The following is a 108,727-nucleotide window of genomic DNA, read 5'->3' on the forward strand; positions in this document are numbered from 1 at the left end:
GTTCCAGGCCCAGGCGGCCATCGCGGCACTCCACGGCGACGCGCGCAGCGCCGAGGAGACCGACTGGGTGCAGATCGTCGAGTGGTACGACGAGCTCGCGCGCCTGACCGACAGCCCGGTCGTCCGGCTCAACCGGGCGGTGGCCGTGGGCGAGGCGGACGGTCCGCGCGCCGGTCTGGCGGCACTCGCGGCGCTGGACGGGGCACTGCCCCGGTACGCGGCGGTGGCGGCGTACCTCCACGAGCGCGACGGCGACCTGGAAGCGGCGGCACGGCTGTACGCGGAGGCGGCCCTCAAGGCCCCCGACACCGCCGAGCGCGACCACCTCACGCGCCGGGCAGCCCGTCTCAACACCCGGCGGCGTCCCTGACGTCCCGAGCAGCCGCTCCCTCCTCGCGACCTACGGCGTGCCGGGCAGCCGGACCGTGACGAGGAGGCCGCCGCCGGGGCGGGGGACCAGGTCGAGGGTCCCGTCGTGGGCGCGGACGATGCTGTGCACGATCGCCAGGCCGAGGCCGACGCCGGCGTGCTCGTCGGTGCGTACGCGTTCCGTTCCGCGCTGGAAGGGTTCGATGAGGGTCGGTACCAGTTCCGGTGGGAGCACACGGCCCGTGTTCTCGATCCGCAGCACGCTCGTGTCGCCGTGCGCCTCGGTGCGGACCGTCACCGTGCCGCCGGAGGGGAGGTTGTGGACGACGGCGTTCTGGACGAGGTTCGTCGCCATCCGCAGCAGGAGCTCCGCGGAGCCGCTGGTGCGGGCCGCGCCGCCGGTGACGTCGAGCGTGACCCGGCGCCGTTCGGCGAGGGGCAGCAGCGTCTCGGCGGCTTCTTCGGCGAGGAGGGAGAGGTCGACGCTCTCGCGGCGGAAGTTCCCGCCGTCGCCGCGGCTGAGCAGCAGGAGGGCCTCGGTGAGGTCGACCGCCCGGGTGTTGACGGCCTGTAGGCGTGCGATGAGTTCGTCGCGGTCGCGCGTGGGGTCCTTGCGGGCGACGTCGAGGAGCGTCCGCGAGATGGCGAGGGGGGTGCGCAGTTCGTGGGAGGCGTTCGCGGCGAACCGCCGCTGCTCGGCGACGTGGGACTCGAGTTGTTCGAGCATCAGGTCGAACGCGTCGGAGAGTTCACGGAACTCGTCCTGGCGGCCCCGGATGCGGATCCGGTGGGACAGCGACCCGTTCCCGGCCTTCCGTGCCGCGTCCGTGATCTGTGTCAGCGGTGCGAGCATCCGGCCGGCGAGGAGCCACCCTCCGACGAGCCCGAGCACCAGCAGGAACACCAGGACCGCGGCGGCCCTCGGAGCGAACACGCGCAGCAGGTTGGACCGGACGGGGAAGACGCCGTGCGTGGGGTTGCCGGTGGAGCCGGGGACGATGAGTGCGCGATCGGGGACGTAGCGCAGGAGGAACACCCACACCGCGGCGAGCAGCAGGACGCCGGCGAGCATGAGGAAGCCGGCGTAGCTGAGGGTGAGCCGGGAGCGGACGCTGAGCCCGCGCGCCCTATCCACGGTCCGTTCCCTCGCCATGGTCCGCTCCCTCGTGGGCGGCCTCCGGCCGGGTGGCGATGCGATAGCCGACGCCGGGCACGGTGGCGATGATCCACGGTTCGCCGAGGCGTTTGCGCAGGGCGGAGACGGTGATCCGCACGGCGTTGGTGAGGGGGTCGACGTTCTCGTCCCAGGCCCTTTCCAGCAGCTCTTCGGCGCTGACGACCCCGCCCTCGGCGGCGACGAGGACTTCCAGCACGGCGAACTGTTTGCGGGTGAGCGCGACGTAGCGTCCGTCGCGGAAGACCTCGCGACGGAAGGGGTCGAGCCGCAGTCCCGCGATCTCACGGACCGGGGGCCGGGCGTGCCCGCGTCTGCGGTCGAGCGCCCTCAGCCGCAGGACGAGCTCCCGCAGCTCGAACGGTTTGGTGAGGTAGTCGTCGGCGCCGAGCTCGAACCCGGACGCCTTGTCGTCGATCCGGTCGGCGGCGGTGAGCATCAGGATCGGGATGCCGCTGCCGGAGGCGACGATGCGCCGGGCGACCTCGTCGCCGGAGGGTCCGGGGATGTCGCGGTCGAGGACCGCGAGGTCGTAGGAGTTGACGCTGAGCAGTTCCAGGGCGGTGTCGCCGTCGCCGGCGATGTCGGCGGCGATCGCCTCCAGCCGCAGACCGTCACGGACGGCTTCCGCCAGGTAGGGCTCGTCCTCCACGATCAGTACGCGCATGTCCGAAGCCTAGGCAACCGGTGCCGGTACGGGGCGGGGACGGTCCGACGGGGCTTGTGCCGTGGTGGTGCGCCACCAGCGCCGCGACGCCAGTCCGGCCAGCGCGGCGCCGACGGCGTTGACCAGTACATCGTCCACGGAGGACACCCGGTCCAGCCGCAGGACGTACTGCGCGGTCTCGACCAGGGCCGAGCAGCCGGCCCCGAGCGCCAGGATCCGCGGCACGGACGCCAGCGAGGCGAACCGCATGGGGGCGAAGAACCCCAGCGCCGCGAAGACCAGCAGGTTGCCCCCGATCCCGAGCGGCCCCATCGTCATCAGGTCCCGCAGCGGCACCAGGCTCACCCGGGCGGGGACGACGCCGGCCCCGCCGCCCGGCATCATGGTGATCCAGACGAACGGCACCGTCCCGTGGACCATGCCCACCTCGGCCAGCGACGTCCGCCACGGCGACCCGACACCGGCTGCCCGCCGACGGTGCGCCAGGGCCCACGCCACCAGCACGGCCGGTGGCACCGCGACCAGCGTCATCAGCACCACACCGTTGAAGGTGTCGAAGCAGCCGTGCCACCGCCCTGCCATGCACTGCGGAGCGGACATCATGAGCGGCCGCCGTACGACGAAGAGGGCGCTCGCCACGGCGAGGACGGCCAGGCCGAGGAGCACGGTCCGGCGCGCGCGGCGGGACGGTGCCGACCGGGATGCGGTGTGGTTCATGCCCTCATTGGAGCCGGAGGGCGGTTGCGGGGGCGTATGCGGTTTTCGATACGTTCACGATATGCGGGACGGTGCTCACCGCGCGGCGCCGGCGCGGGCGGCCGTCGCGCACACCCGTCGGAGCAGGTAGTGGAGCTGGGTGCGCTCGCCCTTGGTGAGGGAGGCCAGCAGTACGTCCTGCACCGACAGCGTGTCGTCCTGCGTCGCCGCCAGCGCCGCCGTGCCGGCCGGGGTGAGCGTCACCACCTCGTGCCGGCCGCCGATGGTGACGACCATGTCCTGGACGAGGCCCCGCGCGAGGAGGTCGCCGATCACCCGCGTGACGTCGGCCGGCGGGGCGTCCATCCGTTCGACCAGATCGCGGCGGGCGTGCGGCCCCAGGTCGGCCAGGGTCCTGAGGACCGTCAGGTGGAAAGGGCTCATCCCGCGCGCGTCCGCACGCTCGGCCAGCAGCACGTCCACGGCCCGGCCGGCCGCCGCCAGGAGATGCACGGTCTGCTCGGCGGGGCTCGACGACCCGCTCCCCCTGTCGTACACGTCGCATCCAATCACTGGGGAGGGGGCGTCACCTCCGACCCAGGACACGCGGACCCGCAGGCGCTCCGGCCTGAGGAGGCAGATGAAGTAGACCCGGCCTGAGCTTACTTGCACCCCGAGGATCGGTCTACATCGGAGTCGTCACCCGATGGGCCGGCGAGCGCGCGGGCGGACGGGGACGGGTCGCAGCAGAGGCAACCGCACCGTCCCGGTCAGCCGGCGCCGCTGCCCACGGCAGCGCCAGGGCCAGGCTCCTCAGTTGTCCTCGGCCTCCAGGAGCAGGCGCCGCAGCGCCTCCTCGTCGTCCCCGGAGAGCGAGGACACGAACCGCTTCAGCACGAGGTCGCGCCGCGGCTCCTTCTCCAGCTCGCGGCGCATGCGGCCGGCCGCCAGACCGGCGGCGTCGTCCGCGGCGGCGTAGGCGAAGCCCCTGCCCTCGCGGGTGCGGACGAGCGTACCCTTCCCGTACAGGCGGGTCAGGATCGTCGTCACCGTCGTCCTCGCCAGGTCGCGGCCGAGCGCGGCGTTGATCTGTTGCGGCGTCAAGGGACCTTCGGCGGCCCACAGGACGGCCAGCACGTCCGCGACGAGTTCACCGTGCGGACGCCTCGCGTCCGCGCCGTCCTGCACCATCCCGCTACCGCCCGCCCTGCTCGATGCATAGGTTTGCCTTGCCTTAGCCAACTCTACGGGGGCGGGCATCCCCACGGGCACGTCCTCGTGACCGCGCAGGCCGCGCGCTACGTGCTGATGTACTCCCTCGCGCGCCCCTCTCGCCGATGCGGTCCTGCGGAACGGGGAGCCCGGGGAAGCATGTCGGTCACCACGTATCGAAATCGGCTGAAATTCGCCCACCCCAGCGGAAACTGACGTCGCGGCACACGCGTTCGAAGATCTGGAAGAAGAATCATGGAGCTCCACCCAAGGAGTAACGCCGTGCGCGTACTGTTCACCGGCCCCGCTGCGGCAGGCCACCTGTTCCCGATGGTGCCGACCGCCCAGGCGCTCCAGGCCGCCGGGCACCAGGTGCTGTTCGCCGGTTCGGTCCCGCTCGACCAGCTGCGGCAGACCGGCATCCCCACCGTCGAGATTGGCGACGGCTCGTCATTGATGGAGGCCTTCCGGCGCGCCTCGGACGACACCGAGCCGCAGTTCGTCACGGACGGCAAGCACCCCGAGGACCTCCAGCGACAGGCCGCGGCCGGCTTCGCGGAGCACAGCCGGGTCACCATCGACGGCCTGCTCGCGGTCGCCACCGCCTGGCAGCCGGACCTCATCGTCCACGCCGCCTTCCAGGCCGCCGCACCCCTGGTCTCGGCGGCCCTCGACATACCCGCCGTGGTGCACAACTTCGGCGTGATGTCCGGCTTCGAGATGGTCGGCCGGCTCGCCGACGTCCTGGCGGACGAGTACCGGGCCCGCGGGCTCGAAGGCCCGGCGACCCGTACCGTCCTCGACGTCGTGCCCGCCTCCCTCGGCGGGGACGGCACCGGCCTGCGCGTCCGCTACGTCCCCTACAACGGCGGCGGCACGGTGCCCCGCGATCTCGTGGCCCGGGGCTCCCGGCCCCGGATCGCCGTCACCCTCGGTACGGTGGTGACCGCCTTCGCGGGCGTCGACCCGGTCAGCCGGGTGGTCGCCGAAGCCGCTTCCGTAGACGCCGAGTTCCTGCTCGCCGTGGGCGACACCGACCTGAGCCCGCTCGGCACCCTCCCGCCCAATGTCCGGCCCCTGCCCTGGGTGCCGCTGGCCCAACTGCTGGACACCGCCGACGCGGTCGTGCACCACGGCGGCTCCGGCACCATGCTCACCGCCGCCGCCCGGGGCGTCCCCCAGCTGATCCTCCCGCAGGGCGCCGACCACTTCATCAACGTCGACGCCGCGACGGACCTGGGCTTCGCCCTCCGCGCGAGCGGCGACAGCGTGGACGCCGACCTGCTCGGCCGCCTCGTCACCGACGACGACCTGCGCAAGGCCGCCGCCACCGTCCAGGCCGACATATCCGCGCTCCCCTCCCCCACCGACCTGGTCGCCTCCTTCGAGGCGCTCCGGTAGCGCGGGCACGCGGGCGGGGGTGACCGGGACTGGCGCCGCCCCGGCCGCACCCGCCCGCCGGGCGGCGGCCGCCCGCCCGGCCGTCCCCGCACAGCGCACGAGGCACCCGAGTCGGGTCCGTACGGTACGAGGACACGGCGAGCCCGTGCGGGCGGGGCAGCGCGCTCACTGAGGCGGGTCCGCGCGGTGCCAGGGGATCTCGGCCCACACCTGCTTGCCGCCGCTGAGCGGCACCGAGCCCCAGGCCATCGCCGTCGCCTCGACGATGAGCAGCCCGCGACCGCCGGTCGCCTCCCAGCTCACCGACACCGGTTTGACGGGGCTGCGCGGCGACGCGTCGTTCACGGCGATCCGCAGCCGGTCCGTCGACAGGGTCAGATCCATCCCCACCTCACCCTGGGTGTGCGCGATGGCGTTGGTGACCAGCTCGGACACGATCAGCAGGGCCGTGTCGAGTTCCTCCACCACTCCCCAGGCCCGCAGGGTGCGCGCGGTGAAGCGGCGCGCGTGCAGGACCGCCTTGGGCAGCCGCCACACCGTCCAGTGGCTCCGCTTCGGCCGGCCCCGGGTGCCGTCGTAGCGCAGCAGCAGCAAGGCCACGTCGTCATCGCGACGGCCCACGCGCATGACCAACTCGTCGGCCAGTCCCCCGACATCGACCGGGTCGGCCTCGGAGGTCACGTCGCACACCCGCCGCATGCCCTCGTCCAGGTGCAGCCGGGCGGACTCGACCAGACCGTCCGTCAGCAGGAGGAGCAGGGTCCCGGGGAGCAACCCGATCTCGGTCATGGGGAACTCGGCTGCCTCCAGCACGCCCAGGGGAGGGCCGCCCTCGACCGCCAGCTCCTCGGTGACGCCGTCGGGGTGGCGCAGGATCGGCGGCAGGTGGCCGGCCCGTACGACCCGGGCGATGCCCTCCTCCATGTCGAGGTCCACGTACGTACAGGTGGCGAACAGGTCGGTCTCCATGCCGACGAGCAGCCGGTTGGCCCGCGCGACGACCACGTCGGGCGGGTGGCCCTCCACCGCGTAGGCCCTGACCGCCGTGCGCATCTGGCCCATGATGGTGGCGGCTCCCGCGCTGTGCCCCTGTACGTCCCCGATGACGAGGGCCACATGGGCGTCACCGAGCGGAATGACGTCGTACCAGTCGCCGCCGACCTCCAGGCCGGCCGTCGCGGGCAGGTAGCGGGCCACGGCGACCCCGCCCGGCAGCTCCGGGAGTTTGCGGGGCAGCAGGCTGCGCTGGAGCATGGTGGCGAGTTCGTGTCCGGCGTCCAGGGCGTGGGCGCGCACCAGTGCCTGTCCCGCCAGCCCCGCGGTCGCGGTCAGCAGCGAGCGCTCCTCGGGGCCGAACCGGTGCTCCGTGGCCCACCCCACCAGGCACACGCCGATCATCCGGCCTTCGGCGGGCAGCGGCAGCACGGCGAGCCCACCGGGACCGACGCCCAGCAGCCCCGGTTCGAGATCCGCGCCGGGCGGCCACAGGCTCATGTGTCCGCCGCGCAGCGCGCTCTGCAGGGTCGGCAGGTCGCTGAGCGACACGTCGGGCCACTCGGAGCGCCACTCGGCGCGCCAGACGTCGGGCCACGCGTCGGGCTCGGGAGGGTCGAGGGCGGTGACCCTGAGCCGGTCGAGCTCCAGTTCGCCGACCGCCACCCGGCAGGCGCCGAGCGGCTCGCGCAGGGCGGCGACCACCAGTCGGCTGACCTCGCGGATCGTCGCCGCTCCCGCCAGCGTGGCCGACAGCCGCTGGACGACGGAGACCTCGTCGGCGCTGGGGCGCAGGTAGGTGGCATCGGCCACCACGCCCAGGACGCGCCGGGGGGTGCCGGCGGAGTCCACCTCCACACGGCAGCGCAGCCCGAGCCAGCGCAGCTCGCCGTTGGGCCGGCGGATGCGGAAGGCCAGCTGCTGTCCGCCCGTGGCGGCCAGCCGGTCCGGCTCCACGATCGCCATCAGTGCGGGCATGTCGTCGGGGACGGCGCAGGCGAGCAGCGTCTCCACCTGCCCGTCGAACTGCTCGGGAGGCAGCCCGAGCAGTTCGAGCACGTGCGCGTGGGCCTCCATGCGGCCGGTGCCCAGTTCCAGGATGAACGCGCCGCCCTGGTCGGGTACCAGGGACTGGCCCAGGTGTGCCTGCGGGGCCTGGCGTCCGGCGGAGCGGGCGGCCACCGATTCGAGTCCGGCGGCCACCTGATCGGCGTAGAGCTCCAGGAGGCTGCGGTCGTCGGCGCCGAAGCCGTCGTCCCCGACCTCGCCGGCGACGACCAGGCACCCGAGCTCCTGGTCGCCGTGTCCCAGCGGCAGCGCGCCCAGCGAGATCCGGGCCGGCGACGGGGGGGCACCGTTTCCGACCCGGGTGGGGACGTGGTGGGGGTCGTCCTCGATGAAGGTGGCGAGTTCCTTGGGCGTCAGCCACAGCGGGCGGCCGGAGCGGAAGGCGTTGGCGGCGGGTGAGTGGCCGGCCACGGCGAGGACGGCGGGCAGCCCGTAGAGGATCCCGCGGTTTCCGGTCAGCTCGGCCAGATGGAGTTCCCTGTCCTGGTCGGCGACCACGTAGACAGCGGCGAGCTCGGCCCCGCAGAACGCAAAGCGATGTCTGGTCACCGTCCGTGTCGCCTCCTGCCGAGGACGTCCCGCGGTACGCCCTCTCCCTCCATGCTTCGCGCCCGGGACGGTTCGGGCGAGTCGGAACGCGGTCCGCAGGAGGGGACGCCGCTACGCTGCGTGAAGCGAGTGTGACGGGAAGGGGTGCGGCGGGTTCGATGGGGACACAACTGGTTGCGCGTACGAAGACCCGCCGCACGAGGTGGCCGGCCTTCGTGGAATCGACCTGGAGCCGCTTGACCGATCAACCGGCGGCAACGTAACTTCGACCGCACCCGCCCATGAGCCGCTGGAAGGAGGCGAGGCCGGATGTCCACCTTCTCCGAACTGCCCCGCCCCGCACACCAGATCGCCTGGGCTCCGGGTCGTGTAGCGCACGGCTGCTGAACAGCCCCCCTCGCCGGAGTGCCCGTTCGTGGCCCCGGCGCCTTCTCATCTCTGCCCTCACCCACGGCACTTCCTCGTGTGCCGATGTGTCGCGCTGCGGTATGCCCTGCCGCGACCACGAAGAGAGAAAGCTCCTCTACATGGCGATTATCACGGTCAACGGGAAAGAAGCACCGATCTCACCGGCCGCACCCCACACCACGGTGCTGGATTTCCTGCGCGAGCGCGGCCTCACCGGCACCAAGGAGGGCTGCGCCGAGGGTGAGTGCGGCGCCTGCGCGGTCCTGGTGGCCCGTCCCGGGGTGAACAAGCCCACGGACTGGGTGGCGGTCAACGCCTGCCTGGTGCCCGTCGCGGCCCTCGACGGCCAGGAGGTCATCACCTCCGAGGGCCTGGCCACCGCCGCCGCGCCCGGTGAGCCGGCCGCGCTGCATCCCGTACAGGAGGAGATGGCCGTCCGCGGTGGCTCCCAATGCGGTTACTGCACACCGGGGTTCGTGTGCAGCATGGCCTCCGAGTACTACCGGCCCGACCGCTGCGCGCGGACGCAGGCGCAGCCGGAGGCCGCCGACGGCACCGCCGCCGACCCGGAGCACGGTCCGAACGGTTTCGATCTGCACGCGCTGAGCGGAAACCTGTGCCGCTGCACCGGCTACCGCCCGATCCGCGATGCCGCGTTCGCCGTCGGCACGCCCCCCGAGAACGACCCCCTGGCGCAGCGTCGCGAGCAGGCTCCGCCCGCCTCCGTCGCCACCGCGTACACCCGCGACGACCGTGCGTTCCTGCGGCCGGGCACCCTGTCCGACGCGCTGCGGCTGCTGCGCGAGCGGCCCGGGGCGGTGGTCGTCGCGGGCAGCACCGACTGGGGCGTGGAGGTGAACATCCGTGCCCGCCGGGCGGATTGCGTCGTCGCCGTCGACCGTCTGCCCGAACTGCGGGCACTGCGGGTCGAATCCGACCACGTCGAGATCGGGGCGGCACTGACGCTCACGGAGATCGAACGCCGCCTCGACGGCAGCGTCCCCCTGTTGGCAGAGCTGTTCCCCCAGTTCGCGTCCCGGCTCATCCGCAACAGCGCCACCCTCGGTGGCAACCTCGGGACCGGATCCCCCATCGGTGACAGTCCGCCGGTGCTGCTCGCGCTGGAGGCGTCGCTGGTGCTCGCCGACGCCGACGGCGAGCGCGAGGTCCCCCTCCGCGACTACTTCACCGGCTACCGGCAGAGCGTGCGCCGTCCCGGCGAGCTGATCCGCGCGGTGCGCGTCCCGCTGCCGCTGTCGCCGGTCACGGCCTTCCACAAGATCGCCAAACGGCGTTTCGACGACATCTCCAGCGTGGCGGTCGCCTTCGCGCTGGACATCGAGGACGGGACCGTACGCAAGGCACGCATCGGCCTGGGCGGTGTGGCCGCCACCCCGATCCGCGCCCTCGCCGCCGAGGCGGCCCTGGAGGGCGAGCCGTGGACGGCGGAGACCGTCGAGGCCGCCGCCCGGGTGCTGCGGGCCCAGGGCACTCCGCTGGACGATCATCGCGCCAGCGCCGGCTACCGCTCCGCGATGCTCGGCCAGAGCCTGCTGAAGATGTACGCGCGAACCACCGAGGCGGTGTCGTCATGAGCCAGTTGTCCCAACGTCCCGAAAAGCCCGTCGTCGGCCTCTCGATGCCCCACGAGAGCGCGCACCTGCACGTCACCGGCGCCGCGCTCTACACCGACGACCTCGCCCACCGCACCAAGGACGTCCTGCACGCCCACCCGGTCCAGGTGATGAAGGCCCACGGCAGGATCACCGCGCTGCACACCGCGCCCGCGCTCGCCGTGCCCGGTGTGGTCCGCGTGCTGACGGGCGCCGACGTACCCGGCGTCAACGACGCCGGGATGAAGCACGACGAACCGCTCTTCCCCGACGAGGTCATGTTCCACGGCCACGCCGTCGCCTGGGTGCTCGGCGAGACCCTGGAGGCGGCCCGGCTCGGGGCGGCGGCCGTCGAGGTGGAACTCGACGAGAAGCCCTCCGTGATCACGCTGACGGAGGCGATCGCGGCGGAGAGCTTCCACGGCGCCCGGCCCGTGATGGTGACCGGCGACGTCGACGCCGGCTTCGCCGATTCCGCGCACGTGTTCACCGGCGAATTCCAGTTCTCCGACCAGGAGCACTTCTATCTCGAGACGCACGCGGCGCTGGCCCTCGTCGACGAGAACGGTCAGATGTTCGTCCAGAGCAGCACCCAGCACCCCTCGGAGACCCAGGAGATCGTCGCGCACGTCCTCGGCGTGCACAGCCACGAGGTGACCGTGCAGTGCCTGCGGATGGGCGGCGGCTTCGGCGGCAAGGAGATGCAGCCGCACGGGTTCGCGGCGATCGCCGCGCTCGGCGCCCGGCTGACCGGCCGGCCCGTCCGGGTACGGCTCAACCGGACCCAGGACCTGACCATGTCGGGCAAGCGCCACGGGTTCCACGCCACGTGGAAGATCGGCTTCGACACCGAGGGCCGCATCCAGGCCCTGGACGCCACCCTGACCGCGGACGGCGGTTGGAGCCTGGACCTGTCCGAGCCGGTGGTCGCCCGCGCGCTGTGCCACATCGACAACACCTACTGGATTCCCCACGCCCGTGTCACCGGCCGTATCGCCAGGACCAACAAGGTCTCCAACACGGCTTTCCGCGGCTTCGGCGGACCGCAGGGCATGCTGGTGATCGAGGACATCATGGGCCGGTGCGCTCCGCTGCTGGGCCTGGATCCGATGGAGCTGCGCGAGCGCAACTTCTACCGGCAGGGCCAGTCCACGCCGTACGGGCAGCCGGTCCTGCATCCCGAACGGATCTCCACCGTCTGGCGGCAGGTCCGCGAGGACGCCGCCATCGCCGAGCGCAGGCGGGAGATCGCGGCCTTCAACGCCGCGCACCCGCACACCAAGCGGGCGCTCGCGGTCACCGGGATCAAGTTCGGCATCTCGTTCAACCTCACCGCCTTCAACCAGGCCGGCGCGCTGGTGCTGGTCTACAAGGACGGCTCGGTCCTGATCAACCACGGCGGCACCGAGATGGGGCAGGGCCTGCACACCAAGATGCTGCAGGTCGCCGCGACCACGCTGGGCATCCCGCTGCACAAGGTGCGGCTGGCCCCGACGCGCACGGACAAGGTGCCCAACACCTCTGCCACCGCCGCCAGTGCCGGGGCGGACCTCAACGGCGCGGCCGTGAAGAACGCCTGCGAGCAGATCCGCGAGCGGTTGTTGCGGGTGGCCGGCACCCAGCTCGGTGCGAACGCCTCGGACGTGCGCATCGTCGAGGGCATCGCACGCGTCCTCGGCAACGACAAGGAGCTGGCCTGGGACGAGCTGGTGCGCACCGCGTACTTCCAGCGGGTCCAGTTGTCGGCGGCCGGGTTCTACCGGACCGAGGGCCTCCACTGGGACGCGAAGGCCTTCCACGGCTCCCCGTTCAAGTACTTCTCCTACGGCGCCGCCGCGACGGAGGTGGAGGTGGACGGCTTCACCGGCGCGTACCGGATCCGGCGGGTGGACATCGTGCACGACGTCGGCGACAGCCTCTCCCCGATGATCGACATCGGTCAGGTCGAGGGCGGTTTCGTGCAGGGCGCGGGCTGGCTGACGCTGGAAGACCTGCGGTGGGACACCGGCGACGGGCCGAACCGCGGTCGGCTGCTGACCCAGGCCGCGAGCACGTACAAGCTGCCGAGCTTCTCGGAGATGCCCGAGGAGTTCCACGTCAGGCTGCTGGAGAACGCCACCGAGGAGGGCGCGGTCTACGGGTCCAAGGCGGTGGGTGAGCCTCCGCTGATGCTGGCCTTCTCGGTGCGGGAGGCCCTGCGGCAGGCGGCCGGGGAGTTCGGGCCCGCCGGAGTCAGTGTGGAACTCGCCTCCCCGGCGACACCGGAGGCGGTGTACTGGGCGATCGAGGCGGTACGCGGGGGCGGTGCGCGGCACGGCGGTCACGCCCCCGGCGCCGGCGCGGCCCGGGCCGAAGCAAGCGCCTTGAGCAATGTCTGACATGACGTGGGTGGCCGCGGTCGCGCGGTTGCGGGAACGCCGGGAACCCGGCGTGCTCGTGACCGTCGCGACCGTGCGCGGCCACGCGCCCCGCCGGGCCGGCGCCAAGCTCCTCGTCGGAGCCACCGAGACGTGGGGGTCCATCGGCGGCGGCAACATCGAGGCCGTCGCCATCGACCGGGCGCGCGAGCTGACCGGCGCGGCCCGGCCGGAGCCGGAACTGATGGAGTTCGCCCTCAACGACAAGGTCACCGGCCCGCACGGCGTCCAGTGCTGCGGCGGAGCCGTCACCGTACTGCTGGAGCCGCTGCCGGTCGTCGAGGCGGTGGCGGTCTTTGGCGTCGGGCACGTCGGCCTGGAGCTGGCCCGCGTCCTGGCCCGCCACCACCTCGATCTGCACCTGATCGACAGCCGCCCCGACATGCTGACCGGCGAACGGCTCGGCGTGCTCGCGGACGCGGTGGCGCAGGTCCACGTGCACCACACGCCGCTGCTTCCGGAGGAGGTGCTCGGGGTGCTGCCGCCCGGCACCCACGTACTGATCATGACCCACGATCACGCCGAGGACGCCGCGCTCTGCGACGCCGCCCTGCGCACCGCGGGTCTCGGCTCGATCGGACTGATCGGCTCGGCCGCCAAATGGGCGAGGTTCCGTCGGCGTCTGGCCACCGAGGGCGGCCACGACAGCGCCGCCATCGACAGGATCAAGACCCCGATCGGCATCCCCGGGATCACCGGCAAGGAGCCCGCCACGATCGCGTTGAGCGTGGCGGCGGACCTGCTGCGGACCTTCGAGAGCGCCCGGCCCTGAGGGGCGCCCCGGGCCGCACGTGCCGGGGGCGCCCTTTCGCGCGGATAAGCCGCGAACGGAGTACCGCTCGGCCGCCGGGCCCCGCGCGACGCCGGGGCCCGGCGTCAGCCCGCCCGGTGCACCGCTCCCGCCGCGTGCGCGCGGACCAGGGCCACATAGTCCGCCGCCAGGCGGTGGCAGTCGCCGGGCCACCGCGCGGAGACGTAGTTGCCGTCCTTGACGGTGAATCCCCGTCCGGGCCGGGCGGCGGTGTCGCGCACCGGCAGCGGCGGGCCGGCCAGGAAATGACGCGGATCGGCGAGCGCCGCGGTGACCTCCTGCTGCACGGTGGTGCGGTACGTGCGGTAGTAGCGCCCGAGCCAGAGCCGGGTGAGGTTCCATCCCGTCAGCTCCAGCAGGGACGTCAGTGCCGTCGTCCGCCGGCCGTGGAGGACCGAGCGCCCGGTGGCGGGGTCCTTGGCCCGGGCGGCGAGCAGCACGCCGTGGCAGACGGCTCCCACGGGCAGCCCCCGGGTGAAGAGCCGGGCGAACAGCCGCTGGGCGGTGGCGTCTTCGAGCAGCGTCCGCATGCCGGCGGCGTGCCCGCCGGGGACGAAGAGGCCCGTCAGGGCGGCCGGGTCCCGGTCCGCGTGCTCCGCGTGTTCCTCGTACGAGGAGGGGGCGAGGAAGTGGGGGTCCTCGGTGAGGCGCCGGTAGGCGGCCAGATCGGCGCGGCGGGTCATCAGCCAGGGCGACAGCCAGGAGAACCCGAGGTCCGTGAGCCGGGGGTCGGCGAGCGCGACCTTCCCGCCGGGGGTCGCGAACCGCACCTCGAAACCGGCGTCCCGCAGCGCGGCCCAGGGCACCGCCGCCTCGGTGGGGTCGTAGTCGCCTGCGGGAAGCAGGAAGAGAATCACGGCGGGTACTCCTCTGTGCGGTGGTGATCGGGGCAGCGCGCTTCCCCGGCTTCCCCGGATTCCCCGGCACTCCGCGGGCCCCTGGTCCCCGGGGTGTCCGAAGGCCGACCTTAGGAGCGGCGCGCGGCGCCGTCATCCACTCCGGCGGCCACGTCGTTGACTCCCCGGACCGCTCTCCGCAGCCGTTCCTCTGGCCCCGTTCGCCGGGCCCGCCCGTCGGCGGCCGTAGCCGGACGGTGTTGACGGGGGTGGTGCGCCCGCATTGACTGGCGACCGTGTCCGCCACCGCGTCGCCCTCCGTCACCGCGTGTTACGCCCACGCCGTCCTGAACGCGACGGCCGAGGGCGAAAGCGGGCCGTCCGCCTCCTGGGACCTGCCCACGGACCGGCTGGAGTACGGCGAGATGCGCGCCCTGTGGGACTCGGTGCTCGACGCCGGGGACGCCGGCCCGCACACCGGGCTCCTCGTGGGCGACCGCATCCGGCCCGAAGGCCTGCACATCCTGGGCCACCTCGTCCTCACCAGCGCCGGTCTCGCGGACGCCGCGCGGGCGGCCGAGCGCTACCACCCCCTGGTCAGCCAGGCGGGCACGGTGACCCTGCACCGTGCGGGCGGCGTCGGCCGGATCCGCTACCGGCCGACCGTCGCCCCGGCCGCCATGCACCCTCAGCAGGTGGAGGCGGTCGTCGCCGGCATGGTGCGGGCGGCCCGCTGGATCGCCGGCGACGACTGGGCGCCCCTGGCCGTGTCGTTCGCCCACCCGCGTGCGGGCTCGGCCGAACCCTACGCCCGGGTCCTCGGCTGCCCCGTCACCTTCGACGCCCCGGAGAACACGATCACGGTCGCCGACGAGGATCTGGACCGGCGCCGTCCGCTCTACGATCCCGCGCTGAACGCCCTGCACCGGGCCTACGCCGACCGGCTCCTGGACCAACTGTCCGCGGGCGCGACCGCGGCCGGGCGCGTACGGCGGTGGCTGGAGCACGCCGGGCTGGAGGACGCGGGTCCCGAGGGCGCCGCCAGGGAGCTCAACCTCAGCGTCCGGACGCTGCGGCGGGCCCTGCACGCGGAGGGCACGTCGTGGCGGGCGCTCCTCGACGCCGCCCGCCACGGCCGGGCCGGGCGGCTGTTGGAGACCACGGACCTGCCACTGGACCGGATCGCCCCCCTCGTCGGCCTGAGCGGCGCGACGGCCCTCGTCCGCGCGTTCACCCGGTGGGAGGGCCTGCCTCCCGGCGCGTACCGCCTGCGGCACCGGCCCGCGCCCCCGGATCCCGACGGGACCGGCGGCGGGTGAGGTACCTCACCGCGGGCGGTGCTCCGGCGGACCGTCGGCGTTGCTAGATTGTCCGGCGGCCGGATCCGAGGCCCCGGACGAGACGCGCCGTACCCGGTTACGCACGACGACGCGCGAGGTGCCGCACCAGCGGCGCCTCACGCTGTCCGTCCCCGGGCAGCGTCCTCGTCGAGCAGGATGGGCCGAACGCCATGACCGTGCCACTCACCAGCAGCCTGTACCGGACGACCGCGCATGCCGCGGGGGGCCGTACCGGGTCCGTCCGCACGGACGACGGGCGCCTGGACGTCCGTCTCGCCCCGCCGCGCAAGAAGGTCCCGGGCACCACCAACCCGGAGCAGCTGTTCGCGGCCGGTTTCGCCGCCTGCTTCACCTCCGCGCTCGCGGAGGTCGCGGCCGGCTTCGGGGCGGACGCCGGCGCCGCGCGCGTGGCCTGCGAAGTGCAGCTCGGCACCACGGACACCCCTGCGGGCTACGGCCTCGCGGTGGCCCTCACCGTCAGCCTGCCGGGGTGGCGGGCGGCGGACCTCCAGCCCCTCCTGCACCGCGCGGACGCCGTCTGCCCCTACTCGCAGGCCGTGCGCGGCAACGTCCCGCTGACGCTGCTGGCCGTGGACGACCCCGCCGCCGATGACCGCGCCTGAGCCGGTGCCGGTGGGGCCCGTCCCGGGCGGACCCGGCGTCCCGGTGCCCGCGCGCGGGGCCTGGCTGCGGCGCGGCATCAGCCGCGACGGCGGACCCCTGACCGAGGACAGCGAAGTGGTGTGGCTGCAGGTCGGGTCCTGCTACGCCGACAGTCGCGGCTTCGCCGGTACGACGTCGTTCGACGGCTCCCGGGTGCACTTCCGGCACCTGACGGGCGAGCCGGGCGAAGACACCGGCACCTTCCGACGGGAGGGGGCGAACCTCGTCGAGTGGGGCACCAACCCGGACGGCAGCACCTTCCTGGAGGTCTGGACCCCCCTGCCCGGCGCGGACGGCGTCACCGGCTCCTGGTCCGGTCCCGACCACCACGTGGTGCGCGTCGGCCGGCACGTGGTGCACGTCGACTCCCGTACGGGTACCTACTGGCGGCTGTGACGGCGCGGGGGGGGGCGCCGCCCCCGGCCGCCGGGGTCAGGTTGCGTCGGACGCACCCCGCCGGGTGCGGGTGTCGAGGATCCCGGCGGTGAACTCCGCCAGCTGCCGGCGCAGTTCCTCGCGCGGCACCCCCTTGTCCCCGGCGAGGTGGGCGACGAGGTCGGCCCGGGTGGCGGCGAGCAGCGCGTGGGCGGTGAAGTCGGTGTCGGCCGGGCCGGGGATCTGCTCCAGCAGGTCGCGCAGCAGGGCGTGCCACCGCCCGTAGTGCGCCGTCCGGTAGGGACTGTCCGCGCCGGTCCCCTCCAGGGCCAGCGCGAGGTGGCGGTTGTCGAGCTTGAAGCACAGGACGGCGTCCAGCAGGGCCGGTACGCGCCGGAGCGGCGCGGTGGTGGGCCCCAGCGGTGGCGGACCGCTCTCGACGGCGGTCCTGACCGGTTCGAGCCGTGCCTCGTACAGCGCGCCGATCAGCCCGGTGCGGTCGCCGAAGGCGCGGAAGAGCGTTCCCTTGCCGACGCCGGCCGCGGCCGCGATGTCGGCCATGGTCACGTCCTCGGGGCTCCGGCAGTGGGCGAAGAGTTCGTCGGCGGCGGCGAACACGGCTGCCCGGTTACGGGCCGCGTCCTTGCGCGGACTGCGCTGTTCGGTCATCGGGATGATCCTCCGGTTGCGATGCGGACCGGCGGTCCGTATCGTTCACGGAAGAAGCGGACCGCTGGTCCGTATCGTACGGGACGGAGTACCCCCATGCCCACGACCACCGCACCGGCGGATCTGTACCGCCACGGCCTGCGCCTGCTCCTGGCCAAGGACATCGCCGGCTGGGTCGGCCTGTGGGCCGACGACGGCGTGATGGAGTTCCCCTTCGCCCCTTCGGGTTGGCCCGATCGGCTGGACGGCCGGGAAGCCGTCGCCGCGTACATGCGCGACTACCCCGATCACATCGACCTGCACGACTTCCCCGACGTCCGGATCCACGAGAGCACCGAGCCCGGGACCATCGTGGTCGAGATGCGCGGTGTGGGCCGCCTCGTCGCGACGGACAGGCCCTTCGACATGAGGTACGTCGCCGTCGTGACCGTCCGGGACGGACGCTTCACCTCCTACCGCGACTACTGGAACCCCCTCGCCGTCCAGGCGCCCGGGACGGACTTCACGGGGAGCGGCGCCCGATGAACCCCACCGCGACCACCCTGGTCATCGGTGCCACCGGCACCACCGGCGGCCGCACCGCCGCGCAGCTGATCGCCGCCGGCCACCGCGTACGGGCCGCCGGGCGTCGCGCCACCCCGCTCCCGGGAGCGGACCCGGTCCGCTTCGACTGGTACGACCCGACCACCTTCGGCGCCGCCCTCGACGGGGTCGACCGCGCCTACCTCGTCCCGCCGATCGGAGACCCGGACCCGGCCGCGGTCATGCTGCCCTTCCTCCGGGAGGCCGTCGCCGCCGGTGTACGCCGCGCGGTCCTCCTCAGCTCCTCGGCCATCCCCGAGGGCGGGCCGGCCGTGGGGGCGGTGCACCGGGCCCTGCCCGGCCTGTTCGAGCAGTGGGCGGTCCTGCGGCCCTCCTGGTTCATGCAGAACTTCACCGGCGCGCACGCGCACGCCGACAGCATCCGCACCGAAGGGCTCATCCGGACGGCCGCCGGGACCGGCCGGGTCGGCTTCGTCGACGCCGACGACATCGCCGCCGTCGCCGTACGCGCCCTGACGGACGACCGGGCGCCCGACACCGACCTCGTCCTGACCGGCCCGGAGGCGCTCAGCCACGACGACATCGCCGCGATCGTCAGCCGGGTCACCGGCCGCCCCGTGGTCCACCACCCCTTGACCCACGAGGACATGTACGACCGGCTGGCCGCCGTGATCCCGCCGGAGTTCGCCGCCATGCTGGCCGCGATGGACCGCGCCATCGCCGAGGGGGCCGAGGACCGCACCACCGACACCGTCGAGCGCCTCACCGGCCGCCCGCCGACCCCCTTCCGGGTGGTCGCCGAACGGGAACTGCGCGCCGGGGCGACTCGGCGCGGATGAGCGCGCCGCGGGCGTCGGCGCCGCGGGTGACGAGTGCGGCGCACCTCCACCGCGGGCCCGTCCGGCGACAGGTTCGGACCGGATCGCCGGGGTTCGTGCACCCGGGAAGCACCGCTGGAACCGCCAGGGGTGCCGTGTACGGCGGTCGGGTGGAACCCCCGTCTCCGGCGGTGCGCGCCCGGCGAGCCGCCGAGGCCCTGCCGCGGCCGTGGCCGGAAGCTGTGGCCCGTCACGAGGGGTGACCCGAGGCAGGGCAAGCAGCGGCAGAGGGGTCTGGATGTCGGCATTCACCTGGGGTGCGCGCAGGGTGCGGGGACGAGGAGCGAAGGACGGCCGGCGGCGCCGCGCCGACCGGCTCGGCGCGGTGACGGCCCTGGGCCTGGCGCTCACCATGGCCCTGCCCGGAGCGGCGCTGGCCGCGCCGGGCGATGTGGACCCCACGTTCGGCGGCGGCGACGGGATCGTGACCACCGACCTCGGCGCCGCCGAAGCGGCCGCCGACATGGTGGTGCAGCCCGACGGCAAGATCATCGCCGTGGGCGGTGACGTCTCGGACTCCCTCGGCAATTTCGCGGCGGTCCGCTACAACGCCGACGGCAGCCTGGACACCACCTTCGGCGACGGCGGGAAGGTGTCCACCGACATCGCCGGCGGCTCCGACACGGCCAACGGCGTGGCCCTCCAGGCCGACGGCAAGATCGTCGTCGTCGGCACCAGCGAGAACCTCGAAGGCGGCATCGCCTGGTTCACGGTGGTCCGCTACCACCCGGACGGCAGCCTGGACACCAGCTTCGACGGCGACGGCAAGGCGGTCACCGACCTCGGCGGCGGTGGCGCCGACCAGGGCTCCGACGTGGCGGTGCAGGCGGACGGCAAGATCATCGCCGCCGGGGGTGTCGGCGGGGTGTTCGCACTGGTCCGGTACAACGCCCTCGACGGCAGCCTGGACACCGGCTTCGGCGGTGACGGCAAGGTGTTCACCGACTTCGGAGGCCTCCAGGAGGGCAGCACGGCGTACGGCCTGGCCCTGCAGGCCGACGGCAGGATCATCGCCGCCGGTGATACGACCGAGGGCCTCGTACGGGACTTCGCGCTGGCCCGGTACAACTCCGACGGCAGTGCGGACACGACCTTCAGCGGCGACGGCAGGCTCACCACCGACCTGGTCGGCATGGACACCGCCCAGGACGTGGTGGTGCAGTCGGACGGCAGGATCGTGGCCGTGGGCGGCTCCGGTGCCGGCGTGTTCTCGCTGGCCCGGTACAACGCCAACGGCACCCCCGACACGACCTTCGACGGCGACGGCGAGGTGACCACCAACCTCGGTGGGCCCCAGGGCGGCAGCTCGGCGTACGACGTCGTCCAGCAGTCCGACGGCAAGCTCGTCGCCGTCGGCGGCGGCAACGGCGACTTCGCGCTGGCCCGCTACCTCACCAACGGCAGCCTGGACACCGGCTTCGGCGGGGGCGACGGCACGGTCACCACGAACGTCGGGGGCGCCGACCTGGCCCAGTCGGTGGCGCTGCTGCCCGACGGCAGGCTCCTCGCCGCGGGCGGCGGCGGGGCGGGCGAGGACTTCGCGCTGGCCCGGTACGAAGGCGGCGGCACCACTCCGCCGCCTCCGCCCAGTGCGGACCTGGCCGTCACCGTGTCCGGTCCCGCCGCCGTCAGCATCGGCGACCAGGCGACCTACACGGTGACGGTGCGCAACACCAGCACCACCACCCCCGCGACGGCGGTCACGCTGGCCGACACCCTCACCGGAGCCGGCGGCACCGTCCTGTCGGCCGTGGCCGGCCAGGGCAGCTGCACGAGGACCGCGACCAGCGCGAACTGCACCCTGGGCACCCTCGCCGCCGGCGCCTCCACCACCGTGACCGTGGTGGCCGAGCCCCGCAGCACCGGCACCCTCACCGACACCGCCACGGCGGACGCGGCGGAGCCCGACCCCGTGCCCGGCAACGACAGGGCCACGGCGAACACCACCGTGAACAACGCCCGGGGCTGCACGATCATCGGCACCAGCGGCGCGGACACCCTGAACGGCGGCTACTTCACCGACGTGATCTGCGGTCTCGGCGGCGACGACACGATCCGCCCGGGCTACGGCAACGACACCGTCCACGGCGGTGCGGGCAATGACAACATCGACGGCGGCTTCGGCGACGACACCCTCGTCGGCGGCCCCGGAAACGACACCCTGCTGGGCAACTACGGCAACGACCGGCTCAACACCGTCGACGCCGTCGCCGGCAACGACACCGCGAACGGCGGCCTCGGCAGCGACACCTGCACGACCGACCCCGGTGACGCCCGCATCAGCTGCCCGTAGGTCGTCTCCTCCGGATCCGGCCCGCGCCCGGGCGGGAAGGCCGGCGTCCGCGGCGCGGCGCCGGCCTTCCCGCCCGGGGCACGCGCGCGAGACACTGTGACCGACGCCTGGAGCGGGACCGGATGGCGCAACGCCTCTGGCTCCCGTAACGGACATCGATCAGCATGAGGGCAGCGGGACCGGCGGACGAGATGGGCACGCATGCGCGCCACCGAGAACAACCAGGACTATCCCTTCGCCGCCACGAACACGGCGGCGGCACTGCTGGACGACACCGGGACGGTCCTCGCCTGGACACCGGCGGCCGAAGCCCTTCTGGACCGCCGGTCCGCCGACGTGTGCGGCCGCCCGGCGCGGGACCTCCTGGCGGACCCGGGCAGCTGGGAAGCCGTCCTGGCCCAGGGCGGGCCGGGGAAGCAGGAGGGCCCGAAGGACGGGGAAGGCCCGGCGGGCCGGGAGGGCCCGGCGGGCTGGGAAGGGCGGGCCACCCTGCGGCACGGCTCAGGACGTGAGCTGGAGATCGGTTTCCGCGTCATCCCGCTGAACGACGGCGCGCCCGGCGGCCCCGCCCGCTGCCTCGTGCTCGGCGCACCCCTGGAGCTGGTCGCCCGATGGCGGCAGGACCACGCCTTCACGCAGGAACTGTTCCTGCAAGGCCGAGTGGGACTGGCCGTCTTCGACGCGGAGCTGCGCCTGCTGCGGACGAACTCGCACCTGTTGCCGTACACCGGGGTGCCGGTCGACCTGTCAGGCCGGCGCCTGGCCGACTTCCTGTGGGCGGAGGACGCCCGGATCATCGACGACCGGCTGCGGGAGGTCCTGCGCAGCGGGATCCCCCTCATCGGTCTCAACACGACGGTGCGCACCCTGGACGACCCGCGGGGCGGCCGGGTCGTGACCATCCAGGCGTTCCGGCTGCAGGATCCCGACGGACACCCGATGGGTGTGGCGACGGTGTTCACCGACGTCACCGACCACGAGCGCTGGCGCGGGCGCCTGGACCTGCTGTACCGCGCCACCGGCGCGCTGGGCGGTTCGCTGTCCGTCCTGCGCACCGCGGAGGACCTGGTCAAGGTCCTGACGCCCGCGCTCGGCGACTGCGCCGCGGTGGATCTGGCGGAGACCGTTCTGACCGGCGGTGAACCACCCGCTGACGCGACTCTCACGCTGCCGCTGATCCGGCTGGCCGTCGCCGGAGCGGAATCGGCTGCGCTGCGTACGGGGAGCACCCGGTTCGAGCCTCCGACCGCAGCGGCCGTTCCCCACCCGACCGCGACGGAGACGGGCCTGCCGGAAACGGGGGCGCGCGAGGAGCGGGGCTGCCGGGGAGAGTTGATCACCGGCTTCGGAACCCGGCCCACGGAGGCCGCGGGCGCGGCGGTTCCGGAGTGGGCCACGACCGTCCCGGGTGCGCATTCGGCGATGACGGCGCCGCTGTGCGCACGGGGCATCAGGTTCGGACGGCTGACGCTCTGGCGGACGGGTGACGCTCCCCCGCTGGACGCGGACGACCTGGCGCTGCTGGAGGAGATCGCCGCCCGTGCGGCCGCCGCCGTGGACAACGCGCGGCGGTACACCAAGGAACGCCGTACCGCCGTGGGCCTGCAGCGCAGCCTCCTGCCGCCGGCCACCTCGGAGAGGCCGGCGCTGGAGGCCGCCGGCCTCTACCTGCCCGCCGACGCGGACAGCGGCGTGGGCGGCGACTGGTTCGACGTCATCCCCCTGTCGTCGGCCCGGGTCGCCCTCGTGGTCGGGGACGTCGCCGGTCACGGGCTGCACGCCACGGCCATGATGGGCCGCCTGCGCAGCGCCGTACGCGCGATGGCGGACCTGGAACTGGAACCCGAGGAACTGCTCGCGCACGTGGACGACATGGTGGTCCAGGTCGCCGCCGAGGCCGAGAGCGACGACCCGGACGACGCCGACGCGGGCATACCGGTGCCGAGCGGCCCGGCCGGGGCCACCTGCCTGTACGCCGTCTACGACCCGGTCACCCGAGCGTGCGTCATGGCGAGCGCCGGGCACCCGCCGCCGGCCGTGGTCAGCCCGGACGGAAGCGTGGAGTACGTCGAGCTGAGCCCCGGCCCGCCCCTGGGGGTCGGCGGTTGGCCCTTCGAGCCGGTCGAACGCGAACTGGCGCCGGGAAGCGTCCTCGCCCTGTACAGCGACGGCCTGATCGAACGCGGAGAGGGCGACATCGACCAGGGCATGGACGACCTGGCGGACCGCCTGCGGCGCGCGGACGTCATCGGCCGGCCGCTGCGTCAGGCCCGGCACGACATCGTGGAGGGACTGCCGCCGGGCAGGCTCAGGGACGACGTCACCCTCCTGTTGGCCCGTACCCGGGTGGTGGATCCCGGCTCCCTCGCGACCTGGTGGCTCGACGCCGACCCGGCGATCGTCGGCGAGGCGCGCCATCTCGTCCTGGACCAGCTGACCGCGTGGGACCTCGACGAGCTGGCCTTCAGCACGGAACTGATCGTCAGCGAACTGGTCACCAACGCCATCCGGCACGCCGGCGGCCGGCTGCGCCTGCGCCTGATCCGCGCGGACACGCTGACGTGCGAGGTCTCGGACGCCAGCAACACACAGCCGCGGATGCGGCGTGCGAGGAACTCCGAGGAAGGCGGCCGCGGGCTGTACATCGTCGCCCAGCTCTCACACCGCTGGGGCAGCCGCTACACCAGGGGCGGCAAGACCGTCTGGTCCGAGCAGAACCTGCCGCCGGCCTGACCGACGCGGCCGTGCATTAAGGGGGGATCAAACGAACCTTAAGGCTGCCTGCGGTCCTGCCGTCCCCGCGTCGCCCAAGGGGAGCGGTACGAGCCCCGCACGCTCCGACCACGGTCAGCGGTACGGCGCCCACCTGCGGCTTTGACGGTGTTCCACGAGCCTCGCGGCGCCGCGGCGCGCCCCGCACAGCACGCGAGACCTCCTCGGCGCCGGATTTGTAACGCGGCGACAAGGAATGAACGGGCGTGTGACGCCCGGCGTATGCAGGACGGGGAGACAGCGTCCATCGGATCGAGGAGTGTCCATGTCCCGCAAACGGACTATGAGTTCCATGAAGAAGCTCGTGCTCTCTGTCACCACGGGAACCCTGGTGACCGGAGGCGTCATCGCCACGGTGGCGACCGGCAACGCCTCCGTCCCCGACGTCGTGTGTCCGGGGTCGACGGTGACGCTGTCGGGCGAGGCGGGGCCGCCCGCGGCGAGCAGCGGGACCTTCCCGGTGGGCACCAAGCTGAAGGTGACCAACCTGGACAACGGCCAAGCCACCACCGTGACCGTCAACGGCCCCTCGGGCAGCTGCGTCCTCCTCAACAATGCGGCCTTCGACAAGGTCCGCGAGCCCGGCAAGAACCTCATCCGACGCGCACGCGTCGAACGCGTGGGGGGCGGTGGCACGCCGGCCGCCGGCGCGACCGGGGCGGCGGGTGCGGGGGGTGGCCAGGCGCCGCCGGTCACGGGTCAGGTGGTGTGTCCGGGGTCGACGGTGACGCTGTCGGGCGAGGCGGGACCGCCCGCCGCGAGCAGCGGGACCTTCCCGGTGGGCACCAAGCTGAAGGTGACCAACCTGGACAACGGCCAAGCCACCACCGTCACCGTCAACAGCCCCTCGGGCAGCTGCGTCCTCCTCAACAATGCGGCCTTCGACAAGGTCCGCGAGCCCGGCAAGAACCTCATCCGACGCGCACGCGTCGAACGCGTGGGCTGAGGGACCGCAGCCGGGTCGCCGGGCCACCGGGGCCATGGCGGGGACACACGCCCCAGCGTCCCCGCCGTGGCCCCGGCCCCCGGCCCCCGGCCCCGGTGACGCCTCCGTCAGCAGGTCCGGCCCGGATCGATCGGCAGGGTGCACTGTGGGGGCGCCCCGTGCGTCAGGCCGCGCCTCGAACCGATCACGCCCTAGCGTGGGCCGGGAGACGATCCGGGCGGACCACCGCCGGGATCCAGGCCCTACGGAGGCACCCATGACCACGTCCCCCGCCCTGTCCGAGCTCACCGGGGACTACGTCCTCGACCCCGCCCACACCCGGATCGGCTTCGTCGCCCGCCACGCCATGGTGACCAAGGTCCGCGGCGCGTTCCACGAGTTCGAGGGCACCGCCCACCTGGACGGCGCCGACCCCTCCCGCTCCAGCGGCCAGGTCGTGATCAAGACCGAGAGCATCGACACCGGCGTCGAACAGCGCGACCAGCACCTGCGCACCAACGATTTCCTGGACGCTCCCAACTACCCCGACATCACCTTCCGCACCACCTCGGTCGAGCCGCGCTCCGACACCGAGTACCGCGTCACGGGCGACCTGACCATCAAGGACACCACCCGCCCGATCAGCATCGACTTCGAGTACACGGGCACGGCGGTCGACCCCTTCGGCAACCGGCGCGTCGGCCTGGAGGGCTCGGTGACCATCTCCCGCAAGGAGTACGGCGTGACCTGGAACGCGGCCCTGGAAGGCGGCGGCGTCCTGGTCGGCGACAAGGTCGTCCTGGAGTTCGACATCTCCGCGATCAAGCAGGACTAGCGCGTCCTTCCAGGTCCCGACGCCTTCTGGGAGGGCGCTCGCGAAGACGGCCTCGTGCGCGGAGCGTACCCCCGTTCCCGCCGCCGGCACGAGGCTGGGCGGGGTAGCCGCCGGTCGGCCAGGGAGCGTTGGATCGGAGCCCGGCTCAGGTGCGGAGGGCCAGGAGGAGCAGGGGGGTGGTGGTGGGTTGCGGGGATCCTGCGGCGGGTTCGAGGGTGAGGCCGACGGTGCGGGCGTCGGCGGTGTCCCCGTCGAGCGGGACGGTGCCGTCCTGGTGGATGAAGCCGGCCGGACGCATGGTTCCGTCGTGGTCGAGCCACAACTGGTACGTCTTGCCGGCGGCCGGGGCGGGCAGGCCGGTGGCGGTGAAGACGGCCTTGTTCTGCTGGTCGGAGGCGACGACGGTGGTGAAGGCCCCGTTGCCGGCCCGGCCGTGAACGGTACGGGCGTCCGGAGCGGCCAGGACGGAGCTCACGGTGTCGAGGCGCTGCTCGCTCTGCCGGGCCCGCTGTTCGAACTGCCGGTTCTGCTGGTTCTGCCAAGCGGCCAGGCCGGCGAACGACGCGGCGGCGGTCAAGCTCGCGGCCAGGGCGAGCGGTACGGTCCTGCGGCTCAGCGCGGCCCGGAAGGAGAGGGGGGAGGCGGTGGAGGCGCGGGGCGGCAGCCGGCGGACACCGTCGACGGCCTGCATCGTCCGCTGTTTCATCGCGGTGGGCGGGATGTGGGCCGCGGCAGCCGCCAGGCCCGCGGCGGTGGCCTCGAAGTCGGCCGCGTCCTGCCGGCACGTCTCGCACCCGGGGAGGTGCGCGGCGAACTCCTCGCGTTCGTCGGCGTCCAGGGCGTTGAGCGCGTACGCGGCGGCCAGGTCGTGGACGTCGGATGCGTCGTGTTTCACGCGGTCACCCCCATGCGGTCGCGAAGCCGGATCAGCCCGTCGCGCATGCGTGTCTTGATCGTCGGAAGCGGCGTGCCAAGCGTTGGGGCCGCTTCACGGTAGGTCAGGCCCCCGGCGGGAGGCCAGGGTCGCGGCCGGGCGCTGGAGTTCGGTCAGGCCGCGCAGGCAGCGCCGGACCTGTTCGCGAGGGCCGTACGGGTCCCTGCCCGGTACTTCGCAGCGGAAGTCCGCGCGGGTGGGCGGCCGGGGGTGCCGTACGCGGGCCCCCACCGGCCTCGCACCGGGCACCGCCACTCGTTCGGGTGACAGACCAATCCGCCGGGTGGGTGGAGCCGAATGCGGGGAGTGAGCAGCTTCCGCAACACCACCTTCCGCACCGCCCGCGGCGCACTGGCCGGACTTCTGGCCGGGTTCACCGCGCTGGCCGTGGCCGAGCTGGTCGCGGGCCTGTCGCGGCCCGCCGCCGGACCGGTGACGGTGGTCGGCGGCGCCGTCATCGACCGGACCCCGGCCGCGGTGAAGGACTTCGCGATCCGCACCTTCGGCGAGAACGACAAGTGGGTCCTCCAGGTCGGCATCCTGCTCGTGTTGGCCCTGTTCGCGGTCCTCCTGGGCGTGGTGGCCCTGCGGTACCGGCGTGCGGGGGCGGCCGGGGTCCTGGTGTTCGGGATGGTCGGCGCGGCCGCGGCCCTGAGCAGGCCCGACTCCGAAGGGGCCGGTGACGCGCTTCCGTCGCTCGCCGGCACCCTCGCGGGTGCTGCCGTCTTGTTCTTTCTGGCGGGCAGAGCCAGCCCTGCCGGCTCCCCTTCGGGTGATGACGGCACCCAGGGCGGCTGGAGCCGGCGGGGGTTCCTCACCGCGGCGACCGTGACGGCCGTGGCCGCCACCGCCGCGGGCGCGTCGGGCCGCGCCCTGTCCGGGCGGCGAGGCCGGGGCGCCGTCGCCTCCCGCGACCAACTCGTCCTGCCCGCCCCCGCCTCACCGGCTCCCCCGGTTCCCGCGGGAGCACAGCCGAAGGTGCCGGGGACCAGCTCCTTCACCACGTCCAACCGGGACTTCTACCGCGTCGACACCGCCCTGGTCGTCCCCAGGGTCGACGCCGGCACGTGGAGGCTGCGCGTCCGCGGCAAGGGCGTGACCCGCCCCCGCAGTTACACCCTCGACCAGCTTCTCGCCCGCCCGCTGATGGAACGGGACATCACCCTCGCGTGCGTCTCCAACGAGGTGGGCGGCCCGTACGTCGGCAACGCCCGGTGGCTCGGCGTTCCGTTGGCCGGCCTGCTCGCGGAATGCGGTGTCGAGCCGCCGTCGAAGGGCGGCAGGGCCGATCAGCTCGTCGCCCGCTCCGTGGACGGCATGACGCTGGGCTCCCCCGTCGAGGAGGTCATGGACGGACGGGACGCCATGCTCGCGGTCGCGATGAACGGCGAGCCCCTCCCCTTCGACCACGGCTTCCCCGTCCGCATGATCGTCCCGGGCCTGTACGGGTACGTCTCCGCCTGCAAGTGGATCACCGACATCGAGCTCACCACGTTCGACGCCTACGACCCCTACTGGGTGAAACGCTCGTGGGCCCGTCGAGCGCCGGTCAAGACCCAGTCCCGCATCGACACCCCCAAGCCGTTCGCCCGCCCCGCCGTCGGCACCGTCGTGATCGCCGGAGTCGCCTGGGCCCAGCACCGGGGCATCACCCGCGTGGAGGTCCGCGTCGACGACGGCCCCTGGCAGGACGCCGACCTCGCCGCCCAGGACAGCGTCGACACGTGGCGCCACTGGTCCCACCGCTGGCAGGCCGCCCCGGGCGGACACACCCTCGCCGTCCGCGCCACCGACGGCACGGGAGCGGTGCAGACCGAGCAGCGTGCCCGGACCATCCCCGACGGGGCGAGCGGCTGGCACAGCGTCTTCGTCACCGTCACCTGAGACCACCGGACCTGCCTCACCCGACGCATTGGTCCGGCAGAGCCGCCCCACCATCCACCCACCTACCCCCTCCACTCACCCATCCGGGCGAGTCGAACCATCTCTCCCGAGGAGAAACCGATCATGAACAGCATTCAGATCCGCCGTGCCGGTGTCGCCGTGGCCGCGGCCGCCCTGCTGCCCTTCGCCCTGGCCGCCTGCTCCGAGGGCTCCGGCGACACCAAGGCCGGGCCCACGGCAGCCGCCGGCAACTCGGCCACGACCGGCGAGAGCACCCCCGGCAACGCGATGACGACGGACCAGCCCTTCGGCCCCGCCTGTGCCGGCGTGCCGAAGGAGGGGGCGGGCTCCTTCGACGGCATGGCGAAGGACCCGGTCGCCACCGCCGCGTCCCACAACCCCGCGCTGTCCACCCTGGTCACCGCGGTCAAGCAGGCCGGACTCGTGGACACCCTGAACAACGCCAAGGACATCACCGTCTTCGCCCCGACCAACGACGCCTTCGCGAAGATCCCGAAGGCCGACCTCGACAAGGTCCTGGCCGACAAGGAGCTGCTGACCAAGATCCTCACCTACCACGTCGTCGGCCAGAAGGTGACCCCGAAGCAGCTGGAGAACGGCTCCTTCGAAACCCTGCAGAAGGGCATGGTCACCACCAAGGGCTCCGGCGAGGCCTACGAGGTCAACGACACCGCCGCCGTGGTGTGCGGCAACGTCAAGACCGCCAACGCCAACGTCCACATCATCGACACCGTCCTCATGCCGAAGTAACCGCGCCGGCAGCGGCGGTCCCTGCGGCAGCGGCCCGGCACCTCCTCGCGCACCGAGGGGGTGCCGGTTCCGCGCCTCCGGGGGTGCGTGGGGGTCAGCGGCCCCAGCGCAGCGCGGCCGTCTGGACGGGCGCGTCCCACAGTCGCAGCATTTCCTCGTCGGCCCGGCACAGCGTCACCGAGCACCCCGCCATGTCCAACGAGGTGACGTAGTTCCCCACGAGGGCCCGGGCCACCTGGACGCCCCGGGCCTCCAGCACCCGGGCCACCGCCGCGTGGAAGCCGTACAGCTCCAGCAGCGGGGTCGCACCCATCCCGTTCACCAGGGCCAGTACGGGTCCGTCGATCGGGGCCGTGTTCGCCAGGTCGTCCAGCACGGCGCCCACCGCGAACTCCGCGATCTCCCCCGCCGGCATCATCGGGCGCCGCTCCCGGCCCGGCTCGCCGTGGATGCCGATGCCCAGCTCCAGCTCGCCGTCCGGGAGGTCGAAGGTGGGGCTGCCCTTGGCGGGGGTGGTGCAGGCGCTCAGCGCCACGCCGAAGCTGCGCGAGGCCTCGTTGACCCGCCGGGCGACCGCCGCGACCTGCTCCAGCGGTGCGCCCGCCTCCGCCGCCGCGCCGGCGATCTTCTCGACGAAGAGGGTGGCGCCGGTGCCGCGCCGCCCGGCGGTGTAGAGGCTGTCGGTCACGGCCACGTCGTCGTTGACCAGGACCCGCTCGACCTGGATGCCGTCCTCCTCGGCGAGCTCGGCCGCCATGTCGAAGTTCAGTACGTCCCCGGTGTAGTTCTTGACGACGAACAGCACCCCCTGGCCGGAATCCACGGCCTTGGCCGCCCGCAGCATCTGGTCGGGCACCGGGGAGGTGAAGACCTCGCCCGGACAGGCCGCGGACAGCATTCCGGGTCCGACGAAGCCGGCGTGCAAGGGCTCGTGTCCGGATCCGCCACCGGAGACGAGGCCGACCCGCCCGCCCTGCCGCGCGTCCTTCCGTACGACGACCCGCGCCTCGACGTCCACGTCCAGGTCGGGGTGGGCCGCGGCCAGCCCGCGCAGGGCGTCCGCGACGACGGTCTCGGGACTGTTGATCAGCATCTTCATCGTGTGCCTCCTGGTCGGAGCCGACGGTGAGCGTCCGGCGCGTCAGCGAAGGCACGCCATACGAACAGTGTGCTGCCATGCCACGGACATCCGCGAGAACTGGCGGGCACCGGGGCGACGGCGCCGCAGGAGGAGCGAGCGACCCCAGGCGGGGAGGGGCCTGCGCGGGAGCGCACGGCCCTCGCCTTTCCGGTACGGGCGACCCGCCTTACTCTGAACCCGGGGGACTCGGGGCAGTCGAATGCCGGTCCTCGGACCGGCGGGAAGCGGGCACCCATGAAGGAGCGCCTCAAAGCATCAGGGCTGGTCGGCGAACTGTCCGCCGAATTCGCCGGCACCATGATCCTCATTCTGTTCGGCTGTGGCGTCGTGGCCCAGGTGGTGGCCGGCGGAGCCCTGACCGACCCGGCGGGGGGCCTCGGAAACCACGACAGCATCGCGTGGGCCTGGGGTCTCGGTGTCACCTTGGGCGTCTACGTCGCGGCACGGCTGAGCGGCGCCCACCTCAATCCGGCGGTGACGCTCGCACTGGCCGCTTTCAAGGGCTTCCCGTGGAAGCGGGTGGCCCCCTACGCGCTGGCCCAGCTGGCCGGAGCGTTCGTCGCGGCCCTGATCGTCCGCTGGAACTACTCGGAGGCACTGGCGAAGGCCGACCCCGGCCACACCATCAAGACCCAGGGCGTCTTCTCCACGCTGCCGGCCAACGGAAACCCGAACCTGCCGGTGACCGAGTGGGGCGCACTGCGCGACCAGATCATCGGCACCGCGATCCTCCTCATGCTGATCTTCGCGGTCACCGACCTGCTGGGCACGCCTCCCGGCGCCAACCTGGCACCGTTCATCGTCGGCCTGATCGTCGTGGCGATCGGCATGGCCTGGGGCACCAACGCCGGGTACGCGATCAATCCGGCCCGTGACCTCGGCCCCCGGCTGGCCAGCTTCCTCACCGGGTACGGCGGGGCATGGAGGGATCAGTACGGCAACCTCTACTTCTGGGTGCCGATCATCGGTCCGTTCATCGGCGGTGTGCTGGGCGCGGGCATCTACAAGCTCCTCATCGGCCGGTTCCTGCCGACCGCGGAACCGGAGCCTCCCGGACGCGTACCGGCACCGGACGAGAGCTGATCGGATCCGCGACGGGGCCGGGACACGGCACGGTGCCCCTCCGGCACGACGCCGCTCCCGCCCCGTCGCGGACCACGGCCCCACACACGGCATCCCTAGAGGAGGCGGCACCCCATGGCTGACTTCGTCGGCGCAGTGGACCAGGGCACCACGAGCACCCGTTTCATGATCTTCGACCACGCCGGCAACGAGGTGGCGCGGCACCAGCTGGAGCACTCCCAGATCCTCCCGCGCTCGGGGTGGGTCGAACACGACCCGGTGGAGATCTGGGAACGCACCAACTCGGTGATCCAGAACGCCCTCCGCCACGGCAACCTCGACGCCTCCGACCTGGCGGCCGTCGGCATCACCAACCAGCGCGAGACGACCGTCGTCTGGGACCCCCGCACCGGGCGCCCGTACTACAACGCGATCGTCTGGCAGGACACCCGTACCGACTCCATCGCCGCGGCGCTGGAGCGCGGCGGCCAGGGCGACGTCATCCGCCGCAAGGCGGGCCTGCCCCCGGCCACCTACTTCTCCGGCGGCAAGATCCAGTGGATCCTGGAGAACGTCGACGGGGTGCGGGAGGCCGCCGAGCAAGGGCACGCCCTCTTCGGCAACACGGACTGCTGGGTGTTGTGGAACCTCACCGGAGGCCCCGACGGAGGCGTCCACGCCACCGACGTCACCAACGCCAGCCGCACCATGCTCATGGACCTGGAGACCCTCGACTGGGACGACGAGCTCCTCGGCTTCTTCGACATCCCCCGGTCCATGCTGCCCACCATCAACCCGTCCTCCCACCCGGAGGCGTACGGACGCACGCGCACCTCCCGGCCGTTGCGCGAGGCCATCCCCATCACGGGCGTCCTCGGCGACCAGCAGGCGGCCACCGTCGGCCAGGTCTGCTTCGCACCCGGCGAGGCGAAGAACACCTACGGCACCGGCAACTTCCTCGTCCTCAACACCGGGACGGAACTGGTCCGCTCGCAGCACGGCCTGCTGACCACCGTCGCCTACCAGTTCGGCGACAGCCCCGCGATCTACGCCCTCGAGGGCTCCATCGCGGTCACCGGCTCCGCCGTGCAGTGGCTGCGCGACCAGCTGAAGATCATCAGCGACGCGGGCGAGAGCGAACGCCTGGCCCGGACGGTCGAGGACAGCGGCGGCATCTACTTCGTCCCCGCCTTCTCCGGCCTGTTCGCCCCGTACTGGCGCTCCGACGCCCGCGGCGCGATCGTCGGCCTCGCCCGCTACCACGACAACGGGCACCTGGCGCGGGCCACGCTGGAGGCCATCTGCTACCAGAGCCGCGACGTCGTCGAGGCCATGGAGCAGGACTCGGGCGTACACCTCGACGTGCTCAAGGTCGACGGCGGTGTCACCGCCAACGACCTGTGCATGCAGACGCAGTCCGACGTCCTCGGCGTACCCGTCAGCCGTCCCGTCGTCGCCGAGACGACGGCACTCGGCGCCGCCTACGCGGCCGGGCTCGCCACCGGCTTCTGGCGGGACACGGACGAACTGCGCACCCACTGGCAGGAGTCCAAGCGCTGGAACCCCGAGTGGTCGGAGGAACGGCGTACGGAAGGGTACGCGGGCTGGAAGCGAGCGGTGGAACGCACGCTCGACTGGGCCAAGGTCGAATAGGGGCCGGACACGGCCGGACACGGCCGGGCGGGGCCGGACCGGGGGGCGACGGGGTTCCGGCCGCGTTCGCCCACAGCACTGAGGAGGAGTCGAGACCATGGTCGATCCGGTGGCCCTCTCACCCCAAGCCCGGACACGGGCCCTCGCCGACATGGGACGGGCCGAACTCGACGTCCTCGTCGTCGGAGGCGGTGTCGTCGGCAGCGGGGCAGCCCTGGACGCCGCCACCCGGGGCCTGAGCGTGGGGCTCGTCGAAGCCCGCGACTGGGCCTCGGGTACGTCCAGCCGCTCCAGCAAACTCATCCACGGCGGCCTGCGCTACCTGGAGATGCTGGACTTCCGCCTCGTCGCCGAGGCACTCAAGGAACGGGGCCTCCTGCTCCAGGTCCTCGCCCCCCACCTGGTACGTCCGGTGCCGTTCCTCTACCCCCTGCAACACCGCGTCACGGAACGCCCGTACGTCGGCAGCGGCGTGTTGCTGTACGACGCGCTGGCCCGGGCCTCCGGCACCTCCGGCGGCCTGCCCCTCCACCGCCACCTGACCAGGCGACGGGCCCTGCACGAGGCACCCGCGCTGCGCTCCGACGCCCTGGTGGGCGCCATCCAGTACTGGGACGCCCAGGTCGACGACGCCCGGCACACCCTGTTCCTCGCCCGTACGGCCGCCGCGTACGGGGCACTGACCGCCAACCGCACACGCGTCAGCCGTTTCCTGCGCCAGGGCGAGCGGGTGGTCGGCGCCGTCGTCACGGACCTGGAGAGCGGCGACGAGACGCAGGTGCGGGCCAAGCAGGTCATCAACGCGACCGGGGTGTGGACGGACGACACCCAGGCCATGGCCGGCACCCGCGGCCAGTTCCACGTCCGCGCGTCCAAGGGCGTCCACCTGCTCGTCCCCCGTGACCGCATCAACTCCCGCACCGGTCTGATCCTGCGCACCGAGAAGAGCGTGCTGTTCGTCATCCCGTGGGGCCGGCACTGGATCATCGGGACCACCGACACCGACTGGACGCTCGACAAGGCCCACCCGGCCCTCAGCTCCAAGGACGTCACCTACCTGCTGGAACACGTCAACAGCGTCCTGGCCACCCCGCTGGTCCCCGAAGACGTCGAAGGCGTCTACGCCGGTCTGCGCCCGCTGCTGTCCGGCGAGGCGGCGGAGACCAGCAAACTGTCCCGGGAGCACCTCGTCGCCCATCCGGTGCCCGGACTCGTCGTGGTGGCGGGCGGCAAGTACACGACGTACCGGGTGATGGCCAAGGACGCGGTCGACGAGGCCGTGCGGGGCCTGGACGAGAAGGTTCCCGACTGCGTCACGCACCGCGTCCCGCTGCTGGGCGCCGACGGTTACCCGGCCCTGTGGAACTCCCGGCGCCGGCTCGCCGAGCAGTCCGGCCTGCACGTCGCCCGCGTCGAGCACCTCCTGAACCGCTACGGCTCCCTCGCGCCCGAACTCCTCGCCCTGGTGGCGGCCGACCCGGCGCTCGGCGAAGCCCTGCCGAGCTCGGACGACTACCTCAGGGTCGAGGCCGTGTACGCGGTGACCCACGAGGGGGCCCGCCACCTGGAGGACGTCCTCGCCCGGCGCACCCGGATCTCCATCGAGTCCTGGGACCGCGGGGTGGACGCGGCGCCGACCGTGGCCCAACTGATGGCCCCCCACCTGGGATGGGACCGGGCACACCAGGACCGCGAGGTCGACCACTACCTCAAGCGCGTGGCAGCCGAGCGCGAGGCCCAACAACAGCCGGACGACCGCACCGCCGACGCGGTCCGGCTCGGCGCCCCCGACATCATCCCGGTGACCTGAACGCCGGGCGGCAGCCCCTGCCCGCCGTGGTCCGCGGCGGGTGGCAGGGCAGTGCGGGCGGCACTGCGCGCCCGGCCGACGGCGGGCCCGCGGTCACTTCCTGGCACTCGGGACGGCGAGGGGCTCGCCCGGGGCCCCCTTCTTCGCCGCCTCCATCCGTTCGCCGAGTTCGGTGAGGCGGTTGCGGCCCATGGCCTTGCGGACGTCGGGGAACCACTCCTTCTCCTCTTCCTCGACGTGGTGGCGGACGTTCTCCATGAGGACGCGCATCTTGGCGTCGAACCGCTCGTCCGCGGCGTCGAGGTCCTTCAGTTCCGACAGCATCCACAGCACGACGTGGTGCTCCTCGACGCTCTCCAGAACATGGTCCTTGGTGTCGGGCGCCGCCTCCCGCGCGGCCGGGTAGAAGATCTTCTCCTCGATCCAGGTGTGCGTGGTCAGTTCGTCGATCACCTTGTCGGCGATCTTCCGCTTCTCGGTGTGCGCGTCGTCGCCGGCCTTCTCGAACTGCTTGAACAGCTTCTCGACCGTCTTGTGGTCTTCCTTGAGCAGCACGATCCCGTCCACCAGCGCCTCCTGGGCTCCGCAGTACCGGGCGGCGCGGCCCGCCGCCCCGACGGCGTGTGTACCCGCTGTGCGGTCGTATCCCTCGTCCCGCAACCGGGATTGGCCCGGATGGGCGACGCGCCGTACGCCGCCTAGGCGCGGCGCGCGAGCACGTGGGCGTCGAGGAAGCCGCGCTCGGAGGCCGGGTCGTGGATCAGCCGGGCGAACGGGACGAGCCCGGCTCCGGCCAGCAGGGCGGCGAAACGGTCCGTCGGCCAGCTGTAGGCGGGCGTCACCTTGTGGTCGAAGCGGACCGGTTCCGGTCCGTCGGTCCCGAAGAACGAGACCAGGAGCAGGCCCCCCGGCGCGAGGGCGCGCGCCTGCTCGGCGAGCAGCGCGGGCAGCTCCCCGGGCGGGGTGTGGATCATCGAGTAGTGGGCCAGTACGCCGCCCAGCGCGCCGTCGTCCACCGGCAGGGCCTCCATCCGCGCCTGGTCGAAGCGCAGCGCCGGATGGGCCCGCCGGGCGTGGTCGACCATGGCCGGGGAGAGGTCGAGCCCGAAGGCGTCCAGGCCCCGGTCGTGCAGCATGGCCGTCAGATGTCCGGGCCCGCACCCGACGTCGGCCGCCCGCAGGTTCCCCGTCCCGCGCACCAGCTCGGCGAAGGTGTCGATCATGGCCCGCGCGAAGGGCTGCGTCTCCAGCCGGCCGGCGAACAGCGACGCGTACAGCTCGACGACCCCGTCGTAGGCCGCCCTGGTCTCGTCCTGGTGCTCCACCCGGGGAACGTAGCCGAATTCCGCGCACGGGCGCAGCCGTTCCCCGGGCCCGGGCCGCGTCAGCCCAGCGCGCGGTCGAGGTTGAAGGCGGCGCTGATCAGCGAGAGGTGGGTGAAGGCCTGCGGGAAGTTGCCCAGCTGCTCTCCGGTCGGGCCGATCTCCTCCGCGAAGAGGCCGACGTGGTTGGCGTAGGTGAGCATCTTCTCGAAGGCGAGCCTGGCCTCCTCCAGCCGGCCCGCGCGGGCCAGCGCCTCCACGTACCAGAAGGAGCAGATCGAGAAGGTGCCCTCGGGGCCGTGCAGGCCGTCCGGGCTGGCGATGGGGTCGTAGCGGTAGACCAGCGAGTCGGAGACCAGGTCCGTGGTGAGGGCGTCCAGGGTGGAGAGCCACTTGGGGTCGGTGGGCGAGACGAACTTCGCCATGGGCATCATCAGCAGCGAGGCGTCCAGCACCTGGTCGTCCAGTCCCTGGACGAAGGCCCCCCGCTCGGCGGACCAGCCGCGCCGCATGATCTGCCGGTAGATCGCGTCGCGGGACTCCCGCCAGCGGGGCAGGTCCGCCGGCAGACCGCGGCGGTTCGCCATGCGCATCGCCCGCTCCAGCGCCACCCAGCACATCAGCCGCGAGTACACGAAGTTCCGCCGGCCCGCCCTGGTCTCCCACACCCCCTCGTCGGGCTGGTCCCAGTGCTCGCACAGCCAGTCCACCACGGCACCGACCTCGTCCCAGCGGTCACTGCTGATCGGCTGCCCCCACTTGTCGTAGAGGTAGATCGAGTCGATCAGCGCACCGTAGATGTCCAACTGGAGCTGGTTGGTGGCGGCGTTGCCCACCCGGACGGGTGCGGAGCCGAGGTATCCCTCCAGGTGCGCGAGCTCGCGTTCGGGCAGGTCGGTACGCCCGTCGATGCCGTACATGATCTGCAACGGACCGTCATCCCCCGTGCCGCGCAGGATGCCCCGTTCGGAGATGAACCCCATGAACGCCTCGGCCTCCGAGGTGAACCCCAGGCGCAGCATCGCGTAGACGCAGAAGGCGGCGTCGCGGACCCAGACGTAGCGGTAGTCCCAGTTGCGCCCGCCGCCGATCTGCTCGGGGAGGCTGGTGGTGGGTGCGGCGACGATCGCACCGGTCGGCGCGTAGGTGAGCAGCTTCAACAGCAGCGCGGAGCGGTTCACCATCTCCCGCCACCGCCCGTGGTAGCGGGAACCGGCGATCCAGTGGCGCCAGAACCGGACGGTCGCCTCGACCTGCTCCTGCGCCTCGGCGCGCGGGCACGACCGGGGCGGGTGGTCGTCGCCGACCTGGTCGAGGGCGAACACGTGGGATTCGCCTTCGAGGAGTTTGAAGCGGGACCATACGTCCGGGCCGTCGCCCTCCAAGGGGGTGGTGGACGTCAGCGCGAGCGTCAGGGACGGGGAGCGGAACACCGCCGTGTGGCCTTCGAGGTGCGTGGTGTGCGCTTCGGCGCCGTATCCGAAGCGGGGGGCGATCCGCGCCCTGAACGGGAGGGTGCCGCGGACGCAGATCACCCGCCGGATCAGCCGGTGCCGGCCCGCCTCGCGCGACTCGTCGACCACGGGCATGAAGTCCTGGATCTCCGCCACGCCGTCCGCGGCGAAGAACCGTGTGATCAGCACGTTCGTGTCGGGGAAGTAGAACTGTCGGGTGCGGCTCGGGACCTCGGCGGCCAACTCGAACGACCCGCCCTTGTCGGCGTCGAGGATGGACCCGAAGACGCTGGGCGCGTCGAAGCGCGGGCAGCAGTACCAGTCGATGGTGCCGTTCGTGGCGACCAGGGCGGTGGTTCGGAGATCGCCGATCAGGCCGTGCTCGGAGATCGGGACGTACCGGCCGCCGGCCGCCTGCTCGAAACCAGCCGTGTCGAACGCCATACCGGCCTCCCTGCCGCTCTGGCCCGGGCCTGGAGATGGAACCTCGCTCTTCATGCTAGACCGCTGCGCGGCGCGGGGTCCGGCGAAGCCGCCCGGGCACGGGCTCGCGGACGCGGGGGCGGCGTGCGCCCGGGCTCCGGCCCCGCCCCGGTTGCGCCCCCGGGGCGGCCGCTTCCGCCTCCGCCGCCGTGGCCCTGCCGGGGGTGAGCGCCCGTATGACGGAAGTCTTACGTGCACGCGTGGGAGACCCCTCCGAGCTTCCGCGCTGCGTAGCGTCCCGGGTATGCGCGTACTCGTCACCGGAGGAGCCGGGTTCATCGGCTCCCACATCGTCACCGCCCTCAGGGACCGCGGGCACGACCCCGTGGTCCTCGACGCCCTGCTGCCCGCCGCCCATCCCGGCACGCCACCGCTGCCCGACGCGGAGTTCGTCCGTGCCGACGTACGGGACGCCGACGCGGTCCGGGCCGCCCTGCGCGGGGTCCGTGCCGTGTGTCACCAGGCGGCCATGGTCGGACTCGGCAAGGACTTCGCGGACGCCCCCGAGTACGTCGGCTGCAACGACCTCGGGACGGCCGTGCTGCTGGCGGAGATGGCGGCCGCCGGGGTTCGGGAACTCGTCCTCGCCGGGTCGATGGTGGTCTACGGGGAGGGCCGCTACGCGTGCCCGCGCCACGGGGTGGTGCGCCCCGGCCCCCGGCTGGCGGCGGACCTGGCGGCCGGCCGGTTCGAGCCGCGCTGTCCCGGGTGCGGGGCCGAGCTCGCGCCGGGTCTGGTCGGGGAGGACGCACCGACCGATCCGCGCAACGTGTACGCCACCACGAAGCTCACGCAGGAGCACCTGGCGGCGGCGTGGGCGCGGTGCACGGAAGGCCGGGCGGTCTCGTTGCGGTACCACAACGTGTACGGGCCGGGGATGCCGCGGGACACCCCGTACGCGGGCGTCGCGTCCTTCTTCCGCTCCTCGCTCGCCCGGGGCGAGGCGCCACGCGTCTTCGAAGACGGCGCGCAGCGGCGGGACTTCGTGCACGTGGCGGACGTGGCCGCGGCCAACGCGGTGGCCTTGGAGGCGGTCGGCGGCAGGCCGGCCGGCACGCTGACCGCGTACAACACCGGCAGTGGGGAACCGCACACCGTCGGGGAGATGGCCGCCGAGCTGGCCCGCGCGCACGGCGGGCCGGCCCCGGTGGTGACGGGGGAGTTCCGCCTCGGCGACGTACGGCACATCACCGCCGATTCGGCCCGGCTGCGCGCGGACCTGGGCTGGCGTCCGGAGGTGGGCTTCGTCGAGGGGATGGCCGAGTTCGCCCGGGCCGGGCAGCGCGCGTCCGCGGGGCGCGCCGGCTGAGTCCGCGCCTCCCCGGCCGCGTGTCCCGTGGGGGGCTCGTCGGTGGCCGCCGGCGGCCGGACCCCGGTGAACCGTCCGGTCCGGCCTACGCGGGGGCCGGGAGGGTCAGTTCGAAGCGGCACCCGCCGGGCACGTTCCGGACGTCGGCGTGGCCGGAGTGGGCCTCGACGATGCCCCGGACGATCGCCAGCCCCAGACCCGCGCCCGAGGGGGGCGTGCGCGCCTGGGACCCCCGCCAGCCCGTGTCGAAGACACGCGGAAGGTCGTCCTCGGGAATCCCGCCGCAGGCGTCGGTGACGGACAGGACGACCGCGTCCGCGCGGCGTTCCGCGGCGATCGCCACCGTCCCGTCGGCCGGGGTGTGGCGGATGGCGTTGACCAGCAGGTTGGACAGCACCCGCGTCATCTCCTTGCCGTCGACCTCCACCGGAAGGGGTGCGACGCTCCCGCCGGCCAGCCGTACGCCGTGTTGCCGGGCGAGGGCGTCCGCGCCGGCGAGCGCGTCGCCGACGAGGTCGTAGAGGGACATGCGGGTGGGGCTGAGGGAGAGGGCTCCGGCATGGATGCGGGACAGCTCGAACAGGTCGGTGACCATGGAGTTGAGGCGCTCCACTTCGGCGCGCATCTGCTGGTGGTAGCGGGCCGGGTCGGCCACCACGCCGTCCTCGAGCGCCTCCGACATGGCGCGGAGCCCGGCGAGCGGGGTCCGCAGATCGTGCGAGATCCAGGCCACGAGCTCGCGCCGGGACGTCTCCAGGGCCCGCTCGCGTTCGCGCGAGGCGGCGAGGCGCTCGCTGGTGAGGGCCAGTTCGCGGCTCAGCGCCGCGAGTTCGGCGGGGGCGGGCACGGCGGGCGCCCTGAAGGTGCCCTCCTCCCCGAAGTCGCGTGCCGCTCCGACGAGTTCCCGGCAGCGCCGCACGACCTGCCGGCCCAGGAGCAGGGCCGTGCCCAGGGACACGGCGGCGGCCATCGCGACGACCGTGGTCACCACGGTGAGGTCGTGGGAGGACAGGAACATCGCCCAGGCCACCGCGAGCGTGCCCGCGAGCATCGCGGACACGGCGACCGCCGCGACGACCGCGAGGGACACGGCGACGCTGCGCCGCCGCAGGATCCGCAGGGCGACGGCGCCGAGCAGCCCGGCGGCCGCCGCGCCGAGGAAGGCGTACAGGGCGATCAGCAGCAGGTCACGCACGGTCGTCCGCCACCGTCCGGGCCCCGGCTGCGGACTCCGCGCGATCGGAGGGGTACGGTCCCGCCTCGAAGCGGTATCCGGCGCCCCACACCGTACGGATCAGTTGCGGATCGGCCGGATCCTTCTCGATCTTGCTCCGGAGCCTGCGGACGTGGACGGTGACGGTGGAGAGGTCGCCGAAGTTCCAGCCCCAGACCTCGCGCATCAGCCGCTCGCGGTCGCAGACCTGCCCGGGGTGCCGCAGGAAGAAGGCGAGGAGGTCGAACTCCCGCAGGGTGAGGGCCAGCTCCGCTCCGTCCCTCGTCACCCGTCGGGCCGCGGGGTCCACGCTCAGGCCGGCCGCCGCGAGCCGCGGCTCGTCGGCCGGGACGGCCGAGGAGACCCTGCGCAGGACCGACCGCACCCGCAGGACCAGCTCGCGCGGGCTGAACGGCTTCGTCACGTAGTCGTCCGCGCCGACCTCCAGGCCCAGGATCCGGTCGTCCTCGTCGCCGCGCGCGGTGAGCATGACGACGGCGACGGAGCGCGTCCCGTTCCCGTTCGCGCGCAGCCGCCGGCAGACCTCCAGGCCGTCCATGCCGGGCAGCATCAGGTCCAGGACGACGAGGTCGGGCCGGTGCCGGGCGGCGGCCTCCAGCGCGGCCGGGCCGTCGGCCGCCCGGTGCACGGTGAACCCGGCGCGCTCCAGGTAGCCGGCGACGACCTCCGAGACGGTCGGGTCGTCGTCCACGACCAGGACGCGGCCGGTGACGTCGCCGGAGGCGGGGCCGCGGTCGGTTTCGATACGGGATGCCATGCCCCAAGAGTGACATCGAGCCCGCCGCTGCGGACACGGGCCTGCCGCCACGCGGTGCGGTGTCCGTGTTTCGTAAGGTCTTGCGGCGCCGTTCTTCGCCGTTCGGTTCCTACGGTGTGGAGGGTGACTTCTTCTGCTTGTCGTCCGCCCCGCGCGGACCTCGTACTGCCGTGCCTCGACGAGGCGGAGGCCCTGCCCTGGGTGCTGGCGCGGGTGCCGGCCGGGTGGCGGGCCATCGTCGTCGACAACGGCTCCACCGACGGCTCGGCGGACATCGCCCGCGGTCTCGGCGCCACCGTCGTGCACGAGACCCGGCGCGGGTTCGGCGCCGCCTGCCACGCCGGGCTGCTCGCCGCGCGGGCCGATCTGGTCTGTTTCTGCGACTGCGACGCCTCCATGGACCCCGCGCTGCTCGTGGGCATGGCCGAGCGGGTCGCCTCCGGGGAGGCGGACCTGCTGCTCGGCCGGCGCCGCCCGCAAGGACGCGGCGCCTGGCCCGCCCACGCGCGGGCCGGAAACATCGCCCTGGCCCGCATGCTGCGCCGCCGCACCGGCCTGCGGCTGCACGACCTCGGACCGATGCGGGTGGCGCGCCGCGAGGCGCTGCTCGGCCTGGAGCTGACGGACCGGCGCAGCGGCTACCCGCTCCAGATGGTCGTACGGGCCGCCGACGCGGGCTGGCGGGTGGCGGAGACGGACGTCCCCTACCTCCCCCGATCCGGGAAGTCCAAGGTCACCGGGACCTGGCGGGGCACCTGGCACGCCGTCCGCGACATGCGGCGGGTCCTCGCCGAGCCACCGGGCACCCGACGCACACCGGCCGAGGGGATCTCCGCATGAGCACCCTCCTCGTCATTGCCAAGGCGCCCGTAGCGGGCCGCGTGAAAACCCGTCTGACCACGGCGTTCACCCCGCAGCAGGCGGCCGACCTGGCCCTCGCCTCGCTCCAGGACACCCTCGCGGCGGTCCTGGCCACACCGGCCGGGCGCCGTGTGCTGGTCCTCGACGGCCGGCCGGGGCCCTGGATCCCGGACGGCGTCGACGTCGTCCCGCAGGGGACGGGCGGTCTCGACGCCAGATTGGCTGCCGCCTTCGCCCTGGCCGCGGGACCGGCCCTGCTGATCGGCATGGACACCCCGCAGGTCACCCCCGGCCTGCTCGCGCTCGGGCTGGACTTCACCGAGGCGGACGCCTGGTTCGGGCCCGCCGACGACGGGGGGTTCTGGGCGCTGGGCCTGGCCGACCCCGAGCCGGCCCTGCTGCGCGGCGTCCCCATGTCCGTGGCGCACACCGGTGAGGTGCAGCGGCGGCGACTGACCGATGCCGGGCTGGCCGTACGCGATCTGCCCGAGCTCTGCGACGTGGACACCCCCGCCGACGCGCGGCGGGTCGCGGCGGCCGCACCGCGGACCCGGTTCGCCGCGCTGCACGCAGGCCTGTGCGCGGTGACCCGATGACGGCCCAGCTCACCGAACCGGCCGCCCGTGCCTGGCAGGCCGACCCGTACGCCGACGCGTTGCGCGCCGGCCAGGGCCCGCTCTACCTCCGGCGGCACGACGGCTGGCTGCTGCCGCTCGAGGTGGAGCGGTGGTGCGCCGAGCCCGACGCGGCCGACGAGACCGTCCTCGCCCGATGTACCGGGGCCGTCCTCGACATCGGGTGCGGCCCGGGCCGTCTGGTCGCCGCCCTCGCCGGCCTCGGGCGCACGGCACTCGGTGTGGACGTCACACCCGAGGCGGTGGCCCGTACCGTGCGGGCGGGCGGCAGCGCGCTGTGCCGGTCGGTGTTCGACCCGCTGCCCCGGCAGGGCGGTTGGGGCACGGTCCTGCTCATCGACGGCAACATCGGGATCGGCGGCGATCCCGCCGCGCTGCTGCGCCGCGCCGCCGAACTGACCGCGCCCGGCGGCTCCCTCCTGGTGGAGGTGGCCGCGGCCGACGTGGACGAACGCGTCGAGGTGTACGTCGAGGACGGCAACGGCGACCGCGGGGCGTCGTTCTGGTGGGCCCGGCTCGGCGCCCGCGCGCTGTGCGCCGAGGCGAGGGCCGCGCACTGGATCCCGTACGACACCTGGCAGACCGCGGGGCGGCACTTCGTGCACCTCAGCCGCTGACCGGTGCCCGGGCAGTGAACCGCCGTGGTCGGACCCGCAGAAGTACGGTCCGCGCCACGGCGGTTCTTCGCGCGGCGCGCCGGTCAGGCGCGCCGGTCAGGCGCGCCGGTCAGGCGCGGCGGCTCAGCCTGCGCAGCACCACACGCGCGCCGGCGTGGGCGAGGGTGAGCAGCGCGATGGCCGCCATCGCGAGCAGCCAGTTGCGTGCGTAGTCCAGCGGCAGGACGGTGGGGTTGGCCACGCCGCCGGGACGCAGCAGCGGGGGCAGGGCGATCACGGTCAGGGAGCCCGCGACGATCAGCGCCGCGCGCGGGATCCCGCCGCGCAGGCGCGGCCCCGCCGCGGCGGCGAGGGCGCCGATCGCGAGCACGAGGGGGGCGACGAAACCGTCGTGCACCACGACCGCTCCCCCGAGCCAGACGGCGATCCGCCACGGCTCGGGCCGGCTGAGGAGCAGCCAGCCGCCCCAGGCCGCCGCCAGCAGCCCCAGGGCCCCGGTCAGGTACCGTCCGTTCATCACGCGACCTCCAGTCGGCCGACCCACTTGGTCTGTAGGACACCGGGCCGGTTCGGGGCGATGATCCGCGCCGGGTAGCCGTGGTCCAGGGACAGCACGGCGCCGTTGAGGCGCAGCGCGAGCAGCGTCAGCGGATCCTGTGCGTACTGGCGGCCCATGTCCGTGACCCGGTAGGCGCCGGCCGCCTCCAGGGACACCACGCGGGCCCGCGCTCCCGGGCCGGCGCCCGCGCGCTCCAGCAGGTCCCGTACCCGTACCCCGGTCCAGTGGGCGGACTTGCTCCAGCCCTCGACGCAGGCGATGGGCAGGGTCACCTCGTGCTGCGGCATGGCGCGCAGCTCGTCCAGTGTCAGGGTGTACGGGCGGGGCCCGACCACGGTCAGCCGCCAGTCGGCCAGCGAGGCCCCGGTGACCCGCGCCGCGGCCGCCGTCCGGTTCACGGGCAGTCCCTGGAGCCCGTGGGCGGGGCTGCGGGGGCCGAACAGCTCCAGCGTGCCGAGCGCGGTCACGGACTGTCCCACCGTGGTGAGCGTCACCGCTCCGACCGCGGCCGTGACGCCGAGGAGGAGCCGGCGCCGGTCCGGTCCGTCGGCCTCGGGCAGCGCGAGGGTTCCGGGGGACCGCGCGGTGAAGTGGTCCCGGATCTTCGGCCACTGCACGGCGAGGTGCAGGAGCAGCGATCCGAGCAGGAGCCAGGCGACCGCGTAGTGCACGGCCACGAAGTCGAACGGCCAGGGATACCACTGGAAGGTGTTCAGCAGCCCGGTGAACAGCTCGAACAGTCCGGCGGCGACGAGAACGGCCACCGAGACGCGTTCCAGTGCGTGGAGCACCGATCGCACCGGGGGCCAGGCGAACAGTCGCGGGTAGACCGCCCACAGCTTCGCGAGCAGGAGCGGGATCGCGGCGGTCCCGGATGCCACGTGCAGCCCCTGGGAGAGCCGGTAGCCCCAGGAGGGGCGGCTCGGCAGCCAGTCGGCCAGCCGTCCCGGCGGGTGCTGGAGGTAGTGGCTCAGTACTCCGGTCGCGAAGCAGACGACCATGGCCAGGCCGAGCCAGCGGCCGATCGCGGTCGCGGTACGGGCATCGTGCAGGCGCGCCTTGAAGGTGACGGGCGGTCCGGGAGGAAGGGTGAAACGCATGCCTCCATCACACCGCCCGCACGGCCCGCGCAGGTTGCCGGAACACCTTACGAAACACGGACGTGCACCGCGCCCGCGCTCGACGGAGGGCCGATTCCTGGAAGGCTTCCGCAGGTGAAACCCCTTACCGCTGCCACCGCACGGAACGCACGGAGCGGACGGAAGGCGCGGACCGCACGGACCGCGCCGGCCGCCGCCACCGCCCTCGCCCTCGCCGCTCTGACGGCGGTCCTCGTCCTCACCGTCCGGTACGGGGGCTACTACCGCGATCCTGTCGGCCTGTTCTGGTGGTACTCGGCCTGCTGGGTGCTTTTCGCCGTGGCCCTGTCGGCGCTGCGCCGGGTCCCGGCCCGCCACGTCGCGTGGTTGATCGCGGCCGGGGCCGTCGCCGTCACGGTGACCGGGCTGGTGGGGCCGCCGCGGACCAGCACCGACTCCTACCGCTACGCCTGGGACGGCCGCGTCCAGTCCGCCGGCATCTCCCCCTACGACCACACCCCGCAGGACCCGGCGCTCGCCGGGCTGCGCGACCCGTGGCTCTTCCCCACGGCCGCCGCCTGCGCCGGCCCCGGTCTGGCGGGTATCCCCCACACCGGCGACACACCCCACTGCACCCGCATCAACAGACCCGCCGTCCACACCATTTATCCGCCCGTCGCCGAGGCCTACTTCCTCGTCGTCGACCAGCTCTCCCCGACGGGCGCCCGCCACGAACCGCTCCAGATCGGCGCCGGACTCGTCTCCCTCGGCGTGACCGGAGCGACCCTGCTGATCCTTCGACGGCGGGGCAGCGACCTCCGCGGGGCCGCGTACTGGGCCTGGTGCCCGGCCGTCCCCGTCGAGGCCGTGAACAACGCGCACGTCGACGTCCTCGGGGTCCTCCTCGCAGTCGCCGGCCTCGGCCTCGTGTCCGCCCGGGCTCTGACCCGGCGGGCAGCGGGCGGCCTGCTGATCGGCGCCGCCATCGCCACGAAACTGATGCCCGCCGTCGTCCTCCCGGGCGCCCTGTCAGGGGTCCGCCGCGTCCGCGACGCGGCCGCCGTGCTGCTGCCCGCCGCGTCCTTCACCGTGCTCGCCTACCTCCCGTACGTCCTGCTCTCGCACGGATCGGTCTTCGGCTACCTCGGCGGCTACGTGCAGGAGGAGGGCTACGAAGACCCCTCGGCCGGGTCCCGCTACTCCCTCCTGCGTCTGGTCCTGCCCGACGCGTGGGCGTTCCCCGTGCTGGTCGCCATCATCGCGGGCGTGTCGCTGTACGTGATGTGGCGCGGGGACCCGCGACGTCCGTGGAGCGGCGCCCTTCTGGTCACCGGCTGGGCGTTCGCCCTCCTCACGCCCGGCTACTCCTGGTACTCCCTGCTGCTGGTCGCACTCGTGGCCCTGGACGGGCGCTGGGAATGGCTGGGCATGGCGCTCGCCGGCGCCGCGGTCTACGTCCTCGGCGCGCGGTTCGGCCATCAGGCGGCGCTCAGCGACATCGCCTACGGCGCCGCGGCGGCCCTGGTCCTCGCGATGACCTGGCTCCGGCGGCACGCCCCGGCGGAGGGGGGTCCGGCCGCCGACGGCGGCGGGTCGTTGGCGCGGCGGCACGGTCGGCGGACGGCCGGCCGGCCGGGGGTCTCGCCGAGCCGACGCGCCGCGTAGGCAAGACCGTGGGGCGGCCGGCGACGGTGCCCGCGTGGAACGGCGTCAGGCCCGGAGCCTGGCCGCCGCCAGGGCGTCCTTGACCTCCTGCACCACGCGGGCCGCGTCCTCGGCGTTGTTCACCACATCGGTGTGGTTCATGTCGATGATGAGGACTTCGCTGGCCGAGTAGTGCTTGTGCACCCAGTCGTCGTAGCCGGACCACAACGTCCGGTAGTAGTCGACGAGGCTCTCGTCCTGCTCGAAATCGCGGCCCCGCAGCCCGATGCGGTGCAGCACCGTCTCGAAGTCCGCCTTGAGGTAGACCATGAGATCGGGTGCCTTGCGGTACGGCAGGCCGTCGATCTCGCGCATCATCTCGTTGAGCAGTCCGTCGTAGACCTGCATCTCGAGGGAGCTGATCCGGCCGAGGTCGTGGTTGACCTTGGCGAAGTACCAGTCCTCGTAGATGGACCGGTCGAGGACGTTGTCGCCCTGCTTGTACGCCTCCTTGATCGCGGCGAAGCGCGTCTGCAGGAAGTAGAGCTGGAGCAGGAAGGGGTAGCGCTTGGCCTGGATCTCCTCGGGGCTCGCCGTGTAGAAGAGCGGGAGGATCGGGTTGTCTGCCACGCTCTCGTAGAAGACTTCGCTGCCCAGCTCCTTGGCGAGCAGTTCGGCAACGCTCGTCTTGCCGATCCCGATCATGCCTCCGACGCAGATCACTGACATACCTCGCTTCTCCCTGGGTTTCTTCTGATCGCGGGGCGGGTGGGCTGGACACCCCACACCACTGAGACCGGTGCCGGCGGTCATCGGATTCCCAAAGATCTTCATGATCGGCGCCATGTCGTCCCTGTCCCGGACCGAGGCCCTGGGCCAGGCCCCCCTCCGCGACCGGCCGGACCGACCGTTCCGCAGTTGCCACGCACGGCGACGCATCTCCGCCCCGCAACCGCCTGAAGTTTAGACGACGCGTCGCCCCACCCCGGGCCGAGCGCCGGCCTGCTCGCGGTGCCTCCGTCACGGCCGCGCGGGAGTGGCCCTCGGCGGCGGACCAGTCGGCGGGCACGACGACCGCGGTCAGCCGGTGCAGGTGATCGAGAAGGGGACCGGGTTGGAGGTGGTGCGGGTGGGGCTCTGGAGTTCCACGGCCATGCCGGTGGTCAGGGTTCCGGCCTTCGCGTAGGTCGTCAGCCGCACGGTGTCGTGCCCGGTGGGGTTGTCCTTGTCCCCGATGGCCATGGTGCGCCAGTGCGGATCCACCACCGAGCCGTCGCCGGACACCCAGCGATAGGAGATCAGGGTGGGCTCGGAGGCGGTGAAGGTCGCGGTGAAGGCCGGGGCCTGGCTCTCGGTGGTCGGGCACCTGCCGGTGTAGGTGGTGTGCGCACCCGCCACCGACATCCGTACGCCGCCCGCACCGGCGGTGGGGTCCTCGTCGTTGCCGCCGAAGGCATGGACCACTCCGGCGGCGACCAGTACGCAGGCGGCCGCGCCGGCCGCCACCGTACGCCGTGTGCGGGGCGGGGAGGCGGGTTCCGCGGGTTCCGCGGTGGTGGTGGCGGCCGGTGCCGGCGCGGGGACCGGCGCCGCGAGGGATGCCGCTGCCGTGGCGGCTTCGACGGGAGCCGCGGGTTCCGCCGGAGACGCCAGGACGCGGGCGGCGGTCGTGGTGGCGTCCGGTTCGTGGGCGATTCCCCGCAGGGCCGCGGCGACTTCGGCGGCGGGGGTCCGCTCGGCCGGCTCCTTGCGGAGCAGTCCGGCGATGACCGGGGCGAGCGGGCCGGCCCGGGTCGGCTCCGGCGGTTCCTCGTCCACGACGGCCCGCAGGGTGCTCAGCGCGGTGTCCTGCCGGAAGGGTGAGGTCCCCTCCACGGCCGCGTACAGCAGCACACCGAGGGACCACAGGTCCGACTCGGGGCCCGAGGGGCGTCCCAGCGCCCTCTCCGGCGGCAGGTACTCGGGGGAACCGACCACCTCGCCGGTCAGGGTCAGCGCGGTGCTGCCCTCGACGACCGCGATGCCGAAGTCGCTGAGGACCACCCGACCGTCCTCGGCGAGCAGCACGTTCGCCGGCTTCACGTCGCGGTGCTCCACCCCGACGGCGTGCGCGGCGCGCAGCGCGCTCAGCACCTCGGAGCCGATGTGGGCGGCGTGCCGGGGTGTGAGCGGACCCTCGGCGCGCAGCAGGTCGGCCAGGGACTGCCCGCGGATCAGTTCCATGACGATCCAGGGGCGGTCGTCCTCCATGACCACGTCGTGGACCGTCACCACGGTGCGGTCGGGTATCCGGGCCGCCGCCCACGCCTCCCGCTCCAGCCTGCTGTGCATCCGCGCGATGTCGTCGGCCCGCAGATGGGCCGGGGCCCGGACCTCCTTGACGGCGACCTCGCGGTGCAGCGTCTCGTCGCGGGCCCGCCACACGGTGCCCATACCGCCCTCGCCGAGCCGGGACAGCAGCCGGTAGCGGCCGGCGATCAGCCGGTCCGCGCCCGGGGCGTCCGGTGTGGCGGCGGTCGCGTCCGCGGCCGTGGCCGTGGCCGCGATGGTGTCCGCGAGCGTGGCCGTGCCTGCGGTGGTGGCCGTGCCTGCCGTGGTGGCCGCCGGCGCGCTCTCCGTCACGGTCTCGGATTCCTCGTTGTGCATGGGGGCGGTTCTCCTCTGATCGCCTACCGACGCCGACATCACGTACGAACCGCGGCTTCCGGTTCAACGGAGTGGCCGAAAATTTTCGGAAATGGTTGAACCGAACACCTTCGTGACGGCGTGTTGCTGTCGTACGAGGAGTCAGCAGGCGTCTTTCTCAAGGAGTGTGGAGTGGCTTCGGTCATCGTGGGAAGCACGGGCCCTTTCGCCGGGCAGAGCGTGGTCCTGGACGGCGATCCCGTCAGCTTCGGCCGCAAGAGCGACAACACCGTCGTGATCGTCAGCGCCAGCGCCTCCCGGCTGCACGCCGAGATCCTCACCGAGGACGCCGGGTACGTCCTCTACGACAGGGACAGCCGGAACGGCACGTTCGTCAACGACCAGCGCGTCACGCGACATCCGCTCCGCCCGAACGACCGCATCCGGATCGGCGATGAAACGTTCCTCTACGAGGCCCAGGACGCCATGGAGACGGTCATGGACCTGTCCCTCCTCGACGTGCCCCGCCCGAGCGCCGCGGACCCCGGCACGCTGCGGGTCACCATCACCGGCGGCGGCCCGGTGGGTCTCGCCTTCGCCCTGGCCCTCGACGAGATGCTGCCCGGGCGGACCGCCATCACCCTCTACGACGGGCGCTGGACCAGGAAGGGCTCCTCGGTCGTCTGGAAGGACGAGACCCAGGGGAACTTCCGCCGCCAGCAGGTGGTGACCGTCCAGAGCCGGCAGTACCTCGCCCTGCCCGAGGAGGTGCGCGCCGCGCTCTTCGACGACGACCGCGCCTACTCCGAGATGTGGCCCGTCGGCCCCGACTCGGTAGACGGCCGCCCGCCCCGCAACATCCGGATCGCCCACATCGAGGACCGGCTGCTGGACCTGGCCGACCGCAAGCCCTCGATCCGGCTCGTTCCCAGGCGTTTCGACGTGGCGGAGGAGCAGAACCGGATCACGCAGGAACACGTCCTGGTCGTCGCCGAGGGCGGCCGCTCCCGCACCCGGGAGTACTACGCCGACCGGTTCGGCGCGGCCGACGCCTCGATCTACTCCCTCGACGGCGAGCACCTCCAGGACGTCGTGCTGGGGCTGCGCGTCAAGTCGAAGCTGCCGGACCCGATGAGCGTGCTGCTCACCGTGTCGCAGAACCGGTTCCTCCTCAACTCGCTGCGCGGCGAGGGCTTCCTCAACATGCGGCTCACCCGGGAGGAGACGAAGAACGTCATCGGCATCGATCCCGTCCGCCACGTCTTCGAGGAGTGCATCGCCACCCGCCCCTGCCTGATGAGCCGGCAGGAGGAGGACAACGAGTTCCGCTGCCCCACCCACGGCACCCTCTTCCTGCCCGCCCTGCTGCGCGGGTCCCCGCTGTGGAAGGAGATCCGGCAGGGCCTCAGCCTGTTCGGGGTGGCCGAGGAGGACCTGTCCGCGATCACCTCGTTCCGGCTGGACATGGTGCAGCGCCCGCGGTTCACCGCGCAGCTGCACCGCCCGACCACGACCGCCCCCGGCACCTACGGCTTCCTGCTGGGCGACGCGGCCAACGCCATCCACTTCTGGCCGGGCCGCGGCCTCAACAGCGGCCTCGCCTCGGCCACTTCGCTGGCCCGCTCGCTCAGCCGCGCCTGGCGGGGCAAGCCGTTGCGGGACGCCGACTTCATCCGGCACGAGGCGGCGATGTCCATGCTCCAGTACCGGCACAAGAGCCGGGCCTGGAACGCCATGGTGACCACCGACGAGCAGGGCGTCACCCGCGCCATCAAGGACATCATCGCGCGCAGCGCGGAGGCCGTCGGGGGCGCGGCTGCCGGTGCTGGTGCTGGTGGTGCTGCCGGATCCGGCGCCGCTGACGGGAGCGACCTGGACGCGCTGCTGGACCGGATGGTCGCGATCCGCGAACGGCTGGCGCCCCGGATGCCCGGCCTGCCCGACGACGCGGAACTGCGCTCCCACCTCGCCTCGATCGCCCCGGCCACCCTCCGCATCCTGCGGGAGAGCGGCGCCTGGGACACCCTGATCGTCGGTGGCGAGGAGGCCGACATCGACCTCTTCTACCAGTCGGACTCACCGGTGTTCGTCCCCCGCCCGGCCGACCCCCGGAGCCCCTCCCCCGTCGGCTGAACACCCGGGGAGGCCGTGGCCCTTCGCCCCGGCCTCCGCGCGGGGGGGCCATGCGGGGCCGGACTCAAGCCGATCGGCTGCTCAGCGGGCCAGGAGTTCGTCGAGGAGCCCGTCGAGGTCGAGGACCTCCTCGCCCGGGCCGATGACGGCGTACGTCCGCTCCAGGAACTCGGCCAGCGCGCGGGCCTGGACGAAGAGGACGGCGTTCGCCTGCCCGTCGGCGCCGTGGCTGCGCAAGGAGACGCGGATCTCGTCGCCGCCGGGCCCCGTGTGCGGGCTGAACGTGACCTCGCCCTCGCCCACCGGGCGGTGGAGTCCCTCGGCGAGCATCTGCCGGTCGAAGTGCCAACGGGCCAGGACGGTGGGGCCGTCGAGGAAGGTGGCCTGGACCACGTACGGGTCCTCCCCGTCATACGAGAGACGGGCCTGGAGGGGGACACCGCCCCCCGGCACGTCGAGACGGGCATCGATCAGCACGGACGCGGACACACGGGACATCGACAGGCCTCCGGGATAGGCTGCAGCTGTGCAGTCGTCTGCCCCGCTTCACCCCGGCCACACGGCCCATCGGGGTTCAGCCTTCCACTCCCGTGGAGGTGTGCGGGGCCCCGACGGGCTTGGACTCCGGGGATCCGCGCTGGCGCAGGTACACGGAGAGGATGGCCATGGCGGCCACGGCCAGGAGTTCGGACTGCCAGTTCTGCAGCGAGCGGTTCCAGAAGTCGGCCGATCCCAGATAGGCGCCCCAGGAGACGGGCGGCTGGAGTTGCCGCAGTCGTTGCTCGTTGTGGGCCGCCGTACCGGCGATGGACTGCGCGAGCCAGGACAGCAGGAACAACAGCGCCATCACGGTCCCCAGGGAGCGTGAATACAGCTTCTGCCGCCAGTCCTTCGTCCCCGCCCAGCGGGGCGAATCGGCTCCGGCGTGGTCGCCCAGGCGCTGCTCCCGGTCGGATTCCGGTCCCGCTTTGTGGAGTTCCTTGGATTCGGGTGAGCCGCGCTGGAGGAGCCAGACGGTGCCGAAGATGTAGAGGAAGAACTGCAGGAACTCCGACTGCCAGTTCTCGCTGACGTCCACGGCGAAGTCGGACGACATCAGGTACTCGCCGAGGGTGAGCTGCTGCAGTCCGTCGACCGCGAGGTCCTCGTTGAAGCCGGCATGGCCGGCGATTGCCTGGCCGGCCAGGACCAGCAGGAACGCACCCCCGAAGGCGAGGGTGAGGCTGTTGTCCCGCCAGAATCCGCCGTGGCGGTGCTCCCGCCCTCCACTCATCGGTACAGCGCTCCGATCGCGATGAAGTAGCCCAGGCCGCCCAGGATCGTCACAAGGCAGGCAGCGAACAGGAAGCGCACGTCAGCCACCCTTCAGCGAGCACCGGTAGGGCTGCTCGCCCTGGAGTGCGCAGTCCGCGGCGACCACTTTCCAGCCGTCGTCGAACTGCGAGAGGAACAGCGTGTCGTTGCGCAGCCGCACCAGCGCCTGCCGCCCGTAGACCTGCGTGCCGCGCACCTGGTCGGCCACCGGCAGTTCCTGGCCTTGCAGCGCCGGGCCGCACGGCTTCTCCCGGTTCTCCTCCAGCTGCTGCCGGGTCTGCGGTGCCAGCAGGGCGCACGCCCGTGCGTAGTCCGCGTCGGCGAGGGCCTGCTCGAAGGCGACGCCGGCCTGCCTGGCGCCTTCCAACCGGGGCGCGGCCGCCCCGCATCCGCTCAGCACCGCCGCCACCGAGAGGGCGACCACCGCCGTCGTCGCCCGGCGACGGCGTGGCGGGGCGAGCCGCGAGCGGGGCCTGTCGGGGCCCTCCGGCTGTCGGCCGTACCGGGTACGGCGGGCGGGTCGCGCGGGGTCGCGCGGGGTCGCGATCACGTCCAGGTCCGTCTCCTCCACCGTGTGTGCGGGCCGAACGGCCGGGCACCGGGGCCAGGGTCTCCCCGCGGCTGCCGGGATCCCCTGCTCGCGGCGCCGGACACGCGGAAGGGCACCCGCCCGGACCAGCGTCCTGCGCGGCTCCGGAGCCGCGGGAGGCGAACCGGGTCAGGTGTCGCGGGCCTCGGGGCCCACCGGGTCGGGCGGGCGGACCTCCTCGGCCTGGTCCTGTTCCACGACCTTGGCCAGGCGGGCCAGCATGCCCCGGTGCCGGAGCTGGAGGAGGACTTCGACGGCGGGGTTGTGCAGGGTGCCACCCAGGCCGCGCAGAGGGTGCTCATCGCAGATGACGAGGGTGTCCCCACCCCACGGCCGGAGCTGGAGGAAGATCCTCGCCGTGCCCAGAGCCTTGAAGGACGCCTCCAGCTCCAGCTCGCGGCCGGTCTCCAGGTGCCGGACCGTGGTCACCCCTTCGGTCGACCAGGGCCCCAGCCGCACCGTGTAGCGGAGCCGGGAGCCGACCTCCGGCCAGGCCAGGTCGAGCGGCGTGGACTCGGACGGGCCCACCACCCACTCCCCGTACAGGGTCGGATCGGCGAGCACGGACCACACCGCCTGCGGGGACCGGTGAATCAGCTGGTTTCGGACGGCCATGAGAGAAGTCCTTCTACGGAGCGGACAGGGCGCCGGCTCGGCGCGGATCTACGGCCGCCTGCCCTCGTCCCACCGTTCGCGTCGGATCCGGGGCGCTCAGGTCGCCCGGCTCGACGGCGAGGGACCGGCCCGAAGGCCCGGCACCGGCCTGGCTCACACGCGGGGCCCCTGGTCGCCGGCGTTGTCGTGCGGCGTCCGCCAGGAGTCCTCCCGCTGCCGGGCGGCGGGATTCTGCTCGGCCGGCCGGGCCGGGGCCCGGCGCCGCGCGCTGCGCCGGCTGCCGCACCAGAACGCGCCGAGCAGGAGGGCGACCACCACCACACCGGCGAACACGAGGAGAAACGCGCCTTGGCCTTCGGCCGCGAGGATTTCAGTAGGAGTCATGGCTCACGCCTACCCCCATTCGGTGGACCTACCGGCCGTCTCCCTGAAATGCCGCCCGACGGCACGGGCACGGCGGCACGGGCGCGGGCCGCGCCGCACCCGGCCCGGTGGCGCCACCGTAGGGGGCACCTCGGGGAGGGTGCGGGGGTCGCGGAGGATCAGCCCGGCCAGGTGCCCGTCACGCGCCGCGTGGCCACGGCGCCCGAGCGGTCGACCACGGCCTTGACCACGGCGAAGATCGCGCCCTGGATGGCGGCGGCGATCAGGATCTGCTTCCAGGACCGGTCCTCGTCGGTGGCATCGGGGGCGTCTCCATCACCTTCGACGATCTTCCAGACCTGCTTGAACGCGGCCCCCGCGAGCGCGCCGCCGACTGCGCCGAGGGCCAGCCCGACCGGCTTGTAGGCGACCTTGGACGCGTTCATCGGCTTCGACGGCCGCGCCGCACCAGCAGGAGGACGAGCAGAGCGACGCCGGCCGCGAGCAGCGGCTTGCGATGGGCGCGCGCCGCCTCCGCGACCTGGCCGGCCTTGTGGAGAACCGGATCGGGCGTCGTGTCCTTCACCAGCTGCGCGGCATGCTGCGTCTGCGCGCGGATCTGGTCGGCGACCAGGGCGGTCTTCTCGGCGGCCTGTTCCTTGACGGCGGCCGTCCGCTCCTTGGCCTGCGCCTTGACGTCGGCCTTGGCGGCGAGCGCCTCGATGGTCTGCCCGAGCTCGTCGCGGGTGTGCTCGACCTGCTCGCGCAGTTCCTCCGGGGTGGGTGTGCCGATACGGGTTCGGGATTCGTCGGTCATCGCTGTGCCTTTTCCTTGATCGCGGTCAGGTCGGCCTTGACGCTGTCGATGGTCTTCTCCGGGACCGGGGCGCCGGCCTCGTCCACCTGCTTCTTCCCGGCCAGGGCGATCACCGCGGCCGCCACGGCCAGCGCCACCGTGAGGATCAGAGCCGACGCCCATACCGGGAGTACCAACGCGAGGGCCGCGATGCAGGTCGCGACCAGTGCCTGAGCCGCCAGGAACCCGATCAGGCCCGCCGCGCCGAAGAAGCCGCCGCCCTTCCCAAAGCGTTTTCCCTTCTGCGTCATCTCCGCGCGGGCCAGCTGCATCTCCCCGCGGACCAGCTCCGAGAGCTGCTGGGAGGCGCGCGAGACCAGCACGCTGACGGATTCATCGGTGTTGTGGGTCTGCCGCTCTATCGTGCTCATGCGGAGTCTCCCCCTTTACGATGCGCACGCTGTTGTCGTGGCGCGCCTACCCGGTAAACGAAGCGGCACCCCCACCACGGGGAGCTGCTTCCGATTCCACTCTCACTTCTCCATGCGGCGACGGTCCTCGTCGCTCCAGGCGCGGGTCTCCCGGGGCCGGACGTACGGTTCCTCGCCCTCGGGCAGCCCACCGGCCATCGCCCGCCGACGGGCGAGCTCCGCGTCGAACTCGAGCCCGAGGAGGATCGCGAGGTTGGTGAGCCACAGCCAGACCAGGAAGACGATCACACCGGCGACCGTGCCGTACGTCTTGTTGTAAGAGGCGAAGTTCGCGGCGTAGAAGGCGAAGCCGGCCGAGGCCGCCATCCAGATCCCCAGCGCCAGGAAGCTGCCCGGTGTCACCCAGCGGAACCCGCGGCCCTCGGTGTTCGGCGCCGCCCAGTACACGAGCGCGATCATGACCGTCACGAGGAGCACCAGGACCGGCCACTTCGCGATCGACCACGCCGTCAGGGCGGTGTCGCCGATCCCCAGGGCGGTGCCCGCGCGCCGCGCCAGCCCGCCGGTGAAGACGACGATCAACGCGCCGGCGCAGGCGAGCACCATCAGCGCGACGGCGCGACGGTGAGCGCCAGGCGCAGTGGAAGCAGCTTCCACACCGGACGGCCCTCGGGCATGTCGTAGACGGCGTTCGCGGAACGGATGAACGCGGCCACGTAGCCGGAGGCGGACCACAGCGCCACGACGAGTCCGACGACGGCCATCAGCGACCCGATGCCGCTGCGGCCCTGCAGCTGCTCCACCGCGTCCGTGAGCACGTCCCGCGCGGAGCCGGGCGTCAGCTGCTGCAGGTCGTCCAACAGCCGCGCGGTCGTCGATTCCCCGGCCAGGCCCAGCAGGGAGACGAGGACCAGGAGGGCGGGGAAGAGCGCCAGGACCCCGTAGTACGTCAGGGCCGCGGCGCGGTCGGCCAGCTCGTCGTTGGAGAACTCCCGGACCGTGCCGCGCACGACCGCTTTCCAGGAGCCCGCGGGCAGCTGCGAGGGCCGGTCCGGGGCCCGCTCCTCGACCAGCTCGCTCGGGCCCGCCTCGGCTGCGGCGTTCCCCTCGGTCGCGGCACGCTCACGGTTGCTGCCCCGGCCTCGCTCGGGTACGGGTGTCATACCTGGCGGCTTTCCACCGCGGCGCCACTCATGCGCGTACGGGTGCAAGAGAGCGGAGCGTCGCGGTGGAAGGCGCACTACGGGTTCCGCGGCTCCCGCGCCCGGGCGGCCCCAGCCGGCTCAGGCGCCCGCATGGGCGCGGCCAAAGGGGATGAATCGCATCGCTTGCGACATCAAAGGGGGGTCTGCGGGTAGCCGGGCACCATGGACCTCAACGATCACACCCCGCTGCGCGCTGTCGCGCTCGTCTGCACCCTGTCCCCCTCCCCCGCTCCGTCGAGCTCCCAACTGCTCGCCGAACAGACCATGGCCGCCCTCGCCGAACACGGTGTCACCGGGAAGACCATCCGGATCGCCGACCACGACGTGAAGCCCGGCGTGAAGACGGACATGGGCGACGGCGACGCCTGGCCGGAGATCCGCGACACCATCCTGGGCTGCGACATCCTGGTCCTGGCGACGCCCATCTGGCTCGGCCACCCGTCCAGCATCGCCCAGAAGGTCATGGAGCGGCTGAACGCGGAGCTCTCCGAAACCGACGACGAAGGCCGCATGCTCACCTACGGCAAGGTCGCCGCGGTCTGCGTCGTCGGCAACGAGGACGGCGCCCACCACGTCAGCGCCGAACTCTTCCAGGGCCTCAACGACGTCGGCTTCTCCCTCGCCCCCAACGCCGTCACCTACTGGGTCGGCGAAGCCATGCAGGGCACCGACTACCAGGACCTCGACAAGACCCCCGAGAAGACCGCCGCCACCACGGCCACCTTGGCAGCCAACACCGCCCACCTCGCCCGCCGCCTCAAGGCAGCCCCCTATCCCGCGAGCTGACCCGCGGCCCTCTGACACCGGCTGCCGCCGGTCCCGGCCCCTTCCCGGGTGCCGGGACCGGCGTCTTCCGCGGACGGTCGGGCGCCGTCGCCGCGCTTGCCCTCAAGCGCGCTTGAGGTCGTACGTTCTCCGCATGACCTGCACGGCCCGCACGGCGTGCAGGAGCCGAACCGGAGTACCAGGAGGGGACCTCCCATGACGACCCAGCAGCTCTCCGACGTCGAACTCGCCGCGCAGCCCGCCGCGTACTGGACGGGTGTCGCCTACGAGGCGCTCATCGCGTACACCCGGGCGCAGCAGACCGCGAAGGGCTACACCCAGCCGCAGTTCTGGCTCCTGCGCAACCTTTCGGAGAACGACATCTCGCCCGACGGCGAGGGGATGACCCTGCCCGAGCTGCGGGAGGCGATGGCTTCCTACATCCGGCCCGAGGACGATCTGGCGGTGGAGGCCGCGGTACTCCTGGAGCGTGGCTGGCTGACCCGGGACGCCGAGGACCGGCTGTGGCTCACCGAGGAGGGCGAGCAGGCCCGCGTCGACCTGGCGCGCAACGCTCCCGCGATCCGCGCCGCCCTCCACGAGGGCATTCCGGACACCGACTACGTCACCACGGTGAAGGTGCTGCACCAGCTGATCCGCAATGCGGGCGGGACGGTCGCCTGACAGGGGCCTTCCCCGCCTCCCCGCCTCCCCGCTCCCCGACGGCCGGGCCGGTCAGCCGGAGGCGAGTACGGAGTCGTCGAGGGGGCCCGTGCCCGGGAGGTGGTGGCGGGCCGCGATCAGGGCGGCGTGCACGTCCGTCGTGCCGGTGGCCACGCACAGGGCCCGCTCGACGACCTCGATCTCCTTGCGCACGGGCGAGTCGCCTTCGCCCGCGTCGAGTACGGACAGCGCCCAGTAGCGGTCGACGAGGCCGGGGAGCACGGCCGGGTGAGCCATCAACATCGGTGGTTGCCTTTCGCCGGCAGTCGATCAAGTGGCCGTCGTATACCCAACCGATCGCTTTTGAACCCCGGCCGTCGTCACCGGATGTCAGGCGCGGGGCGGGCGCGTTGCGGTGTCCAGGTAGAAGGAGTCGATGCTCCGGACCGCCTGTTCGAACTCCTCCAGGTTGACGGGCTTGGTCACGTAAGCGTTGGCGTGGCTGGTGTACGCGCCGGCGACGTCGTCGGGCGCCGAGGACGTGGTGAGGACGACGACGGGGATGGTCCGCAGGTCGGCGTCGTTCTTCAGGATGCGGAGCAGGTCGCGGCCGTTCATGCGGGGCATGTTCAGGTCGAGCACGATGAGGTCGGGGCGCGTGCTGTCGGGGTTGCGCAGGTGTTCCAGGGCGGCGACGCCGTCGGTGGCCTGGACGAGGTTGCGGGCCCCGCGCTCGGCGAGGGCCTCCTCGATGAGCATGGCGTCGGCGATGTCGTCTTCCACGAGCAGGACATCGAACGGGCGGGCGGGGGCGTTCATCGTCAGTTGCTCCGTGGGTACTTCGTCGGTGTGGGTGAAGAGCCCCGGCCAGCGGCGACGGGCGCCCTGTCGGGTCATGCCGCATGCGCGGCCGATCTGGGGGTATCCGGCTCCGGCGCGCGCGGCGTCCGAAGCCGCCGCGCGTTGCAGCCGTTCTGCGGCTTTTTGGAGGTGGTCCAGTACGTGCAGGCGTGCCAGGGCCTGCGCGCGGTCGTCCGCTGCCGGGGCGGAGGAGTCCTTCTGCAGCTGAAGGGCAAGGCGCCGGGCGAGGTCGGCGACAGCCGCGTCGGCGGCGGCGGCCGTCTCCTTCGGGGTGGTTCGCAGGTGGAAGTTCTGTCCCGGCATACCCCGCACCTTAGGCCCCCGAACCGATGGGCGACAACAATCGTTGTCGGACGCCCTCTACAGTGAGCGGTGCGCCCCCGTGTTCCAGGCGCCGTCTCGGAGAGGAATTCAGAGGATGACCGGCATGACGAGGCCGCGGCGTGCGCCGAGGTTCTCCGCGTGGACGACCCGGCGGTGGCTCCGCGCCGGGGTGGCGGTGTCGCTGGTGGTGCTGGCCGTGCTCGGTCTGACCGGCGCCTGGGTGCTGGGGCGTACGACGGCGATCAGCGCCACGCTCGTGGACGTGCGGTCCCCCGCGCTGTCGACCGCGTTCCGTCTGGAATCGGCCCTCCTCAACCAGGAAACCGGCATCCGCGGCTACGGCCTCACCGGAACCCCGGAGTTCCTGGAGCCGTATCAGCGGGGGCTCACGGACGAGAACACGTACGCCGCGCAGCTCGCGCGACTGCTGCGCGAGGACTCCCGCGCGCTCGACGACCTGAAGGCCGTCCAGGAGGCCCTCGCCACGTGGCAGGAGAGGATCGCCCGCCCCGTCGCCTCCTCCCCGCCCGGGGCGCCGTCTCCCCTGGCCACCGAACGCGCCGCCGAGGCCAAGACGGCGTTCGACGCCGTGCGTGAGGCCGTGGGCGACCAGCAGGAACGGTTGCGTGCGGAGCGGACCCGGACACGAGCCGACCTCGCCGCCACCATGAGGCTGCGGAACTGGGTGTTCTCGTCGATCGCCGTCGTGATCGCCCTCCTCGCCGGGCTGGTCTTCGAAGGCCTGCGCCGCGGCATCACGCAGCCGCTGGGGCAGTTGGGGGCGGACGTCCGCACCGTCGCCGGCGGCGACTTCGGCCACCCCATCTCCTCGGCCGGTCCGGCGGACCTGCGGCGACTGAGCGACGAGATCGACTTCATGCGCCGCCAGCTGGTGCGCGAGCTGGCCGTCAGCGAGGAGGCCCGGCGTCAACTGGACGCGCAGACCGCCGACCTGCAGCGGTCCAACGCCGAGCTGGAGCAGTTCGCGTACGTGGCCTCCCACGACCTCCAGGAACCCCTGCGCAAGGTCTCCAGCTTCACGCAGCTCCTCCAGCGGCGCTACGGGGGGCAGCTCGACGACAAGGCGGACCAGTACATCGGCATCGCGGTCGACGGCGCCAACCGCATGCAGACCCTCATCAACGACCTCCTCGACTTCTCCCGGGTGGGCCGCGTCCACCACGCCCCCCAGGAGGTCGATCTCGACCACGTCATGGAACGGACCTTGTCCGCACTGAGCGTCGGCATCGAGGAGGCGGGCGCGTCGATCACGCACGATTCGCTGCCGACCCTGGTCGCCGATCCCACCCAGATGGGCATGCTCTGGCAGAACCTGATCGGCAACGCGGTCAAGTTCCGCCGTCCGGACCTGGCACCGGAGATCCGTGTCGAGGTGGCACGGGAAGGGGAGCTGTGGCGGTTCACGGTGACCGACAACGGCATCGGCATCGCTCCCGAGTACGCCGACAAGGTGTTCGTGATCTTCCAGCGGCTCCACACCAAGGACGTCTATCCCGGAAGCGGGATCGGGCTGGCGATGTGCAAGAAGATCGTCGAGTTCCACGGTGGTGACATCGCCGTCGATACGGAGTACCGGGACGGGGCGCGCATCAGCTTCACCCTCGCCCCCGGCCGTCTCCCGGCCCCGGTGCCGTCCGACACCGCCGGGGCGACCCGGGCCATCGCGGAGCCGGCGCCGTGACCGCGACCCTCGCCCACGTCGATGGCGTCGCCGCGAACGAACCGGTCTACCGCGTCCTCCTCGTCGAGGACGACGCCGCCGACGCCCTGCTCGTGGAGGAGCTCCTCCACGACACCGAGCTGCCCTTCGAGCTCACCACGAGCACCTCGCTGGCCGGGGCCCGCTCGGAACTCGCAGCCCTCGCCTTCGACTGCATCCTGCTCGACCTGCACCTGCCCGACGTGTCGGGCACCGACGCGGTCACCACCGTCCGCGCCATGGCCCCGCACACCGCGGTGATCGTCCTCACCGGCCTGTCCGAGAAGCAGGCGGGCTCCGAGGCGATGGCCGCCGGGGCCCAGGACTACCTCGTCAAGGGCAAGGTCGAAGCCGACCTGCTGCGCCGCACGGTCCGCTACGCCGTCTACCGGAGCCACGCCGAGCGCGCGGCGGCCGAAGCCCGGTCGGCCCGGCAGCGGGCGGAGGAGAACGCCCGTCTGGAACGCGGACTGCTGCCGCAGCCCCTCCTGGAGACCTCCACGGTCACGGTGACCACCCGCTACCTGCCCGGCGCCGAGCAGGCCCTGCTCGGCGGCGACTTCCTCGACGTCGTCGAGGGTGACGAAGGACTGCTGCACGCCGTTGTCGGTGACGTCAGCGGACACGGTCCCGACGCCGCCGCCCTCGGCGTCTGCCTGCGCATCGCCTGGCGCTCGCTCGTCCTGGCCGGCCACCACGGCACGGAACTGCTGCACCTGATGGAACGCCTGCTGGTGGCGGAGCGCGGCACCCAGCCCCTGTTCGCCACCTGCACGCTCCTCACCCTCGACCAGAAGGCCTCCACCGCCACCCTCTACCTGGCGGGCCACCACGAACCCCTGCTCACCACCGCGCAGGAGACCCTGGAGGTGCCCGCCGAGCACGGCATCGCGCTCGGCATAGTCCCCGGCCACGGCGAGTGGCCCGCCACGGTCATCCCGCTTCCGGACGCCGGAGCGCTCACGCTCTACACCGACGGCCTCACCGAGGGGCACAACGGTGACGCCGGCGGCCGGCTGGGCATCGAGGGGCTGCTGCCCCTGATCAACACCACACCGGCCGCGGACCCCGCGGCGCACCTGGACAGCCTCATCCGCCAGACCCGAGCGCTCAACGCGGGAAGACACACCGACGACCTGGCCGTACTCCGCCTCAGCTGGGGTTCCCGCTAGATCGCCGGGCGGGCGGCGCGTTCACCTCGACCTGCGCAACGCCCTCACCACAGCGAGCCGGTCTTGCACCAGGTGCGGCACAGGTTTTCGCGGGCGCGTCAGGGTGATAACCATCCCACCATTGCGCGCACGCCAGCTGGGGGCGTCATGAAGTACGACCTGTCCGGTCGCCTGGTGGTAGGGATCGCCTCCAGTGCCCTGTTCGACCTCACCGACTGCGACGCGGTGTTCCGCGAGCGCGGAGAGGACGCGTACCGGTCCCACCAGGAGGCCCACGTGGACGATCCCCTGGCCAGGGGCGTGGCCTTCCCCTTCGTCCGGCGCCTGCTGTCGTTGAACGACCTCGCGGATCGGGTCGATCCCCTGGTCGAGGTCATCATCCTGTCGCGGAACGACCCGGACACCGGGCTGCGGGTCATGCGTTCGATCGAAGCGCACGGCCTGCCCATCAGCCGGGCCGTCTTCCGGCAGGGCCGTTCACCCCACCCGTTCATGCCGGCGCTGAACATGTCGTTGTTCCTGTCGGCCAACGGCGCGGACGTGCGCGAGGCGATGTCGGACGGATTGCCGGCGGGCCACGTACTCGAGACAGCGCGGGTCGATGACGAGACCGACCCCGAGCTGCGCATCGCCTTCGACTTCGACGGAGTCCTGGCGGGTGACTCCGCCGAGCGGATCTTCCAGGGCGCCGGCCTCGACGAGTTCCGTGCGCACGAGGTCCGCCTCGCGACCACGCCTCACGATCCGGGACCGCTGAGCGGGTTCCTCGCCGGCATCAACCGCATTCAGCGCCGCGAGGAGGACGAGCGCCGCAGGAATCCCGGATACCGGCCGCGCCTGCGGGTGTCCCTCGTCACGGCGCGGGACGCCCCCGCCCATGAGCGCGCCGTGCGGAGCCTCAAGCGGTGGGGGCTACGGGTCAATGACGCCCTGTTCCTCGGCGGCGTCGACAAGGCCGCCGTCATGGGCGTCCTGGATCCGCACATGTTCTTCGACGACCAGGTCACCCACCTGACCGGCACCGCAGCTGCCACGCCCAGCGTCCACATACCGTTCGGAATCGTCAACGCACCCTCATGACGACGCCGGATCAAGCCGCAGCGGTGGAACGGCCGTCGGGGCTCTGCTCGGTCTGCGCACCGAGGTACACCCATGCCCTCGTACCGGAACGCAGGACCACCTCGGTCCTCGCGTAGTCGTCGACCTCGTAGGCGTCCGCCGCGGCGAGTTCGTCGTCGGTGATCACGAAGACGGTGCCCTCGACGGCGTCGGACAGCTCGGAGGAGGGGACGGGCAAGGGGTGCCGGTCGCTTCCGCTGACGGCGATCACCTCGGGGTCGGTGATCTCGATGTAGGTGACCCGGTGTCCGGGCAGCGCGTCGGGCCTCCCCTCGAGCAGCCTGCCGAACTGTGCGAGCTGGACCTCCCGGGACTGCAACGTGCCGTAGGAGAACAACTGGTGATGAGCCGGGCCGGCCATGCGGGTGAACCTCCTGGAATGCCACCTGCCACTGACGTGGTCGCCTCAACCTATCCAATGCGGACCGACCGCGGAGGCGTCGATGGCTGCTGAGCAACTCCTTGTCCGAATAAGTGCGTTGTCGCGATAAGTGCGTTGCCGCGCTGCTCAGCGCTCTCCTCGATGTGCCCGTACTGCCGTTCCCTCTTCGGACTCCGTCGGCTCACGCGTGCGTTCTCCGTCGTCCGGTGACCGCTGGGCATCGGCTTCCCGGCCGCCCCTGCGGGCACGCTCCACCCGGGCCGGGTCCGCGGGCGGGCCCATGCCGGTGCCCGTCCGGGACGGGACTCCCGGCGGGCGGCCGTGTTCGTCCACGGCCGCTCCCTCATCGGGAAGCAGCTTCGGGCGCGGGTCCTGCTTCTTGGCGTTCATATCGACCGACTCTCCGGTGTCGACGGGCGGCCTCGGGCCGCGGGGTCAGCCCTCGGTGTACTGAACGGCCTCGTGCACTGCATCGGCAGCGCAGGGCCGACCCATCAGGATGCACAGCGTGAACAGGGCGTCCTCGAAGGCGCGGCGCGCCTGCGGGTCGGCAGGGGCGGCGGTCAGCCGCAGGCGGGTCTCGAAGAACCGGCCGACGGCCTTCTCCGCGTCCTCCCTGAGCGGCATCAGGCACGGGCGCGAGGCCGGTACGGGATCCGGAGTGCGGGCCGCGTGCAGGGCCTGGCGCAGCGCCCGCTCGGCACGGACCGGTACGGGCATGCCGCGTGAGGCGTCGAGCACCGCGGCGGCCAAGGCGGTCTCGGGCATCGCGGACCCCGCGGCCGCGGCAGCCAGGATGAGCTCGGCTTCGCGGGCCGTGGCCGGGGTCGTCGCCATCAGCGTGCCCACCGCACGCAGGACTCCCGGGTCGGACGGCGCCGGTGGGGTGGTGGAAGCAGGGGCGCGGCGCCCCGCTCCGCGACCCCCGGCGAGGGGGACGGACGCGGTCATGGGATCACCTGCCTTCCAGCGTACGCGTTCAGGTGGGGAGGTCACCCCCCTGGAGCAGGAGGGATACCTCACCCGGGTACGCGAAGGACGCCGCAACCACTACCGCATCACTCCCGGGTCACGGTTCCGCCACCCCGCGGAAGCGGGCCGCGACAGCAAAGGGCTGCTCACCCTTTTCGCCGGCGACGCGCCCGCGCCCCGCTCCCCGCGCCGCCGTGAACGGGCCTGACCCCGCGCACCCTGGGCCGCGCGACCCTTCCGACGCCGGCCGCGCGGTGGGCTCACGGACTCCAGTACTGCGCCAGCGCACCCTCTCGGTACGGTGCCGGACTCACGCTCAGTTCACCCGCGAAGGGGCGGTCGAGTACGAAGACCAGGAGCAGGCTGAAGCCGATGAGGGCGGAGACCGACGCGACGAAGAGCAGCTGGATCCGCAGCTTGCGCATGCCGTACAGGAAGGTGAGGGGGATCAGGACGATCGCGCCGCCGAAGGCCAGGGCCTGGAGCAGTGGGGGCAGTTCCTGCTCGGCCATGGTGAGGCGGGCCCGGCGCTGGGCGGCGATGTCGTTCACGTGGTGGACGGCCTCCTCGTAGAAGACCTCTTCGCGGGCGGTCTTCGGCTCGTACGCCTGCAGCACGTCGTAGACGGCCTGGAGCTTGCCGGCGTTGGCCTCGTAGCTCGGCTTCCCTGCGCGCATCCTGGGCCACTGGTGGTCCACGACCGAGTGGACGTAGCCGCTGAGCGCGGCATCGACCTCGGCGCGTGTCGGGGGCGGGAACGCGGCGGCGTCCCGGGCGATGAGCGCGACATCGGTGGCCTCGGACGCCACGACGGTCTGCGTGCTGTCCAGCTGCGTCCACAGCGTGACGATGACGAAGGCGAGGATGATCCCGTAGATCGCGCCGAACATCCCCAGGGTGACGCCGACCATGTCGTTGTGCTCGCCCCTGGCCAGCGACGGGTATCTGCGGCGGAGCAGCACGCTGCCGGCGACGGCGACGGCGACGGTCCCGCCGACGGTGACCACGGCCAGGGTGAAGGTGCTGAAGTGATTGAGCAGCCAGAGCGACATGTGCGGGGAGTCTAGGGGCGCGACGTGCGCCGACGCCGCCGCCGAGGGCGCCTGCCCGGGATGGGCACGGGGCCGGGCGGGTGCCGGAACAGCGGCCCTGACTGATCAGGTCGAAGCGGGCGGGCACCACCGGATCCACACCATCGGGTGAGGGGAAGACACGCTCACCCGTCGCGCTCGGCGGCGCCCGTGAGCAGGCCCCCGTGCCGGTCTCCGCAAGGGGGCCTCGCTTGACTGGTGGACGGCACGACGGGTAGGGAGAGGCTGTTCATCGCGCAAGGTGTGAAACGGGGGACCAATGAAGCCGCTCGAAACGGGCGATCCCACCTCGCTGGGCGGGGGCCGCTACCGGCTGGTGGGACGGCTCGGCCAGGGGGGCATGGGCGTGGTCTACCTGGGCCGCTCCCAGTCCGGCCGTGCGGTCGCCGTCAAGGTCGTGCGGCCCGAGCTGAGCACCGAGCCCGGGTTCAAGCGCAGGTTCGCCGACGAGGTCGCGGCCGCGCGGCGGGTCGGCGGCTTCCACACCGCGCCGGTGGTCGACGCCGACCCGGACGGAGAGCCGGCCTGGCTGGTGACGGCCTTCGTGCCCGGCCCCACCCTGCAAGCCGTGCTCGCGCGCGTCGGATCGCTGCCTCCGGACACGCTCACCGTCCTGGCGGCCGGCCTGGCCGAGGCGCTGGAGGCGATCCACCGGGCGGGGGTCATCCACCGGGATCTCAAGCCGGCGAACATCATCGTCGCCGAGGACGGACCGCGCGTCATCGATTTCGGCATCGCCCGCGCCCTGGACGGGACGGCCCTGACACAGACGGGTCTGCAGGTCGGCACGCCGGGATTCCTGGCGCCCGAGCAGCTCACCGGCGGTGGCGCGCTCACCCCGGCGGTTGACATGTTCGCGCTGGGGGTGGTGCTCACCCAGGCGGCGGGCGGCGCCCCCTTCGGCGACGGCCCGTCCGCGGCCAGGCACTTCAAGGTGGTCTACGAGGAGCCGGACCTGACCGCGGTGCCCGATGAGCTCCGCGCGGCCATCGGCGCCTGCCTGTCCAAGGACCCGGCGGCAAGGCCCACTCCCGCCGCCTTCCTCGCGACTCTGACCGTCCGCCACCCGGACGGCGGCTCCTGGCTGCCGGAGGCGGCGACGCAACTGCTCCCGCCCCCGGAACCGGCGGTGCGTCCCACCGCGCCGGTCGGCCCACCGGACGGCCCGCAGGACGGCCCGCAGGACGGCCCCCGGGACACCGCGCAGGACCTTCCCGTGCCCGACGCGGTCCCCGCCGCCGCCGCGGAGCCCCGTACGGAACTGTCGCGCACGGTGACGGGCCCCGCGGCGCGGCTCTCCCCCACCCCCGCGCCCGTGCCGAAGGCCGTTGCGGGCAAGCCCCGGCAGCGCCGCGCGGTGGTGGCCGCGGTGCTCGTCGCGTGTCTCGCGGCCGGCGGCCTCTTCGTGTGGCAGCCCTGGACCGACTCCACCAAGGACGATTCCAAGCCGGGCGCCGCCACGCCCACCGGATCCACTCCCGCCCCCGCGTCGTTCCCTGCCGAGCCCCTGCTGATACGGCAGGACACCGCCCCGGGCTGGCCCGGGACGTGCCACGGCGTCATCGCCCGCCGGGACGCCGGGACGGACAAGCCCGTGGAGCTCATCGCCGGGAGCGCGGGCGTGTGCGACACCCTGCCCCAGTGGTCCCCCGACCGCAGGTCGTTCGCGTTCACCCGCAGCACACCCGACGACACGGCCGTGTGGACCGCCAACGCGGACGGTTCGAACGCGCGGCGGATCACCGCCATCGCCGGCGGCAGGGTGTCGTGGTCCCCGGACGGCAGCCGGCTGGCCGTGCTCCGCAAGAAGGACGGGGTCCAGCAGCTGTTCGTGGTCACCGTCGCCGACGGCGTGGCGCGCCAGCTCACTTCGGGCCGGGGCCAGGTGGAGGACCCCGCGTGGGCGCCGGACGGCAAGAGCATCGCGGTCTGCCTGCAGACGGAGCCGGAGAACTGGCAGATCCACCTGGTGGACCCCGCCGCCCCGGACCGTGCCCCGCGGCAGGTGACCCGGCTGCCCCGTCCGGCACTCGACCCGGTGTGGTCACCCGACGGAGCCACCTTCGCGTACACGGCGGGGACCTACGGCACGGGCACCCAGGGCGACATCCGCCTCGTGGGCGCCGACGGCAGTGGCGATCGTGAGCTGGTCGCCACCGGCGCCCATGAGATGGACCCGGCCTGGTCCGTCGACGGCAGGTGGGTGGCCTTCGTCCGCGGGCCGTACGAAAAGCCCGTGATCTGGGCCGTGCGCGCGGACAAGACCGGCGAGCGGACGCTCACCGCCGGCGGCGCCGCCGAGGGGCATCCCGCCTGGCGCTGATGCCCGCGGCCAGGACCCGCGGACGTCAGAGGTTCAGGACGATGGCGTAGGCGAGGAAGAACAGGGCGAAGACGACGGCCAGCAGGCAGATCACCACGAGGGGTCCTTTGCCCCAGCCGCGTGTGAGGGGCCGGTACGGTCCCGCTCCGGAGCCGGTGCTGGACTCGCCGGCCGGTGTCTCGCCGGGTGCCACCCCGGCCTCCGGGCCGGGTCCGGCGGCCCGCTGCCGCTCGGGTTCCGGGAAACGTTCGGACATGGGTCTGCCCTCCTCGGTCGAAGGCGGGTCGCGCCCGGCCCGGCGTCCTCGTGGAACGCCGTGATCCGGCGGCCCGGGGGCTCCCGGCGCCTACCCGCGGCGAGGCACCCCACTCCTGGCGAGACCGAGCACCGCCCGGGCTTGAAGCATCCGCTGCCGGGCAGGCGCCCCCTGGAGCGGCTGCCTCCCCCGGAAGGCCCGCCCGGGCACCGTACGCCGTACGCCGTACGAGAGGCGCAGAATGCCATGGACACCTCCCATCCCCTTGCCGTGATCACCGGCGCCTCCAGCGGCATCGGTCTGGAGTTGGCCCGGGAGTTCGCCCGGCACGGCTACGATCTCGCGGTCACCGCCGAGGACGAACTCCTCGACGACGCGGTTGCCGGGCTCCGGCTGTACGGCACCCGGGTGCACGCGACCCGCGTCGACCTGGCGGCCCCCGGCGGTGTGGAGACCTTGCTGGCGGAGCTCCGCTCCCTCGGCCGGCCGGTGAGCGCCGCGGTCCTGAACGCGGGAATCGGCCGTGGGGGCGCCTTCCTGGAAACCGACCTCGCGGATCTGGCCCGCGTCATCGACGTCAATGTCCTGTCGACCGTGCGCCTGGCCCACGGGTTGCTGAGCGACATGGTGCGGCGCGGTGAGGGACGCGTGCTCGTCGTCGCGTCGGTGGCCGCCGCGATTCCGGGGCCGTACCACGCGGTCTACAACGCCTCCAAGGCCTTCCTGGAGTCCTTCGCGGAGGCCCTGCACGCCGAGGTGAAGGGCTCGGGGGTGTCCGTCACCGCGTTGATGCCCGGTGCCACCGACACCCGGTTCTTCGTGCGTGCCGGTCTGTTGGACACCCGTCTCGGGCGGGCGAAGAAGGACGATCCCGCACGGGTGGCCCGCCAGGGCTACCACGCGCTCATGCGCCGTAGGACGCGTAAGGTCGCGGGATCCGTGCGCACCCGCTCACAGCATGCCGTGACCCGTCTCCTCCCCTCCGAGGCGCGCGCCGCCCTGCACCGCCGATGGGCCAGGCCGCACGGGAGCCGAAGCCACCTCTGACCGCTGCGGCGGGACACCCGCCGGGACGCGCCCGGTCGGGCCGGCGGGCACGGCGTGGTCACGACGGGTGGCCCTTGGTCCGCTCAGGGGGTGGAGGCGTCGAGGTCCAGGCCGAGCAGGGCGTTGGAGACCGTCTCGGTGGCGGCGGGATGGATCCAGTACGGCGTGCGCGCCAGGGTGGCGGCGTCGATCCCCAGGCTCATGGCCACCACCAGCGGCTGGATCAGGGTGGCCGCCTGCGGGCCCAGGATGTGGGCGCCCAGCAGCAGTCCGGTGGCGCGGTCCGCGAGCACCTTGCAGAAGCCGGTGCCGTCCTCCAGGGCCCACCCGTAGGCGGAGTCCGAGAAACGGCGCACGGAGACCGCGTAGTCGAGTCCCTCCTCCCGGCACTCCCGCTCGGTCCTGCCGACCTGAGCGATCTGGGGGCGGGTGAACACCGCCGCGGGAACGGCCTCGTGGACCGTCCGCACCAGGTCGTCGGGGTGCAGCAGGTTGTGTGCCACCACCTCCGCCTCCCGGTTCGCCACGTGTTTCAGGGGGAAGGGCGTGCATACGTCACCGAGGGCGAAGACCCCGGGGGCGGTGGTCCGCTGGAAGGCGTCCACGACGATGCGGCCGTCGCCGTGCCGGTCGATCCCGGCACGGGCGGCCTGGATCCGGTCACCGTTGGGGGTGCGTCCCACGGCGACGAGCAGGGTGTCCGCCTCCACGGTCGTACCGTCGTCCAATACCAGGCCCAGCCCTCCCGGGGCGCCCTCGACGCGGGTCAGCGCCGTGCCGGTGCGCACGTCATAGCGGCCTGCGGCGATCTCGGTGTACGCGGCGGAGACGGCCTCGTCCTGCGCGGCGAGCAGGGTGTCCGCCTGCTCGATGACGGTGATGCGGCTGCCCGCGGCGTGGAAGACGTGTGCGAGTTCGGCCGCGACGTAGCCGCCCCCCAGCACCGCCAGGTGCCGCGGCGGACGTTCCAGGCGCATGACGGTGTCGGACGTCTCGTACGGAAGCCCGGATTCGGCCACCTGTCCGGGCACCGTGGGGCGGCTGCCGGCGGCGACGACGACCTGCTCCCCCCGGATCCTGACGGTGTCGTCGCCCGCCCCGACGAGGAGGGTCCGCTCCTCGGTGAATCGGGCGTGCCCCTTGTAGACGTGGACGTACGGGGTTTCGCGCCGGCCCTCCTCGCCCTCGGCGGCCTCCCGGTCCAGACGTCCGAAGACCCTCTCTCGTACGTCGGCCCACCGGACCCCCTGCAGCGTGGCGTCCACTCCGAGGGAGCCGGCCTCACGGACGCCGTCGGCGAGGTCCGCGACGTGCCCCAGCATCTTGCTCGGGATGCATCCCCGGTTCAGACAGGTTCCGCCGAAGGGCCCCTCGTCGACGATGGCGACGTCCAGGTGGGAGAACCGGTCGTCGACGATGGCGTTTCCGGAGCCCGCCCCTACGATCACGAGGTCATGAGTGCGCATGCCGGGGAACCTACCCGCGCGTCGCGGGGACATCGCCGAGCGGCCCGACTGGTGTCGCGGGATCTCCTGGGCGGCCCGGGGCGGCGGACGCCCGGCATGCCGCGGCCGCCGTGCGGCGTTCCGCACGGCGGCCGTCCACCGTTCTTCCTGCTGCTTCGTCCCCCGCCCGGCCCGCGGCGGTGTCGGGCGGCGGTCAGACCTGTCCGCGCCACTGGCCGGTGGGCGTGCCGCGGTCTTCGATGAAGTGCTTGAAGCGCCGCAGGTCGCCCTTGACCTGCCGATCGACGAATCCGAGCTTGTCGCCGAGGTTCTCCGCCATGCCGTCCGGGTCGAAGTCCATCATCAGCGTGACCTCGGTGTGGGCGGGGTCGATCGGCCGGAACGTGACCAGCCCGGACTGCTCGGTCTCACCGCCGACGGTGACCCAGGCGACCTTCCGGTCCGGGACCTGCTCGGTGATCTCCGCGTCGAACTCCCGCTCCACCCCGGCGATCTTCGTCACCCAGTGCGTGAGCGTGTCCGTGCGCTGCTCGATCCGCTGGACGCTGTCCATGAACTCCGGGAACGACTCGAACTGCGTCCACTGGTTGTAGGCCGTCGTCACCGGCACGTCAACCTCGATCGATTCCTTCACCTGCGACATCAGAGAAATCCTTTCCGCTGCTGTTCCGCGGCCCGTGGGCCGGGGCGGTCGCTTCATCCCTCCCCCACGCCCACGCACCTGCCCGAGCTCCGCCGCGGCAACCACTCGCCGGGACCCGAGCGGACGGCGAGTCCGTGGCAGCCGGCCCAGCCCGAGTGGCGGCATCCCCGAACGGGCAGCCGATGTGGCCCGGGGCTGCCGGGATGCGGCCCCGTCGCAGCCGGAAGGCCGGACCGCACCCCGGTACGTGGCCCCTACCCGCCACCGTCCCTCCCATCCCACCGATCACCTCGTGGTCGGTGGTATGGGAGTCCACAGCACCTCCTGCACCCGGGCCCTGGTTACTCCATGATCGTGATCGGAGGCCGGAAGCTGTCCTCGGTGAGCAGGTCCACATCGAACACGCCGTCGTTGGCCTGCTGCCAGACGCGCAGGTATCTGGTCCTCGCCGCCCAGGTGCCGAGGTCGGCGGTGTCAGCGCTGTACTGCTGCCAGCTCGTCCCGTGCTCGTCCAGGTGATCCGGCCAGGTGTCGGGCCTGTACGCCCACACGGTGACGTGGGTGACGTGGCCGATGGCCTGGCGGAACGGATGGCCGGGGTCGGAGGCCTCGACGGGGGCTTGCAGGGAGCCGAGGCGCCGCAACCCGAGATAGGCGAGGGAGTACACGACCGCGCCCTCGCCCCGGTCCCATCCGTCGGGGCGCACTGTGATGGCGTTCCCCTGGTAGTAGGCCGCGTCGTACAGCCTCGCTCCGGTCTTCGGGCCGAGATCGTTGGGCATGTCGCACTCCCGCGCCTCCGGGTTCGCGTCCCGTGTCCCTACCGTCGCCGATCCCCGGGGCTCCATCGTCGAAAGCTCGCGGCCGGGCCGCAAACAGGGTGGCTGCTCCTCCTCGTCGGCGTGATGGGGAGCGGCCACCCCAGCTTCCCACGATTCCCGTCCGGATCCCGCTCCCGTGCGAACCGATGGCAGCCGTTTCCTCCTTGGATGCACGGTGGTCGGAAAGCACCGCGATCCCTCGTGAGCGATAGGGTGTAACTCGCGAGGAGGAGGCTGTCATGGGTGAAGCAGCTTCGACGACAACCCCCCGTGAGCGATACCGGCAGCAGGTGCGTTCGGAGATCAAAGAACGGGCCCGGGAGCAGATCGCCACTGCTGGAACGTCCGCGCTCTCCCTGAACGGGATCGCCAGACGCATGGGCCTGAGCGGCGCCGGGCTCTACCGCTACTTCACGAGCCGCGACGAACTGCTCACAGAACTTGTTCACGACGCCTACCAGAGCCTGGTGGGAACGCTCAGGGCTGCGAAAGCCCGGGGCGAAGGGGATCTCGCCGGCCTCGGGCAGGCCCTGCGCAGGTGGGCCCTCGATGATCCGCAGCGCTATTTCCTCGTGTACGGTCCCCCGGTGCCGGGCTACCGCAGCCCCGCCGATGCCGCGGCGTTGGCGGCGGAGTTCATGGACATCCTCGTCGGTGCCTGTACCGATGCGCCGGACGCGCCCGACGTGCGCGCGGGCGCGCCCGACACCCCACCGGGGGACGGCCCTGGACGGCCGGCCGGGCAGGCCGGGACGGCCTCGGCGCAGCGCCTCGCCCTCTCCTTCCGAACCCGGCTGCACGGGGTGCTCTCCCTGGAACTCGGCGGTCACTTCGCCGGGACCGAATGCGACCCCGCCCTGCTGTACCAAGCCGAACTGGACCTGCTAGCGGCCCGCTGAACGCGACGACCTCGCAGGCGCGCGTTCGGGGTGCGGGGGGGCGTCAGCCGCGGGGCGGGAGGAGCGGGCCGAGGGGGCCGAGGTCGATGTTGAGGTCCTCCAGGGCGTAGCCGTGTTCCTCGCACAGGTCGGCGAGGTGGTCGTGGAGGGCGAGGAGGGTGGCGCCGAGCTCCTCTTCCTGTTCGTCGGTGAGGTCCCCGGCGTCGACGCGGCGCAGGGCCTGGCGTTCGATGAGCTGGCGCAGGAGCTCGATGATGGTGAGGACGAGCTTCAGGAGGTCTTCCCCGACGGCTTCGGGGTCGGTTTTCAGGCGGTGGGCAGGGCGGGCGCGTTCGTCGTGAGGGGCGGGGGGCGCCTGGACGAGCCGGAAGGCCTCGGAGAGGCTGTCGCCCAGATCGTGGACCCGGCCGCCCCGGGAGGGTGGCGGCGGGGGGTGTTCACCACTCATCGCGTCCGCCCTCCCGCGCCCCGGCAGGGGCGATCTCGGAGCTGACGGAGACGATGAGGGCGCGCAGGGAGATGCGGACGAGGTCGATGTCGGCGATGGACAGGACGATGTCGCCGGTGAGGACGACTCCACCGCTCAGGAGCCGGTCGAGGAGGTCGACGAGAGCGACCTGGCGGCCGGGCAGGGGCTCGCCGTGTTCGCCGACGGTCATGGTGGCGGCTCCGGGGCGTCGGCCGGGCCGGGCGCCGGCATGGCGAAGCTGTAGGGAGCCCAGGGGCCGGTGACCTCGATGCGCAGGTCGGGGAAGTGCCGGGCGGCGTCGGCGATCGCGCTCCGGAACGGCGCGGCCTGGTCGTCGGGGATGAGGTAGGCGTCGTTGAGGACGTTCTCCTCGGGCCCGGTGAGTTCGCCGCGCTGGGGTGCGTGTCGTACGCGCTGGGTGGCATGGCGGGAGGCGATGGCCTCTATGGTCTCGGCAGCCTGCTCTGCCTGCCGGTAGACGGCGTCGCGGGAGTGGCGCTGGGCCCTGCGGGCCTGGAGGTAGGCCTTGCCCGGGCCGGCGGGCGGGGCGGGGGCCGTCGGAGGGGGCTGCGCGGCCTCGGGCGTGAGGTAGATCTTCACCCCGTACTCGGTGTGGGCGCGCAGCCGGTCGAGACTGCGGTCGAAGGCGCCCTGTCGGGCGGCGAGCGCCTGCCGGGCCCGGTGGTCGTCCTCGTAGACGGTGGCCATGCGCAGCGGCAGGACAGGGGCGCGGGCGGCGATGGCCTGGACGACCTCGTGGTGGGTGCGGGCGACGTACTCGAGCCAGTGCAGGTCCTCGAAGTGGCGCTTGAGGGCGCTCTCGTTGAAGTCCTGTTCGGGTACGTCGCTGGCCACGAAGGCGAGCGACTCGCGCGGGGTGCCCGGGGCGGGCTCGGTGGTGTCGGCGGTGAGGGGGAGGAACCTGAGCGGCGCCTCGCCGATGCCGTGCACGCCGGCGAGCGCGTCGCCGAGGGGGCCGGTCCGGTGGGTGACCGCGTAGACGTAGGTGAGGCTGCCGGGGGTGTTCACGGAGGGCTCTTCCGTCGTCGGCCGGCCGGTCGGCCGCCCGGTTCCTCGCCCGGGGCCTCTTCCTCGTCGTCCTCGCCGGGTTCGAGTCGGCCGCGGAGGGCGTCGAGTTCGGCGCGCAGCCGGCGGTTCTCCTGTTCCAGGGGGCTGCCCGTGTGCCGGGACGACAGGGAGGGGTCGTGCTCCCACCAGTCGATGCCCATCTCCTTGGCCTTGTCGACGGAGGCGATCAGGATGCGGAGTTTGATGGTCAACAGCTCGATGTCGAGGAGGTTGATGCGGATGTCGCCGGCGATGACGATGCCCTTGTCCAGGACGCGTTCGAGGATGTCGGCGAGGCTGGAGGAGGACTGCCCGTACGGCATCGGCGCGCGGGAGGCGAAGCTGCCGGGTCGGCCGGGCAGGGGTTCGGTCACGGTGGCCCTTCCTTCTTCGGCTCAGGAAAGCTGCTGCCGGAACGCCGCGATCTCTTCGAGCCGCTCGATCAGCTCGTCCTCCTGGCGGTCGAAGGTCTCCTGGTCGATCTCTCCGCGCAGCAGCTGCTGCTCCAGCTCGGCCAGCCCGCGCCAGACCGGAGCGGGGTCGTAGTACTCCTCTTCGGCCTTGTCGACCACGCGCTGGGCGACCCAGGTGACAGCGCGTACCGGGGCGACGGGGAGCGTCAGCAGGTAGGTGATCAGTCCCACAGCGTTCCCCTTCCGTGGGTTGGGGTGTGGTTACCGGACGAAGCTGTAGGGCGGCAGCGGTCCCGAGAAGCGCAGGTCGACGCCGCTGCCGATCTCCCGGGCCAGGTTGGCCTCCGCGGTACGCAGGGCCTCCTGGCGCTCTTCGGGTACGAGGAGGGAGAGGTTGAGGAAGTCGCTCCCCGAGGGCGGGTGAGCCAGGTACTCGCGGGCGAAGGCGACGAGCGCCTCGGTCAGGCCGGCCGCCAGGGCCTCCTGCCGTACCTGCACCTCGCGGGCGACGATTTCGCCGAGGGCGAGCGGCAGGCCCGGATCCCGGTCTCCGCCGCGGATCCGGTCGTTGAGGTCACTCGCCTCGGGCACGTCCTCGAGGATCTGCTGCAGCAGGGGGGCCTCATCGGCCTGCGAGGCCCTGACGTGGTATTCGGCGCAGCCCTCCAGACGCTTGAGCGCACCGAGGTAGGTCTCCTCGTTGGACTCGAGGACCTCGCGGACCGCGAGGTCGTCGGTGGCGATGTAGCCGAACTGCAGCGGCAGGATCACCCCGTCGGCCATCAGCAGCTCCTGGACCTGCTGGTGGGCGTTGAGGTCGCGGCGTTTGGGGCGGATCTCCTCGTCGATGTCGCTGACCACCGCGCTCAGCGCGCCCGCGGTGACCGTGCGCAGCGGGGAGGGCTCGGCACCGACGCCGCCGACGCCGTCCAGGTCGGTGGGGTGGTCCTTCGTGGTGATCGAGTACACGTAGAGCGGCATCGGTTACTCCTTCTCCCGCCGCACCGGGCGTCGGGCAGCCGGGCGCCGCCGCCTGGGCGCCTCTTCCACCGCCTCTTCCTCCTCTTCCGGCTCCTCGGACTTGGAGGATTTACCGGTCAGGGAATCGGTCACGGCCTCGACGGCTCCGCTGAGGGCACCCTTCGTCTTCCCGCGGGCTCCGCCTTCAAGCACGTTGCCCATGACATCCGTGAGCTGGGCGGGGGCTTTGCGGCCTGCTTCGAGGTCGAGGCGGTTGCAGGCCTCGGCGAAGCGCAGGTAGGTGTCGACGCTCGCGACCACGATCCGCGCGTCGATCTTGATGAGTTCGATCCCCACCAAGGAGACGCGGACGAAGACGTCGATGACCAGCCCGCGGTCGAGGATGAGCTCGAGGACGTCGTAGAGGCTGCTCGTGCCGCCTCCCTGTCCTCGGGCGACGGGGCCGCCGCCCTGGGGCACCATGGTCATGGCGCCTCCTTCCGCCGGTCGGCCCGTGCTCAGGTCGGCCGGTCGATCATGCCGCGCGTGTAGCGGCGGGTGCGTTCGTAGGAGATCAGCTCACCGTCCTCGTCCAGCGCGACGCGATAACTGGCCATCACGCTGGTGGTGTCCGGGATGCGTTCCAGCTCCACCACTTCCACCTGCGCCTCCCAGCCGTCCTCGGTCGGCTTCAGCGAGGAGACGGAATCCGGAAGCCGACCCAGCAGTTCAGCGAGCTGCTGCGCCGCGGCACGCATCGCCGCCGCCGCGCCCGCCTTACCGGAACGGCGCCGCGGCGCGGTGCGCCGGGACCTTTCCCTGTCCTGCCCTTCGCCGTCGCCGTCGCCGTCTGCGCGCGAAGAGGCCCGCCGGGGGCGTGCAGGTTCCGCTGCGGCCATATGCCCCTCCCTTGGGGAGACGGGCTCACAGAAACTAGAATGTCACCAAATCCAGGTATAAGCCCCATATCGGGGCAGACGCCTTTTCGAGGACGGCATCCGACCGGACCCCTTCGCGTCAGCGGACCGTGTGAGCGCGCCACTCTCCGCCGACGACACCACCAAGACCGAAAGCGCCCTGGCAGGGGAATGACCATGGAGGACACCACCAAGATCGCGCTCGCAGCCGCTGTGGCTGGGGGATACCTACTCGGCCGGGCGAAGAAGGGCCGCCTGGCCTTCACCGTGGCGACCTATCTCGCCGGTCGCCGCTTCGGGCTCGAACCCGGACAGCTGCTCAAGGAAGGCGCCTCCCGGCTCAAGGAGATGCCACAGTTCGACGAACTCGCGGAGCAGCTGCGAGGGGAAGCCCTCGACGCCGGCAAGCAAGCGCTGGCTGTCGCGGCCAACCGCAAGCTCGCCGACCTCGCCGGCGTACTGCACGACCGCACCCTCGAGCTCACCCGCAGCGGTCGGGACGAGGAGGAGCAGGGCGAGGACGAGAACGAGGACGAGGAACCGTACGAGGACGAGGAAGCCGAGGACTACGCGGGCGAGGACGACGAGGAGTACGCCGAGCCCGAGGACGAAGCGGAGGAGGGCGAAGAGGAGGAGGAAGAGGGCGAGCAGGGACCGGAGGCGGAGGCCGAAGAGGACGAGGAACCCGAAGAAGAGGAAGAGGAAGAGGAAGAACCCGAGGAGGAAGAGCCGGAGGAGGAAGAGGAAGAAGAGGAGGAGCCTCCCCCGCCGCCGCGCCGGACGCGTACCTCGGCTGGCGCACGCGGCAGCAGGACCGCAGCCCCCGCACGAAAGACCGCACGGCGTCCCACCCCGGCGAAGAAGTCAGCGCCCGCGAAGACGCCTGCGAAGAAGGCGCCACCCGCCAAGAAGGCCGCGCCTGCGAAGAGGAGCCCCGCGAAGAAGGCAGCGCCGTCGAGGGAGTCCGCACCCGCCAAGAAGGCCGCGGCGAAGAAGTCCTCCCCCGCCGGGAAGACGGCAGCGAAGAAGAGCGCCGGCGCCCGGCCCGCGAAGAAGGCGGCGCCCGCCAAGAAGAGCGCCCCGCGAAGGGCGGCCGCGAAGAAGACCAGCGCCCCGCCGCGCAAGCGGAGCACCGCCCAGAGCCCGGCACGCAAGAGCGCTGCCACCAAGTCCACCGCCAAGAAGGCCACGGGCCGCACCCCGGCCGCCCGCAAGACGGCCGCCAAGAAGACGGCGGCGCGCAAGCCGTCCACGCGGAGGTAGGCCATGGCAACCTCAGACCGCAAAGGCTCGTCGGAGTCCCTCTCCGGGATGGACAAGCTGCTGAAGGAACTCACCGGATACCTCGCCGCCCAGGCCGACCAACTGGCCGACAAGGCCACCGACAAGCTCTCCGACGTCACCGACCAGCTGTACGACGTTGCCGACAACAACGGCAGCCTCTCGGACGTCGCCGGCATCGGCGGCCGGCTCCTGCAGGGCGACTCCCCCCTGAAGGCGTTCGCCGGGCAGAAACTCGGCAACCTCAAGGACAAGGTCACCGAGGCGTTCGGTGGCGGAAAAGGCCGCGGCCGCAAGAGCAGCGGCGGCAAGGTCGTCAACATCGTCGAAGCCCTTGACGTCGGCCTGCCGCTGCGCACGGTCTACGACCACTGGACGCAGTACGAGAACTTCAGCGGATTCACCAAGGGCGTCCGCGACGTCTCCCGAAACGACGACACCACCAGTGACTGGAAGGTCAAGGTCGGCCCCTCCACGCGAAGCTGGAAGGCCACCGTCCAGGAACAGGTGCCCGACGACCGCATCGTGTGGACCTCGCAGGGCGCGAAGGGATCGACCCGTGGCTGCGTCACCTTCCACGAACTCGCCCCGTCGCTGACCCGCATCGTCATCGTCGTCGAGTACTACCCGTCCGGGCTCTTCGAAAAGACCGGCAACCTCTGGCGCGCACAGGGCCGGCGCCTGCGCCTGGACCTGAAGCACTTCCTGCGGCACGCCATGCTCACCACCGACGAACCGGAAGGCTGGCGCGGCGAGATCCGCGACGGCGAGGTCGTCCGGACGCACGAAGAAGCCCTCGAAGAGGAACAGGGCGAAGAGGCGGAGGAGGGAGAGTACGAGGACGGCGGCGCCGAGGACGACGAGGAGGAGTACGGCGACGGCGAGGAGCAGGGCGAAGAGGGAAGCGACGACGAGGACGCTCAGTACAGCGACGAGGAGCTCGAAGAGGAGGACGAGGAACCCGAGGAGGAGGGGTCCGAGGAGGAGGGGTCCGAGGAGGACGGGGAGGAAGACGAGGAACTTGAGGAGGAACCGGAGGAGGAGGCAGAAGAGGAGGCAGAGGAGGAACCGGCTCCGCCTCGCCGGCGTCGGCACCGACAGCCCGCCTGAAGCGCCCTTCGGAACAGCAGCGGACGGCCATGTGAGGGCCGGTGGGAGATCTCCCACCGGCCCTCACCCCCACGCATCACCTCACGTACCAGCCTCAACTCGGCGTCTCAGTGCTTCAGCGCGTCTTTCGCCTTCTGGGCGGCCTGCTTCGCGTCACCCATCGCCTGCTCACTCCGACCCTTGGCCTCCAGGCTCTCGTTCCCCACCGCCTTGCCCGTGGTTTCCTTCACCTTGCCCTTGGTCGTCTTGGCGACGTTCTTGGCCTTCTTACCTGCAGTCATTCCTCTCACCTCCCCGCCACTAGGTGCTCGGCATCACAGCCTGCTCAGCCCCTACCCCTCGCGAGAACGAATACGCATTTCTCTACATTCAGGACAAAGAGCAGGTCGCCGCAGTCACCGCACGGCCCCGTCCGCAGCCCCGTGGGCAGGTCGGATTGAGACGATTTGTGGCGTTCTCGGTGCTTGAAACCGGGGTAGGTGGCCCACATGGACTTCATCCCGGGGCGCCACGGCCACAAGCGGAGGGCGCGTGGGGCGCTCGTTCGCTGGATGCGACGGCCTGTCGTGGGACGGATCCTGTTGCAACTGACGGCCTGGGGTGTGCGAGTGACGGTGTGGACCGCTCGGCGGGCGCTGCGCCGCAGGGTGAGACGCGTCCTGCACGGGTGATGGACGAGGGTGAACGACGGAAACGGCTTCGCCCGCTCACGCGGGGAAGCCGTTTCCGGTACCGAGGGGACAGGCGGACGGGTTGCCGTTTCCTGTCAGTGCCTGGCGCGACTGAAGAGGCGGAAGACGCCGAGGAGGATGAGGGAGCCGACGATGGCGGCGATCCACGTCGAGATTTCGAAGAAGCCGTCGATGGAGTCGACTCCGAAAATCACCTTGCCGAGCCATCCGCCGAGCAGTCCGCCCGCGATTCCTATCAGTATGGTGATGATGATTCCGCCCGGGTCCCTACCGGGCATCAGCATTTTTGCGATGATGCCCGCAAAGAGACCGATAAGAATCCAAGCAATAATGCCCATGTTCCCTTCCCATCTCGCGGCACAGGGGTGCGGTGCACTACTTCTACGACGTCAACTACTCGGCCCACGGCCAGGAAACCGGCGCGGTCAACCGAGCGCGTCCTTGCCCTTCTCCTTGACACGCCGGGCGCTGCCGCGGGCTTCCAGGGCGGCACCCTTGGCGGCCAGGGTCTCCTTGCCCAGGGCATGGGCTGCCTTTTTCACGGCCCTGCCCGCGACTCGTTCCATCTCCGCCTTGACTTTCTCACCAGTACCCATGGCGTCCTCATTCGAGCGTCTTACGCTATGCATATGTCCGCCCATGGGACTCCCAAACGATTCCTGTGAGACCCGGTTTCGACGGTCTCGAAGTCGGGGGTACGAGGAGCAGAGAGCAGCGGCTCCGCCGTCACCGGCTCACGGGGGCGCGGGGCCGCCGCTCGGGTTCGGCCGGACCGGAATTCAGTGGCCGAGGGCGCGCTTGAGTGCGGCCTTGTCCATCTTGGAACGGCCCTCGATGTTCTTCTGCTTCGCCTCGTTGTAGAGCTGGTCCTTGGTGGGACCCTGCGAGCCGCTGTGGGAACGCAGGCCCCCGCGCCTGGAGGAGGAGATGTCCTGGAGGGAGGACCGGCTCGCGGTCTTCGACTCCCCGGAGCGGGCCCGTTCCTTGTTGACGGTGCGCGCGGCGATCTCCTCTGCACGCTTGGTGCTCTCACCGCGCTGCTCCGCGCTCTCCTTGATGTGCTCGTACTGGCGTTCACGCTTGGGGCTTGAACCGCGGGGCATGTCCACTCCTCGACTCGTGACGTACCGGTCCGGTGGCGGATCCGCCGGACCCGCACGGCGCCTGCCCGCAGGAGGAACGTCTCACACACCCTCCCACAGCCCCTCAGCCCGCCGCGCCGTCGACGCGGGGGCGCGCCTCCTCAGGAGAGTCCGGCCCGGACCAGGGCTGCCGCCAGCCGCGGCAGGTCCTCTGCGGTGACGAGGCGGGCGAGGCCCGCCGGCGTCTTCGGAAGCCCGAGCGCGGCGGCGGCCTCAAGGGCTCGGCGGTCGAAGGCGGGGCGCAGCTCCGGCCACACTCCCTGGACCTCGCGGCAGAAGATGTCGGAGCCGACCGGTCCGATCCGCGGGACCTCCTGGAGGAGCTCGCGGATCCGCCCGGGCTCACCGTCGGCGCTCTCGCGCAGCCGTCGCAGATCACCGTGGTAGCGGTCCAGGAGCAGCTGGGCGCCCGCACCGAGTGCGGTGGCGGTGCTTTCGTCGTAGCGGCGGTAGTGGGCGCGGCCGAGGGCGTCCACCCGGTCCTGCCAGGAGGCCGCGGCCATCGCCCGGGGCGTGCGCATCCCGGCCGCGAAGAGCTCGCGGGCCGCGGCGACCGCGATGTCGGCCTTGATGCGCACCGAGAAGAGCACGCACAGGCACAGGAGTTGGTAGAGCGGGGCGGGTGTGTTCCGCAGCCGGATGCCCGCTTCCTCGGCATGGGTCCGTCCGTGCTCGTCGAGCAGGTCCCTGACCGTGGTGCTTCGGGTCACGGTGTCTTCCCTCCGTCGCGGTTCCCTGCGACCTGGGCGCCGTACGGTCCGTCGTCGCGAAGTTCCGTCGCCCGTTCTCGTACGGTCTCGGACGCCGCCCCCACGGGCGACTACCCGGGGACCGGGCCTCCAGTCGCCCGCCCTCATGCGCAGGCCCGCCCCGCCTACGGGTGAGGGTGCGCGAAGGCGTCCGGCGCGACCCACTGCGATGTTTGTCGCGCCACGTCAAGGGCACGCGCCCACCGGGAGCCGCCCACCCCTGACCATGGAGGTACGAGGTCCATGACGTCGTTCGGCTATTTCCTGTCCTGCGAGGAATTCACCCCGGCCCAGCTGCTGGAGCAGGCTCGCCGGGCCGCGGACGCCGGCTTCACCCGCCTGGCCGTCTCCGACCACTTCCATCCCTGGAACGACGCGCAGGGCAACAGCCCGTTCGTCTGGTCGGTGATCGGTGCCCTGTCCCAGACCGTGGACCTGCCGGTGACCACGCTGGTCACCTGCCCCACCGTGCGCCTGCACCCGGCCGTGACGGCGCAGGCCGCCGCCACGTCGAGCCGACTGCTGGGGGGACGCTTCGCCCTCGGCGTGGGTACCGGCGAGGCACTCAACGAGCACATCCTCGGCGACCGCTGGCCCTCCTTCGACGAGCGCGCCGACATGCTGGAGGAAGCCGTCGAGGTGATGCGCAAGCTCTTCACGGGCCGCCGCATCAGCCACCGCGGCACCCACTACACGGTCGACAACGCCCGCCTCTACACCACGCCGGCCGGCCGGCTGCCCGTCCACGTCTCCGGCTTCGGCCCCAAGGCCGCGGAACTCGCCGGCCGTATCGGCGACGGGTTCGTCACCATGGGACCCGACGAGGAGGCCATCGGCCGCTTCCGGGAGGCCGGCGGTGCGGGAAAGCCGGTGATCGGCGGTCTCAAAGTGTGCTGGGACCCGGACCGGGACCGAGCCGTGGACACCGCGCACAGGCTGTGGCCTTCGGAACACCTCCCCGGCGAGCTGGCCCAGATCCTCCCGACACCGGCCCACTTCGAGCAGGCGAGCCAACTCGTCACTCGCGAGCAGGTGTCGGAGAACGTCCCCTGCGGAGACGACGTCGAGGAGCACGTGGCCGCCGTACGCGCCTACGTGGACGCGGGCTTCGAGGAGGTCTACGTCGGGCAAATGGGCCCCGGGCAGGAGGCCTTCTTCGCCGCCTACCGCGAAAAGGTGCTGCCCGCCCTCGCCGGATGACCGGTCACGGCACCCGGGTGTCCCCGATCGGAGGTTTCATCATGCGTGACATCAAGTCCCGGGAAGGACGGGACCCGTCCTTCCTCACCGTGTACCTCAACGATCACCTCACCGGCTCGGGTGCCGGCGTACGCCTCGCCGGGCGGCTCGCCAAGGCGTACCGCCGCACCGGCGCAGGCCCGCACCTGACGGAGCTCGCGGACCAGATCGAGGAGGACCAGCAGAGCCTGCGGGACGTCATGCGCGACCTCGACGTCCCGGTGCGACGCGTACACGAGGTCGTGGGCCGGATCGGCGAGACAGTGGGGCGACTCAAACCGAACGGGCGTCTCGTCCGCCGCTCCCCGCTCAGCGACGTCGTCGAACTCGAGGCGATGCTCATGGGTGTGGAGGGCAAGGCCGCGTGCTGGCGGGCCCTGCGCGCACTCGCCGCGACCGACGACCGCCTCGATGCCCGCGGCCTGGACCGTCTCCTCGCCCGCGCGGACGCGCAGGCCCGGATGGTGGACGACCTTCGCCGACGTCGCGCGGCCGAGGTCTTCGGGGCCGAGCTGACCGGGTCGGGCGCGGCCACCTCGACGGCGAGGACCGCTCGGGCCGGCAGGCCGTCTGCGCACCGGACCGCCTGATCCGGCCTGCGACAGAGGTGGCGTGCGGGGCCGACGGAACCGGGTAACGTCTTTGTCATGTTCTTCCAGAGGCCGATCCACGAGTGAGGGCGTGATGGGCCCCTGCTGACGTCCTCCGACGTCGCCGCCCGTCCCCCACCGATGCATCCGTAGATCACTTCACATCATGACCGGGAGAACCCGTGACCGACAGCAAGAACATCAACAACCCCGTGGGCCAGGGTGGCGGCCAGCGCAAGAGGCAGTCCCGCGCCGAGCGGCAGAACAACGGTCCGCACCGCAACCTCGACCGCCAGAGCGCCGCCGACAAGAAGGCGGAGCTGGTGCGCAAGATGCGCGAGAAGGCCCTCGCGTCCGAGGCCGCCCCGCAGGCGGACGACGACAGCGCACAGAGCTGACGCAGCGCCGCCGCCAGCCCCGTACGAGGACACGCCGAAGCCGGGAAGGCCCGGCGCCACGGTCTTGACGACCGTGGCGCCGGGCCTTCCCGGACATCGAGGTGGACGGCACGGACGGCTCACTCGCCGGCGAGGGCCTCGGCCTTGACCGGCGGGTTCGAGCGGGACCAGCCGCGCTCGATGAGCGCGCAGATGAAACCCGCCACGGAGACGATCACGGCGAGCACGATCCAGCCGGGCTTGCCCCAGTTGACGCACATCGCGATGACGACGATCGGCGCCACGGCCTCGGAGAGGCCGTGCCCGAGTCCCATCACTCCCTGGTACTGGCCCTGGGCCTCGGGCTTGGCCAGCGCGAACGACAGCTCGAACGTGCCTGCGGCCTGCCACACCTCGGCCAGCGAGTGGACCACGATGCCGACGAGGAGCAGGGCGACCGCGATCCACGCGGAGGGTCCCGCCGATACCGCCATCAGGATCCACGCCACCAGGAACATCGGGCCGGACAGCGCGAGCAGCCGGGCCGCCGAACGCGGGTCGGTGATGGACCGCGTGGCGGGCACCTGGGTGGCGGCGACGATGACCGCGCCGAGGAACAGGACGATCGCGGCCATCCACCGCGGTGCGTTCGTCCGCAGGACGATCCACACCGGCAGGGCCTGGACCAGCACGAAGTACTGCAGGCTCGCGACCGACGAGGCGGCGGTCAGACCCAGATAGGTGCGGTCCCGGAGAGCCAGCCACCGGGGCGTCTTCTCCTCGGCGGGGTCCTGCGCGTCGGAGGTCCGGGTCGGGGGGAAGTTCGGCAGCCGCGTCAGGATCGCCGCGGCGATCAGGAAGGTGAACGTGTCGATGAGGATCATCGTGACGTACGCCGCGCGCGTGTCGATGGCCAGGACGACCGCGGCCCCGATCGTGCCCACCGCGATCCCGACGTTGGTCACGGCGCGCAGGTAGGTGCGCAACCGTGCGCCCTGGCCCGCTTCGGCGAGCACACCGATCATCGCCCCGCGCGCGCTGACCGTTCCCGCACGGCCGACCGCGGCCGTGGCGGCCACCACGAAGAGCGGCCACAGGCTGTGCACCAGCAGCAGGCTGACGCTCGCCACCGCCTCCAGCAGCATGGAGCCGATCAGGACCTTCTTGGAGCCGCGGCGGTCGGCCAGGTCGCCGATCAGCACTCCGGCGCCGAAGCCGGCCAGCGACCCGACGGTGAGGCCGATGCCCGCAGCCGTCGGGCTCAGCCCCGCGGATCTGATGAGGAAGATCGTGCCCGCGGACAGGAACATCCCCATGCCGACGGTGTTCACGATGGTCGACATCGCCAACAGCTTCTGGTGGGGGTCCTCCGGGCCGCTCACCGCGGCACGGAGCTTTGCCAACGAGGTCGTCGGGCTCACGGGGTCACCCCGGCTGGGCTCGCGCCGGTCTCGGCGGCGAACGGGCTGCCCGCGGCGGCCTCCCGTATGGCGATGATCACTCTGTCTCCTTCTCAACTGCGGCGTGCGCAGGGGTGTTGTGCTGGTGTCGCCGTGCCGGTTCGGCCGCGGTGATCAGGGGGTGGACAGGAAGGCGTCCTCGAGCCGGACGATGTGCGACTGGGTCCAGCGGGCGACGCGCAGGGCGCAGTCGGCGTCGGACTCCCCGGGGCGCAGGCCGTCGAGGACCATGGTGCGGTATTCGTCCACACCGATTCCGCACTGCGGGGTGCTTTCCAGGCGACGGAGCAGCCACTTCTTGCGTCGGCAGAGCTCTCCGGAAAGCGCGAGGGCGGCGTCCGTCATGAATCCCGCGGCAAGTCCGGCGGAAACGCGGGCCGTCTTGTAGTCACCGGAGTCGAGCTGCCCCATGACATCGGTGAGGCAGTTCTCCGCATCGGCCTTCAGGAATCGGGCGAGGGACCGGCCGTACGACGAGCTGCGGAGCAGCTCGCGCATTTCCTTGAAGAAGGCTTCGTTCTTCAGCGGAATACCGATGGAAAGCCGGTAGATGAAGTCCTGGAGGAAGTCGCCGGTGTTGCAGAACTCGACCTCCTTTTCGAGATAGGACTTCAGCACCGTGGCGAGGGTGCTGGTCGGCCACACCCTCAGGTCGACGCGCTGGTCGCCGTAGGCGCCCATCCAGATGGTCCAGCGCACACCGCTCGGGTCGGAGCTCTGCCAGGTCTCCATCGTCTCGTCGACGGGAAGGTCGAGGTCGCCGTCGGCGAAGGCGTACATGTCGATGTCGCTGAACGTGTTGCCCCAGCCGGCCGCCGTCGATCCCGTCATACAGACGGCTTCGGCCTCGGCCAGTCCCGGAAATCGCTTGAGTATGGCCTCGAACGACAGGTCGGGCTGGGCGAGAACCGACGGCTGCTCGACAATGACCTCGACGCTTGGATTGAACATCAGAATCCTCTCGAATGGTGGGTGTCACCATGCTGGAAGTGGCTTCCCAGGGCAGCAGCCGAGATTAATCTACGTTGCCTTAATCACGCTGCGGATCACCTGCAGAACATGCTAGGATCCGCGCCCATGGACATATCAAATTATGCGGCTATATCGAAGAAATCATCGAAGCTCGTTCCGTGGAGCACGGGAACGGCAACGGGGAATGGCACCGCACTCGCGTGCATTCCGTGGGCCGGCGCCGGAGCGACTCCGTTCCGCCCCTGGGGGCCGGTGATCGGCGATGCGGCCGACGTGTACGGCGTACGGCTGGCCGGCCGTGAGAGCCGGCAGACGGAGCCGCTGCCGACGTCCCTCGACGACGTGGTCGACGAACTGGTGGCGGAGCTGGTCGCACTGGACGTCCCGCGCGTCGCGCTGTTCGGCCAGTGCTCCGGCGCCCTGCTCGCCTACAAGACGGCGCAGCGGCTGCAGCGGTCCGCCGACGGCCCCGAGGTCGCCCACCTGCTCGTCGCCTCGCAGCTTCCGCCGCGCGTCCTGGCGGACGGCGACGACGAGTCGGGTGAGGACCTCACGCGGTACGTGCCGGAGCACCTTCGCGAGGAGCCCGAACTCCTCGAGGTGCTCCTGCCGATCCTGTCGGCCGACATGCGGCTGGTCTCCGACTACGTCTACACGCCGGACGCGCCCCTGGACGTGCCGCTCACCGTCCTCTACGGCGGGAGCGACGACCTGCTCAGCGGGTCCGAGGTCGACGGCTGGCGGCACGAGACCACCGGTCGGAGCACCTTCCACGAGGTGGCCGGCGCCGATCATCTCTTCGGCGGTGCCGCGTGGTTGGAGCTCGCCGAGGCGATCCGCGCCGCGCTGAAGTAGACGTCCGGAGCTCGCGGTCGGCCTACCCATCGCCGAGGAAGGCCGCGAGCTGGCGAACGGTCGGGCGGGAGAAGACATCGACGATCTTGATGCCCGGCCAGCGCCGACGCAGGACACGGACCACGTCGACGACCATGACCGAGGTCGCGCCCAGGTCGAAGAAGCCTTCGTCCGGGTCGACGGCGTCCAGGCCCAGTGCCTCGGCCCAGACCGCCGCGACGACGTCGGCGGGGTCGCCGTCCAAGTCGACTTCGGTCGTGGAGGTGCTCGGCCGGTCAGTCATCCAGGGCCTCCCGCAGCGTCGTGCCGACCAGTTTCAGGTGCTCCAGATCGCCCGGGTCGAGCACGGTGACGATCAGGCCCTCGGCTCCGGCGTCGCGGTACTCCGCGATCTGGCGCCGCACTTCCGCGGGCGTGCCGCAGAGGGCGAAGCCCCGGACGGCGCTCGGCGCGCGGCCCAGCAGCGTCCCGAGCCGTTCCAGCCCTTCCTGGAGCTCCGCTTCGGACTCGGTGATGATCGCGTGCCCGAGCCAGGTCTTGGTGATCTCTCCGGAGTCGCGGCCCACGGCGGCGCACGCCTTCTCCAGCACGTCGATCTTGTGACGTACGGTGGCCGGCGCCCCGAAGAAGTTGCAGGCGTCTCCGTAGCGGGCCACCATCGGGATCAACACCTTCTCGCCGCCGCCGCCGATGAGGATCGGCGGGCCGTCGGGGTTGATCGGTCCGGGCACGTTGATCGGCTCGTCGATCCGGTGGTACGTGCCGGAGAACCGCGGCGCGTGCTCGGTGAACATCGCGCGGCAGATCTGCACCGCCTCGGCCAGGCCCTTGAGGCGCTCACCGGTGGTCTGGAAGTCCATGCCGTAGGCGCGGCACTCCTCCTCGTGCCATCCGGCGCCGATGCCGAGCATCGCGCGCCCCTTGCTGATGACGTCGATGGTCGTGACCATCTTCGCGAGCAGCGCGGGGTTACGGAATCCGTTGCACGAGACGAGGACTCCGAGGCTGGCGGTCGAGGTGACGGCGGCCAGCGCGGCGATCGTCGTGTAGGCCTCCAGGATCGGCTCGTCCGGCTCGCCGACCGAGGCGATCTGGTGCACGTGGTCCATGGTCCACAGGCTGTCGAAGCCGTTGGCCTCGGCGGTCTGCGCCATCTCGACGACACGGTCGAAGAGCTGGTTGTCCATGGTCCCGGGGAAGGAGTAGCCGGGTATCTGGAGGCCGACCTTGGTGATGGCGGGGCGACTCATCCGGCGACTGCCACCAGTTCGAGCACCGCGACGTCGGCGGGCGTGACGACCTGGAGGATGCCGAGTTCGACGAGGCGGCGGCAGAGGGTGAGCACGGGCTGCTCGATCTCGGCGACCGGGAGGCCGGACTCGGCGGAGAGGTCCTCGACGATCCGGGCGATGCTGCGGCGCCCGTCGATGAGCCGCCAGACCTTGCGCGCGTCGGCGTCGATCACGTAGCGGCCGATCAGCCTCTCGATCAGGAGGCCGCCCTGGTGGCGCTCGCTGAGCTCCACCACCTGGTCGGTCACGCGGGCGGTCACGTCCAGTCGGCGGATCAGGACGTCGTTGGTGTTGATGGTGCTCATGAGTTCTTCTCCGTAGCCAGGGCCTTCTCGACGTAGGTCGAAGTGGCCTCGATTGTGGGCGCGATGAAAGGCAGGTCGATCGGCAGGTCGAGCCCGAGCTCCTCGTTCAGGCAGGCCCCGATCTCCACGGCGTGCAGCGAGTCGCCGCCGAGATCGTCCAGGAAGTGCGCGTCGTGCTCGATGTGCTCGACGCCGAGGACGGTGCGCCAGACCTTCTCGACGAATTCGGTGAGGTTCGCCGTGTCGGCGCGGGTCGGCGCGGCCTGCGGGGCGCTGCCGGCCGCGTCCGTCTCCGGACGTTCGAGCCAGAACCGGCGGCGGGTGAACGGGTAGGTGGGCAGGGGGACACGGCCGCGCTGCTCGTCGCCGTAGTACGCGGCCCAGTCGACGGCGACGCCCGCTCGCCATGCCGCGGCCGCCACGTCGGCCAGGTCGAAGGACGGGCCGACGATGATCCGACCGACGCCTTCGCGGACGGACCCCTTGTCGGCGTCGTCCGTGCAGGCGGTGAGGGCCGCCTCCAGCGTCTCGGGGTCGGCGCCGGCGGCCAGCCACTGCGCGGCCGGCCGTGCCCACTGGGGCGCGTCCACCCGGGCGAAGGTGAGGCCGAGGCGGAGCAGGACCCGGGCGACGCCGAGCGCGGCGAGCGCGCCGGCTCGTTCCGGGGCGAGGCCTCGGAGGTCGGCGCGTCCGGTGAGTGCGCTGAGCGCGGAGCGCAGCAACGGCTCGGTGGGGAGCAGCCGTTCGCCCATCGCGGCCAGTTCGGCGGGGGTCCCGTGCATCGCCAGCGACCACCGTGCGGTGGGCCGGTCCGCCTCGCCGTCAGCGCGCAACTGTGCGACGGCGTCGGCGGGTTCGGTGACCACGGCCGCCCAGCGGCGGGGGAACCTGGCGCGCCCCACTCCGAGCGTGTACGCGATGTCGGCCAGTTCGGCCTCGTCGATCGAGGGCGCGGCAGCGAGCCGGTCGGCGAGCCGCTCCCGCATCCGGGCCAGCTCCTCGTCGCTGCGTGCGGAGAGCGCGAGGACCTGGCGCGAGCGCGGCGAGGGCGCGGGCTGCAGGGCCGTGGCGGACTCCAGCACGACATGGGCGTTGGACCCGCCGAGGCCGAAGGAGCTGACACCGGCGATGCGCGGTCCCTCGCCCTCCCAGGGGCGGGTCTCGGCGGTGAGGGTGAAGGGAGTCGAGGCGAGGTCGATCTCGGGGTTGGGCGTGCGGAAGTGGAGTGTTCCCGGCACCACGGCCCGCTCGACGGTCAGTGCCGCCTTGATCAGCCCGGCGGCACCCGCCGCCGCGTCGGTGTGCCCGATATTGGGCTTGACCGCGCCGAGCACGACGGGCGTTTCCGCGGGCCGGCCGGGGGTCGCGAAGACCCGCCGCAGTGCCTCGAACTCGACGGGGTCGCCGATCGCGGTGCCCGTGCCGTGGGTCTCCACGTAGCCCACTTCGTCGGGCTTGATGTCCGCGCGCACGAGTGCGGCCCGGATGACCGCTTCCTGACCGTTGATGTTCGGGACGGTGAATCCCCCGCGTGACCCACCGTCGTTGTTGACCGCCCAGCCGCGGATGACCGCCCTGCGGTGGTCACGGGCGGCCTGCGCGTCGGATTCGCGCCTCAGCACGACGACACCGGCTCCCGATCCGGGGATCGTGCCGGAGGCCTCGGCGTCGAAGGCCCGGCACCGGCCGTCGGCCGACAGGATGCCGCCGCCGGTGTGCGTGTAGCCCTCGACGTCCGGCATCAGCAGGCTCACGCCGCCCGCCAGGGCGATGTCGCAGTCGCCCGCGGCCAGGGCCGAGCAGGCGAGGGCCACCGCGCTGAGCGCCGTGGCACAGCCGGTCTGCACGGTGATGGCGGGACCGTTGAGGCCGAGCTTGAAAGCGAGCCGCGGTGCGAGGAAGTCCTTTTCGTTCGCAAGTGTGATGCGCACGTCGCCGGTGCGTCCCGCACGGGCCTCCGTCGGGGCCACGTACTCGCGGAAGTAGTGGTTCTCGCCGGAACCGACGAACACGCCGACCACCGCGTCGTGTTGCCCGGCGTAGCCGGCGTCCTCCAGCGCCTCGGCCGCCACCTCCAGCAGCACGCGCTGCTGCGGGTCCATGATGACGGCCTCGGTCGGCTGTATGCGGAAGTGGTCGGCGTCGAACGACTCGATGCCGTCGACCCGCGCGACCCCTCGCACGAAGGTGCCGTTACGGCTGCCGCCGTCCGGCCCCGTTCCGTCGCCGGTCTGCCGGTTCGACGACTCGACGCCTTCGAGGAGGTTCGTCCAGTACTGCTCGACATTCTCCGCGCCCGCGAAACGGGCCGCCATACCGATCACCGCGATAGGGGGTGCGTGAGATGGCTTCTGCTGCATCTGTAGGGCTCCTGGGATCAGCGTGGCCTCGCGGCGACTCATTCGGCTGTGGCGTGCAGTGCGGCACGCGAGAAGACATCGGCGCGTGAAACTATCAGAGAGTTGACACCGGCATCAATCGTTTTGATCACTTAACACTCCGTCAAGTAATGTGGAACCAAAGGTTCCTGTGGAACATGGTGCTCATGGCAATCCGCTGGGAACGGCCGATCTCCGAATGAGACAGGCGCTACGGAGATGCCGGATAAAACAGTCAGTCAAGGCGCCTTGCCGACGCGCTTTCGACGCAACCGGGGCAGTCCGGACCGCTCCTCACGCCCTTTCCAATTCGTCACGGAGGTCGTCCAGTTCGCTGCCGCCCGCCATCTGGCGCGTCAGTTCGTCCAGCGTGATGTCACGGCGGGTGTGACTGCCGGACATCCTGCCGCGCTTGAGGAGTACGAACCGGTCGCCCACCAGGTGGGCGTGGTGCGGGTTGTGGGTAATCAAGATCACTCCGAGTCCGGCGTCCCGCGCCGCGGCGACGTACTTCAGGACGACGCCCGACTGCTTGACGCCGAGCGCGGCCGTCGGCTCGTCCAGGACGAGGACCTTCGCGCCGAAGTGCACGGCACGCGCGATGGCCACGCACTGGCGCTCGCCCCCGGAGAGGGTGCCGATGGGCTGGTCCACGTCCCGCAGGTCGATGCCCATGCGCGCCAGCTCCGCACGAGTCGTCCTGCGCATGGACTCCACGTCCATGCGCGTGAAGGGGCCCACGCCCTTCGTCGGCTCGGATCCGAGGAAGAAGTTCCGCCAGACCGGCATCAGCGGAACCACCGCGAGGTCCTGGTAGACCGTGGCGATGCCCAGATCGAGGGCCTCACGCGGTGAGCCGAGCCTCGTCACGGCGCCCTCGATCGTGAGGGTGCCCGCGTCATGCCGGTGCACCCCAGCGACGATCTTGATGAGGGTGGACTTGCCCGCGCCGTTGTCGCCCAGCACGCAGGCGACCTCACCCGCGTGGACTTCGAGGGACACACCCTCCAAGGCCCGTACGTTCCCATAGTACTTGCCGACGTCGTCCAGTTCGACGAGCGCCGTCCGGGCCGGCGCGGCTTCCTGGCTGGTCACGGCCTTCCCCCCGGTCCTCATGACGTCGCCTCCGCGCGCTTGCGGACCCAGTGGTTGAGCAGGGTCGCCAGGAGCAACATCGCCCCGAGGAAGAACTTGAACCAGTCCGGGTTCCACTCGGCGAACACGATGCCCTTGCTGACCATCCCGAAGATCAGCGCGCCCACCGCCGAACCGACCGCGGAGCCGTACCCGCCGGTGATGAGGCAGCCGCCGATGACCGCCGCGATGATGTAGATCAGCTCGTTGCCGACGCCCTCGCCGGACTGCACCACGTCGTACGAGAACAGCAGGTGCTGACCCGAGACCCAGGCACCGAACGCGACACCGAGATAGAGGCCGATCCTGGTCCTGGCGACCGGCACACCGACCGCGCGGGCCGCGTCCTTGTTGCCGCCCACGGCGAAGATCCAGTTGCCGGCGCGGGTGCGCAGCAGGATCCAGGTTGCGGCCGCGACCATGCCGAGCCACCACAGGATGGTCACCTTGTAGTCGACGCCGCCGACGGTGAACGACGAGGCGAACACCGCCCTGGCGGAGTCGAAGCCGTCCATGTCGGCGATCGACCTGGTCGACACGGTGCCGCTGATCAGCTTGGTCAGGCCGAGGTTCAGTCCCGTCAGCATCAGGAACGTACCGAGCGTGGTGATGAAGCTCGGCAGCCTCGTGCGGGTCAGCAGGACGCCGTTGAAGAGCCCGACGGCCAGGGCCACCAGGAGCGAAACCGCGACGCCCACCCACACGTTGGCGGACAACTGGTAGCTGAGCATCGAGGAGCACAGCGCCGAGCTCGTCACCAGGACGCCGGCCGACAGGTCGAACTCGCCGCCGATCATCAGCAGCGCCACCGGCACCGCCATGACACCCATCACCGACGCCGCGTACAGGACGGTGGAGAGGCTGGAGGCGCGCAGGAAGCTGTCGGCGACGACCGCGAAGACCAGGAAGACGGCGACGGCCCCGACCACCGAGCCCAGTTCCGGACGGACCGACAGCCTGCGCAGCGGTGACCGCCCCGGCAGGCGCTCGTCGGGCCGCACGGTCGCGGCGGGCGGCGCGGGCACCTGCGGCCCGGGGCCCTTGGCGGGCTTCTCGTCCAGGCCGTTCATCGGGTGCCGCGGGCGGTGTACTTCTCGAGCTCGGGCACGTCCTTCCCGGTGACGATCGCGGGCCCCGTGAGGACCGGCTTGCCGCCGCCCAGGACATTCCCGTTCGTCTTGTACAGCCACAATTCGTCCACCGCGAGATAGCCCTGCAGATACGGCTGCTGATCGACCGCGAAGCCGACCTCTTCCGCCTTGAGCCTCTTGACCACTTCGGCGTTCAGGTCGAAGGTGTCCACCTCCGCCCTGCTCCCCGCGTCCTGCTTCGCCTTCACCGAAACCGCCGCGATCGGTGCCGCCAGGGTGATCACCGCATCGATGTCCGGGGACGCCTGCAATTTCGCACTCAGCGAGGACTGCGCACCGGGTGCGTTGGTGCCTTCGACATTCAGGTTCTCCACCGATCCCTCGAATGTCTTCTGCACTCCGGCGCAGCGTTGTTCCAGCGACACGTTTCCCTGTTCGTGGATCACGCACAGGGCCTTCTTCTTACCGCGCCGGCTTAATTCCTGACCCACTGCTTCACCGGCCACCGACTCGTCCTGACCGATGTGGCCGAGCGCTCCGGACTTCGCGGAGAAGTCCGCTCCGGAATTGATCGTCACCACCGGGATGCCCGCTGCCGCGGCCTTGCCCAGGACGTCCTTCATGGCCTCCGGTTTGGCCAGCGTCACCACGATCCCGTCGACCTTCTTGTCCACGAACGACTGGACCAGCTCAGCCTGCCCCTTGGCCTCCTTGTCGTTGGCGTAGAGGAATTCGACGTTGTCCTTCCGGGCCGCCTGCTTGGCTCCGCTCTGCACGATGTCCCAGAACGTGTCCCCTTCACCGGAGTGCGTCACCATCGCAATCTTCAACCGCGGGGTGTCCACGTTCCGGACGCTCCCGCCGGCGTCACCCGCGCCGGCTTCGTCGGCCTTGCCCCCGGAGCTGCTGCACCCGGCGACGAGCGCGATCACCGCCGTGCAGGCCGCGATCACCGCCGTCCTGCGTTTGTTGCCCCTGTGCACTGCACGCACGTTGTCCCACCCAATTCCTCAGGCCGCCCCGTGGCGGCTGGAGTTCGTACACTGCGTCCGAAGACCGGTGTTCAGCGGTCGGCGGCCGCACCCACCGAGGTCGCGGCCTGGGCCCGTACGCGCTCGACGAAGTCGGCGAGCCGCGGTGCCTCGAACAGGGCGCGCGCGCCGATCTGTGCGCCGATCTCCGTGCGGGTGCGGCGGATGACCTTCGAGACCAGGAGTGAATGTCCGCCGAGGTCGAAGAAGTCGTCCCCGAGGCCCACTTCGGCGATGCCGAGTTCCTCGGCCCAGATGCCGGCCACGACCGCCTGCAGGGAATCGCCCTGGGGGGCGTCCTGCGCGGCGGGGGACGCGGTGCGGGCGGCCGCGCGGGCCTGTTCGAGGAGGGCCTTGCGGTCGATCTTGCCGTTGGGTGTCAGCGGCATGGAGTCCACGACGCGCAAGTCGTTGGGAACCATGTGGCCGGGCAGCCGGTCGGTCAGGAACGCCCGCAGGCCGTCCGTGCCCGGGCCGCCGGGGCGTACGGTCGCCCACGCCAGCAGCCTGGATCCCACGGAGTTGCCGGTGTCGGTCGCGACGCAGGCGTCGACGACGTCCGGGTGGGCCTTCAGCGCCGCACCGACCTCGCCCAGTTCGACGCGGTAGCCGCGGACCTTCACCTGCTCGTCGCGGCGACCCACGTAGAAGAGCCGTCCGTCGGCGTCCGCGCGCGCGAGATCTCCGCTGAGGTAGGTCCGCCGCTCGTCGTCGGGACCCCAGGTCGCCGTGCGGAAGCTTCGTGCGGTGGCTTCCTCGTCGCCGAAGTACCCGCGGGCCAGGCCGGGGCCGGAGATCCAGATCTCGCCGACCTCCCCCACCGGGGTCGGTGCGCCGTCCTCGTCCCGCAGGGACACGTCCAGGTCGGGGAGCGGTACCCCGATCGGGCTGCCCGCGCCGGCGGCGGCGTCCTGCGCCGTGATGGGGCAGTACGTGACGTGGACCGTCGTCTCGGTGATCCCGTACATGTTCACCACGCGCGGCTGCTCGTCGCCCCGGCGGGCGAACCATCCGCTCAGCGTGGCCGGGTCGAGGCGTTCGCCTCCGAGCACGATCAGCCGCAGGCGGTCGAGGGCGGCCGGCCGCAACTCGTCGGCGCCGGTCAGTGCCGCCAGGGCCGAGGGCGTCTGGCTCAGTACCGTGACGCCCTCGCGGTCCATCAGGTCGAGCAGCTCGTCGGGGGCACGGGCCTCGTCGTCCTCGACGACGACGAGACGACCGCCGAAGAGCAACGCCCCCCACATCTCCCAGACGGAGAAGTCGAAAGCGTAGGAGTGCAGCATCGTCCAGACGTCCTCGGCACCGAGGTCGTAGATCGCCGCCGACTCGGTCATCAGCCGGGTGACGTTGCGGTGCGTGATCTTCACGCCCTTGGGCGTGCCGGTCGAGCCCGACGTGAACATCACGTAGGCGAGGTCGTCCGGGGCGACCTCGACGCTCAGCGCCGGAAGGTCCGAATCCACGGCGTCGCCGACGAGCACGAACGATCCGGTGTGCCACGCCTTGGCCCGCACGAGGAGTTCGTCATCGGTCACGATCACGCCCGCCCCGACCCGTTCGGCCAGGCTCGCGTGGCGGGTGTCGGGGTACCGGGGGTCGAGCGGCACGTAGGCGGCGCCCGCCATCAGCACGCCGAGGATGGCGGGGACGACCAGGCGGCGCTGGACGAGCACCGGGACGAGGTCACCGGGGCGCACGCCCGCCGCGACCAGGCGCGCGGCCATGCGTCCTGCCAGGTCGTGCAGTTCCTCGTAGGTCATCGAGGTTCCACCGGCGGTGAGCGCGGTGGCCCGGGGGCTCCCGGCGGCCTGACGGGCGAACCACGTGTGCAGCGTGTCTGCCGATGCCTCGGGCTTCGCCGTTGGACGCGCTAGGTCGTTGACTTCCGGCACAATTTCCCCCAGAGATTGCATTTAACCTGACTTCGGATTGCAGAAGATAATAGACGAACTTCGCCGTGTCACCGCGAGTAATTCCGCTCGACTCGGGAGGGTTCGTCCCATTCTGCCGACGTGGGATTTTCCACATCGGCGTCGTTCGGATCAAGATCACCAGGCGCCCGACCAGCGTTTTGCGAGGTGGGGACACCTCGCCACCAGGCAATCCGCACGCGGGACTTCAGCGGGAGGGGCGCACCATAGGGGCGATGCGATAATTTCGCCCATTCATTCACAGCCGAACACATGTAGCCTACAACCTGCTGGTGTCGCGCTATGCGCGAGCCCATTTCGGCTGTCCTCACGATGTGCCGAGTTCCGTGTTCGACGTACGAAAGCATGCTGCGGACATTCGCCATGGAAAAGGCGAACTCGTCGTGGTCGGGAGGACCGGGCCGATCCGGTCATCAGCCGGCGGGTTCGGCGATCGCGGTGAAGCGGCGCTCGACCGCCTCGACGTACTGCCGCCGGTTGACGGGATCGAAGAGGGCGAAGTGGCCGCCGGGGAAGACGTGCACCTCGCACTCCGCGGTCGAGTGGGCGCCCCACCCCGCCAGCACGTCCTGGTCGACCAGCCGGTCTTCTCGTCCGCACAGGACGGTGATGGGTGCGTCGATGCGCATGCCCCTGCTCCGCTCGGCGCTCTCCCTGCCGAGCCTGAGGTCCGCGCGCAGGGTGTCCAGCAGGGCCGTGCGCCACGCCGTGTCCTCCAGGATCGCGGCCGGCATGTCCCCGCCGAGTTCGAGCAGCCGCAGGACGTCCTCGTCGTCGGAGTCCTCGGAGAGCCAGCCGATGCCGTCGCGCGGCTCCTGCCCTGAGGCGATCAGACCGACGCAGTGCTCGCCGAGGGCGTTCGCCAGGTGGAGGCCGAGCGTGGCGCCCAGGCTGTGACCGAGTACCAGCGTGGGCAGTTCGGGCAGCCGGACCGCGTCGAGGCTGGCGAGCACCTCGTCCAGGGTGGCGCCGGGCGGCTCCGTCCTGCGGCGCTCCCGGCCCGGGAGCGTGAGCCCGAGTATCTCCACGTCGTCGGGGAGGGCACCGAGCAGCCGCAGATAGCGGTTGGGGCCACCGCCGGAGTGCGGCACGACGAGGAGCCGGGCGCGGGGCACGGGCTCCCCGTACGGTCGCAGCCGCGACCACCATGGGGGCTGGGCGCTCGTTCGAACACGCACTGTGGGGGCCTTCCTGGATCAGATGTGGGGAGGGACGGCGACGGCGACGGCGGCGGCCATGTCGTCCGCTTCGAGGGGAACGTCGGCGATCCGCCAGCCCGGCGGGGCGGCCGGCTCCGGGGTGGCGCCGACGTAGTCCTGCGAGAGGGGACGTGAGAGACCGGTTCCGATGCCCTTCAGATAGGCCTCCTTCCGGCACCAGGTACGGGTGAAGGCCCGCGGCAGGTCGGCTTCCGGGAGCCTGCCCAGCTCGGCGCGCTCGGTGGGGTGCAGGGACTGGACGAGCGGTACGGCGGCCTCGGCGGTCGCGGTCTTCTCCACGTCCACGCCCACGGGCGTGGCTGCCACGGCGATGAGTCCCAGGTGCTCGCTGTGGCTCAGGGAGAAGTGCAGCGGATCGCCCGGTACGCCCGGCCGGCCGTGCGGTTCGCCGCAGCCCGGGCAGGCCCGGCGGGTGAACGGCACGGCGGCCGGGGCCACCCCGAGGAGACGGCCGAGGACGAGCCGCAGCGCGAAGTGGGTGACCGCGTAGGTGTCCCTGTCCTCGCTGCGGCGGAACCGGGCGGCCCGGGCCCGCTCCTCCTCGCTGAGCACCGCCGCCAGGGCGCCCTCCCACTCCCCCGCCAGGTCCTCGGCGTGCACCAGGAACAGCGAAGGAGAGGGTTCCGGTCCCGCTCCCGGGACCGGACCCCCTGACGGCAGTGCGAGGGCGTCTCCCGGGGAGAGCCGCACGACGTACGGGATCACGTCAGCCAGGAGTCCGGTGCCGGGTTCCCGATCACCTTGATGGCACCGGGCTCGTCCTCCTGGATGTGGCTGGCGCCCACGATGGCGAGGTCCCAGACGTCCAGCTTGAGTTCCAGCGAGGCGAGGACACCGGCGAACTCCCGCCAGGGCAGCAGTTCACCGCGCTCCGCACCCGCCAGCCACGCCCGGACCCGTCCCGCGGGCTCCGCGAGGTCGGGACGCTCGGCCGCGCGCTCCGCGACCAGCTCGTCGATGCGCCGCACGGCGGCCGCCCGGTCGAGGGTGACCCCTCCGAACTCGCCGGAGTGCAGGACACGGTCGAGGAGCTCCTCGTCCACCGGGGAGGGCACGCCTTCCGCGAGTCGGCCGAGCAGCCGGTGACGCGGTGCGGGATCCATCAGCAGGTTCAGCTCGCGCACCAGGTCGGCCGGCTCATCGGCGCAGTGGATCATGCTGCACAGCCGGTTGGGCCGCTTCAGGAGGCTGCGCAGGCTGTCCGCGGCCTGCTGCGAGATGTCCGCCTTCCCCTTGAGCGAGCTGAGGTGGACGGTCGCGGGGACGGCGTGGCTGCCGTGACTGCGCAGGAGCAGCATCAGGGTGGGGCCGGCCTGCAGCACGATGTCGTTGACGGCGAGGCGGTCCAGCGAGGCCAGCGTGTGCTGGTGGCGCCAGAGTTCCCGGCCCGTGTGCCGGTTGAAGTGGAACATCTCGGCGCCGACGACGCCGAAGTCGTGAGCGGCGAGGAAGTCCAGGATGACCCTGAGCTTGCCGGTGGCCATGCCGTCGGGCTTGACCAGCATCAGCGCGGAGCGGTGCAGGACCTCGTCCCGCCGGCCGCCGAAGGCCTCCTGGCACTCGCTCAACCCCTCGCGGAAACAGGTGTCGAGCTCGTAGTGGTACGCCTTGACCGGCATACGCGTGAGGGTGCTCCAGTTCGTGGGGCCCATGTCGCCTATCACTCTCTCGTTCATGGTGGTGCGGGGTCCGGTATCAGCCGTGCAGCACTGCTGCCAGGCGTGCGAAGTTGGTGTCCAGGTCGGTGGAGAGACCGAACTGGAGGACGGTCATGTCGGAGAGCAGCACGCGCAGGTCGCTCTCCACCTGCTCCAGTACGGCCGGGCTGTCCTTGCCCGCCGCGAAGTCGCTGCGGCACAGGTCGAGTACCGCGTCGACCTCGAGCGGCCGGACCGTCTCGTGCTCCCGGGTCAGTACGAGCAGGGCCCGCGGGCGTACGGCGGGCCGCAGCCGGCTCTCGTAGAGGGCGGGCCATTCGACGCGCTTCTTGTCGCGCGCGGGAACCTGCGCCGCCGGCGCGTCGGCGAGCTCCGGCCTGCTCTTGATGAGAGCCGGGTCGAGGTAGGCACAGCGGGGGTATCCCCAGAACCGGCCCTCGGTGTCGTCGATGTGCCGCATCATGGCGTCCTCGCCGGCGAAGTCCGCGCCCTTGAAGAGGCCCCACGCCGTGAAGGTCGACTTGCCGACACCGCTGTCCGCGGTCACCAGGGCGGCGCGGCCGTCGACCGACAGCGCGCCGGCGTGCAGCCCGTAGTGCCGGTCGGAGCGGAGCGTGAGCACGAGGAAGGCCTTCTCGACCAGCCAGCGGCCCCACACGACGGGGTCGTCGAGGTCGGAGCGGGCCAGCGTCACCCGTACCGTCCAACGCGCGGGGGTGATCGCCGCCCGGGAGCTTCCGGTGTCGAGGACGACCACGTCCGAGGTGTCCCAGTGCTCCGGGAAGTAGGGCGGCGGCACGGGTTCGCGGTCCGTGTCGGTCAGCTCGACGGACAGGTGCACGGTCTGCGGCGTCCAGGGCGACCGGGTCGCGTCGCCGGTCCGCAGCGGGGCGCCGAAGAGCCGGCCCACCATGGCCTCGGCTTCCGGGGGCGCCGTGCAGGCGACCTGGTACCCGTAGAACTCGTAAAGCTCTTCTCGCATGCGCTATCCCCTCCGGGCGCGGTCGGTGGCCTGTGCGCGCAGGGCGCGCCCGGCGTCGTCGTACTGCTCCAGGATCAGGCGGCGCAGCGCGGGCGGGGCCGCGGCCTGGCGCTCCAGCCAGGCTTCGGCCTTGGCCGGCGCGGTGCCGTCCGCGACCGCCGGGTAGAGACCGAGGACGATCTGCTTGGCCATCTCGTGGCTCCTGGTCTCCCACACGCCGAGGACCGCTTCGAAGTACCGGTCGGTGTACGGGGCGAGCAGGGCGGGGTCGAGGCTCTCGGTGAAGCCCGCGATGACGGCCCGCTGGAGCTGGTTGGGCAGGTCGCCGCGGTCCACGACGGCCGCCCAGGCCGCTGCCTTGGCCTGCACGTCGGGCCGGGCGGCACGGGCCGTCGCCGCGTGGCACTCGCCCGCGGGGGTGGGGTCACGGCGCTGCTCGGCCGCGATGCCGTCCTCGTCGAGGCGTCCGGCGGCCGCCAGGCGCACCACGATCGCCCAGCGCACCTCGGCGTCCACGACGAGCCCGGGAACCGGTGGCGCTCCGTCCAGGAGCGCGGCGAGCAGGTCGAGGTGCGCGTCGGTACGGGCGGCCGTGACGAAGGCCCGCATCCAGGCGAGTTGGTGGTCGCTGCCGGGCTCGGCGGCGCGCAGCCGTTCGAGGGCGGCGGCGGCCCAGTCGGCCGTGAGGCGCCCGCGCTCGGCCGGGTCGGTGAAGTGGTGCAGGGCCTGCAGGACCTGGCGGTGCAGCGACTCCACGACGCCGATGTCGCTCTCCGAGCCGATCGCCGAGAGCACGAGGCTCAGGTAGTCCCGGGCGGCCAGTTCTCCGTCCCGCGTCATGTCCCACGCCGCGGCCCAGCACAGGGCGCGGGGCAGCGGGTCGGCGAAGGAGCCGAGGTGCCGCGTCAGAGCGCCCAGGGACACCTCGTCGAAGCGGACCTTGGCGTAGCTGAGGTCGTCGTCGTTGAGCAGCACCACGTCGGGGCGGCGGCGGCCCACCATGTCGGGTACGTCCGTGTACGCGGCGGCGGCGACGTCCAGTTCCGTGCGGTGCGTGCGCCGCAGCGGCCCGTTCGCACCGTCCGGCGTGTAGGAGCCCACCGCGATGCGGTGCGGGCGCAGCGTCGCCTCGCCCGGGACGCCGGGCGGCAGGTCCGGTGCCTCCTGGCGGATGCGGAAGGCGGTGATGATGCCGTCCGCGTCCGTTTCGATCTCGGGCCGCAGCACGTTGATCCCCGCGGTCTCCAGCCACTGCTTCGACCAGGTGCCCAGGTCGCGCCCGGAGGCCTCTTCCAGTGCGCCCAGCAGGTCGGTCAGCCGGGTGTTGCCGTAGGCGTGGGCGGCGAAGTAGGCGCGTACGCCCTCGAAGAAGGCGTCCATGCCGACGTACGCGACGAGCTGCTTCAGGACGGAGGCGCCCTTGGCGTAGGTGATGCCGTCGAAGTTGACGAGGACGTCGTCGAGGTCGCGGATCTCCGCCACGACGGGGTGGGTGGAGGGCAGTTGGTCCTGGCGGTACGCCTTGGCCTTCTGGTGGTTGGCGAACGTCGTCCACGCGTCGGCCCAGCGCGGGTCGGGTCCGAGTGCCTGGCAGGCGAACGAGCTGTAGGTGGCGAAGGACTCGTTGAGCCAGAGGTCGCTCCACCACGCCATGGTGACCAGATCGCCGAACCACATGTGGCTGAGCTCGTGGAGGATCGTCGCGGCCCGCTTTCGGTGCGCGGCTTCGGTGGCCCGCGAGCGGAAGACGTACTTCTCGTGGAACGTGACGGCGGCCGCGTTCTCCATGGCTCCCGCGTTGAAGCCCGGGACGAAGATCTGGTCGTACTTCTCGAAGGGGTAGGGGTGGCCGAACCGGTCCTCGAACCAGTCGAAACCCTGCCGGGTCACCGCGAGGATCTCGTCGGGGTCGAGGTGTTCGGCCAGGCTCTTCCTGCAGTACAGGCCGAGCGGAATGGTGCGGTCGCCGCACCGGTGCTCCGCCCGCACGGCGTGGTAGGGGCCGGCCACGAGGGAGACGACGTACGTGGAGAGCCGCGGTGTCCGCCCGAACGACCAGACCGTGGCGGCCGCTTGGCGCACGGCCGGGTCCCCGTCGGTGGCCTCTGCGACGGTGACGGCGGCCGCGTTGGAGACAACCGTCCAGTCGGCGGGCGCGGTCACGGTGAAACCGAACCGGGCCTTCAGGTCGGGCTGGTCGAAGCAGGCGAAGACCCGACGGGCGTCCGCGACCTCGAACTGGGAGTAGAGGTAGGTGTTGCCGTCGACCGGGTCGGTGAAGCGGTGCAGCCCTTCGCCGGTGTTCGTGTACGCGCAGTCCGCCACCACGCGTACCTCGTTGCGGCCGGCCACGAGGTGCGCGAGCTCGATCCGGGAGTCCCGGAAGACCCGGTCCGCCTCCAGGGCACGGCCGTTGACCACGACCTCCCGCACCCGGGGGGCGCGCAGGTCGAGGAAGACCGGCGCGTCGGGGTCGGCGCAGTCGAAGCCGATCTCCGTGACCGACGGGAAGGTGGCGGAGCCGGCGGCCTCACGCAGGTCGAGCGTGATGTCGTACGTGTCCACGGTGACCGCGTGTGAGCGGTGTTCGGCCTCCTGGGCCGTCAGGTTCGTCCCGGGCATGCTTCAGGCGTCCCCGCCGGTGAGGAGCCGGGACCGCAGCCGGTCGACCGTGGCGTCCGTGAGCTCGACCCGGTCCTTGAGGTAGCCGTGGACGGATCCGTAGCGGGATTCGAGGTCGGCCAGGACCAGCTCCATGATCTCCGCGGGAGCGCGTCCGTAGCCCGGCCACTTCATGACCCGGTCGGGGTTGGCGGTGCGCCAGTCCGCGAGCAGGCGCTCCGTGGCCAGCTCCGTCAGCTCGAAGTCCGCGAGGACGTCCCTGCGGTCCACTCCGAGCAGGGTGAGGACGAACACCCCGATGAGTCCGGTGCGGTCCTTGCCCGACGTGCAGTGGAAGACGATCGGGCCGGGGGCCTCGGCGATCTGCTCCAGGACCTGCCGGATCTCCTCGGCCCCGTCCTCGGTGACCTCGGCGAAGCGGTCGGCGAGGTAGCGCCACGGGTCGACGTCGGGGGAGATCTCCGCCTGGTCGTACGGCCGGTGTTCGATGCTCAGGTTGACGTAGTGGAAGCGTTCGGCCTCGGGCACCCGGCCCTTGGCCTCGATCTCCCAGGGATAGCGCAGGTCGATGACGCTCTGCACGCCGAGCTCCAGGAAGCGCTCCCAGTCGGCCCCCTGCAGCTTGCCCAGCGAGTCCGCCCGGTACAGCGTCTGCCAGGCGACGGTCCTGCCGTCGGCCGAGCGATAGCCGCCCAGGTCACGGAAGTTGTGCAGTCGCTCGAACGCAACGTGCCGGTTCATCGGGTCTCTCCTTGTTCGTCGGGCACCGCTCGTGCCGAAGCCGCGAGTACACGGTTGCTCCAGGCCGGGCTGCCGGTCACTTCCTCGCCGAACCAGTCGGGCGGCCGGAAGCTCCTGGCCTCTTCCACGCTGTCGAACTCGACCTCGACCACGCGCAGTCCGGCCAGGGCCCCGTCGTACTCGTCGACGGTCGCCACGTGGTGCTCCAGGGGAACGTTCCAGCGGTACTTGCTCAGGCAGTCGCCTCCGGCCAGGTCCCAGAGCTGTGTGAAGACCGCGTCGTCGATCTCGAACTCGACCTCCTGGCGCACCATGGCGCCCGAGGCGGCGTCGAAGGTCTTCACCGTCATGAGGCGGGCGTCCCGCTTGGACCGGACCCGGAACTCCACGGCAGCGCCCTGCGGCGACAGATAGGCCTGGCGCAGCTGTTCCCCGGTCGTACCCGGGGGCACCTGCCAGCCGTCCGCCACCGTGAACTTGCGCTCGATCTCCAGACTCATCGCACGACCACCCGCAGCCCGCTGTCGGTGGCGAGCCGCGCCCGGTCGAGCTTCCCCGACGGGGCGAGCGGCATCTCCGACACCACCACGATCCGGTTGGGCAGCATGTGCGCGGGCAGCCTCGTCCGGCACGCCTCGCGCAGCTGCGCGATGAGCTGCTCGGTCGCCGTCCGGTCCGGGGCGAGGGCCGCGTAGGCGACGAGGAGCGACTCGCCGCCCGCGGTCTCCTCGGTCAGGACGACCGCGTCGAGGACGTCGGCCTCGGCGCGCAGGGCCGCCTCGACCTCGCCGAGTTCGACGCGGAACCCGCGCAGGCTGATCTGCCGGTCGTTGCGGCCGAGGTACTCGTACGTGCCGTCGGACAGCCGCCGGGCCACGTCACCGGTGCGGTACCAGGTGCGCGTCTCGTCGTCGCCGGCCAGCCTGAGGCGGGGGAACCGCTCCGCCGTCAGGTCCGGCCGCCGGAAGTACCCGTCGGCGAGCCCCAGGCCCGCGATGTACACCTCGCCCGGCTCGCCCTCGGCCGCCGGCTGCCCCTCCGGGGTCAGCACGGCCATCCGGTGGTGCGCGAGCGGCTCCCCGATCCAGGTGCCGGACCCGTCGGACGCCACCCGGTCCTCGGTGAGCGCACCGAAGGTGGTGTGCACGGTCGTCTCGGTGATGCCGTACATGTTGACCAACGTCTCGGCGTCCGGCCGCAGTTGCATCCACCGGCGCACCGACATGGGGTCCAGCTGCTCGCCGCCGAAGACCACGTAGCGCAGGGCGAGCGGGACGGGGGCTCGCTCGTACGCCTTCGGCATGTACTTGAAGAAGCTCGGGACCGCGTTGAGCACCGTGACCCGTTGCTCGGCGAGGAGTTCGAGGAACGCCGCGGGACGACGGGCGGTCTCCGGCGGCACGATCACGAGCCGTCCGCCGAACAGCAGGCTGCCCCAGATCTCCCATACGGAGAAGTCGAAGCTGTAGCTGAAGTACTGCGTCCACGTGTCGTCGGGACCGAACTCGAACGGGCCGTCGGCGCAGGATCTGAACAGTTCGAGGACCGCGCTCTCGGGGACGGCCACCCCCTTGGGCTGCCCCGTCGACCCCGACGTGTAGATCACGTAGACGGGGGTGCCCTCGGGCCTCGGCAGGGGTGCGGCGGATGCGGCCGCGTCACCGTCCGAGCGCGCCACCCGGTCGAAGCCTGCGGGCAGCGCGGCGTTGTCCGGCGCCGAGATCACCGCGCGCACGCCGCTGTCGCGCACCATGAAGGCGAGCCGGTCCGCCGGGTACGAGGGGTCCAGCGGGACGTAGCCGCAGCCGTGACCGAGGACGCCGAGGATCGCCGCGACGACCTCCCAGCCGCGTTCGAGGCTGATGCCGACGAGGTCCCCGGGGCGTACGCCGTGGAGCGCGAGGCCGGCGCGGTACTCCCGCGCCGCGGTTTCGAGTGCGCGGTACGTGATGTCGAGCGGGCCGTCCGTGATCGCCACGGTGTCGGGGCGCTGGGCGGCCTGCCCGGCGAACACCTCGTAGAGGGAGGTGGCCTGCTTCAGCTCGTGCATGGTTCTCCCGGTCACTCGGCGGACTTCGTCGGCAGGGCGACGAGGGCCGCGTGCAGCCTGTCGTAGCTCTCGTCCAGGTCGTCGGAGACCTGCAACTCCCACAGCGGCAGCCCCGCCAGGAGCTCCCTGAGGTCCTCCTCCACCGCGGCGACGCCTTCGGCGCTCTTCGCGGTGGCGTAGTCCTCGCGGCAGCGGTCGAGGGCCTCTTCGATGTCCAGCTCGCGCGGTGCCGCGCCCTCGCCCCTGACCAGGAAGACCAGGCAGGAGGGACGGGCCCGCGACAGCAGGCGGTCCTCCAGCGCCGCGGGGACGGTGACCCGGCACTTGGCGCCGTTCTCGATCGGCGCGGCGGTCGCGTCCTGGAGCGCCGTGCTGCGGGCGATCATCTCGGGGCTCAGGTACAGGGCGCGCGGGTAGCCCCACAGCGCGCCGCCGGGCTCGTCCATGTTCCTGGCCAGGATGTCCTCGCCCACCAGGCGCGCCCCGCGGTGCAGCGCCCAGTACGTGAACGTCGACTTGCCGACGCCCGCGGCGGCCGTCAGGACGGCGACCCGGCCTTCGGTCTCGATGGCCCCCGCGTGCAGCGGGTAGCTGCGCGGGGAGCGGCAGACGAGGTACAGGAAGAGGCGTTCGAGGATCCACCTGCCCCACACGGCGGAGCTGTCCAGGTCGGTCCGGGCCAGGACCAGTTCACCCGAGGCGCTCGTCGGGTCGAACACGCAGCGGGAGCTGGCCGTGTCGATCACGATGGGGTCGCCCGTCATCACGTCCAGGTTGTGCGGCGGGTTCACGGCTTCGCCGGACGGACCGTCCTGCACCGAGAAGCCGAGGCGCACCGTGCGGCTGTGGGCCCCGGTCAGGGCGTCGGCGGCCACGGCGGGGCCGAAGAAGTCGCGCACCACGCCGCTCGCGGCGACGTCGTACGAGCATTCCACGCGGTAGCCGTAGCACTCGTGCACGGAGTGGATCCGGTCGGCGCCGAGCGTCGGGGCCGTGACCCGCATGGTGGTCGAGACGTCCTGCGCGGTGGGGACGAGGTGGAGCCGCTGGACGCCGCCTTCCGCGCCGTCGGCCGCGTCGGGTCCGGCTGCCGGGCCGCAGTCCGGGCACGGCTGCTGGGTGAACCCGGCGAACCGGTAGGCCACTTCCATGATCCGGTTGCGGTCGGTGGCGCGGAAGTCGGCGGTCAGGTGCACGCCGGCGCGGTGCGCCTGGGCCATGAGCCAGCGCAGGATCGTCGCGCCGGTGCCGAAGGAGACCACGCGGCAGGACGTGGCCAGGAGCTTGAGGCGCCAGCTCTTCCTGCCGCGCTCCAGCAGCATCACGCCGACGGCACCGTGGCTGCCGAAGCGGTCGGTCAGGCTCATGACGAGGACGTCGTGGTCCGGGTCGGCGAGCAGGGCCCGCAGGTCGGCGTCCGAGTAGTGCACGCCGGTCGCGTTCATCTGGCTCGTGCGCAGCGTCAGCTCCTCGACCCGCGCCAGGTGCTCGTCGCCCGCGTGCTCGATGACCAGGCGCAGGTCGAGCGACTTGAGGAACTCCTCGCTGGATCCGACGTGTTCCTGCTCGGCCTGTTCGCGCTGGAAGCCCGCCTGGTACATCGCACGGCGGTTCGCCGCGTCCTGGGTGACGTGGGCGGGGCTGAACTCCGCCAGCCCCGTAAGCTCCGTGGCGCGCTCTGCCCCGTAGGTCCGCACGGCGGGCAGCTCATGGGCCACCTCGGCACGCTCGGTGGGCTGGTCGTCGATGAAGGCGACGACCGACTCGGCGAACTGGAGCCGGCTCGCGATGGTGCGGACGGAGTCCGACTTGCGGCCCCAGCCGATCTGGGGGAAGACGAAGTACTCGGCCATCCCGAGCTTCTCCAGCCGCTCCCAGGCGAGGTCGTGGTCGTTGCGGCTGGCGACGGACTGCAGGATGCCCCGCGCGTCCAGCTCCACCACGGTGCGCCGGATCTCCTCGGGCAGCTCGACCTCTTCGTCTTCGAGGATCGTGCCTCGCCACAGGGTGTTGTCCAGGTCCCAGACCAGACACTTGACCAGGGGCTGGTCGGCTTCGGCCGGCGTCGGCCCGGCTGCGGATTGCGACATGGTCAGATCTCCCAGAGTGTGGCGGCCCAGGCGGCGACCGGGCTGTTGTTCAGGACGAGCACGTGATCGCCGCGCCGCAGTCCGCCTTCGGCGAGCAGCAGTTGCAGGTTGAGCACGACGTCCATCGCCCCCAGGTGGCCGAACTCCGTGAGGTGGCGTCGGCAGACGGGGTGGATGGGGAGGCCGAGCAGGGTCTCGTAGAAGTCGAACGCTCCCGCGGTGACGTTCTGCATGAGCGTTGCGGCGACGTCCTGCTTGCCGATCCCCGCGTCGGCGAGCACCTCGTCGACCAGGCGGCCCAGGCGCTGGCGGCTGTGCAGGGCCAGCTCGAAGCGGTAGCGGTCCGCCGACTGGCATTCCTCCCGCCACTCGTACCAGGGCGCGGACTTGTAGTCGACGCGGAAGAGGTCGTGGAAGGTGCCGTCGCTCTCCATGCGGTGGGCCCGCAGCACCGGACGGCCACCGCGCACCATGGTCATGGCGTACGCGCCGTCGCCGATCACGGTGACCGGGTAGCGCACCCGGTCGGCCCCCGTGGGCCGGCTGGCGTGGGCGATGACCGCGCTGTCGCGGCCCGGGTCCGCGGTGATCAGGTCG

At 72.1% G+C, this 108,727-nt stretch carries 108 protein-coding genes, 2 pseudogenes and 1 riboswitch (2 of these 111 only partly in view); of the genes and pseudogenes, 39 read left to right on the plus strand and 71 right to left on the minus strand.

What is annotated here, in order from left to right; genetic code table 11:
• Positions 1 to 370, plus strand: the 3' end of a protein-coding gene (locus ACFYP3_RS05360; protein WP_388827058.1) for an RNA polymerase sigma factor. It extends 776 nt beyond the left edge of the window; 370 of the gene's 1,146 nt are visible here — the last part of the coding sequence; its start codon lies beyond the left edge, outside the window; it ends in the stop codon at positions 368 to 370.
• Positions 371 to 400: 30 nt separating this feature from the next.
• On the opposite strand, the gene ACFYP3_RS05365 is transcribed toward ACFYP3_RS05360, so the two are convergent.
• The 5 genes from ACFYP3_RS05365 to ACFYP3_RS05385 all read right to left on the minus strand — a co-directional run bounded on the left by ACFYP3_RS05365 (position 401) and on the right by ACFYP3_RS05385 (position 4,097).
• Positions 401 to 1,522: a sensor histidine kinase gene (locus ACFYP3_RS05365; protein ID WP_388827061.1), complete on the minus strand. Its 1,122-nt coding sequence runs from the start codon at positions 1,520 to 1,522 to the stop codon at positions 401 to 403.
• Positions 1,497 to 2,210 (minus strand): response regulator transcription factor, encoded by a 714-nt coding sequence (locus ACFYP3_RS05370; RefSeq protein ID WP_388827065.1) that lies wholly within the window; start codon positions 2,208 to 2,210, stop codon positions 1,497 to 1,499. The genes ACFYP3_RS05365 and ACFYP3_RS05370 overlap by 26 nt, the downstream gene beginning before the upstream one ends.
• Positions 2,211 to 2,219: 9 nt before the next feature.
• Positions 2,220 to 2,927: a VanZ family protein gene (locus ACFYP3_RS05375; protein ID WP_388827068.1), complete on the minus strand. Its 708-nt coding sequence runs from the start codon at positions 2,925 to 2,927 to the stop codon at positions 2,220 to 2,222.
• 75 nt (positions 2,928 to 3,002) lie between these two features.
• Complete coding sequence (locus ACFYP3_RS05380) at positions 3,003 to 3,464, minus strand: MarR family winged helix-turn-helix transcriptional regulator (RefSeq protein ID WP_388827071.1); 462 nt, start codon at positions 3,462 to 3,464, stop codon at positions 3,003 to 3,005.
• A gap of 255 nt (positions 3,465 to 3,719) precedes the next feature.
• Positions 3,720 to 4,097, minus strand: a complete 378-nt coding sequence (locus tag ACFYP3_RS05385; protein WP_388827074.1) for a BlaI/MecI/CopY family transcriptional regulator — start codon at positions 4,095 to 4,097, stop codon at positions 3,720 to 3,722.
• Positions 4,098 to 4,400: 303 nt separating this feature from the next.
• On the opposite strand from ACFYP3_RS05385, the gene ACFYP3_RS05390 reads away from it, so the two are divergent.
• Positions 4,401 to 5,519, plus strand: coding sequence for a nucleotide disphospho-sugar-binding domain-containing protein (locus ACFYP3_RS05390; protein ID WP_388827077.1), 1,119 nt, complete (start codon positions 4,401 to 4,403; stop codon positions 5,517 to 5,519).
• A gap of 165 nt (positions 5,520 to 5,684) precedes the next feature.
• Here ACFYP3_RS05390 and ACFYP3_RS05395 read toward each other — a convergent pair whose 3' ends face one another.
• Positions 5,685 to 8,129: a SpoIIE family protein phosphatase gene (locus ACFYP3_RS05395; protein WP_388827080.1), complete on the minus strand. Its 2,445-nt coding sequence runs from the start codon at positions 8,127 to 8,129 to the stop codon at positions 5,685 to 5,687.
• Between the two features lie 527 nt (positions 8,130 to 8,656).
• Between ACFYP3_RS05395 and ACFYP3_RS05400 the strand changes: the two genes are divergently transcribed.
• Genes ACFYP3_RS05400 through xdhC form a run of 3 tightly spaced genes read left to right on the plus strand, consistent with a single transcriptional unit; the run spans position 8,657 to position 13,339 of the window.
• Positions 8,657 to 10,132, plus strand: coding sequence for a xanthine dehydrogenase small subunit (locus tag ACFYP3_RS05400; RefSeq protein WP_388827083.1), 1,476 nt, complete (start codon positions 8,657 to 8,659; stop codon positions 10,130 to 10,132).
• Entirely contained in the window at positions 10,129 to 12,528 is a 2,400-nt protein-coding gene (xdhB, locus tag ACFYP3_RS05405; protein WP_388827086.1) for a xanthine dehydrogenase molybdopterin binding subunit, read from the plus strand. The genes ACFYP3_RS05400 and xdhB overlap by 4 nt, the downstream gene beginning before the upstream one ends.
• Position 12,529: 1 nt before the next feature.
• Positions 12,530 to 13,339, plus strand: coding sequence for a xanthine dehydrogenase accessory protein XdhC (xdhC, locus tag ACFYP3_RS05410; RefSeq protein ID WP_388827649.1), 810 nt, complete (start codon positions 12,530 to 12,532; stop codon positions 13,337 to 13,339).
• A gap of 104 nt (positions 13,340 to 13,443) precedes the next feature.
• Here the strand turns inward: xdhC and ACFYP3_RS05415 are convergent, their stop codons facing one another.
• Entirely contained in the window at positions 13,444 to 14,235 is a 792-nt protein-coding gene (locus ACFYP3_RS05415; RefSeq protein ID WP_388827089.1) for a type 1 glutamine amidotransferase domain-containing protein, read from the minus strand.
• Between the two features lie 275 nt (positions 14,236 to 14,510).
• On the opposite strand from ACFYP3_RS05415, the gene ACFYP3_RS05420 reads away from it, so the two are divergent.
• From ACFYP3_RS05420 to ACFYP3_RS05430, 3 genes are all read left to right on the plus strand, one after another.
• Positions 14,511 to 15,533, plus strand: coding sequence for an AraC family transcriptional regulator ligand-binding domain-containing protein (locus ACFYP3_RS05420; RefSeq protein WP_388827092.1), 1,023 nt, complete (start codon positions 14,511 to 14,513; stop codon positions 15,531 to 15,533).
• 54 nt (positions 15,534 to 15,587) lie between these two features.
• A riboswitch (guanidine-III (ykkC-III) riboswitch) is annotated at positions 15,588 to 15,649 on the plus strand.
• 75 nt (positions 15,650 to 15,724) lie between these two features.
• Positions 15,725 to 16,177, plus strand: a complete 453-nt coding sequence (locus ACFYP3_RS05425; protein WP_388827095.1) for an Ohr family peroxiredoxin — start codon at positions 15,725 to 15,727, stop codon at positions 16,175 to 16,177.
• The gene (locus ACFYP3_RS05430) at positions 16,164 to 16,613 is read left to right on the plus strand and encodes a hypothetical protein (protein ID WP_388827099.1); all 450 of its coding nucleotides are present in this window, start codon (positions 16,164 to 16,166) and stop codon (positions 16,611 to 16,613) included. Before ACFYP3_RS05425 ends, ACFYP3_RS05430 begins: the two co-directional genes overlap by 14 nt.
• A 36-nt stretch (positions 16,614 to 16,649) precedes the next feature.
• Here ACFYP3_RS05430 and ACFYP3_RS05435 read toward each other — a convergent pair whose 3' ends face one another.
• Positions 16,650 to 17,261 (minus strand): TetR/AcrR family transcriptional regulator, encoded by a 612-nt coding sequence (locus ACFYP3_RS05435; RefSeq protein ID WP_388827102.1) that lies wholly within the window; start codon positions 17,259 to 17,261, stop codon positions 16,650 to 16,652.
• 96 nt (positions 17,262 to 17,357) lie between these two features.
• On the opposite strand from ACFYP3_RS05435, the gene ACFYP3_RS05440 reads away from it, so the two are divergent.
• The 6 genes from ACFYP3_RS05440 (at position 17,358) to ACFYP3_RS05465 (ending at position 25,507) form a co-directional block, all read left to right on the plus strand.
• Complete coding sequence (locus tag ACFYP3_RS05440) at positions 17,358 to 17,786, plus strand: nuclear transport factor 2 family protein (RefSeq protein WP_388827105.1); 429 nt, start codon at positions 17,358 to 17,360, stop codon at positions 17,784 to 17,786.
• The gene (locus ACFYP3_RS05445) at positions 17,783 to 18,643 is read left to right on the plus strand and encodes an NmrA family NAD(P)-binding protein (RefSeq protein WP_388827108.1); all 861 of its coding nucleotides are present in this window, start codon (positions 17,783 to 17,785) and stop codon (positions 18,641 to 18,643) included. Before ACFYP3_RS05440 ends, ACFYP3_RS05445 begins: the two co-directional genes overlap by 4 nt.
• Before the next feature lie 277 nt (positions 18,644 to 18,920).
• Positions 18,921 to 20,975 carry a calcium-binding protein gene (locus tag ACFYP3_RS05450; RefSeq protein ID WP_388827111.1) on the plus strand — a complete coding sequence of 685 codons (2,055 nt, stop codon included), beginning with the start codon at positions 18,921 to 18,923 and terminating at the stop codon, positions 20,973 to 20,975.
• A 201-nt stretch (positions 20,976 to 21,176) separates the two neighbouring features.
• Positions 21,177 to 23,708 (plus strand): SpoIIE family protein phosphatase, encoded by a 2,532-nt coding sequence (locus tag ACFYP3_RS05455; RefSeq protein WP_388827114.1) that lies wholly within the window; start codon positions 21,177 to 21,179, stop codon positions 23,706 to 23,708.
• Positions 23,709 to 24,039: 331 nt separating this feature from the next.
• The gene (locus tag ACFYP3_RS05460) at positions 24,040 to 24,693 is read left to right on the plus strand and encodes a hypothetical protein (protein WP_388827116.1); all 654 of its coding nucleotides are present in this window, start codon (positions 24,040 to 24,042) and stop codon (positions 24,691 to 24,693) included.
• A 256-nt stretch (positions 24,694 to 24,949) separates the two neighbouring features.
• The gene (locus tag ACFYP3_RS05465; RefSeq protein WP_388827119.1) at positions 24,950 to 25,507 is read left to right on the plus strand and encodes a YceI family protein; all 558 of its coding nucleotides are present in this window, start codon (positions 24,950 to 24,952) and stop codon (positions 25,505 to 25,507) included.
• 145 nt (positions 25,508 to 25,652) lie between these two features.
• Here ACFYP3_RS05465 and ACFYP3_RS05470 read toward each other — a convergent pair whose 3' ends face one another.
• Together ACFYP3_RS05470 and ACFYP3_RS05475 are read right to left on the minus strand one after the other, a co-directional pair.
• Positions 25,653 to 26,402 carry an anti-sigma factor domain-containing protein gene (locus ACFYP3_RS05470; protein ID WP_388827122.1) on the minus strand — a complete coding sequence of 250 codons (750 nt, stop codon included), beginning with the start codon at positions 26,400 to 26,402 and terminating at the stop codon, positions 25,653 to 25,655.
• A pseudogene (locus ACFYP3_RS05475) lies at positions 26,399 to 26,588 on the minus strand (sigma factor-like helix-turn-helix DNA-binding protein); the annotation flags it as partial. The gene ACFYP3_RS05470 and the pseudogene ACFYP3_RS05475, both read right to left, overlap by 4 nt.
• A 150-nt stretch (positions 26,589 to 26,738) precedes the next feature.
• On the opposite strand from ACFYP3_RS05475, the gene ACFYP3_RS05480 reads away from it, so the two are divergent.
• Positions 26,739 to 28,325, plus strand: coding sequence for a molybdopterin-dependent oxidoreductase (locus ACFYP3_RS05480; RefSeq protein ID WP_388827125.1), 1,587 nt, complete (start codon positions 26,739 to 26,741; stop codon positions 28,323 to 28,325).
• A gap of 123 nt (positions 28,326 to 28,448) precedes the next feature.
• Positions 28,449 to 29,096: a fasciclin domain-containing protein gene (locus ACFYP3_RS05485; protein WP_388827127.1), complete on the plus strand. Its 648-nt coding sequence runs from the start codon at positions 28,449 to 28,451 to the stop codon at positions 29,094 to 29,096.
• Between the two features lie 94 nt (positions 29,097 to 29,190).
• On the opposite strand, the gene dhaK is transcribed toward ACFYP3_RS05485, so the two are convergent.
• Positions 29,191 to 30,195 carry a dihydroxyacetone kinase subunit DhaK gene (gene dhaK, locus ACFYP3_RS05490; RefSeq protein WP_388827130.1) on the minus strand — a complete coding sequence of 335 codons (1,005 nt, stop codon included), beginning with the start codon at positions 30,193 to 30,195 and terminating at the stop codon, positions 29,191 to 29,193.
• A gap of 276 nt (positions 30,196 to 30,471) precedes the next feature.
• Between dhaK and ACFYP3_RS05495 the strand changes: the two genes are divergently transcribed.
• From ACFYP3_RS05495 to ACFYP3_RS05505, 3 genes are all read left to right on the plus strand, one after another.
• Positions 30,472 to 31,320: an MIP/aquaporin family protein gene (locus ACFYP3_RS05495; RefSeq protein WP_388827133.1), complete on the plus strand. Its 849-nt coding sequence runs from the start codon at positions 30,472 to 30,474 to the stop codon at positions 31,318 to 31,320.
• A 114-nt stretch (positions 31,321 to 31,434) separates the two neighbouring features.
• A complete protein-coding gene (gene glpK, locus ACFYP3_RS05500) occupies positions 31,435 to 32,952 on the plus strand; it encodes a glycerol kinase GlpK (protein WP_388827136.1) in 1,518 nt (505 codons plus the stop codon).
• Positions 32,953 to 33,049: 97 nt separating this feature from the next.
• Positions 33,050 to 34,762, plus strand: coding sequence for a glycerol-3-phosphate dehydrogenase/oxidase (locus tag ACFYP3_RS05505; protein ID WP_388827138.1), 1,713 nt, complete (start codon positions 33,050 to 33,052; stop codon positions 34,760 to 34,762).
• A gap of 93 nt (positions 34,763 to 34,855) precedes the next feature.
• Here the strand turns inward: ACFYP3_RS05505 and ACFYP3_RS05510 are convergent, their stop codons facing one another.
• The 3 genes from ACFYP3_RS05510 to ACFYP3_RS05520 all read right to left on the minus strand — a co-directional run bounded on the left by ACFYP3_RS05510 (position 34,856) and on the right by ACFYP3_RS05520 (position 37,982).
• Positions 34,856 to 35,329 carry a hemerythrin domain-containing protein gene (locus ACFYP3_RS05510; protein WP_388827141.1) on the minus strand — a complete coding sequence of 158 codons (474 nt, stop codon included), beginning with the start codon at positions 35,327 to 35,329 and terminating at the stop codon, positions 34,856 to 34,858.
• A 131-nt stretch (positions 35,330 to 35,460) separates the two neighbouring features.
• The gene (locus ACFYP3_RS05515) at positions 35,461 to 36,087 is read right to left on the minus strand and encodes a class I SAM-dependent methyltransferase (protein ID WP_388827144.1); all 627 of its coding nucleotides are present in this window, start codon (positions 36,085 to 36,087) and stop codon (positions 35,461 to 35,463) included.
• A gap of 59 nt (positions 36,088 to 36,146) precedes the next feature.
• A complete protein-coding gene (locus tag ACFYP3_RS05520; RefSeq protein ID WP_388827147.1) occupies positions 36,147 to 37,982 on the minus strand; it encodes a glycoside hydrolase family 15 protein in 1,836 nt (611 codons plus the stop codon).
• 283 nt (positions 37,983 to 38,265) lie between these two features.
• Here ACFYP3_RS05520 and ACFYP3_RS05525 point away from each other — a divergent pair, with 283 nt between their 5' ends.
• Positions 38,266 to 39,330, plus strand: a complete 1,065-nt coding sequence (locus ACFYP3_RS05525; RefSeq protein WP_388827150.1) for an NAD-dependent epimerase/dehydratase family protein — start codon at positions 38,266 to 38,268, stop codon at positions 39,328 to 39,330.
• Positions 39,331 to 39,415: 85 nt separating this feature from the next.
• On the opposite strand, the gene ACFYP3_RS05530 is transcribed toward ACFYP3_RS05525, so the two are convergent.
• Both ACFYP3_RS05530 and ACFYP3_RS05535 read right to left on the minus strand, forming a co-directional pair.
• The gene (locus ACFYP3_RS05530) at positions 39,416 to 40,525 is read right to left on the minus strand and encodes a sensor histidine kinase (RefSeq protein WP_388827153.1); all 1,110 of its coding nucleotides are present in this window, start codon (positions 40,523 to 40,525) and stop codon (positions 39,416 to 39,418) included.
• Positions 40,518 to 41,321 (minus strand): response regulator transcription factor, encoded by an 804-nt coding sequence (locus ACFYP3_RS05535; protein WP_388827156.1) that lies wholly within the window; start codon positions 41,319 to 41,321, stop codon positions 40,518 to 40,520. The genes ACFYP3_RS05530 and ACFYP3_RS05535 overlap by 8 nt, the downstream gene beginning before the upstream one ends.
• Before the next feature lie 123 nt (positions 41,322 to 41,444).
• Between ACFYP3_RS05535 and ACFYP3_RS05540 the strand changes: the two genes are divergently transcribed.
• From ACFYP3_RS05540 to ACFYP3_RS05550, 3 genes are read left to right on the plus strand one after another with little or no spacing between them, the layout of a single operon-like run.
• The gene (locus tag ACFYP3_RS05540) at positions 41,445 to 42,161 is read left to right on the plus strand and encodes a glycosyltransferase family 2 protein (RefSeq protein ID WP_388827159.1); all 717 of its coding nucleotides are present in this window, start codon (positions 41,445 to 41,447) and stop codon (positions 42,159 to 42,161) included.
• Positions 42,158 to 42,778, plus strand: coding sequence for a DUF2064 domain-containing protein (locus ACFYP3_RS05545; protein ID WP_388827162.1), 621 nt, complete (start codon positions 42,158 to 42,160; stop codon positions 42,776 to 42,778). The genes ACFYP3_RS05540 and ACFYP3_RS05545 overlap by 4 nt, the downstream gene beginning before the upstream one ends.
• A complete protein-coding gene (locus ACFYP3_RS05550; protein WP_388827164.1) occupies positions 42,775 to 43,434 on the plus strand; it encodes a class I SAM-dependent methyltransferase in 660 nt (219 codons plus the stop codon). The genes ACFYP3_RS05545 and ACFYP3_RS05550 overlap by 4 nt, the downstream gene beginning before the upstream one ends.
• A 109-nt stretch (positions 43,435 to 43,543) precedes the next feature.
• On the opposite strand, the gene ACFYP3_RS05555 is transcribed toward ACFYP3_RS05550, so the two are convergent.
• Both ACFYP3_RS05555 and ACFYP3_RS05560 read right to left on the minus strand, forming a co-directional pair.
• The gene (locus ACFYP3_RS05555; RefSeq protein WP_388827167.1) at positions 43,544 to 43,951 is read right to left on the minus strand and encodes a hypothetical protein; all 408 of its coding nucleotides are present in this window, start codon (positions 43,949 to 43,951) and stop codon (positions 43,544 to 43,546) included.
• The gene (locus ACFYP3_RS05560; protein ID WP_388827170.1) at positions 43,951 to 45,093 is read right to left on the minus strand and encodes a molybdopterin-dependent oxidoreductase; all 1,143 of its coding nucleotides are present in this window, start codon (positions 45,091 to 45,093) and stop codon (positions 43,951 to 43,953) included. Before ACFYP3_RS05560 ends, ACFYP3_RS05555 begins: the two co-directional genes overlap by 1 nt.
• A 114-nt stretch (positions 45,094 to 45,207) precedes the next feature.
• Here ACFYP3_RS05560 and ACFYP3_RS05565 point away from each other — a divergent pair, with 114 nt between their 5' ends.
• Positions 45,208 to 46,737 carry a glycosyltransferase 87 family protein gene (locus ACFYP3_RS05565; RefSeq protein WP_388827173.1) on the plus strand — a complete coding sequence of 510 codons (1,530 nt, stop codon included), beginning with the start codon at positions 45,208 to 45,210 and terminating at the stop codon, positions 46,735 to 46,737.
• Between the two features lie 45 nt (positions 46,738 to 46,782).
• Here ACFYP3_RS05565 and ACFYP3_RS05570 read toward each other — a convergent pair whose 3' ends face one another.
• Together ACFYP3_RS05570 and ACFYP3_RS05575 are read right to left on the minus strand one after the other, a co-directional pair.
• Positions 46,783 to 47,445, minus strand: coding sequence for a deoxynucleoside kinase (locus ACFYP3_RS05570; protein WP_388827176.1), 663 nt, complete (start codon positions 47,443 to 47,445; stop codon positions 46,783 to 46,785).
• A 351-nt stretch (positions 47,446 to 47,796) separates the two neighbouring features.
• The gene (locus ACFYP3_RS05575) at positions 47,797 to 49,362 is read right to left on the minus strand and encodes a serine/threonine-protein kinase (protein ID WP_388827179.1); all 1,566 of its coding nucleotides are present in this window, start codon (positions 49,360 to 49,362) and stop codon (positions 47,797 to 47,799) included.
• A gap of 171 nt (positions 49,363 to 49,533) precedes the next feature.
• Here ACFYP3_RS05575 and ACFYP3_RS05580 point away from each other — a divergent pair, with 171 nt between their 5' ends.
• Positions 49,534 to 51,474, plus strand: a complete 1,941-nt coding sequence (locus tag ACFYP3_RS05580) for an FHA domain-containing protein (RefSeq protein ID WP_388827182.1) — start codon at positions 49,534 to 49,536, stop codon at positions 51,472 to 51,474.
• An 81-nt stretch (positions 51,475 to 51,555) separates the two neighbouring features.
• On the opposite strand, the gene ACFYP3_RS05585 is transcribed toward ACFYP3_RS05580, so the two are convergent.
• The 9 genes and pseudogenes from ACFYP3_RS05585 to ACFYP3_RS05625 all read right to left on the minus strand — a co-directional run bounded on the left by ACFYP3_RS05585 (position 51,556) and on the right by ACFYP3_RS05625 (position 56,745).
• A complete protein-coding gene (locus ACFYP3_RS05585; RefSeq protein ID WP_388827185.1) occupies positions 51,556 to 51,972 on the minus strand; it encodes an SsgA family sporulation/cell division regulator in 417 nt (138 codons plus the stop codon).
• Positions 51,973 to 52,048: 76 nt separating this feature from the next.
• Positions 52,049 to 52,747 carry a DUF6766 family protein gene (locus ACFYP3_RS05590; RefSeq protein ID WP_388827188.1) on the minus strand — a complete coding sequence of 233 codons (699 nt, stop codon included), beginning with the start codon at positions 52,745 to 52,747 and terminating at the stop codon, positions 52,049 to 52,051.
• Positions 52,748 to 52,828: 81 nt separating this feature from the next.
• Entirely contained in the window at positions 52,829 to 53,359 is a 531-nt protein-coding gene (locus ACFYP3_RS05595; protein WP_388827191.1) for a hypothetical protein, read from the minus strand.
• 147 nt (positions 53,360 to 53,506) lie between these two features.
• Positions 53,507 to 53,992 carry an SRPBCC family protein gene (locus ACFYP3_RS05600; RefSeq protein WP_388827194.1) on the minus strand — a complete coding sequence of 162 codons (486 nt, stop codon included), beginning with the start codon at positions 53,990 to 53,992 and terminating at the stop codon, positions 53,507 to 53,509.
• 153 nt (positions 53,993 to 54,145) lie between these two features.
• Positions 54,146 to 54,376 (minus strand): DUF6479 family protein, encoded by a 231-nt coding sequence (locus ACFYP3_RS05605; protein WP_388827197.1) that lies wholly within the window; start codon positions 54,374 to 54,376, stop codon positions 54,146 to 54,148.
• A 158-nt stretch (positions 54,377 to 54,534) separates the two neighbouring features.
• Positions 54,535 to 54,801: a DUF4235 domain-containing protein gene (locus ACFYP3_RS05610; RefSeq protein WP_388827200.1), complete on the minus strand. Its 267-nt coding sequence runs from the start codon at positions 54,799 to 54,801 to the stop codon at positions 54,535 to 54,537.
• Positions 54,798 to 55,172, minus strand: coding sequence for a DUF3618 domain-containing protein (locus tag ACFYP3_RS05615; protein WP_388827203.1), 375 nt, complete (start codon positions 55,170 to 55,172; stop codon positions 54,798 to 54,800). Before ACFYP3_RS05615 ends, ACFYP3_RS05610 begins: the two co-directional genes overlap by 4 nt.
• The gene (locus ACFYP3_RS05620; protein WP_388827206.1) at positions 55,169 to 55,582 is read right to left on the minus strand and encodes a phage holin family protein; all 414 of its coding nucleotides are present in this window, start codon (positions 55,580 to 55,582) and stop codon (positions 55,169 to 55,171) included. Before ACFYP3_RS05620 ends, ACFYP3_RS05615 begins: the two co-directional genes overlap by 4 nt.
• Positions 55,583 to 55,684: 102 nt before the next feature.
• Positions 55,685 to 56,745, minus strand: a pseudogene (locus ACFYP3_RS05625) (YihY/virulence factor BrkB family protein).
• Positions 56,746 to 56,949: 204 nt separating this feature from the next.
• On the opposite strand from ACFYP3_RS05625, the gene ACFYP3_RS05630 reads away from it, so the two are divergent.
• Positions 56,950 to 57,573 (plus strand): flavodoxin family protein, encoded by a 624-nt coding sequence (locus ACFYP3_RS05630; RefSeq protein WP_388827209.1) that lies wholly within the window; start codon positions 56,950 to 56,952, stop codon positions 57,571 to 57,573.
• 195 nt (positions 57,574 to 57,768) lie between these two features.
• Entirely contained in the window at positions 57,769 to 58,236 is a 468-nt protein-coding gene (locus ACFYP3_RS05635; RefSeq protein ID WP_388827211.1) for a MarR family transcriptional regulator, read from the plus strand.
• Positions 58,237 to 58,287: 51 nt separating this feature from the next.
• Here the strand turns inward: ACFYP3_RS05635 and ACFYP3_RS05640 are convergent, their stop codons facing one another.
• Together ACFYP3_RS05640 and ACFYP3_RS05645 are read right to left on the minus strand one after the other, a co-directional pair.
• Positions 58,288 to 58,518 (minus strand): DUF5133 domain-containing protein, encoded by a 231-nt coding sequence (locus tag ACFYP3_RS05640; protein ID WP_388827214.1) that lies wholly within the window; start codon positions 58,516 to 58,518, stop codon positions 58,288 to 58,290.
• 87 nt (positions 58,519 to 58,605) lie between these two features.
• The gene (locus tag ACFYP3_RS05645) at positions 58,606 to 59,379 is read right to left on the minus strand and encodes a response regulator (protein ID WP_388827217.1); all 774 of its coding nucleotides are present in this window, start codon (positions 59,377 to 59,379) and stop codon (positions 58,606 to 58,608) included.
• Positions 59,380 to 59,494: 115 nt separating this feature from the next.
• Here ACFYP3_RS05645 and ACFYP3_RS05650 point away from each other — a divergent pair, with 115 nt between their 5' ends.
• The 3 genes from ACFYP3_RS05650 (at position 59,495) to ACFYP3_RS05660 (ending at position 63,372) form a co-directional block, all read left to right on the plus strand.
• Positions 59,495 to 61,102 (plus strand): CHASE3 domain-containing protein, encoded by a 1,608-nt coding sequence (locus ACFYP3_RS05650; RefSeq protein ID WP_388827220.1) that lies wholly within the window; start codon positions 59,495 to 59,497, stop codon positions 61,100 to 61,102.
• Positions 61,099 to 62,292, plus strand: coding sequence for a PP2C family protein-serine/threonine phosphatase (locus ACFYP3_RS05655; RefSeq protein ID WP_388827223.1), 1,194 nt, complete (start codon positions 61,099 to 61,101; stop codon positions 62,290 to 62,292). Before ACFYP3_RS05650 ends, ACFYP3_RS05655 begins: the two co-directional genes overlap by 4 nt.
• A gap of 147 nt (positions 62,293 to 62,439) precedes the next feature.
• Complete coding sequence (locus tag ACFYP3_RS05660) at positions 62,440 to 63,372, plus strand: 5'-nucleotidase (protein ID WP_388827226.1); 933 nt, start codon at positions 62,440 to 62,442, stop codon at positions 63,370 to 63,372.
• Positions 63,373 to 63,382: 10 nt separating this feature from the next.
• Here ACFYP3_RS05660 and ACFYP3_RS05665 read toward each other — a convergent pair whose 3' ends face one another.
• The 3 genes from ACFYP3_RS05665 to ACFYP3_RS05675 form a co-directional block, all read right to left on the minus strand.
• Complete coding sequence (locus tag ACFYP3_RS05665; protein WP_388827229.1) at positions 63,383 to 63,772, minus strand: gamma-glutamylcyclotransferase family protein; 390 nt, start codon at positions 63,770 to 63,772, stop codon at positions 63,383 to 63,385.
• Positions 63,773 to 64,228: 456 nt separating this feature from the next.
• Positions 64,229 to 64,744 (minus strand): DUF5133 domain-containing protein, encoded by a 516-nt coding sequence (locus ACFYP3_RS05670; RefSeq protein ID WP_388827231.1) that lies wholly within the window; start codon positions 64,742 to 64,744, stop codon positions 64,229 to 64,231.
• Between the two features lie 281 nt (positions 64,745 to 65,025).
• On the minus strand, positions 65,026 to 65,817 hold the full coding sequence (locus ACFYP3_RS05675; protein WP_388827234.1) for a DUF4239 domain-containing protein: 792 nt from the start codon (positions 65,815 to 65,817) through the stop codon (positions 65,026 to 65,028).
• Positions 65,818 to 66,115: 298 nt separating this feature from the next.
• Here ACFYP3_RS05675 and ACFYP3_RS05680 point away from each other — a divergent pair, with 298 nt between their 5' ends.
• Positions 66,116 to 68,179, plus strand: coding sequence for a protein kinase (locus ACFYP3_RS05680; RefSeq protein WP_388827237.1), 2,064 nt, complete (start codon positions 66,116 to 66,118; stop codon positions 68,177 to 68,179).
• Between the two features lie 25 nt (positions 68,180 to 68,204).
• Here the strand turns inward: ACFYP3_RS05680 and ACFYP3_RS05685 are convergent, their stop codons facing one another.
• Positions 68,205 to 68,435 (minus strand): DUF6480 family protein, encoded by a 231-nt coding sequence (locus ACFYP3_RS05685; RefSeq protein ID WP_388827240.1) that lies wholly within the window; start codon positions 68,433 to 68,435, stop codon positions 68,205 to 68,207.
• A 246-nt stretch (positions 68,436 to 68,681) separates the two neighbouring features.
• Between ACFYP3_RS05685 and ACFYP3_RS05690 the strand changes: the two genes are divergently transcribed.
• Positions 68,682 to 69,482, plus strand: coding sequence for an SDR family NAD(P)-dependent oxidoreductase (locus tag ACFYP3_RS05690; protein ID WP_388827243.1), 801 nt, complete (start codon positions 68,682 to 68,684; stop codon positions 69,480 to 69,482).
• A gap of 83 nt (positions 69,483 to 69,565) precedes the next feature.
• Here ACFYP3_RS05690 and ACFYP3_RS05695 read toward each other — a convergent pair whose 3' ends face one another.
• The 3 genes from ACFYP3_RS05695 to ACFYP3_RS05705 all read right to left on the minus strand — a co-directional run bounded on the left by ACFYP3_RS05695 (position 69,566) and on the right by ACFYP3_RS05705 (position 72,373).
• Positions 69,566 to 70,948 (minus strand): mycothione reductase, encoded by a 1,383-nt coding sequence (locus ACFYP3_RS05695; protein WP_388827246.1) that lies wholly within the window; start codon positions 70,946 to 70,948, stop codon positions 69,566 to 69,568.
• A 193-nt stretch (positions 70,949 to 71,141) separates the two neighbouring features.
• The gene (locus ACFYP3_RS05700) at positions 71,142 to 71,591 is read right to left on the minus strand and encodes an SRPBCC family protein (protein WP_388827249.1); all 450 of its coding nucleotides are present in this window, start codon (positions 71,589 to 71,591) and stop codon (positions 71,142 to 71,144) included.
• A gap of 341 nt (positions 71,592 to 71,932) precedes the next feature.
• Positions 71,933 to 72,373, minus strand: a complete 441-nt coding sequence (locus ACFYP3_RS05705; RefSeq protein WP_388827252.1) for a hypothetical protein — start codon at positions 72,371 to 72,373, stop codon at positions 71,933 to 71,935.
• Positions 72,374 to 72,651: 278 nt separating this feature from the next.
• On the opposite strand from ACFYP3_RS05705, the gene ACFYP3_RS05710 reads away from it, so the two are divergent.
• Positions 72,652 to 73,311: a TetR/AcrR family transcriptional regulator gene (locus tag ACFYP3_RS05710; RefSeq protein ID WP_388827255.1), complete on the plus strand. Its 660-nt coding sequence runs from the start codon at positions 72,652 to 72,654 to the stop codon at positions 73,309 to 73,311.
• Between the two features lie 43 nt (positions 73,312 to 73,354).
• Here the strand turns inward: ACFYP3_RS05710 and ACFYP3_RS05715 are convergent, their stop codons facing one another.
• The 8 genes from ACFYP3_RS05715 to ACFYP3_RS05750 are packed head-to-tail and all read right to left on the minus strand — an operon-like array spanning position 73,355 to position 77,120.
• Positions 73,355 to 73,759, minus strand: a complete 405-nt coding sequence (locus ACFYP3_RS05715) for a gas vesicle protein K (RefSeq protein ID WP_388827258.1) — start codon at positions 73,757 to 73,759, stop codon at positions 73,355 to 73,357.
• Positions 73,749 to 73,970 (minus strand): gas vesicle protein, encoded by a 222-nt coding sequence (locus ACFYP3_RS05720; RefSeq protein WP_388827261.1) that lies wholly within the window; start codon positions 73,968 to 73,970, stop codon positions 73,749 to 73,751. The genes ACFYP3_RS05715 and ACFYP3_RS05720 overlap by 11 nt, the downstream gene beginning before the upstream one ends.
• Complete coding sequence (locus ACFYP3_RS05725) at positions 73,967 to 74,809, minus strand: GvpL/GvpF family gas vesicle protein (protein WP_388827264.1); 843 nt, start codon at positions 74,807 to 74,809, stop codon at positions 73,967 to 73,969. The genes ACFYP3_RS05720 and ACFYP3_RS05725 overlap by 4 nt, the downstream gene beginning before the upstream one ends.
• Positions 74,806 to 75,222, minus strand: a complete 417-nt coding sequence (gene gvpJ / locus ACFYP3_RS05730; protein WP_388827267.1) for a gas vesicle protein GvpJ — start codon at positions 75,220 to 75,222, stop codon at positions 74,806 to 74,808. The genes ACFYP3_RS05725 and gvpJ overlap by 4 nt, the downstream gene beginning before the upstream one ends.
• Positions 75,223 to 75,243: 21 nt before the next feature.
• A complete protein-coding gene (locus ACFYP3_RS05735) occupies positions 75,244 to 75,492 on the minus strand; it encodes a gas vesicle protein GvpG (protein ID WP_388827269.1) in 249 nt (82 codons plus the stop codon).
• A 30-nt stretch (positions 75,493 to 75,522) separates the two neighbouring features.
• Positions 75,523 to 76,242, minus strand: a complete 720-nt coding sequence (locus ACFYP3_RS05740) for a GvpL/GvpF family gas vesicle protein (protein WP_388827272.1) — start codon at positions 76,240 to 76,242, stop codon at positions 75,523 to 75,525.
• A 3-nt stretch (positions 76,243 to 76,245) separates the two neighbouring features.
• Positions 76,246 to 76,710, minus strand: a complete 465-nt coding sequence (locus ACFYP3_RS05745) for a gas vesicle structural protein GvpA (protein ID WP_388827275.1) — start codon at positions 76,708 to 76,710, stop codon at positions 76,246 to 76,248.
• Positions 76,711 to 76,739: 29 nt separating this feature from the next.
• The gene (locus ACFYP3_RS05750; protein ID WP_388827278.1) at positions 76,740 to 77,120 is read right to left on the minus strand and encodes a gas vesicle protein; all 381 of its coding nucleotides are present in this window, start codon (positions 77,118 to 77,120) and stop codon (positions 76,740 to 76,742) included.
• A 195-nt stretch (positions 77,121 to 77,315) separates the two neighbouring features.
• Here ACFYP3_RS05750 and ACFYP3_RS05755 point away from each other — a divergent pair, with 195 nt between their 5' ends.
• Both ACFYP3_RS05755 and ACFYP3_RS05760 read left to right on the plus strand, forming a co-directional pair.
• Entirely contained in the window at positions 77,316 to 78,401 is a 1,086-nt protein-coding gene (locus tag ACFYP3_RS05755; protein WP_388827281.1) for a histone protein, read from the plus strand.
• Positions 78,402 to 78,404: 3 nt separating this feature from the next.
• A complete protein-coding gene (locus tag ACFYP3_RS05760; protein WP_388827284.1) occupies positions 78,405 to 79,529 on the plus strand; it encodes an SRPBCC family protein in 1,125 nt (374 codons plus the stop codon).
• Positions 79,530 to 79,636: 107 nt separating this feature from the next.
• Here the strand turns inward: ACFYP3_RS05760 and ACFYP3_RS05765 are convergent, their stop codons facing one another.
• From ACFYP3_RS05765 to ACFYP3_RS05785, 5 genes are all read right to left on the minus strand, one after another.
• Positions 79,637 to 79,810 (minus strand): CsbD family protein, encoded by a 174-nt coding sequence (locus tag ACFYP3_RS05765; RefSeq protein WP_388827287.1) that lies wholly within the window; start codon positions 79,808 to 79,810, stop codon positions 79,637 to 79,639.
• 485 nt (positions 79,811 to 80,295) lie between these two features.
• Entirely contained in the window at positions 80,296 to 80,559 is a 264-nt protein-coding gene (locus tag ACFYP3_RS05770) for a GlsB/YeaQ/YmgE family stress response membrane protein (protein WP_388827290.1), read from the minus strand.
• Between the two features lie 87 nt (positions 80,560 to 80,646).
• Positions 80,647 to 80,817 (minus strand): hypothetical protein, encoded by a 171-nt coding sequence (locus ACFYP3_RS05775; RefSeq protein ID WP_388827293.1) that lies wholly within the window; start codon positions 80,815 to 80,817, stop codon positions 80,647 to 80,649.
• A gap of 183 nt (positions 80,818 to 81,000) precedes the next feature.
• Positions 81,001 to 81,324 carry a plasmid stabilization protein gene (locus tag ACFYP3_RS05780; RefSeq protein WP_388827297.1) on the minus strand — a complete coding sequence of 108 codons (324 nt, stop codon included), beginning with the start codon at positions 81,322 to 81,324 and terminating at the stop codon, positions 81,001 to 81,003.
• 140 nt (positions 81,325 to 81,464) lie between these two features.
• Positions 81,465 to 82,073, minus strand: a complete 609-nt coding sequence (locus tag ACFYP3_RS05785; RefSeq protein WP_388827300.1) for an endonuclease — start codon at positions 82,071 to 82,073, stop codon at positions 81,465 to 81,467.
• 282 nt (positions 82,074 to 82,355) lie between these two features.
• Here ACFYP3_RS05785 and ACFYP3_RS05790 point away from each other — a divergent pair, with 282 nt between their 5' ends.
• From ACFYP3_RS05790 to ACFYP3_RS05800, 3 genes are all read left to right on the plus strand, one after another.
• Positions 82,356 to 83,312 (plus strand): TIGR03557 family F420-dependent LLM class oxidoreductase, encoded by a 957-nt coding sequence (locus ACFYP3_RS05790; RefSeq protein ID WP_388827302.1) that lies wholly within the window; start codon positions 82,356 to 82,358, stop codon positions 83,310 to 83,312.
• A 41-nt stretch (positions 83,313 to 83,353) separates the two neighbouring features.
• A complete protein-coding gene (locus ACFYP3_RS05795) occupies positions 83,354 to 83,941 on the plus strand; it encodes a hypothetical protein (RefSeq protein ID WP_388827305.1) in 588 nt (195 codons plus the stop codon).
• Between the two features lie 182 nt (positions 83,942 to 84,123).
• Positions 84,124 to 84,339 carry a DUF6243 family protein gene (locus ACFYP3_RS05800; RefSeq protein ID WP_388827308.1) on the plus strand — a complete coding sequence of 72 codons (216 nt, stop codon included), beginning with the start codon at positions 84,124 to 84,126 and terminating at the stop codon, positions 84,337 to 84,339.
• 119 nt (positions 84,340 to 84,458) lie between these two features.
• Here ACFYP3_RS05800 and ACFYP3_RS05805 read toward each other — a convergent pair whose 3' ends face one another.
• Together ACFYP3_RS05805 and ACFYP3_RS05810 are read right to left on the minus strand one after the other, a co-directional pair.
• Positions 84,459 to 85,739: an MFS transporter gene (locus ACFYP3_RS05805; RefSeq protein ID WP_388827311.1), complete on the minus strand. Its 1,281-nt coding sequence runs from the start codon at positions 85,737 to 85,739 to the stop codon at positions 84,459 to 84,461.
• Positions 85,740 to 85,892: 153 nt separating this feature from the next.
• The gene (locus tag ACFYP3_RS05810; RefSeq protein WP_388827314.1) at positions 85,893 to 86,729 is read right to left on the minus strand and encodes a hypothetical protein; all 837 of its coding nucleotides are present in this window, start codon (positions 86,727 to 86,729) and stop codon (positions 85,893 to 85,895) included.
• 126 nt (positions 86,730 to 86,855) lie between these two features.
• Here ACFYP3_RS05810 and ACFYP3_RS05815 point away from each other — a divergent pair, with 126 nt between their 5' ends.
• Positions 86,856 to 87,605: a thioesterase II family protein gene (locus tag ACFYP3_RS05815; protein ID WP_388827317.1), complete on the plus strand. Its 750-nt coding sequence runs from the start codon at positions 86,856 to 86,858 to the stop codon at positions 87,603 to 87,605.
• Between the two features lie 22 nt (positions 87,606 to 87,627).
• On the opposite strand, the gene ACFYP3_RS05820 is transcribed toward ACFYP3_RS05815, so the two are convergent.
• The 18 genes from ACFYP3_RS05820 to ACFYP3_RS05905 form a co-directional block, all read right to left on the minus strand.
• Positions 87,628 to 87,888, minus strand: a complete 261-nt coding sequence (locus ACFYP3_RS05820; protein ID WP_388827320.1) for a phosphopantetheine-binding protein — start codon at positions 87,886 to 87,888, stop codon at positions 87,628 to 87,630.
• Positions 87,881 to 88,855 (minus strand): TIGR03560 family F420-dependent LLM class oxidoreductase, encoded by a 975-nt coding sequence (locus tag ACFYP3_RS05825; protein WP_388827323.1) that lies wholly within the window; start codon positions 88,853 to 88,855, stop codon positions 87,881 to 87,883. Before ACFYP3_RS05825 ends, ACFYP3_RS05820 begins: the two co-directional genes overlap by 8 nt.
• A complete protein-coding gene (locus ACFYP3_RS05830; RefSeq protein WP_388827326.1) occupies positions 88,852 to 89,202 on the minus strand; it encodes a PqqD family protein in 351 nt (116 codons plus the stop codon). Before ACFYP3_RS05830 ends, ACFYP3_RS05825 begins: the two co-directional genes overlap by 4 nt.
• A complete protein-coding gene (locus tag ACFYP3_RS05835; RefSeq protein ID WP_388827329.1) occupies positions 89,199 to 91,604 on the minus strand; it encodes a beta-ketoacyl synthase N-terminal-like domain-containing protein in 2,406 nt (801 codons plus the stop codon). Before ACFYP3_RS05835 ends, ACFYP3_RS05830 begins: the two co-directional genes overlap by 4 nt.
• 270 nt (positions 91,605 to 91,874) lie before the next feature.
• The gene (locus tag ACFYP3_RS05840) at positions 91,875 to 92,696 is read right to left on the minus strand and encodes an ATP-binding cassette domain-containing protein (protein ID WP_388827332.1); all 822 of its coding nucleotides are present in this window, start codon (positions 92,694 to 92,696) and stop codon (positions 91,875 to 91,877) included.
• A complete protein-coding gene (locus tag ACFYP3_RS05845) occupies positions 92,693 to 93,784 on the minus strand; it encodes an ABC transporter permease (protein WP_388827335.1) in 1,092 nt (363 codons plus the stop codon). The genes ACFYP3_RS05840 and ACFYP3_RS05845 overlap by 4 nt, the downstream gene beginning before the upstream one ends.
• Positions 93,781 to 94,797, minus strand: coding sequence for a sugar ABC transporter substrate-binding protein (locus tag ACFYP3_RS05850; protein WP_388827338.1), 1,017 nt, complete (start codon positions 94,795 to 94,797; stop codon positions 93,781 to 93,783). Before ACFYP3_RS05850 ends, ACFYP3_RS05845 begins: the two co-directional genes overlap by 4 nt.
• Before the next feature lie 71 nt (positions 94,798 to 94,868).
• Positions 94,869 to 96,749 (minus strand): amino acid adenylation domain-containing protein, encoded by a 1,881-nt coding sequence (locus tag ACFYP3_RS05855; protein WP_388827341.1) that lies wholly within the window; start codon positions 96,747 to 96,749, stop codon positions 94,869 to 94,871.
• A gap of 431 nt (positions 96,750 to 97,180) precedes the next feature.
• On the minus strand, positions 97,181 to 97,882 hold the full coding sequence (locus ACFYP3_RS05860; protein ID WP_388827344.1) for a thioesterase II family protein: 702 nt from the start codon (positions 97,880 to 97,882) through the stop codon (positions 97,181 to 97,183).
• Between the two features lie 81 nt (positions 97,883 to 97,963).
• Positions 97,964 to 98,587, minus strand: coding sequence for a 4'-phosphopantetheinyl transferase family protein (locus ACFYP3_RS05865; protein ID WP_388827347.1), 624 nt, complete (start codon positions 98,585 to 98,587; stop codon positions 97,964 to 97,966).
• Positions 98,588 to 98,688: 101 nt separating this feature from the next.
• Positions 98,689 to 99,663 carry a nucleoside-diphosphate kinase gene (locus ACFYP3_RS05870; protein ID WP_388827350.1) on the minus strand — a complete coding sequence of 325 codons (975 nt, stop codon included), beginning with the start codon at positions 99,661 to 99,663 and terminating at the stop codon, positions 98,689 to 98,691.
• Between the two features lie 19 nt (positions 99,664 to 99,682).
• Positions 99,683 to 100,627 carry a hypothetical protein gene (locus ACFYP3_RS05875; protein WP_388827353.1) on the minus strand — a complete coding sequence of 315 codons (945 nt, stop codon included), beginning with the start codon at positions 100,625 to 100,627 and terminating at the stop codon, positions 99,683 to 99,685.
• Between the two features lie 3 nt (positions 100,628 to 100,630).
• Positions 100,631 to 103,249 carry an aminopeptidase N gene (gene pepN / locus ACFYP3_RS05880; RefSeq protein WP_388827356.1) on the minus strand — a complete coding sequence of 873 codons (2,619 nt, stop codon included), beginning with the start codon at positions 103,247 to 103,249 and terminating at the stop codon, positions 100,631 to 100,633.
• 3 nt (positions 103,250 to 103,252) lie between these two features.
• Positions 103,253 to 103,990 carry a tyrosine-protein phosphatase gene (locus ACFYP3_RS05885; protein ID WP_388827359.1) on the minus strand — a complete coding sequence of 246 codons (738 nt, stop codon included), beginning with the start codon at positions 103,988 to 103,990 and terminating at the stop codon, positions 103,253 to 103,255.
• Positions 103,987 to 104,490 (minus strand): CYTH domain-containing protein, encoded by a 504-nt coding sequence (locus ACFYP3_RS05890; protein WP_388827362.1) that lies wholly within the window; start codon positions 104,488 to 104,490, stop codon positions 103,987 to 103,989. The genes ACFYP3_RS05885 and ACFYP3_RS05890 overlap by 4 nt, the downstream gene beginning before the upstream one ends.
• Entirely contained in the window at positions 104,487 to 106,040 is a 1,554-nt protein-coding gene (locus ACFYP3_RS05895; RefSeq protein WP_388827365.1) for an amino acid adenylation domain-containing protein, read from the minus strand. Before ACFYP3_RS05895 ends, ACFYP3_RS05890 begins: the two co-directional genes overlap by 4 nt.
• Before the next feature lie 11 nt (positions 106,041 to 106,051).
• Positions 106,052 to 108,130 (minus strand): HAD-IIIC family phosphatase, encoded by a 2,079-nt coding sequence (locus tag ACFYP3_RS05900; RefSeq protein WP_388827368.1) that lies wholly within the window; start codon positions 108,128 to 108,130, stop codon positions 106,052 to 106,054.
• Between the two features lie 2 nt (positions 108,131 to 108,132).
• Positions 108,133 to 108,727, minus strand: the 3' portion of a protein-coding gene (locus tag ACFYP3_RS05905) for a 3-oxoacyl-[acyl-carrier-protein] synthase III C-terminal domain-containing protein (protein ID WP_388827371.1). 392 nt of this gene lie beyond the right edge of the window; the window shows 595 of its 987 coding nt (coding positions 393-987); the start codon falls outside the window, past its right edge — the gene reads right to left on this strand; it ends in the stop codon at positions 108,133 to 108,135.

Origin of the sequence: Streptomyces sp. NPDC005533 (assembly GCF_042871845.1) — a bacterium.
Taxonomy (GTDB): domain Bacteria; phylum Actinomycetota; class Actinomycetes; order Streptomycetales; family Streptomycetaceae; genus Streptomyces.

Excerpts from the sequence above, each read along its gene's own strand:
- ACFYP3_RS05365 (WP_388827061.1), bottom strand. The coding sequence starts at position 1,522 with ATGGCGAGGGAACGGACCGTGGATAGGGCGCGCGGGCTCAGCGTCCGC.
- ACFYP3_RS05370 (WP_388827065.1), bottom strand. The coding sequence starts at position 2,210 with ATGCGCGTACTGATCGTGGAGGACGAGCCCTACCTGGCGGAAGCCGTC.
- ACFYP3_RS05375 (WP_388827068.1), bottom strand. The coding sequence starts at position 2,927 with ATGAACCACACCGCATCCCGGTCGGCACCGTCCCGCCGCGCGCGCCGG.
- ACFYP3_RS05385 (WP_388827074.1), bottom strand. The coding sequence starts at position 4,097 with ATGGTGCAGGACGGCGCGGACGCGAGGCGTCCGCACGGTGAACTCGTC.
- ACFYP3_RS05400 (WP_388827083.1), top strand. The coding sequence starts at position 8,657 with ATGGCGATTATCACGGTCAACGGGAAAGAAGCACCGATCTCACCGGCC.
- xdhB (WP_388827086.1), top strand. The coding sequence starts at position 10,129 with ATGAGCCAGTTGTCCCAACGTCCCGAAAAGCCCGTCGTCGGCCTCTCG.
- xdhC (WP_388827649.1), top strand. The coding sequence starts at position 12,530 with ATGACGTGGGTGGCCGCGGTCGCGCGGTTGCGGGAACGCCGGGAACCC.
- ACFYP3_RS05425 (WP_388827095.1), top strand. The coding sequence starts at position 15,725 with ATGACCGTGCCACTCACCAGCAGCCTGTACCGGACGACCGCGCATGCC.
- ACFYP3_RS05430 (WP_388827099.1), top strand. The coding sequence starts at position 16,164 with ATGACCGCGCCTGAGCCGGTGCCGGTGGGGCCCGTCCCGGGCGGACCC.
- ACFYP3_RS05435 (WP_388827102.1), bottom strand. The coding sequence starts at position 17,261 with ATGACCGAACAGCGCAGTCCGCGCAAGGACGCGGCCCGTAACCGGGCA.
- ACFYP3_RS05440 (WP_388827105.1), top strand. The coding sequence starts at position 17,358 with ATGCCCACGACCACCGCACCGGCGGATCTGTACCGCCACGGCCTGCGC.
- ACFYP3_RS05445 (WP_388827108.1), top strand. The coding sequence starts at position 17,783 with ATGAACCCCACCGCGACCACCCTGGTCATCGGTGCCACCGGCACCACC.
- ACFYP3_RS05450 (WP_388827111.1), top strand. The coding sequence starts at position 18,921 with ATGTCGGCATTCACCTGGGGTGCGCGCAGGGTGCGGGGACGAGGAGCG.
- ACFYP3_RS05455 (WP_388827114.1), top strand. The coding sequence starts at position 21,177 with ATGCGCGCCACCGAGAACAACCAGGACTATCCCTTCGCCGCCACGAAC.
- ACFYP3_RS05460 (WP_388827116.1), top strand. The coding sequence starts at position 24,040 with ATGAAGAAGCTCGTGCTCTCTGTCACCACGGGAACCCTGGTGACCGGA.
- ACFYP3_RS05465 (WP_388827119.1), top strand. The coding sequence starts at position 24,950 with ATGACCACGTCCCCCGCCCTGTCCGAGCTCACCGGGGACTACGTCCTC.
- ACFYP3_RS05480 (WP_388827125.1), top strand. The coding sequence starts at position 26,739 with ATGCGGGGAGTGAGCAGCTTCCGCAACACCACCTTCCGCACCGCCCGC.
- ACFYP3_RS05485 (WP_388827127.1), top strand. The coding sequence starts at position 28,449 with ATGAACAGCATTCAGATCCGCCGTGCCGGTGTCGCCGTGGCCGCGGCC.
- dhaK (WP_388827130.1), bottom strand. The coding sequence starts at position 30,195 with ATGAAGATGCTGATCAACAGTCCCGAGACCGTCGTCGCGGACGCCCTG.
- ACFYP3_RS05495 (WP_388827133.1), top strand. The coding sequence starts at position 30,472 with ATGAAGGAGCGCCTCAAAGCATCAGGGCTGGTCGGCGAACTGTCCGCC.
- glpK (WP_388827136.1), top strand. The coding sequence starts at position 31,435 with ATGGCTGACTTCGTCGGCGCAGTGGACCAGGGCACCACGAGCACCCGT.
- ACFYP3_RS05505 (WP_388827138.1), top strand. The coding sequence starts at position 33,050 with ATGGTCGATCCGGTGGCCCTCTCACCCCAAGCCCGGACACGGGCCCTC.
- ACFYP3_RS05520 (WP_388827147.1), bottom strand. The coding sequence starts at position 37,982 with ATGGCGTTCGACACGGCTGGTTTCGAGCAGGCGGCCGGCGGCCGGTAC.
- ACFYP3_RS05525 (WP_388827150.1), top strand. The coding sequence starts at position 38,266 with ATGCGCGTACTCGTCACCGGAGGAGCCGGGTTCATCGGCTCCCACATC.
- ACFYP3_RS05535 (WP_388827156.1), bottom strand. The coding sequence starts at position 41,321 with ATGGCATCCCGTATCGAAACCGACCGCGGCCCCGCCTCCGGCGACGTC.
- ACFYP3_RS05545 (WP_388827162.1), top strand. The coding sequence starts at position 42,158 with ATGAGCACCCTCCTCGTCATTGCCAAGGCGCCCGTAGCGGGCCGCGTG.
- ACFYP3_RS05550 (WP_388827164.1), top strand. The coding sequence starts at position 42,775 with ATGACGGCCCAGCTCACCGAACCGGCCGCCCGTGCCTGGCAGGCCGAC.
- ACFYP3_RS05555 (WP_388827167.1), bottom strand. The coding sequence starts at position 43,951 with ATGAACGGACGGTACCTGACCGGGGCCCTGGGGCTGCTGGCGGCGGCC.
- ACFYP3_RS05560 (WP_388827170.1), bottom strand. The coding sequence starts at position 45,093 with ATGCGTTTCACCCTTCCTCCCGGACCGCCCGTCACCTTCAAGGCGCGC.
- ACFYP3_RS05570 (WP_388827176.1), bottom strand. The coding sequence starts at position 47,445 with ATGTCAGTGATCTGCGTCGGAGGCATGATCGGGATCGGCAAGACGAGC.
- ACFYP3_RS05575 (WP_388827179.1), bottom strand. The coding sequence starts at position 49,362 with ATGCACAACGAGGAATCCGAGACCGTGACGGAGAGCGCGCCGGCGGCC.
- ACFYP3_RS05585 (WP_388827185.1), bottom strand. The coding sequence starts at position 51,972 with ATGTCCCGTGTGTCCGCGTCCGTGCTGATCGATGCCCGTCTCGACGTG.
- ACFYP3_RS05590 (WP_388827188.1), bottom strand. The coding sequence starts at position 52,747 with ATGAGTGGAGGGCGGGAGCACCGCCACGGCGGATTCTGGCGGGACAAC.
- ACFYP3_RS05600 (WP_388827194.1), bottom strand. The coding sequence starts at position 53,992 with ATGGCCGTCCGAAACCAGCTGATTCACCGGTCCCCGCAGGCGGTGTGG.
- ACFYP3_RS05605 (WP_388827197.1), bottom strand. The coding sequence starts at position 54,376 with ATGACTCCTACTGAAATCCTCGCGGCCGAAGGCCAAGGCGCGTTTCTC.
- ACFYP3_RS05610 (WP_388827200.1), bottom strand. The coding sequence starts at position 54,801 with ATGAACGCGTCCAAGGTCGCCTACAAGCCGGTCGGGCTGGCCCTCGGC.
- ACFYP3_RS05615 (WP_388827203.1), bottom strand. The coding sequence starts at position 55,172 with ATGACCGACGAATCCCGAACCCGTATCGGCACACCCACCCCGGAGGAA.
- ACFYP3_RS05620 (WP_388827206.1), bottom strand. The coding sequence starts at position 55,582 with ATGAGCACGATAGAGCGGCAGACCCACAACACCGATGAATCCGTCAGC.
- ACFYP3_RS05630 (WP_388827209.1), top strand. The coding sequence starts at position 56,950 with ATGGACCTCAACGATCACACCCCGCTGCGCGCTGTCGCGCTCGTCTGC.
- ACFYP3_RS05635 (WP_388827211.1), top strand. The coding sequence starts at position 57,769 with ATGACGACCCAGCAGCTCTCCGACGTCGAACTCGCCGCGCAGCCCGCC.
- ACFYP3_RS05640 (WP_388827214.1), bottom strand. The coding sequence starts at position 58,518 with ATGTTGATGGCTCACCCGGCCGTGCTCCCCGGCCTCGTCGACCGCTAC.
- ACFYP3_RS05645 (WP_388827217.1), bottom strand. The coding sequence starts at position 59,379 with ATGCCGGGACAGAACTTCCACCTGCGAACCACCCCGAAGGAGACGGCC.
- ACFYP3_RS05650 (WP_388827220.1), top strand. The coding sequence starts at position 59,495 with ATGACCGGCATGACGAGGCCGCGGCGTGCGCCGAGGTTCTCCGCGTGG.
- ACFYP3_RS05660 (WP_388827226.1), top strand. The coding sequence starts at position 62,440 with ATGAAGTACGACCTGTCCGGTCGCCTGGTGGTAGGGATCGCCTCCAGT.
- ACFYP3_RS05665 (WP_388827229.1), bottom strand. The coding sequence starts at position 63,772 with ATGGCCGGCCCGGCTCATCACCAGTTGTTCTCCTACGGCACGTTGCAG.
- ACFYP3_RS05670 (WP_388827231.1), bottom strand. The coding sequence starts at position 64,744 with ATGACCGCGTCCGTCCCCCTCGCCGGGGGTCGCGGAGCGGGGCGCCGC.
- ACFYP3_RS05675 (WP_388827234.1), bottom strand. The coding sequence starts at position 65,817 with ATGTCGCTCTGGCTGCTCAATCACTTCAGCACCTTCACCCTGGCCGTG.
- ACFYP3_RS05680 (WP_388827237.1), top strand. The coding sequence starts at position 66,116 with ATGAAGCCGCTCGAAACGGGCGATCCCACCTCGCTGGGCGGGGGCCGC.
- ACFYP3_RS05685 (WP_388827240.1), bottom strand. The coding sequence starts at position 68,435 with ATGTCCGAACGTTTCCCGGAACCCGAGCGGCAGCGGGCCGCCGGACCC.
- ACFYP3_RS05690 (WP_388827243.1), top strand. The coding sequence starts at position 68,682 with ATGGACACCTCCCATCCCCTTGCCGTGATCACCGGCGCCTCCAGCGGC.
- ACFYP3_RS05695 (WP_388827246.1), bottom strand. The coding sequence starts at position 70,948 with ATGCGCACTCATGACCTCGTGATCGTAGGGGCGGGCTCCGGAAACGCC.
- ACFYP3_RS05700 (WP_388827249.1), bottom strand. The coding sequence starts at position 71,591 with ATGTCGCAGGTGAAGGAATCGATCGAGGTTGACGTGCCGGTGACGACG.
- ACFYP3_RS05705 (WP_388827252.1), bottom strand. The coding sequence starts at position 72,373 with ATGCCCAACGATCTCGGCCCGAAGACCGGAGCGAGGCTGTACGACGCG.
- ACFYP3_RS05710 (WP_388827255.1), top strand. The coding sequence starts at position 72,652 with ATGGGTGAAGCAGCTTCGACGACAACCCCCCGTGAGCGATACCGGCAG.
- ACFYP3_RS05715 (WP_388827258.1), bottom strand. The coding sequence starts at position 73,759 with ATGAGTGGTGAACACCCCCCGCCGCCACCCTCCCGGGGCGGCCGGGTC.
- ACFYP3_RS05720 (WP_388827261.1), bottom strand. The coding sequence starts at position 73,970 with ATGACCGTCGGCGAACACGGCGAGCCCCTGCCCGGCCGCCAGGTCGCT.
- ACFYP3_RS05740 (WP_388827272.1), bottom strand. The coding sequence starts at position 76,242 with ATGCCGCTCTACGTGTACTCGATCACCACGAAGGACCACCCCACCGAC.
- ACFYP3_RS05745 (WP_388827275.1), bottom strand. The coding sequence starts at position 76,710 with ATGACCATGGTGCCCCAGGGCGGCGGCCCCGTCGCCCGAGGACAGGGA.
- ACFYP3_RS05750 (WP_388827278.1), bottom strand. The coding sequence starts at position 77,120 with ATGGCCGCAGCGGAACCTGCACGCCCCCGGCGGGCCTCTTCGCGCGCA.
- ACFYP3_RS05755 (WP_388827281.1), top strand. The coding sequence starts at position 77,316 with ATGGAGGACACCACCAAGATCGCGCTCGCAGCCGCTGTGGCTGGGGGA.
- ACFYP3_RS05760 (WP_388827284.1), top strand. The coding sequence starts at position 78,405 with ATGGCAACCTCAGACCGCAAAGGCTCGTCGGAGTCCCTCTCCGGGATG.
- ACFYP3_RS05765 (WP_388827287.1), bottom strand. The coding sequence starts at position 79,810 with ATGACTGCAGGTAAGAAGGCCAAGAACGTCGCCAAGACGACCAAGGGC.
- ACFYP3_RS05770 (WP_388827290.1), bottom strand. The coding sequence starts at position 80,559 with ATGGGCATTATTGCTTGGATTCTTATCGGTCTCTTTGCGGGCATCATC.
- ACFYP3_RS05775 (WP_388827293.1), bottom strand. The coding sequence starts at position 80,817 with ATGGGTACTGGTGAGAAAGTCAAGGCGGAGATGGAACGAGTCGCGGGC.
- ACFYP3_RS05780 (WP_388827297.1), bottom strand. The coding sequence starts at position 81,324 with ATGCCCCGCGGTTCAAGCCCCAAGCGTGAACGCCAGTACGAGCACATC.
- ACFYP3_RS05790 (WP_388827302.1), top strand. The coding sequence starts at position 82,356 with ATGACGTCGTTCGGCTATTTCCTGTCCTGCGAGGAATTCACCCCGGCC.
- ACFYP3_RS05795 (WP_388827305.1), top strand. The coding sequence starts at position 83,354 with ATGCGTGACATCAAGTCCCGGGAAGGACGGGACCCGTCCTTCCTCACC.
- ACFYP3_RS05810 (WP_388827314.1), bottom strand. The coding sequence starts at position 86,729 with ATGTTCAATCCAAGCGTCGAGGTCATTGTCGAGCAGCCGTCGGTTCTC.
- ACFYP3_RS05815 (WP_388827317.1), top strand. The coding sequence starts at position 86,856 with ATGGACATATCAAATTATGCGGCTATATCGAAGAAATCATCGAAGCTC.
- ACFYP3_RS05820 (WP_388827320.1), bottom strand. The coding sequence starts at position 87,888 with ATGACTGACCGGCCGAGCACCTCCACGACCGAAGTCGACTTGGACGGC.
- ACFYP3_RS05825 (WP_388827323.1), bottom strand. The coding sequence starts at position 88,855 with ATGAGTCGCCCCGCCATCACCAAGGTCGGCCTCCAGATACCCGGCTAC.
- ACFYP3_RS05830 (WP_388827326.1), bottom strand. The coding sequence starts at position 89,202 with ATGAGCACCATCAACACCAACGACGTCCTGATCCGCCGACTGGACGTG.
- ACFYP3_RS05835 (WP_388827329.1), bottom strand. The coding sequence starts at position 91,604 with ATGAGTCGCCGCGAGGCCACGCTGATCCCAGGAGCCCTACAGATGCAG.
- ACFYP3_RS05840 (WP_388827332.1), bottom strand. The coding sequence starts at position 92,696 with ATGAGGACCGGGGGGAAGGCCGTGACCAGCCAGGAAGCCGCGCCGGCC.
- ACFYP3_RS05845 (WP_388827335.1), bottom strand. The coding sequence starts at position 93,784 with ATGAACGGCCTGGACGAGAAGCCCGCCAAGGGCCCCGGGCCGCAGGTG.
- ACFYP3_RS05855 (WP_388827341.1), bottom strand. The coding sequence starts at position 96,749 with ATGCAATCTCTGGGGGAAATTGTGCCGGAAGTCAACGACCTAGCGCGT.
- ACFYP3_RS05870 (WP_388827350.1), bottom strand. The coding sequence starts at position 99,663 with ATGAACGAGAGAGTGATAGGCGACATGGGCCCCACGAACTGGAGCACC.
- ACFYP3_RS05875 (WP_388827353.1), bottom strand. The coding sequence starts at position 100,627 with ATGCGAGAAGAGCTTTACGAGTTCTACGGGTACCAGGTCGCCTGCACG.
- pepN (WP_388827356.1), bottom strand. The coding sequence starts at position 103,249 with ATGCCCGGGACGAACCTGACGGCCCAGGAGGCCGAACACCGCTCACAC.
- ACFYP3_RS05885 (WP_388827359.1), bottom strand. The coding sequence starts at position 103,990 with ATGAACCGGCACGTTGCGTTCGAGCGACTGCACAACTTCCGTGACCTG.
- ACFYP3_RS05890 (WP_388827362.1), bottom strand. The coding sequence starts at position 104,490 with ATGAGTCTGGAGATCGAGCGCAAGTTCACGGTGGCGGACGGCTGGCAG.
- ACFYP3_RS05895 (WP_388827365.1), bottom strand. The coding sequence starts at position 106,040 with ATGCACGAGCTGAAGCAGGCCACCTCCCTCTACGAGGTGTTCGCCGGG.
- ACFYP3_RS05900 (WP_388827368.1), bottom strand. The coding sequence starts at position 108,130 with ATGTCGCAATCCGCAGCCGGGCCGACGCCGGCCGAAGCCGACCAGCCC.